The 88,807-nt window shown below is 54.4% G+C and carries 63 protein-coding genes, 2 tRNA genes, 1 other RNA gene and 1 pseudogene; 39 read left to right on the forward strand and 28 right to left on the reverse strand.

Translation table 11 applies throughout. The features are described from left to right. Positions 1–75 precede the first annotated feature (75 nt). Together NHH03_RS16720 and NHH03_RS16725 are read right to left on the reverse strand one after the other, a co-directional pair. Positions 76–1,335, reverse strand: a complete 1,260-nt coding sequence (locus NHH03_RS16720) for a Gfo/Idh/MocA family protein (RefSeq protein WP_253158133.1) — start codon at positions 1,333–1,335, stop codon at positions 76–78. Between the two features lie 6 nt (positions 1,336–1,341). After that, a complete protein-coding gene (locus NHH03_RS16725) occupies positions 1,342–1,893 on the reverse strand; it encodes an RNA polymerase sigma factor (protein ID WP_253158134.1) in 552 nt (183 codons plus the stop codon). 290 nt (positions 1,894–2,183) lie between these two features. Here NHH03_RS16725 and NHH03_RS16730 point away from each other — a divergent pair, with 290 nt between their 5' ends. Then, entirely contained in the window at positions 2,184–4,445 is a 2,262-nt protein-coding gene (locus tag NHH03_RS16730; RefSeq protein ID WP_253158135.1) for a sensor domain-containing diguanylate cyclase/phosphohydrolase, read from the forward strand. Between the two features lie 1,228 nt (positions 4,446–5,673). On the opposite strand, the gene NHH03_RS16735 is transcribed toward NHH03_RS16730, so the two are convergent. The 3 genes from NHH03_RS16735 to NHH03_RS28505 all read right to left on the reverse strand — a co-directional run bounded on the left by NHH03_RS16735 (position 5,674) and on the right by NHH03_RS28505 (position 8,797). Continuing rightward, positions 5,674–6,276: a hypothetical protein gene (locus NHH03_RS16735; protein ID WP_253158136.1), complete on the reverse strand. Its 603-nt coding sequence runs from the start codon at positions 6,274–6,276 to the stop codon at positions 5,674–5,676. A gap of 1 nt (position 6,277) precedes the next feature. Next, positions 6,278–6,970 (reverse strand): hypothetical protein, encoded by a 693-nt coding sequence (locus tag NHH03_RS16740; protein WP_253158137.1) that lies wholly within the window; start codon positions 6,968–6,970, stop codon positions 6,278–6,280. Positions 6,971–7,795: 825 nt separating this feature from the next. Further along, positions 7,796–8,797, reverse strand: coding sequence for a phage major capsid protein (locus NHH03_RS28505; protein ID WP_449339351.1), 1,002 nt, complete (start codon positions 8,795–8,797; stop codon positions 7,796–7,798). On the opposite strand from NHH03_RS28505, the gene NHH03_RS16750 reads away from it, so the two are divergent. Continuing rightward, positions 8,726–8,923: a hypothetical protein gene (locus NHH03_RS16750; protein ID WP_253158139.1), complete on the forward strand. Its 198-nt coding sequence runs from the start codon at positions 8,726–8,728 to the stop codon at positions 8,921–8,923. The two genes, NHH03_RS28505 and NHH03_RS16750, sit on opposite strands and share 72 nt — an antisense overlap. 24 nt (positions 8,924–8,947) lie before the next feature. Here the strand turns inward: NHH03_RS16750 and NHH03_RS16755 are convergent, their stop codons facing one another. The 8 genes from NHH03_RS16755 to NHH03_RS16790 form a co-directional block, all read right to left on the reverse strand. Beyond that, positions 8,948–9,583 (reverse strand): hypothetical protein, encoded by a 636-nt coding sequence (locus NHH03_RS16755; protein ID WP_253158140.1) that lies wholly within the window; start codon positions 9,581–9,583, stop codon positions 8,948–8,950. Next, positions 9,580–9,792 (reverse strand): hypothetical protein, encoded by a 213-nt coding sequence (locus NHH03_RS16760; protein WP_253158141.1) that lies wholly within the window; start codon positions 9,790–9,792, stop codon positions 9,580–9,582. The genes NHH03_RS16755 and NHH03_RS16760 overlap by 4 nt, the downstream gene beginning before the upstream one ends. A gap of 596 nt (positions 9,793–10,388) precedes the next feature. After that, positions 10,389–10,679, reverse strand: a complete 291-nt coding sequence (locus NHH03_RS16765; protein ID WP_253158142.1) for a hypothetical protein — start codon at positions 10,677–10,679, stop codon at positions 10,389–10,391. A 223-nt stretch (positions 10,680–10,902) separates the two neighbouring features. Then, positions 10,903–12,456 carry an AAA family ATPase gene (locus tag NHH03_RS16770; protein ID WP_253158143.1) on the reverse strand — a complete coding sequence of 518 codons (1,554 nt, stop codon included), beginning with the start codon at positions 12,454–12,456 and terminating at the stop codon, positions 10,903–10,905. Beyond that, positions 12,453–13,601 carry a hypothetical protein gene (locus tag NHH03_RS16775; RefSeq protein WP_253158144.1) on the reverse strand — a complete coding sequence of 383 codons (1,149 nt, stop codon included), beginning with the start codon at positions 13,599–13,601 and terminating at the stop codon, positions 12,453–12,455. The genes NHH03_RS16770 and NHH03_RS16775 overlap by 4 nt, the downstream gene beginning before the upstream one ends. Before the next feature lie 71 nt (positions 13,602–13,672). Further along, complete coding sequence (locus NHH03_RS16780; RefSeq protein WP_253158145.1) at positions 13,673–13,933, reverse strand: helix-turn-helix domain-containing protein; 261 nt, start codon at positions 13,931–13,933, stop codon at positions 13,673–13,675. A 97-nt stretch (positions 13,934–14,030) separates the two neighbouring features. Continuing rightward, positions 14,031–14,552 (reverse strand): hypothetical protein, encoded by a 522-nt coding sequence (locus tag NHH03_RS16785; protein ID WP_253158146.1) that lies wholly within the window; start codon positions 14,550–14,552, stop codon positions 14,031–14,033. Further along, positions 14,549–15,679: a tyrosine-type recombinase/integrase gene (locus NHH03_RS16790; protein ID WP_253158147.1), complete on the reverse strand. Its 1,131-nt coding sequence runs from the start codon at positions 15,677–15,679 to the stop codon at positions 14,549–14,551. The genes NHH03_RS16785 and NHH03_RS16790 overlap by 4 nt, the downstream gene beginning before the upstream one ends. A 168-nt stretch (positions 15,680–15,847) precedes the next feature. Here NHH03_RS16790 and NHH03_RS16795 point away from each other — a divergent pair. After that, a tRNA-Ser gene (locus NHH03_RS16795) sits at positions 15,848–15,934 on the forward strand. Between the two features lie 77 nt (positions 15,935–16,011). Here the strand turns inward: NHH03_RS16795 and NHH03_RS16800 are convergent. After that, positions 16,012–16,806, reverse strand: a complete 795-nt coding sequence (locus tag NHH03_RS16800) for an SMC-Scp complex subunit ScpB (protein ID WP_253158148.1) — start codon at positions 16,804–16,806, stop codon at positions 16,012–16,014. A 143-nt stretch (positions 16,807–16,949) separates the two neighbouring features. On the opposite strand from NHH03_RS16800, the gene NHH03_RS16805 reads away from it, so the two are divergent. The 3 genes from NHH03_RS16805 to NHH03_RS16815 all read left to right on the forward strand — a co-directional run bounded on the left by NHH03_RS16805 (position 16,950) and on the right by NHH03_RS16815 (position 23,084). After that, positions 16,950–18,251, forward strand: a complete 1,302-nt coding sequence (locus NHH03_RS16805) for an MFS transporter (RefSeq protein WP_261364316.1) — start codon at positions 16,950–16,952, stop codon at positions 18,249–18,251. Between the two features lie 102 nt (positions 18,252–18,353). Continuing rightward, positions 18,354–21,599, forward strand: coding sequence for a carbamoyl-phosphate synthase large subunit (gene carB, locus NHH03_RS16810; protein WP_253158150.1), 3,246 nt, complete (start codon positions 18,354–18,356; stop codon positions 21,597–21,599). Between the two features lie 9 nt (positions 21,600–21,608). Beyond that, on the forward strand, positions 21,609–23,084 hold the full coding sequence (locus tag NHH03_RS16815) for a sigma-54-dependent transcriptional regulator (protein ID WP_253158151.1): 1,476 nt from the start codon (positions 21,609–21,611) through the stop codon (positions 23,082–23,084). Between the two features lie 619 nt (positions 23,085–23,703). On the opposite strand, the gene fusA is transcribed toward NHH03_RS16815, so the two are convergent. The 3 genes from fusA to rpsL all read right to left on the reverse strand — a co-directional run bounded on the left by fusA (position 23,704) and on the right by rpsL (position 26,878). After that, entirely contained in the window at positions 23,704–25,797 is a 2,094-nt protein-coding gene (gene fusA, locus NHH03_RS16820; protein WP_253158152.1) for an elongation factor G, read from the reverse strand. 169 nt (positions 25,798–25,966) lie between these two features. Then, positions 25,967–26,443, reverse strand: a complete 477-nt coding sequence (gene rpsG / locus NHH03_RS16825; RefSeq protein ID WP_253158153.1) for a 30S ribosomal protein S7 — start codon at positions 26,441–26,443, stop codon at positions 25,967–25,969. A gap of 69 nt (positions 26,444–26,512) precedes the next feature. Next, on the reverse strand, positions 26,513–26,878 hold the full coding sequence (gene rpsL, locus NHH03_RS16830; protein WP_253158154.1) for a 30S ribosomal protein S12: 366 nt from the start codon (positions 26,876–26,878) through the stop codon (positions 26,513–26,515). A 107-nt stretch (positions 26,879–26,985) separates the two neighbouring features. Between rpsL and tsaD the strand changes: the two genes are divergently transcribed. After that, positions 26,986–28,008, forward strand: a complete 1,023-nt coding sequence (gene tsaD, locus NHH03_RS16835; RefSeq protein WP_253158193.1) for a tRNA (adenosine(37)-N6)-threonylcarbamoyltransferase complex transferase subunit TsaD — start codon at positions 26,986–26,988, stop codon at positions 28,006–28,008. A 122-nt stretch (positions 28,009–28,130) separates the two neighbouring features. Here the strand turns inward: tsaD and NHH03_RS16840 are convergent, their stop codons facing one another. Next, entirely contained in the window at positions 28,131–28,715 is a 585-nt protein-coding gene (locus NHH03_RS16840) for a class I SAM-dependent methyltransferase (protein WP_253158155.1), read from the reverse strand. A gap of 242 nt (positions 28,716–28,957) precedes the next feature. Between NHH03_RS16840 and NHH03_RS16845 the strand changes: the two genes are divergently transcribed. Together NHH03_RS16845 and NHH03_RS16850 are read left to right on the forward strand one after the other, a co-directional pair. Further along, positions 28,958–30,463 carry an anthranilate synthase component I family protein gene (locus NHH03_RS16845; protein ID WP_253158156.1) on the forward strand — a complete coding sequence of 502 codons (1,506 nt, stop codon included), beginning with the start codon at positions 28,958–28,960 and terminating at the stop codon, positions 30,461–30,463. Between the two features lie 617 nt (positions 30,464–31,080). After that, a tRNA-Lys gene (locus NHH03_RS16850) sits at positions 31,081–31,153 on the forward strand. Positions 31,154–31,260: 107 nt separating this feature from the next. On the opposite strand, the gene NHH03_RS16855 is transcribed toward NHH03_RS16850, so the two are convergent. Together NHH03_RS16855 and NHH03_RS16860 are read right to left on the reverse strand one after the other, a co-directional pair. Then, positions 31,261–32,526 (reverse strand): polysaccharide biosynthesis/export family protein, encoded by a 1,266-nt coding sequence (locus NHH03_RS16855; RefSeq protein WP_253158194.1) that lies wholly within the window; start codon positions 32,524–32,526, stop codon positions 31,261–31,263. Positions 32,527–32,737: 211 nt separating this feature from the next. Next, positions 32,738–33,580, reverse strand: a complete 843-nt coding sequence (locus tag NHH03_RS16860) for a hypothetical protein (RefSeq protein WP_253158157.1) — start codon at positions 33,578–33,580, stop codon at positions 32,738–32,740. 607 nt (positions 33,581–34,187) lie between these two features. On the opposite strand from NHH03_RS16860, the gene NHH03_RS16865 reads away from it, so the two are divergent. The 20 genes and pseudogenes from NHH03_RS16865 (at position 34,188) to NHH03_RS16960 (ending at position 63,082) form a co-directional block, all read left to right on the forward strand. After that, positions 34,188–35,765 carry a glycosyltransferase family 4 protein gene (locus tag NHH03_RS16865; RefSeq protein ID WP_253158158.1) on the forward strand — a complete coding sequence of 526 codons (1,578 nt, stop codon included), beginning with the start codon at positions 34,188–34,190 and terminating at the stop codon, positions 35,763–35,765. 1,344 nt (positions 35,766–37,109) lie between these two features. Then, positions 37,110–37,763, forward strand: a complete 654-nt coding sequence (gene nusG / locus NHH03_RS16870; RefSeq protein WP_253158159.1) for a transcription termination/antitermination protein NusG — start codon at positions 37,110–37,112, stop codon at positions 37,761–37,763. Between the two features lie 731 nt (positions 37,764–38,494). After that, complete coding sequence (locus tag NHH03_RS16875) at positions 38,495–39,904, forward strand: UDP-glucose 6-dehydrogenase (protein ID WP_253158160.1); 1,410 nt, start codon at positions 38,495–38,497, stop codon at positions 39,902–39,904. A 239-nt stretch (positions 39,905–40,143) separates the two neighbouring features. Next, on the forward strand, positions 40,144–41,112 hold the full coding sequence (locus tag NHH03_RS16880; protein ID WP_390895582.1) for a GDP-L-fucose synthase family protein: 969 nt from the start codon (positions 40,144–40,146) through the stop codon (positions 41,110–41,112). A gap of 203 nt (positions 41,113–41,315) precedes the next feature. After that, positions 41,316–42,338 carry a GDP-mannose 4,6-dehydratase gene (gene gmd / locus NHH03_RS16885; protein ID WP_253158161.1) on the forward strand — a complete coding sequence of 341 codons (1,023 nt, stop codon included), beginning with the start codon at positions 41,316–41,318 and terminating at the stop codon, positions 42,336–42,338. 636 nt (positions 42,339–42,974) lie between these two features. Further along, positions 42,975–45,575, forward strand: a complete 2,601-nt coding sequence (locus tag NHH03_RS16890) for an O-antigen ligase family protein (RefSeq protein ID WP_253158162.1) — start codon at positions 42,975–42,977, stop codon at positions 45,573–45,575. Positions 45,576–45,746: 171 nt separating this feature from the next. Further along, the gene (locus tag NHH03_RS16895) at positions 45,747–46,448 is read left to right on the forward strand and encodes a TylF/MycF family methyltransferase (RefSeq protein WP_253158163.1); all 702 of its coding nucleotides are present in this window, start codon (positions 45,747–45,749) and stop codon (positions 46,446–46,448) included. Positions 46,449–46,591: 143 nt separating this feature from the next. Then, positions 46,592–47,083 carry a class I SAM-dependent methyltransferase gene (locus tag NHH03_RS16900; RefSeq protein ID WP_253158164.1) on the forward strand — a complete coding sequence of 164 codons (492 nt, stop codon included), beginning with the start codon at positions 46,592–46,594 and terminating at the stop codon, positions 47,081–47,083. A gap of 44 nt (positions 47,084–47,127) precedes the next feature. Next, complete coding sequence (locus NHH03_RS16905) at positions 47,128–48,309, forward strand: hypothetical protein (RefSeq protein WP_253158165.1); 1,182 nt, start codon at positions 47,128–47,130, stop codon at positions 48,307–48,309. A gap of 6 nt (positions 48,310–48,315) precedes the next feature. After that, a complete protein-coding gene (locus tag NHH03_RS16910; protein ID WP_253158166.1) occupies positions 48,316–49,863 on the forward strand; it encodes a lipopolysaccharide biosynthesis protein in 1,548 nt (515 codons plus the stop codon). Between the two features lie 49 nt (positions 49,864–49,912). Beyond that, positions 49,913–50,905 (forward strand): glycosyltransferase family 2 protein, encoded by a 993-nt coding sequence (locus NHH03_RS16915; RefSeq protein WP_253158167.1) that lies wholly within the window; start codon positions 49,913–49,915, stop codon positions 50,903–50,905. Next, positions 50,906–51,949 carry a glycosyltransferase gene (locus NHH03_RS16920; RefSeq protein WP_253158168.1) on the forward strand — a complete coding sequence of 348 codons (1,044 nt, stop codon included), beginning with the start codon at positions 50,906–50,908 and terminating at the stop codon, positions 51,947–51,949. Positions 51,950–52,117: 168 nt separating this feature from the next. Next, positions 52,118–52,873 carry an FkbM family methyltransferase gene (locus NHH03_RS16925; protein WP_253158169.1) on the forward strand — a complete coding sequence of 252 codons (756 nt, stop codon included), beginning with the start codon at positions 52,118–52,120 and terminating at the stop codon, positions 52,871–52,873. A 53-nt stretch (positions 52,874–52,926) separates the two neighbouring features. Then, positions 52,927–54,255 carry an O-antigen ligase family protein gene (locus tag NHH03_RS16930; protein ID WP_253158170.1) on the forward strand — a complete coding sequence of 443 codons (1,329 nt, stop codon included), beginning with the start codon at positions 52,927–52,929 and terminating at the stop codon, positions 54,253–54,255. Between the two features lie 82 nt (positions 54,256–54,337). Then, on the forward strand, positions 54,338–55,516 hold the full coding sequence (locus NHH03_RS16935; RefSeq protein WP_253158171.1) for a glycosyltransferase: 1,179 nt from the start codon (positions 54,338–54,340) through the stop codon (positions 55,514–55,516). Next, positions 55,503–56,690 (forward strand): glycosyltransferase family 4 protein, encoded by a 1,188-nt coding sequence (locus tag NHH03_RS16940; RefSeq protein ID WP_253158172.1) that lies wholly within the window; start codon positions 55,503–55,505, stop codon positions 56,688–56,690. Before NHH03_RS16935 ends, NHH03_RS16940 begins: the two co-directional genes overlap by 14 nt. Positions 56,691–56,986: 296 nt before the next feature. After that, positions 56,987–57,151 (forward strand): annotated as a pseudogene (locus NHH03_RS28410) (DapH/DapD/GlmU-related protein); the annotation flags it as partial. 263 nt (positions 57,152–57,414) lie between these two features. After that, positions 57,415–59,550, forward strand: a complete 2,136-nt coding sequence (locus NHH03_RS16950) for a bi-domain-containing oxidoreductase (RefSeq protein WP_253158173.1) — start codon at positions 57,415–57,417, stop codon at positions 59,548–59,550. Between the two features lie 271 nt (positions 59,551–59,821). Continuing rightward, positions 59,822–61,141, forward strand: coding sequence for a glycosyltransferase family 4 protein (locus NHH03_RS16955; RefSeq protein ID WP_253158174.1), 1,320 nt, complete (start codon positions 59,822–59,824; stop codon positions 61,139–61,141). A 42-nt stretch (positions 61,142–61,183) separates the two neighbouring features. Next, entirely contained in the window at positions 61,184–63,082 is a 1,899-nt protein-coding gene (locus NHH03_RS16960) for a heparinase II/III family protein (RefSeq protein ID WP_253158175.1), read from the forward strand. A 230-nt stretch (positions 63,083–63,312) separates the two neighbouring features. On the opposite strand, the gene mog is transcribed toward NHH03_RS16960, so the two are convergent. Both mog and NHH03_RS16970 read right to left on the reverse strand, forming a co-directional pair. Further along, positions 63,313–63,876, reverse strand: a complete 564-nt coding sequence (gene mog / locus NHH03_RS16965; protein WP_253158176.1) for a molybdopterin adenylyltransferase — start codon at positions 63,874–63,876, stop codon at positions 63,313–63,315. Next, positions 63,873–65,015 (reverse strand): M24 family metallopeptidase, encoded by a 1,143-nt coding sequence (locus NHH03_RS16970; protein ID WP_253158177.1) that lies wholly within the window; start codon positions 65,013–65,015, stop codon positions 63,873–63,875. Before NHH03_RS16970 ends, mog begins: the two co-directional genes overlap by 4 nt. 475 nt (positions 65,016–65,490) lie before the next feature. On the opposite strand from NHH03_RS16970, the gene NHH03_RS16975 reads away from it, so the two are divergent. The 3 genes from NHH03_RS16975 to NHH03_RS16985 all read left to right on the forward strand — a co-directional run bounded on the left by NHH03_RS16975 (position 65,491) and on the right by NHH03_RS16985 (position 69,561). Continuing rightward, positions 65,491–66,645 carry an SGNH/GDSL hydrolase family protein gene (locus NHH03_RS16975; RefSeq protein ID WP_253158178.1) on the forward strand — a complete coding sequence of 385 codons (1,155 nt, stop codon included), beginning with the start codon at positions 65,491–65,493 and terminating at the stop codon, positions 66,643–66,645. A 135-nt stretch (positions 66,646–66,780) separates the two neighbouring features. Next, a complete protein-coding gene (locus NHH03_RS16980; RefSeq protein WP_253158179.1) occupies positions 66,781–68,016 on the forward strand; it encodes an outer membrane protein assembly factor BamB family protein in 1,236 nt (411 codons plus the stop codon). Between the two features lie 81 nt (positions 68,017–68,097). Then, positions 68,098–69,561, forward strand: a complete 1,464-nt coding sequence (locus NHH03_RS16985) for a BNR-4 repeat-containing protein (protein ID WP_253158180.1) — start codon at positions 68,098–68,100, stop codon at positions 69,559–69,561. Between the two features lie 174 nt (positions 69,562–69,735). On the opposite strand, the gene NHH03_RS16990 is transcribed toward NHH03_RS16985, so the two are convergent. After that, a complete protein-coding gene (locus tag NHH03_RS16990) occupies positions 69,736–70,737 on the reverse strand; it encodes a Gfo/Idh/MocA family protein (protein ID WP_261364318.1) in 1,002 nt (333 codons plus the stop codon). A 165-nt stretch (positions 70,738–70,902) separates the two neighbouring features. Between NHH03_RS16990 and NHH03_RS16995 the strand changes: the two genes are divergently transcribed. The 3 genes from NHH03_RS16995 (at position 70,903) to ssrA (ending at position 73,582) form a co-directional block, all read left to right on the forward strand. After that, positions 70,903–72,195, forward strand: coding sequence for an outer membrane protein assembly factor BamB family protein (locus NHH03_RS16995; protein ID WP_253158182.1), 1,293 nt, complete (start codon positions 70,903–70,905; stop codon positions 72,193–72,195). Positions 72,196–72,425: 230 nt separating this feature from the next. Further along, positions 72,426–73,031 (forward strand): metallophosphoesterase family protein, encoded by a 606-nt coding sequence (locus NHH03_RS17000; RefSeq protein ID WP_253158183.1) that lies wholly within the window; start codon positions 72,426–72,428, stop codon positions 73,029–73,031. 177 nt (positions 73,032–73,208) lie between these two features. Continuing rightward, positions 73,209–73,582: a transfer-messenger RNA gene (gene ssrA, locus NHH03_RS17005) on the forward strand. 46 nt (positions 73,583–73,628) lie between these two features. Here the strand turns inward: ssrA and NHH03_RS17010 are convergent. The 5 genes from NHH03_RS17010 to NHH03_RS17030 all read right to left on the reverse strand — a co-directional run bounded on the left by NHH03_RS17010 (position 73,629) and on the right by NHH03_RS17030 (position 80,007). After that, positions 73,629–74,864, reverse strand: coding sequence for an NAD(P)/FAD-dependent oxidoreductase (locus NHH03_RS17010; protein ID WP_253158184.1), 1,236 nt, complete (start codon positions 74,862–74,864; stop codon positions 73,629–73,631). Positions 74,865–74,910: 46 nt separating this feature from the next. Beyond that, the gene (locus NHH03_RS17015) at positions 74,911–75,417 is read right to left on the reverse strand and encodes a MarR family winged helix-turn-helix transcriptional regulator (protein ID WP_253158185.1); all 507 of its coding nucleotides are present in this window, start codon (positions 75,415–75,417) and stop codon (positions 74,911–74,913) included. 62 nt (positions 75,418–75,479) lie between these two features. After that, positions 75,480–78,383, reverse strand: coding sequence for an FG-GAP-like repeat-containing protein (locus NHH03_RS17020; RefSeq protein WP_253158186.1), 2,904 nt, complete (start codon positions 78,381–78,383; stop codon positions 75,480–75,482). 126 nt (positions 78,384–78,509) lie between these two features. Further along, positions 78,510–78,698 (reverse strand): hypothetical protein, encoded by a 189-nt coding sequence (locus tag NHH03_RS17025; RefSeq protein ID WP_253158187.1) that lies wholly within the window; start codon positions 78,696–78,698, stop codon positions 78,510–78,512. A gap of 97 nt (positions 78,699–78,795) precedes the next feature. Next, entirely contained in the window at positions 78,796–80,007 is a 1,212-nt protein-coding gene (locus NHH03_RS17030) for a DUF1559 domain-containing protein (protein ID WP_253158188.1), read from the reverse strand. A gap of 648 nt (positions 80,008–80,655) precedes the next feature. On the opposite strand from NHH03_RS17030, the gene NHH03_RS17035 reads away from it, so the two are divergent. The 4 genes from NHH03_RS17035 to NHH03_RS17050 all read left to right on the forward strand — a co-directional run bounded on the left by NHH03_RS17035 (position 80,656) and on the right by NHH03_RS17050 (position 88,121). Further along, entirely contained in the window at positions 80,656–81,867 is a 1,212-nt protein-coding gene (locus NHH03_RS17035; protein WP_253158189.1) for an efflux RND transporter periplasmic adaptor subunit, read from the forward strand. Positions 81,868–81,928: 61 nt separating this feature from the next. Then, positions 81,929–85,366 (forward strand): efflux RND transporter permease subunit, encoded by a 3,438-nt coding sequence (locus tag NHH03_RS17040; protein WP_253158190.1) that lies wholly within the window; start codon positions 81,929–81,931, stop codon positions 85,364–85,366. Positions 85,367–85,744: 378 nt separating this feature from the next. Beyond that, a complete protein-coding gene (locus NHH03_RS17045) occupies positions 85,745–87,598 on the forward strand; it encodes a TolC family protein (RefSeq protein ID WP_253158191.1) in 1,854 nt (617 codons plus the stop codon). 202 nt (positions 87,599–87,800) lie between these two features. Further along, positions 87,801–88,121 carry a hypothetical protein gene (locus NHH03_RS17050; RefSeq protein ID WP_253158192.1) on the forward strand — a complete coding sequence of 107 codons (321 nt, stop codon included), beginning with the start codon at positions 87,801–87,803 and terminating at the stop codon, positions 88,119–88,121. The last annotated feature ends 686 nt before the right edge of the window (positions 88,122–88,807 follow it).

Consider the following 88,807-nt stretch of genomic DNA (forward strand, 5'->3'; position numbering starts at 1 on the left):
GGGGTCACTGTCGAACCTGCCGGAGCCAGGTTCGGCAGGAACCCCGGGTGAACTTTGGTTCCAACGGTTGCTCGATCAGACAGCGTCGTTGGTTTGGGAGGCCTCGCTCAACATCCGTTCCCAGCGGACGCGTTTTCCGGTTCGGGTCGCTTGATGGCCTAGCATGGCAAACAGCGTGCTTTCCGCGGCCGATTCGACTTGGCAATCAATGTCGCCGTGTCGGATACCGTCGATCAACGCTTGCTGCTGGGTCTTGGTGGCCGTTTGCAATGACCCGGCATGACCGGATTGCCAAATAAGTGATCCGTCATGTGAGAAGAGTTTGCCGGCCGATAGATCGGCCCGTCCGAGAGTGCCATGCAGATGCTCACTGGTGTTGTTCCAGGCTTTGGCGACGCGGCGGCACTGCGAAAGCAACACCACACCGTTGGCAAACTGGTACTCGATACTGTGATGGTCAAACACTTGGCCGGTTCGTGTCACGGCGGCTGAGGTTGATGCCGGGTCAATTTGTCCCCAGCCACCTTGACCTTGAGCGACACTAGGCGATTGCCCGAGCGCCCAGCGGATCACATCCAGTCCGGCGACGTGTTGTTCAATCAGAAAATCGCCGCCGGTCCATTGATAATGGTTCCAGTTGCGGATCTGGAAATCTTGGTCGGATTCCCGAGTGCCTTGTATGAGATTGCGGATCGGTCCGGCGTTGCAAAACGCACGGGCAAAAATCGGCGTTCCGATCGCACCCTCGTGAATTCGCCCGATGGTGTCTCGGTAGCGTGGATCGTAGCGACGTTGGAATCCAACTTGCACCGACAGACCGGCCGTTCGAGCCAGTTTCGCGGTCTGCAAACAATCCAATACGCCGGGCACATCGGCCGCGATCGGTTTTTCTAGAAAAATGTGTTTGCCGGCTTTGACAGCTTGGCGAAATTGCTGCGGCCGATAGACCGGCGGGGTAGCCAAATAGACCAGATCTGCGTCGCCCTGCAGGAGCGATTCAAACGCGCCGTCGCCGCTTAGACGCTGGCAGTTGGCGTCGATCGCGTTAGCGAAGCGGCCCTTTAGACTGCGATACATCGCTTGTGTTTGGGCGCCTTGCCGATCGGCCAAACCGACCAACCGAACGGATTCTGGCCCCAATCCCAGTACGGTATCGGCCAGCGTTCGCGCCCGCGTGCCGCAACCCGCAAACGCGATTCGCAGCGGTGTCGTGCCGGTTCCACCATGAACCGCTTTGCCAACGGCCATCGCGCCACCGATCGCCCCGCCGGCAATCATCAATCCACTGTCTTTCATAAACAGTCGACGGGCGACCGAAGTCGATTCCTGGTTCATGGGCGATCAAGCACCTTCACGCATTTTTTGGCGGGCGCGAGTCAGCAGCGGACCGATGGAGTTTTCGGCCAACCCGACTTCCTGGCTGATTTCATGATAGCTTTTGCCCTCCAGGTGGTACATCCGCACCACATTGGCTTCCTGGGGTTCGAGCCGCGTCATCAGCCGTTCGACTTCTTCACGATTTTCAATTCGGTCGGTGGCCGCTGCTTTGACGATCGGCTCGTTGCCGGCAACCGACAGCTTGCTTTGAACGGCCGATTGTGCCAGCCGACGGGCGATCACGCGCCGCGCAATCACGGTCAAATAGGTCGCGAGGGAACTATCGCGACGAAATCGTCGCAAAACGCTGCGGTCGGATGCCAACAGTGTCAAAAAGACCTCGGCGACCAAATCGTCTCGGGTCGCCTGATCCAACTTGATGCCGCGGGATTCCGAGGTGTGGTTTGCCACATGAATGACCAGCCCCAAAAAGCGATCGGCAAAATCTTGCCACGCCCGCGGAGCGCCTTCGATGCAGCGCTGCAGCAATATTCGATCGATATCAGAAAGGCTCACGATGCCGGTACCAAAGGAGAAGCGTCACAAAAGCCGGTGCTTGCTGCGTTCTTTCCGGCGACGTCCTTCGCCCAGCAGACCCCTTTATGGTAGGTAGCGCTGACAAGTCCCGCAACCATTTAGGGCGAATCTGGCCCTCCCTGGGTGTCGGACAACGGGGAATTGTATCGGATTATAACGATCAGGTTGGCCTGACGACCCGGGCATTTTTGCGTCGATGGGCCGCGTAGTGAGCTATGGTTCACCTACGCTAGGCACCGTCTGTCATTTCACGTCTGCTGTTGACCTCCATGAGCCACCTGTATCCCCCGCCCGAGTCCGGGCAAGTCAACCAATCATTCATCACTTTCCCAGCGGTGAACGACGGGGATGAATCGGTATCGTCTCAGGCGGCGGTGATTGAAAACGTCAATGGTTTGCTGGCGAAATTGCAAACGGCCAGCGAAGCGGTGGAGGAAAAACCACTGGACCAGGCCGAACAGAACATTGAAAATCAGCTGGCCGTCGTCCGCCTGGGGATCGCCACATCACTGTTCTACGCCCTGCGAACCAAGCATCCTTCGACGGCAGCTCATGGGTTGCGCGTGGCGCTGTTCTGCAGCGGTTGGGCCGAGCGAATGGGATTGGACTACGATCTGCGTGACCGCATCGAAGTCGCTGCGTTGCTGCATGACGTTGGCAAAATCGGAATCCCAGACCGCATCCTGCGGAAACCTGGCAAACTGACCGTCGATGAACAGTTGGCGATGGACAGTTGCCCGGACAACGGGTGCGAAATCCTGCGCGGCTGCACCAATGATCCAGCGCTGCTGGAAATCGTGCGTTTCGGCGGTGTTTGGTACGACAGTCGTCGCGGAGCGGAATCGCCACGCGGTGACCAAATTCCTTTGGGCGCGCGGATGTTAGCAATCGCTGACGCCTTTGACGCCATGACCACCGAACATGTTTACCGCCCGGCGCTCAGCCGCGACCGTGCGATCGCGGAGTTGATCCGCGCCAGTGGCACCCAGTTTGATCCCAATTTGGTCGGTGATTTTTGCCGAATGCTCGAGGCCCATCCGGAGATTTTGCAGGGCAGTATTGTGCACCGCTGGTTGCAACAATTGCGGCCAGAGGATTCGGAGGCGTTTTGGACGGGCAAAAAAGTTGGTGGAACCGGCAAGCACACACGTCGCAAAGAAGTGGTTCGCCGGGAAACACTGTTCAATCAACACTTGCTGCAGACTCTCAAGGATGGCGTGACGTTTACCGACGCCGAAGGAACGATCGATCAGTGGAATGTCGCGATGGAGCGGCTGACGCAACTGCCGGCCGAAGCGATGATCGGAAAACAATGGTCGGTTGCGGCGCTGCGGATGCGTGATGCCGATCACCACGCCAAACAAGAAACCGTCTGTCCCCTGCAGGAGTGCCTGCGTAGTGGCGAAGTCGTGCGGCGGGCGATGGTGATCGACGCGGCCGGTTCGGACCCGATTCCCGTTCACGTCGAAGTCGCGCCGGTGCCGGGCAATCACCACGGCTCGCACGGCACGGTGATCGTCGTCCACGACCTGTCGGATCTGGAGCATCTCGAGCGTCGGCTGCATACGCTGCACAAACAAACCACGATCGATGCATTAACCCGTGTGGCAAATCGCGCCCATTTTGATGAAACGCTGAATGAGTTGGTCACGGCGACGACAGATGGCGGCCCGACGTTTTCATTGGTGATCTGCGACTTGGATCACTTCAAACGGATCAACGATACGTTTGGCCATCCGGCCGGTGACGAGGCACTCAAAGTGTTTGCCGGGCTGTTGCGTTCTCATAGCCGCGAAGGTGATTTGGTGGCCCGCTATGGGGGCGAAGAGTTCTTGTTGCTCGCTGCGTCTTGTGACAACGCCACCGGCGCCCGCCGCGCTGAAATCATCCGTCAAGCACTGGAATCCACGCCGATCGAATGTTTGGGCAATGAGTGTATCACCGCCAGTTTCGGAGTCACGGAATTTCAATCCGGCGACAGCCCGCAAACCATTGTGGCGCGCGCCGATCGGGCCCTATTAAAAGCCAAAGACAACGGCCGCAACCGCGTCGTGCAATTGGGCTTGGGCAAAATGTCCGAGATCGTCGATGTCGTGCCCCGCACAGGCTGGTTTGATTGGTTGACCCGCCACGACGACAGCGTCTTGACCGTCGTCGATATCCTGACACCCGTTCCGATTGATTTAGCGATCGAAAAACTGCGAGGCTTCATCGCCGATCACGAAGCCGAGATCGTCAATGTGGCAGAAAACCAACTGACGCTCAAAGTCGCCTCCGGGTGTTCCCAGGGTGGGCGTCGACGGGTCGACCACAAAATTTCCTTTCATGCCACGATGACGCTCAGCCACGCCCAGGCTGACGAAATGCCGACGGAAAAATCGATCGCCGGTGGCAGCACCAAAGTCCATTTGGAACTCAAGCCGATTCGTAACCGTGATCGCCGTCGCCGCGAGATCAAACGTTCCGTCGCCCAATTGGTGTCCAGTTTTCGATGCTACCTAATGGGCGACATCATCAACCAAGATCGTTGAAACGGTGCCGCCCGGGCCACCGTCCCCAGTTTGACGGCCGCCGTCAAATGTAGCGCTGCGATCGGGATTTCGGTACTCGTGACCGGTTCGCGCAACGGAGTGGTCTTTCGGCTGACTGCAGCTCGCTGTAGACTTGCCAGAACGGCGCCGGTGGCTTGCGAAGAGAGCCGGCCAATGAATCGTTTTCCAGCAATGGAAAACTGCAACCGGATGGGTGGCCGAGTGGTCGAAGGCTCTAGTCTTGAAAAACGATCTTCGCCCCTTCGCTCGTCCCTGGGATACCGAGTTTTCTATAAAGAAAACCGTTCTTCGGTCAAATCGAAAAGCCCTTTAGCCACCTTTAATCACTGCGGAAAAGGGTATACCCTTTCGCGAAAACTAGTACCTTCGTTGAACTGGTTTGCCGTGGTGTGCCTGAGCATTTTAGTCCTCAGGCTTCTTCTCAGCCGCACGGACAGAAGGAATCAAGATGTGCGGCATGCTTCTCGACTCGCACAGTCTATTAAAAGACTTGTCTACATGAGCCAAGGTGAACGATTTTGTCTGCTCAAGTGCAATTACAACATCGCCAATTCTCTCGCATTCCTTACACGTGATGTGAGAGGACGACTCAGAATAACTTCGCAAGTGCGTTAGACATGGGACTTGCTTGTCCGTCAATTCATTCAGCAGTTTTCGCGATTCTGATCGCGGATCTTGAAGCCCAAGGAAATCATTGATCCGGCAGTCCAGAACTGGTGTACTGAAATCACGATGAAATTCCGAAAGTTCGTCGAGCAGTCGTTCAAACGAACTAACTGCGAGTTCTTTCTCGCCACGTCGGCAATGGGATCGATTCTGAATCTTTGAAGGAAATAGAGCGTTTAGTCGTCGAGCCCAGTGGTAAGCACTTCTCGCCAGTTCCTCAGCGGATGCCGTCGTATTGTCAAATGATCCGCACTCGTTAAGTCTTTCCGCGATACATGCGAGATATGACTTGATCGCGCGGCTACTAAAATCTTGCTCTAGATATACGATTGCGTCAGCAGTGCTTTTGAATCTTGCCACTGTCAGTGAAAATTCAATCATTGAGCAAATCCATCTGCGGACATACTCCATTCGAATGTAGGTTGATCGAAAGGCTTTAGCGTCAGAAACGCAATCTTTGAACGCTTGCGACTGAGATTTTGTACTCGGGCCGACAACTGCACGTACTGCCGATGTCTCTACAAGTACCTTCTTTGTCTTCCTACTCATTCGGAAAAGCAAATCCTGCGATTTCGAATCCTAGGTTTTCCAATTTTGCTGCACACAGATCAATTTCGTTAAACTCAACATCCAGCGAATGTCCAAGCTTTTCGACAACTGAAGCAATGTGCCGGCAAACTTCAACTGACTGGTACTTTTCCCACTGGCCGTTTAGTAGCGTATCTCGCACCTGTCGCAAGATTTCTCGTGTATTCGCTTCGCTTTCAATCCGTTGGATGCTTGCGACGAGATTTTTGATCTCTGACAGAATTGGCTGGGTCGCAACAACTAGTGGGATTGACTGAAGGTTATGCTGAAGATTTCCTATTGATTCGGCCAGTTCCCTACACCTGCTCCTGCGCCTCGATGCAACATACGCGGGCGATTGGCTGCCCCTGACTGCAGCCATGTTAGTGACGGCGCGAAACGTTACCCGCGTGGGAACGATGTTGGGAGGAACGACGAACTCATCATCCAAGTACGCGTCATCCAGACTGGGGCCGACTTCGCTAACCAAAAGTCGTCTAAGGTCTACGACGCCAGAATTGACCGCACCGGCACTACCGCTGCGTATTTTGTCGATGCTAATCCCTGAGTCTGCCATCTCAAATTAGGTTGGTGAGCTTCTTCACAGACTGCTCAACTAGCCTCTCTCCTTTCGTTTCGAATTCATTCATCAAGCGTTTTACGCCGTGCTTGCTTACTTTCTTTTTCACCAAATCGTAACGTAACCAGAGACGGTCACCATCAATCTCGTCTAACAATGATCCTAAACCTGGTCCCCATGCTGGTTCCGTTAATCGGGTCACATTGGCCGCCGACTGGAACTGCTTAGTCGCCATTTCGCGATTCATCGGTCCAATGTCGACTCGAGTGAAAGTAGACTCGCGGTCTTCCACTAACGCTAGCGACCAGTCGTTTGAGTCTTCCATGATCGCCAGTGAAGGCTTCAACAAAGATTCTCGACCAAGGTCCGCCATTTCCTTGTACGTCATTCCAATATCAACCAGAGAATCCCTCAAAAAACTGCAGGAAGTTGCCTCTGATACACCGTATGCGTCCAGGACATCAGTCATCATTTCGCCGATTTGTTTCGTCCACACATGCCACTCGTCCAGCGTTCTGGTCGTAAAAGTGGCGGAGGTGTGGTCGATTGCGAACTGAGTCTTGTTGTCTCCGCTGAGGAAGTCAAAGCGCTGGACGTTTGATGACCACTGCGAAAATCGCTCTACGCGGACCATTTTCTTTGCCAAACTAGGTAATACAGCTGCAAAATCCGGCTGAGGAGCAAAACGCACGGACAGTATCGAAATTGATTGGCGTCCAATTATTTGCTGCGACATAGTCGATTTGGTGGAAGCGGCCAAGTTCTGCACGGGGGGGCAAGGAAAACAATTTGCAAATTCATTCGAATTATACTTCCGCTCAGCTGGAATGGTCTGCTTGAACGCTCAATTATCGCAGCATTCCCGCGAACTTTGAAAGTCTGGTCTGGCTAGGCTGCCTGTGCCGCCACGACTGCCCATCTTGGGGGGAACTTGCAGTAGACATAGGCAAGCCGCAAGAATGCCACCTGAACAAGGTGATCCAACCCATTCCGTTGCGAAAGCCAGACTGTTGGGATTCTTCCAATTCATCTGGCTGGCGTGCTCGACCGCGGGGATCCTTGCGCCAATCTGCAAAAATGGAACTGAATTTCTGTCTCTCCATTTTTCCACTCGGCAAATAACGGGGCGCAACTAACTAACTGTCTCTCTGAGGATCGGCCCGCGAAGTTCGCGAGGACTGTCAGCAGGGCCAGGAAGGACCCGCAGCAGGGGCAGCAGACAGGCAGCAGCAGGCAGGCAGCAGACAGAGCATCAGACAGGGCAGCAGACAGGCAGCAGGGCAGCAGAGCAGTCAGGCAGGCAGCAGGGCAGGAAGTGTCTTAATCACCGCGATTTGCAAGACCAATCAGAAGTCAGCGATGAGTATTTGGAAGACACCGAAAAGACTGCCGGCGTACCGCTGGCCCGGGGAGAGAACTGAAACCCGAGCCAGCGGCAGCGACAGCGTTAGGTGCCCCCCCAAGCCGACCGGGGGATTATCAAAACCCGATCGGCAAAGGCACCCAACGTGATTGATCAGTCAGCCGCGCTGCCGTCCGCTCGAACGCCGCCGCGGGGTTCTTGCTTGTTCACACCCACGTCGCTGTAGCCACGCATTTGGACGCCGAGCGTGTCGAAGTCGGCTTCAGCGGTTTCAACTGTTGGCTCGATTTTGCCGTCGAGCGCGGCGATCTCAATCACTGGCATGTCGCGAGGATCGGCCAGCAAATACCAAGCCGACTCGCTGTTTCCTGTGTAGTTGGCGTTGCTCATGTACGGCGAGCTTTCCGTCCGGAACCGGCCTTGCCACGGGTTTACCTCAGGCTCGTCCGTACTGCCCTTGATCTTGTCGCTCGTCATCAACTGACGTGCAGTCGTTTTCAAGGCAGTCGGGACAAGCAGAATCGCCGGCTCAATGCCAAGCGGGTTGCCGTCTGGGTCGGTCTGATTCATGAAGACCGTTTCGGCTTCTTCCAGGCCGACAAGACCGAGCTCGCCTGTGTCGGTGCTGACGTTGAAATTGCCGGCAGCGAAGAACGCCGCATTGTCCAAAAACGCAGTCCAGAAAATATCGTTCAGCTTCAACCCAGCACCACGGCCAAGCTTGCGGGGGACGTCGGTCAACGCGCCGAGGTCATCATTGATGATATCGGTGCGAGTGATGCCGAGCATTCGACCGTAGGTATCGACTTTGTTGGTGTACGTTTCTTCGCTGAGCGTTCCGTGCTTGATCTGACCGTCTGGCCCGACTTGTTCGAATCTCAAATCGCCAGTCAGAGAAACCGTTGTCACTTGCTTGAAGTCTTTGACGCTGCGGATTGCTGCGATCCGCAAGCACGTTGTGTCAACTGCATCGAAGCCACGCTTCAGAAACTTGTTTGCTGTGTTCGCAAGCACAGTGGGAATCGAGATCGTACTGGCGACCGCTGAGATCGTAACTCCTCCGAACGCGGCGCGGAGCGATTCTTGGTTAATCTTTTCGCCGGGATTCCCGCGATAGCCGTTCTCGGCGGCTGCGATCCCAAACAGTTGATTCAACCCGATTCCGCCGGGGAAGTGATCATGCGCCGCCTGAAGCTCGTGATCAGTGAAGTGTTGTTCCTCGCCGCCCAGTCGTCCGCCCGTGCAACATGCGGCCTCAAGGATGCGATTTGTCAGTTTTGATTGATACATGGTTTGCCTCTGGTTTTACTCAGCCAACTTGGCCTGGATTGAATTGGATGCTGCGACAGCTGCCTGATGTGCCTCCATCGCTACGGTCTGTTCGGCTTTCCACCGGGCTAGGTAGCGAGAGAGCCGTCGCTCTTCGGACTTGTCGCCGGCTCGCTGGGCCTCTCTGATCGACTCGGCATACCCGTTGGCCCGGGAGGTTGCTTCAGTCAATCGCTGATTCGCAAACTTGACCGACCGATCGATGACCCAACGATCGATGAGCAAGGCCGGCGATGCCAACTGAATCAACTTGTTCTGCAAAGCTTGCGATCCAGCACAACTCTTTTCGAGTTTGCCAATCTGCTTTTGCAGTTCTTTCCGCTCGGCATTCAACTCGCTGACACGTGTTTCCAGCTTGACGTTCTGTTGTGCAAGCTGGCGATGGATGATCGACCGCTCACCGGGGTCCTTCGCTTTGTGCAATGCGGTCTGCAGCGGTTCGCACTCGGCGACGTGGACGTTTGCCGCGTCGTCGGCTGCAGCATCGATATCATTGATCGACGCGCGCAACTCACGGATGGCATCGCGTTTTTGAGATATCGCTGCCAATTCTTCTTGCACGGACTCACGGCGTGATAACCGTTCGGCTTCACCTAAATCGAAAGTGTTCATTTGTTGTTTCTCCGGTACCAGTGGGTGCCGTTGTGATCGGTCCGCCAGAACGTATAGTCGCCAGGCCCGAAGTCGGCACGGATCAGCTGACTGCCAGCGATGAACTCGGGTTGGTTGCCATCGGCGTTGACACCGGCATCGGTGTCATTCGGCCCGGCTGGCGGGATGCCCTGGATCAAGACCCGGTTTTTTCTGAGTGGGTTGTTCATGCGATCAATGTACACGTCAGAAATTCGGTTCTTCCAGGATCTGGAAACTCACTCAACCGCTTCCGCTGGTGGCTCAAGGATCGCCAAGAATGGCCGATTGCAATCGCGACAAATTGAACGACGCGTGATTGAGCCATCGCCTCCCGCCTCACTACGGACAGTCGTGGGCGTCTCCATGCTGCCGCAGTGAGGGCAGGCTACGCGATGAACGAAGACTGATGGCGCTGATGACCACTTGATTCGTTTCGCGCGGCAATCGCGATCTGTCGATTGGTTGTCGCTCATCTTTTGCTCTCTATCGCCGGGGTTGATGCTTTGCTGTTTGCCCGGTGCTCTCTCGCCGCTGTGCCGTGGTATCGCTTTTGTCGGTGCCGTCTGGCCGTCTGGCTGTCGATGTGCCTGTCGTCGTGCCGTCGTGGTGCCGGCTGGTCGTCTGTGCCGTCGTCGTGCCGTGGCTGTCGCTGGTCGTCGCTGGTCGTCGTGGTGCCGTCTGGCTGGTGTGCTGTCGTCGTTGTGGTGCTGTCGTCGGCGTCGTGGTGGTGATCGCCTGGCCGTTGATGGTGCCGGCGATGTGTAGCGGGGTGTTTCCGAGGCAATCAATCCTGGTTGCGTGCTTGCCCCGTTGTTGACTCGCTGGAGTGTCCAGCAGGCGCCCGGTAGTACACGTCGATCGACTTACCTGGATTGTCGTGATGGAGGAGATCATCCATCTGACCTCGTAAGCCGGTGATCTTTTGAATCGTGTTTCGCACCGGTCGCGATCTTGCTTTTGAATAGCCCGCCGTCACGTCGTCGGTGATTTGCCAGAGCAACTTTTCAATCCGCTGTAGTTCGCCGGCGATCTCGCGATGCCGTTCGATGGTCAGTCCGGTTTTTTGTTTTGCCATTTTTGAAATCTGTTTTTTGAAAAGTGAAAAAGTGTTTTTTGTGATCAGCCGGCCGCTAGCTAGAAACTCCGTCGTTACTCGGACAAAAGCAGAGCAGGCCACACCACGCGGATTTCCTCTCGCACACACTCACCACTCGGACAACCCCTATAGGGTTGTTGTCCGAGTGAGTGAAATAACTCGGACAAGTAGTGATTTGTCCGAGTGAGTCCGAGTGTCCGGCTCAGTCGCTTTTGAGTTGCAAATCATCATTTTCTTTTTCCTCCCGATTCGCTTTTTCTTGTTCGTCGATCGTCATTCGATAGCCTTCGTATTCCTGTCCGTTGGCCTTCTTCACAGAACACGGCTCAAGAATTTCTTCGCGGATCAGATAGGCGAGGGCCGCTTTGCCAACTTGGCCGTGACTCAGCCCCGCGGCGTCGAAGGCCGAAGATTTCGTGAGACCATTTCGCCCGACCCCGATAAACGCGTCACGCAATTTCTGGGCGTTCTTTTCGTTGGCTCGCTGTTTCTTTGCCTCTTTTGCGATTTCCTTCCGTTCGGCGGCATCCTCTCGCGATTCGTTTGCGTCGCTGACTTCCACATCCCACCGTCGGCCGCCTTCGTCGTCTGGGTGCCCCTCCGCCACGTCTAGGCCCCAGCAACCGTTGTGCCCGGCGGAACCGCCGGCGCTCATCCAGAGGCGGTGATTGCCGGTGCCCTCCTCGTACCGTTCTCGGCGAGACAGCAAGAGCCACTGGCGTGCAAACTCAGCGAATCCGGCCCAAGCGATGTCGCCCAGTTCCAGTGGTTGAAACTCGATGTTGTTGGTGTTGTTCTTTTTGGCGTGATGCACCAACACGGGCGTGCATTTCTGCTGCAGCGCCAGTTCGGAGAAAATCCGTAGCTGGTCGCCCATCGAAAAGAGATTGCCGGCGTCCGATCCGTCGATCATCAAGTAAGCCGGATCCGCGATAACCACGTCGAATTTGCCTGCTTTGATTACCGCCGCAAGTTCGGAGACGTGGCTTGCGTTGGCCAGCTGCGGAACGCGATCCGTCACCGTGAAGTAACCATCTAGTGCCGCGAGATCGATCGAATGCGATCGACAAATCCTGAAGCAAGTTTCCTGCACGGTCGCCAGCCCCGATTCAGCGGTGAGCACCAGGACGCGTTTTTTTGCTGGGACACCGAACCGGCCGAGAAACTCGGTGCCCGACGCCAGTGACAACGCCACCTCGATCGCGATGGACGTTTTCAAGGACTTGAATTGGCCGGCGATAATGAGCGGTTGATGTTCAGCGAGCACGCCCGGAATCAAGTAATTCAACTTGAAATCGCCGCTCGCCAGTTCTTTTGCACCAACAAGTGAAAAATACAGGTCCTCATTTTTTGCTCGATCTAGTTGCTGTGCTCTTTTTTCTAGGAACTGTTTTCCGATTCTTTCGAGCGCATGTGCCACTGAGCCAACGTCTTCACGCGTCAGCGCGGCAACCGCCTCCGCGAACTGGTTTTTATCACCGCTGTTGGTGATGATCACGCCGTCCGAATAAATCTCAGCCCCGCAACTGTATGCGGTGAGTATGTGACAACCATCAGGCGCGACTGTGCCGACCTCTATCGTCGTGCCGGCGAGGGTTGATGCGCTGCGAGAGTCGTCTCGCAGCGTCACACCTGCCTCTGCTGCCTCCGCCTCGACCTCCGCTAGTTCGGCTGTGAGCTTTTTCTGGTCCTCGATCACCATGTCGTATTTGCGGAGAATCTCCTCAGCCTTTTCATCGATTGCTACCGTGCTCATGCGATGGCCCCTTGCTGCGTAGTAAACGAGAAATGTGTGTTGTCGTAAATTTGCCTATCGATCTGGCCGTGGCACCACCTCGCGGCTGCCCGCCAATCACCGTCATGACGGAGCGTCACGAACATTTGGTCGATGGAGTGAAACCTGCCGACCGATCCATCTTTTTTTGCCGAATCGAAATGCGGGTCAGCCCCGCTGAAGACATTGATGCCCGGCCGGCTTAGCTGGGAGGCGATCTTCAAACTCTTGCCGCCGCTCTGGCTGCCGGGCCGCAACCATTCACCGGCGCCAAGATGCGTGTAGCCGTGCTGATTTAGCAGGTCTTCGACAGTCAGCCCGAACCTGTCGATGTACTCGCTGACCGGCTGGGTCTGCGGCTCGCATGTTCTGCGCGTTTCGTTGACGGTCCGATCGACTCGCCGGATTGCCGGTTTTTTTGTCTCAGTTTTGATTGCCGGCAGGGTCAGTTCCCGCAGCGAATACAGGCGATCGGGATGGTATTCGTGACACGTCACTGAGTTGCCGTTGCTTCGCGGCTGTCCGACGATTCGCAACAGGCGATCGATGTTCGCCGTGGCATCCAACTTGCCATCGGCTAGCGTGTTTAAATGTCTTTGCCAACGCCCGGTCAGTTGCGAAATGTACTGCCGCTCTCTATCAGATTTGATTCTGTACGGAATCTTCAGAATCCAATAGCTATGAAACCCGCCTCGGTCGCCGTCGCTATTGACTATAAGACTCGGCGGCACTGGCATAAGATTCAGGATCTCGAGCATTTTCTCCCGGCTGTGATAGTCGTCATTCTTGCCGGCGTCGCAGTCCAAATGAAATGAGACGACGGTCTTCACTTCGTTTTTGGTTCCAACAATCCAGCGACCTTTGCCGTCTCGCTCAGATCTGGCCTGGATGGCGTCCCAGTCCATTAGGTTGATCTTCGCGTAGATGTCTAGCCGGCCGGCTAGCTGCGATGCGGCCCGGGCTAAGTTGCCACTGCCTGTGTCGCAGTGCCCGACCCATTGCCTCTTCGATTTGCCGGCGAAGACGATCTCGCCGTCATCCGGCCTGCATCGGCTGTACAGTGCGTCCAGCCATGCCGCTGTTTCGCCCGCACGAACCGTAGACGTGTCGTGAGTGGGTGCTACCATGAGGTCGTCCCTCCGTGTAACTGTGGACATTTGGCCCGCCGGGTAGTAGCAGCTCGGCGGGCTGTTTTTGTTTAGCCGAAGATGGAGTCACGTTTCGCCGTCTGGCGTTTGCGTTTGGCTCGTGGCTCGCTCACCGATGGGTGGCGCCGGCGTAATAGAAAACGTGCTAGATCGTCCTCAGCGATACGCCAGCGGGGCCGCTCGCCGTCTGGATCGGTCGCCAGATTGGATGCGACGATCTCGCCGCTACGGATCCAGGCCAACACTTTGTCGGACTTGCACCCGAGTAGCTTTGCGGCCTGTGGCGGCGTGTAGAATTGCTCTGAAATCACCAGTAGTCTCCGTATGAGTAAGGTCAGACGGTTTTCTACTGGCGATGCGGGGTATTAAAACTGTCAGTCCTGAAACTGATAGTTTTGATAGTTTTTCTTAGGCCTTTTTCGGTCGGCCTGGCGACTTGGGTTCAGGCATCGGAAGTTTATGAAACTCCGCAAAACGTTTGGCTCTGTCCAGCAATCCATTTGGCGAACGAGGGACTTTGCGATCGGAAGATTTTTCTAGCTTTGCGGCCAAAACTGACAGTTTTTCGGCGTTCATCTTCGGCCGCGATTCGAAAATCTCGCGGTCATTGGCTAAATCTTTAGGCCACGGGTAGACCTTGGTTGCGTCTGTGGTGCCGCTTGCGTCGGTTTTGTTTGATACTTCCAGTTCGATAAGCAACGCATCTGTCAGATGATCTAGCTGGCACTGATCGAGTTGCTGAACCTCCGCCCATGTCATGTTGAATTGTTGGATCAACGTTTTCAGCAGAAGCTCGTGCCGACCATTGCCTAGTTTTTCAAGTCTCTTGAGTTGATAAGCCCGGTCGGCATCCTCAAGACTACGCCGCTGGCGATACCAGTTTTGAAGCTCTTCCAGGGATTCCAGATTTCCTTGCTTGTCGCCGTTCATGATTGCACCTCACCGGCGTACAACCATTCCCAAACCGTCTCGACAGTGCGCTGCAGCCGCGAGTCACTGACCCGTTGCCTGTATCGTGCCGACATGTCGGATTCGCTGTCGCTGTGCCCCATGATGGCTCGCACGGCCACCAGATCGCCGCATTCCTCAGCCTGGGTCTGAAACGTCCTGCGTAAACAATAGAAGCCCCTGCCTTTTTCGGGGAATCCAGCGGCTTTCAGGACTGGCTTGAACGCTCCGGTCACTCGGTTGCCGCCTGTGCGATTCTCGGTGCAAAAGTCCCTGCCGCGGTGACCAACGAACAATCGGTCGGTTCCGCCTGGGTGGCTCTCGATCACTGCTTGGATTGCTGCGACCGTCTCCGGCCACAATGGGATCCGCCGCTCAATTCCTGTTTTGGCTCTCGGGTAGTTCAGCCACCCTGTTTTCAGATCGACCAGGCCGACTTCCAGTTCCGCCACGTCACGGTTGCCGAATCCAGCTTGGACGCCCAATAGAATCATCGCTTTCCAATTCGGGCCCGATGCGGCGATCAGTTGGTGAACTTCGTTGGCATCGAAGTCTTGCTTCCCACGCTTGGCTCGCTGCTTGCGAATGACCTTCGCAGATGGCTTTACGAAGCTCGGGCCAAACCGAACCGGCGATTTGATAAGGCCGGCATCGAATGAGTACCGGAACAGCGATTTGATTTGCCCGATGTGCTTGCCGAGCGCGACCGGTCCATACCGCTTGGCGAGGTCGGAACGCAGCTTGGCAAAGTCTGCCGGCTCCAATTCGGAAACACTGGTTTCCTTGCCCAGCGACTTGAAGATCAAATCACAGGCTTTGAAGTATTCGTCGTAGGTGTCCTGAACAATCTCGCCGGCGTGGAGACGTGACCGCTTGGCCTGCATCCATTCCTCGGCGGCGTCCTTCACGGTGACGCCACTTGTGTTTCTCGGTCGCCGGCCGGCTTTGATCTCTAGCCACTGATCGAGCGAGCGCGTGCCCTGGGGATCTTCCTCCACTCTTTCGAAGTAGTGGCGTTTGCCTTTGTGGACTTTGCACCAAAGTCCGCTGGCTTTGTGAACGCTTAACCTCACTTCACGTTTGGCTCGCGCTAATGTAGACTTCGCCATCGCATCACCTGTGCTGTAACTGGTTGGGTGGTGTGCGGTTCTGGTCGGTACGAACGGCCAGAACCTCCTTTTTGACCCTAAAAGGGTATGGAAAAGGGTATAGCGGTTTCGGGCGTTCGTCAATGCCCCGGAGGAAAGCCTAAGTTTCCTATAAAGAAAACCGCAATCGGATGGGTGGCCGAGTGGTCGAAGGCTCTAGTCTTGAAAACTAGCGTAGGGGTGACTCTACCGTGGGTTCGAATCCCACCCCATCCGCTTCTCGTCGCGACCATGCAAGGCGCCGTCCGGCATCAACCGAGAACGCTGCCAGACGCCAGCTCGCGCCGGATGTCTCAGCCGCCCAGGAAACTCTCGTCAACCATTGGCAAATCTTGCAGGGAATCCAGACCAAACAAGGCCAGGAATCTTTCGGTGGGGTAATAGTGCGGTACTTTTCGTCCGCCGTCGTCTGGGGTTTGGCGTCTTATTTCTAGCAAGCGTCGACGGACCAATTGATTCAGTAGGGAGCCGCTTTCCTTGCCGCGTTGGTCCTGCACGATTTGTGCGGTGACACCGGGTTGATAGGCCACCAGCGACAGGACTTCGACGGCAGCTTGGCTAAGTCTTGCCTCGCGGACTTTGCCCAAGAACGACTGGCGAACATTTTCGACACTCGGTGCGATTGTCAGCCGATACCCCGATTCATCTTCAACAATACGAAAGGCTTGTTCGGAAGCCTTGTAGGATGCGTTGAGCGCGTCGATCATTTCAACCACTTCATCGGCTGTGACTTCACGCATCAGCGACGCCAAACGCGCCGCGGTAAACGAGAGGCTTTCTGGATGGCCGACAAACAGTGCGGCCTCAATGATCCCCTCGGGATGCACCAATTCGTCGACCGAATCGTCGAGCGGATCGAACGCGGCGGGAGATTCTTGTTCAGAATCCTCCAGCGGTTCGCTGGGTTCGGGTGCAGCGTAGGTTTCCGGGTCGTGCGCCGCAGCGGCGCGGGCATAGGCAGCACCGAGATCGTCTAAGGAAAGTTCTCCAAAACCAGACTCGTCGTCGGTATTCGATACAGAGTCACTATCTGCTGCAAATTCACTCTCGCCGCCGGTCTCCGGTTCATCGCTTATTGGTTCATCCATTCCAATGGGTATCCACTGATTCCAAAGTTAACAGCGATTGCGAATTGCCAATCGGACTGATCAACTCAGCCGCTGCTGGAATCGCTATCATAGCGACCACTGATCCCGCCCGATTCACCCCTCCATGATTGCAGTCGTTGCCGATGTCCAAGACAGTTCGCCTGAACATAATGATGTTTCTCCAGTTCTTTGTCTGGGGAGTCTTTTTTGTCCCGATGGGGAAGTACCTGGGAGTGATTTTCGGCGACTATGAAGCGGCGGGAACCTTAAACAAGATCATCGGCGGAATCTACTCCACACAGACCTGGGCAGCGCTGGCGGCCCCGTTGGTGGTGGGCTACGTCGCCGATCGGTTGTTTAACAAGGAAGTCGTCAATGGTGTGTTGCACCTGATCGGAGGGGCGTTGCTGTGGTGGTGCAGCACGATCACCGAATCGCCGGACCAGTTTTACTGGGTCATGCTGACGTTCTTTTTGTGTTACATGCCCACGCTGGCGTTGGTCAATGCGATCACGTTTCAGAACGTGGAGTCGGTTGAGGAGGATTTTCCCAAGATTCGGCTGTGGGGCACGATCGGCTGGATCGTTTCCGGATTGGTGGTTTCCGAATCCTTTTTTGGTTTGTTTCCATTGCCAATCTTGCCTGGCGTCGAAGGCGCAGGCAGCACCAATTTGCCGCTGAAGATCGGGGCTGTCGTCAGCATCTTTTATGGTCTGTTCAGCTTTCTGTTGCCCGCATCACCACCGCAGGGTCGTGGACAGTCGACCAGTTTGGCCAAGGTATTGGGGCTCGACGCGGTGGCATTGTTCAAGAATCCGAACTACCTGATCTTTGCCGTCTGCTCGTTCCTGATTTGCATTCCGTTGGCGTTTTACTACGCACGTACCAATGAGTTTGTCAGCCAGATGGCGTTCGGTGACCGGGCCAGTGCGGTGATGGCGCTGGGCCAAGTCAGCGAGATCTTCTTCATGGCGTTGGTGCCGTTTTTTCTGAGACGGCTAGGCGTCAAACTGATGCTGTTTGTCGGCATGCTGGCCTGGGCGCTGCGATACACATTATTCGGGCTGATGCCGTCTAGCCCGGCGATGTTGGTGTTGGGGATTGCGTTGCACGGAATCTGCTACGACTTTTTCTTTGTCACCGGGCAACTGTACACCGACCGGGTGGCTCCCAAGGACATGCGAACCAGCGCTCAAGCCTTTATCGGTTTGTTGACCTACGGCGGCGGGATGTTGGTCGGGAACTTCGTGTATGGCTACTGGGGCGACGCGATCGAGCTCGATCCGTTGACCCGAGAGGGCTGGCAGGAGGGGGCGGCACAGTTCTGGCTGATGCCGGCCGGAATTTCTGTTGCGATCGCGGTGTTATTTTTTGCGACGTTCTGGGACCGCTCTAGTGCGGCTGTGGGCGAGAATCTGCAGGAAACCGAGCCCGCGAACACCTGAGTTTTATGAATTTCTGAGGTTGCCCGTCCTACGCAAGTTGGTGGTTGATCTGATATCTTTCGCGAAATTTGGCAATGATCTCGATCTCTACCGGAAAACGACGTGCCCAGACGCGACGATATCAAAAAAATTCTACTGATCGGCAGTGGCCCCATTGTGATCGGCCAGGCCTGCGAATTCGACTATTCCGGCACCCAGGCCTGTAAAGCCCTTCGCGAAGAGGGCTATGAGGTGGTGCTGGTCAATAGCAACCCAGCAACGATCATGACCGATCCCGCTACGGCGGACGCGACCTACATCGAGCCGTTGACTTGGCAGATGGTCGAAAAGGTGATCGAAAAAGAAAAACCGGACGCGTTGCTGCCGACTTTGGGCGGTCAAACCGGGCTGAACGTCGCCATGGATCTGGAGGCCAATGGGGTCTTAGAGAAACATGGCGTGGAAATGATTGCCGCTAACGCGAAAGTCATCGCCAAAGCCGAGGAGCGTGATCAGTTCAAGGTCGCGATGGAAAAGATCGGTTTGGACGTGTGCCGTGGTCATGTCGTTCATAACTTGGCCGAAGCCCGTCGCGCGATGGAAGACGTCGGATTGCCGGCCGTCGTCCGTCCCAGTTTTACGATGGGCGGCAGCGGCAGCGCGATCGCATTCAACAAAAATGATTTTGACATCCTCGTCAAAAGCGGGCTCGACCAATCTCCCGTGACCCAAGTATTGATCGAAGAATCGATCATCGGTTGGAAAGAGTACGAAATGGAAGTGATGCGTGATGCCGACGACAACGTCGTCATCATCTGTAGCATCGAAAACTTTGATGCGATGGGCGTGCACACCGGTGACTCGATCACCGTCGCACCGGCACAAACGCTGACCGACAAAGAATACCAGCGGATGCGTGATGCATCACTGGCGGTCATCCGCGAGATCGGTGTCGAAACCGGTGGCAGCAACATCCAATTTGCGATCGAACCGGGCACCGGCCGAATGATCGTGATCGAAATGAACCCGCGGGTCAGCCGCTCGAGTGCGCTGGCTAGTAAAGCCACCGGATTCCCGATCGCCAAGATTGCCGCGAAGTTGGCGGTTGGCTATCGGCTGTGGGAACTCCCCAACGATATCACCCAGAAAACCAAAGCCTGTTTTGAGCCGACGATTGATTATGTCGTCACCAAAATTCCGCGTTTTGCATTCGAAAAATTCCCGGAAGCCGACGCGACGCTGACGACGCAGATGAAAAGCGTCGGCGAAACGATGGCCATCGGTCGCTCGTTCCGCGAATCGCTGCAGAAAGCCATTCGTGGCTTGGAAGTGGGCGCATTCGGATTCGGCAGCGATAGCCGCGACCTGTGGGGCACCGACGAACAACCCGATGATGATACGATTCGAGCGAAATTGAGCACTCCGAATTCGGAGCGTCTGTTTTATATTCGCTATGCGATGAAATCGGGAATGTCGGTCGACCAGATCTTTGCCATCACCCACATCGATCGCTGGTTCCTCGACCACTTGCTGCAAATCGTCGAGCAAGAAAACGAACTGCGACAGATCGAATCGCTTGAGCAACTCGACCACGATCAGTTTTGGAAAGCCAAGCGAAACGGATTCTCCGACCGACAGATCGCCCACATTCTCTCGTCGACCGAACAAGTCGTGCGACAACGTCGTTTGGAATTGGGCATCCGCCCCGTGTTCAAAAGTGTCGACACCTGCGCTGCTGAATTCGAAGCCTACACGCCGTACTACTACAGCACCTACGAAACCGAAGACGAGCTGCCGGCCAAGAGTGACAAAAAGCGGATCGTGATTTTGGGTGGTGGTCCGAACCGGATCGGCCAAGGAATCGAGTTTGATTATTGCTGCTGTCATGCCAGTTTCGCACTTCGTGAAATGGGCTATGAATCGATCATGGTCAACAGCAACCCGGAAACAGTCAGCACCGACTATGACACATCGGACATGCTGTTTTTCGAACCATTGACGATCGAAGACGTGTTGAACATCTGCGACGCCACGAATCCAGACGGCGTGATTGTTCAGTTCGGCGGCCAAACCCCGTTGAATTTGGCCCGCGGTTTGAAAGAAGCGGGTGTGCCGATTATTGGTACCAGCGTCGAAACGATCGAAGCCGCCGAGGACCGCGAGCGGTTCCAAGCGTTGATCAACGAGTTGCAGTTGCGTCAGCCACCGAGTGGGATCGCACGCAACATGGAAGAGGCTCGGAAAGAGGTTCGCCGCATTGGCTATCCCGCTCTGGTGCGACCGAGTTTCGTGCTGGGTGGACGCGCCATGGAAATTTGTTACGACAAGGCGCAATTCGAGCGATATGTCGCCGAAGCCTTTATCGTGGCCGATGGCCAACCGGTGTTGATCGACCATTTCTTGGAAGATGCCACCGAAGTCGATGTCGATGCAGTGTGCGACGGCGAGGATGCGGTGATCATGGGGATCATGGAACACATCGAAGAAGCCGGTGTGCACAGCGGCGATTCCGCATGTGCGATTCCGCCGTTTTCGATCACACAACCGGTGCTGGCCGAACTGCGAGAAGCCACGATCAAGCTGGCGAAATCGCTCAACGTCATCGGTCTGATGAACATCCAATTTGCGATCAAACTGGAAGACGGCAAACCCACCGTCTACATTCTGGAAGTCAATCCGCGTGCCAGCCGAACCGTTCCGTTTGTTGCCAAAGCGACGGGCGTGCCGGTGGCAAACATCGCGACGAAAGTCATGGCCGGAATGAAATTGGCGGAGTTGGGGATCACGGAAGAACCGATTCCCAAACACGTTTCGATCAAAGAGAGCGTGTTCCCGTTCCGCAAGTTTGCCGGTGTCGACATCGTGCTCGGCCCGGAAATGCGAAGCACCGGCGAAGTGATGGGGATCAGCGACAAATTTTCGATCGCGTTCGCAAAAAGCCAGTTGGCAGCGGGGGTCACATTGCCGACCGAAGGCAAGATTTTCGTCAGCTTGAGCTCGCGGCATAAAGAATCTGCTGCAAGTTTGGGACGCGACCTGCGTGCACTGGGTTTTGAGATTCTCGCCACCAGCGGAACAGCCACGCGGTTGGAATCCGAGGGAGTTCCGGTCACTCGGATCAAGAAACTGGCCGAAGGTCAACCAAACTTGATCGACTATCTGAAGAACGAAGACGTGGCGTTGATTTTGAACACGCCCAACGGCAAAGGCGCACGCACCGACGAAGGAAAAATTCGTGCGGCTGCCGTCCAGCAAGGTGTACCCTGTATCACAACGGTCGCAGCCGCCGAAGCGGCGATCCGAGCCATGCAGGCACTTCGCGACGACGTGATGTCGGTTCAATCCCTGCAAGAACGTTACGCGGAATAGACGATCCCCATGTCAGACTCTCCAGCGCCCAAGAACGCATCGCACAAACCCGATTATGACCCTGCGTCGTTTCGGTTGTTGGTGGTCGATAACGAAGCCGCCCATGCGCGGGCGATGACCGAAAGTCTGGAAAAAGTTGGTTACAAATGCACCGTCGCAACCAGTGGTCCTGAAGCCGCGACGCTAGTCCAGCGGGACACCTTTGACGTGATCATCACGGATATGGTGATGAATGATGTCGACGGAATGAAGTTGTTGAAACTGGCGACCGAGACGTTGCCGGATTCCGAAGTCGTGATGGTGACCGGTCACGCGACCGTGCCGATCGCGGTGGAAGCGATGCAGAAAGGCGCTTTCAATTTTTTGGAAAAGCCGATCACACCCAGTCGGTTGCGTGCGATCGTCGAAAAAGCCGTTGGTGCGGTTAGCCTGCGACGTCAAAACACCGAACTGATGTCTCGCTTGGACGAACGGTTTGGGTTCGAAGCGATCGTCTACACCAGCAAGAAGATGCAGGAAGTGATCGATCGCTTGCGTCGGATTGCTGCTACCGACGCAACCGTCTTGATCACCGGTGAAAACGGGACGGGAAAAGAGATCGTGGCCCAGGCCGTGCATCAGAACAGCCCCCGCCGCAATAAACCCATTGTTGCGATCAACACGGGAGCAATCGCCGAGAATCTGGTTGAAAGCGAACTGTTCGGTCACGTCAAAGGTGCCTTCACTGGCGCTGACTCGGACCGCGTCGGAGCATTCGAATACGCCAACGGCGGTACGTTGTTTTTGGATGAAGTCGGCGACATGCCGATGAGCACTCAAATCAAGCTGTTGCGGGTACTGGAAGAGAGCAAGATCACGCGGGTCGGCGACAATAAAGCGATCAAAGTGAACGTTCGCTTGATTTCGGCAACCAACCGGCCACTGGAAACCATGATCGAGGCGGGGACATTTCGCAGCGACCTGTATTTTCGATTGAAAGTGGTCACCGTCGAATTGCCACCCCTGCGGGATCGCCGCGAAGATGTGATTCCGCTAATGGATCACTTTCGCAAAATGTTTTTGCGTCGCCATGATAAATCTGTGGCGCACTTCTCACCGAGTGTGACCAAACGATTTTTTGCCTATGACTGGCCCGGCAACGTGCGTGAACTGCGAAACTTTGTTGAGATGATGGTGGTGCTGGACACCGATGGTAAACTTGACGTCGACGATTTGCCGCCAGAATTGGTGGACGAGACGACTGACGACATCAAAGTCGATGAAATGCCGACGACACTCATCAGCGACGGTGCTGAATCGGATTTGATTGGCAAACCGTTGAGTGTGATCGAGCGCTGGGCGATCGAAAATACGTTGCAATTGACCAACGACAATCGCGAAGAAGCTGCCAAATTGCTCGATATTGGAGCGCGGACGCTGTACCGCCGCCTGGACCAGTACAAAAAAGATGACGGTGGCAGCGGCAGCTCTGCCGACGACGAGTAGGCCAGCTGCATCAACAACCTAAAGGAATGAATTCCAACCCGTTGGAGTTCACGCTTTAGCGTGTCACGCCCCCGTGCTTCCCGCCAGGTTTCACCTGGCCTACTGGTTCGATTGTGGTGGAGTAAGCGCACCTCTGGGGCCACAACGTAAAGGTTTAACTCCAACGGGTTGGAGCGTGTCGGGGCACAAGTTGGTGTGGAGGATTTATCCGACGGGTTTTCATTCGCAGAGAAATCCCCAGTTCAGTCGGATAAATCCTCCACACCAGCGCCACTCGGCCCTCTGATTCACCGTTGGAGTTCACGCTTTGGCGTGCCAGGCCGACGTATCAGGCTTTCCGCCAGGTTTCACCTGGCCTACTGGTTCGATTGTGGTGGAATAAGCGCACCTCTGGGGCCACAACGTAAAGGTTTAACTCCAACGGGTTGGAGCGTGTCGGGGCACAAGTTGGTGTGGAGGATTTATCCGACGGGTTTTCATTCGCAGAGAAATCCCCCAGTTCAGTCGGATAAATCCTCCACACCAGCGCCACTCGGCCCTCTGATTCACCGTGGAGTTCACGCTTTAGCGTGTCAGGCCGACGCATCAGCTTCCCGCCAGGTTTCACCTGGCCTACTGGTTAGTAGTGAAACGCGTCGGCATCTTCTTTGGGGGCCGGTTGGTAGCCTAGGGGTTCCATGCTGCTTCCGGCACGGCCTTGGCTGAGGCTGCGGACGGCACTGGAATAGCCGAACAGTTCTTTCAGTGGTGCGTGAGCGGTGATGACCGTCATTGCACCGCGCGTTTCCGTGGCGGCGATCAAGGCGCGACGCTGTTGCAGGTCGCCGACCAATTCGCCCATGTAGTCATCGGGTGTGGTCAGTTCGACCTTCATGATCGGTTCCAATAGTACCGGTCCCGCTTTTTCGAGTGCTTTGTCAAATGCGTCACCCGCGGCGATACGGAAGGCAATTTCATCACTGCCCTCTTCATGGACTTCAACATCAAACGCTTCCAGTTTGATTCCCGAGAGTGGGAACCCCGCTAGCACGCCGCCGCCTTCGGCTCGGTCGCGCAATTCTTGGATGGCAGCGTGGCGAATATCGCCGGGCAGTGGGGTATCGGCAGGCAAGCGATCAAAGACGAGGGGGGCCGCCGAGGTGTCCTCGAGTGGGCTAACACGAACGCTCAGCCGCGCGAACATTTGTGTCGCTCCGATCTGGCGATTGCAGACGCCGACGACTTCTGCCGATCCACCGATCGTTTCGCGATAGTTGACGCGCGGCTTGTAGAATTTGACGTTCAAACCAAAATCGCGGGTCAGCCGGTGTTGGATCACTTCCAGATGCAATTCACCCATGCCGCTGATCAGAGTTTGCCCCAATTCCTCGTTGTCTACCGCACGGAAAGTCGGATCCTGGCGGCGGAGCATGTCCAAAGTGTCTTCTAACTTTTTGCGATCACCGGTGTTCTCCGGTTCGATAGCCATCGAAAGCACGGTGTCGGCGAATGTGATGCTGGGCAATTCGATTTGCTCTTTGGAATCGCACAACGTGTCACCGGTGATCGCAAACCGAGGTCCGATCACACAACAAATGTCACCTGCGGCCAGCGTTTCTGTTTGCCCGTCACGCTCTTTCTTGGAGGCATGGATCTGCCACAACTGAGCGATGTTTTCTTTCTTGTCTCGGTTGGGACAGTAGACCCGCGAGTTTTGGCTGAGTTTACCGCTGTAGATCCGAATCCAGTAATTGTCGCCGGTCTTTGCGGGCAGGATTTTAAACACCAACGCGCTAAACGGCTCGTTTGTATCGGGGCCACGGCTGAGTTGTTGGTCTGTTTTTCGGGGGTTGAATCCCTCAACGGGTGGTCGGTCGAGTGGACTGGGCAGGTAGTCACCGACGGCGGTCATCAACGGTTGCACGCCGATTCCGTGCAGCGCCGATCCGCATAGAACGGGTTGGATTGTCTGTTCGATACAGCCCTTGCGAAGTGCACTGCGGATCAATTCGACAGGGATTTCCTGGTCTTCCATCACCAAGGCCATCGCATCGTCATCAAGTTCGCAAACGGCTTCCAACAGCTGTTCGCGCCACAGCAGTGCGTCGTCCAATAGTTCCGCCGGCACATCGGTCTCGTTGATCTCTTTGCCTTCGGTTTCTGGATTGAACTGCAAAAATTTCATTTCAACCAAATCAATCACGCCGCGAAACGGATCGCTGACATGGGTCGGACCTTGACCGACCGGCAATTCCACGGCGACGGGGCGTCCGCCCAGGCGCGGGCCGATGTCGTTGAACACCGATTCAAAATCAGCGCCTTCGCGATCCATCTTGTTGATGAACACGATTCGGGGAACGTTGTATCGATCGGCTTGCCGCCAGACCGTTTCGCTTTGCGCTTCGACACCCTCGCGTGCGGAAAAAACGGTGACCGCACCGTCCAGCACTCGCAGGCAGCGTTCGACTTCGGCGGTGAAATCAACGTGCCCAGGGGTGTCGAGCAAGTTGATGTTGTACTTGCCCCAATTGAATTTCACACAGGCACTAAAAATCGTGATCCCGCGTTCTTGTTCCTCTGGGTCATCGTCGGTGTCGGTGGTTCCGTGGTCGACACGCCCGACACGGTGTTTTGCACCGCTTAGGAACAGCATTCGCTCGGTGACCGTCGTCTTTCCGGCGTCGATGTGAGCAATGATTCCGATGTTGCGCAGGAGAGAGATGTCAGCGGACATGATGGATCGAATGGGAGAGAAAATCGATGTCTCCGGCGCAGCTGCCGGAGCAAATTGTTTTTAGCGATTGCAATAAAAAAACGCGAGCACGGCTTGGGGGAGCCGTCTCGCGGTTTCGTAGTTTTTTAGTCGTGCCAAACGCACCGAGGTGGAAAATCGGGCGACCCGATCACCATGCAAAGTGTGCGAATGCTTTGTTGGCGTCTGCCATGCGGTGCGTGTTTTCACGCTTGGTGTAGGCGACACCTTCTTTCTTGAATCCGGCCATGATTTCATCGGCCAATTTCAAGTGCATCGGGCGGCCTTTTTTGTCACGAACCGCTTCCAGCAACCAGCGAATCGCCAAGCTTTGTTGACGAGCGCGATTGACTTGCATCGGAACTTGGTAGCTGGCACCACCGACTCGCTTGCTGCGAACTTCGATGTACGGTTTGATGTTCTCGATCGCTTGCTCAAAAACTTCGATCGGCTCTTGGCCGTCGGATTCGCCGCGGCGTTCGATTTCACCAAGCGCGTCGTAGAACACCTTTTGGGCGACGGTTTTCTTGCCGTCTAGCATAAGGCAATTGATGAACTTGCTGGCAAGCATGGAATCGTGGCGAGGGTCGCCCTTCATCTGCTTTTTACTGGATGTAATCCGTCCCATTTCAGACTTTCTAAATTCTCGAGTGTTTAAGTTGCGGTGGACAATGAAGTCGACGCGATTGGCGCGTCGTTACTTCTTGGCCCCATAACGGCTGCGGGATCGTTTACGGCCTTCGACGCCCAGTGCGTCACGGCTGCCGCGAACGACTTGATAACGAACACCTGGCAAGTCACGGATACGACCACCGCGAACGAGCACGATCGAGTGCTCCTGCAGGTTGTGGCCTTCACCAGGAATGTAAACCGTTACTTCCTTGCCATTGCTCAACTTCACCCGCGAGATTTTTCTCAAAGCCGAGTTGGGCTTTTTGGGCGTCATGGTTCGAACTTGAAGACAGACACCTTGCTTCTGGGGACATTTCTCCAGAACAGGGGATTTACTCTGACGTCGTTTTAATTTACGTCGCTTGCGGACGAGCTGATTAATGGTTGGCATTGAGTCTTGTTTTCGGGCTAATTTCCGTAGTTTGCCTTTTGGGAAGCGTGCAAGTATCGGGCCATCCCCATTGGTGTCAAGGGCTGATCCGTATTAAGCTTGCAATGATGACGATCTTAACTATTGAATCGACTTGTGATGAGACCGCTGCGGCGGTGATTTCCGATACCGGCAGCGTGTTGGGGGAGTGCGTGGCGACGCAGGAATCCCTGCACGAAAAATTTGGCGGTGTCGTTCCGGAAGTGGCTGCGCGTGCCCATGTGGAGCGGATTTTGCCGGTGATTGACACGGCATTACGCCAAGCCGACGTGACCGGCGAGCAGTTGGATGCGATCGCGGTGGCCGATCGTCCTGGATTGGCAGGCTCGCTCTTGGTGGGGGTCGTGGCCGCCAAAACCTTGGCGGTGGCTTGGAAAAAGCCGCTGGTTTCCGTCAACCATTTGCACGCTCATCTGTATGCCTGTCAATTATCGGTCGACTATTCGGTCTATCCCTGCGTCGGATTGGTCGTCAGTGGCGGGCACACCAGCCTGTATCACTGCACGTCGCCGCTGGATTTGCAGTATTTGGGCGGCACGATCGACGACGCAGCCGGTGAAGCGTTCGACAAAGTTGGTGCGATGCTCAGCTTGGGATTTCCCGGTGGCCCGGCGGTTTCCCGTCTGGCCGTCTCCGGCGATCCGACCGCCTTCGATTATCCCCGATCGATGTTGCACGATCGTAGCTATCGGTTCAGTTTCAGTGGGCTGAAAACCGCGGTTCGCTACAGCATCGCCGAGCCTGGGGTGAAGGATTTTTCACAGCTCCAGATCGACGACCAAACCAAAGCCGATGTTTGTGCATCGTTCCAAGCTGCGGTGGTCGACGTGCTAGTGGCCAAATCGGCGCGTGCGGTCGACGAATACCACGCCCAACATTTGATTGTCGGTGGTGGTGTGGCGGCCAATCCGGTGCTCCGTGACGCGCTGCAGGTTGCCGCCGACAAGCAGGGATTTGGTCTGGTGATCGCACCCATGAAATGGTGCACCGACAACGCGGTGATGGGAGCGATCGCGTTGGAGAAAATCAAGCGAGGTCAGTTCGCCGAGCTGGATTTGGACATCACCGCCGGCCTGCAACGTGGTTTCTGATGGAATTTGCCGTCGCTGGCCTTTGAGGGCGTCGATCAGATGATTGAGGTAGTGGATCATTGTTATTGATCCTGCTCGTACGACAGGATCTTTAACAAGATCCACTCCCGCACTGAAATGCGTCAGGATGATTTGACGCAGCGATACACAAATGCCGGTGGCACGTTGCTCCAGACAGTGTGGCTGCGCCCGACGGTGTGAAAGCTAGATTTCAATCGGCGTGAAAATCGACGTCCGGCCGGAAGCACCACGCCCTGCCAATAGGCAAACGTGGCAAATTGTGCCTGGTCGCTCATCCTGTCGATCATCGTCTCCATGATTTCCGCTTGCAGCGATTCGGGAAACGAAGCCCAAGGCAGCCCGCAGATCACGGCGTCAATCGACTGGATGCCCTGCTGGTCGCACAACGCATTCAGATTTGTTGCGCTGTCTTCGTAGATGGTGGCCGACGGGCAGCGCCGGCGAGCCAATTCGGCCATCTGCGGGCTGCGTTCGATTGCAAAAAATGTTGCCTCGGGGTGCAGACGCTCCACGATGGCTTCGGTAAACACCCCGGTTCCTGGTCCGAATTCCACGACATTGCGAACGCGGTCCCAGTCGAACCAATCGACCATGGCATTGACCAAGCCCACACTGCTGGGCGCGACCGCGCCGACTTTGGTGGGGTGTTTGATGAACTCCTTCAGAAAGGTCAGTGACTCTCGCAATCGATTTAGCTCGCTGGTTGGGGACTGTGTGGGGGCACTGGATCATCATTGATTCACGGCGCCAGGTAAAGCATGCGGCGGTCGCTGGTTTTGCGGTTGAGTCACCTTGGTCTGGCGGTCAAGCTAGTGCTGCGTCAAAGTCCTTCGTACACAGGTCAGCCGTAAAGGTTGGCTTTGACGCACCACTCACCCTGACCTGGCAATGGTGCCGGCGCCCTCCTCCCGATTGAACGTTTGCCCTGGTGAATTCGCAAACTCTGAATGCGTTGCCGATTGTGGTTTCACTGGAATTGCCCAGTGATCCGGACGGAGTCAGCGGCGCGCCCGCAGTCTTTCGAGCATTGAGATCGATGCCGGGGCGAATTTGGTTTGATTCGGCAACGGCGGCGCTGGACGACGGTTTGAATCAAGATTTTGATCCGGTCGTTCGCCGACTGTCGCGTTATTCATTTTTGTCCGCCGATCCGGTGTTGCGGTGCGATGTGTTTGCGAATCAAGCGGACCCGTGGGGCGAACTCGCCCGGTGGGCCAAACGCTTGCCTGCGACGTTTGATCCCGCATTACCTCCGTTTCAGGGCGGTTTGGCTGGGGTGGTCGGGTACGAAGCGGCACGCTGGTTGGAACCTCATGAGTTGGCGCGTTGTGCCGATCACCAGAACGATGACCTGCCCACGCCCGCCGTTTCGCTGGGGGTTTATGATTTTGTCATCGCGATCGATCATTTTACAGACCAAGCCTGGTTGATTTGCCAAGGATTCAGCGGCGATGAAATCACCGGTCGCCAGCCATGTTCACCGCTGCAGCGGGGCGAAAGGGCCGCGCTCAGAGCTGAACAGGTGCGGCGACTGCTGGCGGCTGAGATTCACGAACCTGAAACTGCTGAAAGTGATTTGCAGTCCAGTCGGGGCAAACGTATGGCGGTCCAAACCAGTTCGCTTTGCAGCAATTTTTCCAGCCAAGATTATCGCAATGCGGTTGCCGACATTGTGCGGCGAATTCGCTGTGGCGATTCGTTCCAAGTCAACTTGGCACAGCGATTAACAACCGCTGCGACCATCGAATCAGACGCGTTGTACTTGCGGCTTCGTCGTGCCAACCCGGCGCCCTACGCAGGCTATTACGACGGCGGGGCATTCCAGGTCCTGAGTTCCTCGCCGGAGGGATTCCTGCGGCTACGCCAGCGACATGTCGAAACCCGACCGATCAAAGGCACCGTGCCACGAACCGGAGATGCCGTCGCAGATGGTCGGCTAGCCGACCATCTGTTGGGCAGCGACAAAGATCGCGCCGAAAACATCATGATTGTTGATCTGATGCGCAATGATCTGTCACGCGTGTGCCAAGACGAATCGGTGGTCGTCAGCCAATTGTGTGAAATCGAACGCTACCAATTTGTCCAGCACTTGGTATCCGTGGTCGAAGGCGATTTACGGGCGGATTGTGATGCCGTGGATCTGCTGCGGGCCTGCTTTCCCGGCGGCAGTGTGACCGGGGCACCCAAAATCGAAGCGATGAAGACGATCGCCGAACTCGAACCGAATCCGCGCGGGCCGTATTGTGGATCGATGGGTTACATCGGCTGTGGCGGGTTCGCCGACTTCAACATTCTGATTCGCACGATCACCGCCACCGCTGGTCGTTGGCAAATTCCGGTGGGAGGCGGCATCACCGCGCGTAGCAATCCCGTCGACGAAGAAGCCGAAACCTGGGCCAAAGCCCAAGGCATGCTACACGCCCTGCCGCAGTAGGCCAGGTGCAACCTGGCGCGAATCACGCCGCACCTTGATCAACGCTTTGAAGTTGCGTTTCTTAGCTGGCGAGATTTCCCCGCAGCTGACTCGGTCAGGATTCAGACCGACTGAACCCTTGGCGGGCCCAGCTACGACACTGCATTAGCGTGCGCGGGAAAATCACAACCCGGCGAGTGAGTTTTGACGTTGCGCTTTGATGGTAACCCTAAGAGTGAGCGAGGGATTTAGGGTGTTAACGAGATCCCTCGCTCACGCGTTTTGAAGCCAGCGCTTTCGTGATTCACTTTCCCGCCGCGCGGGCGAGTCGGACGTCTAAGCAGCCGGAGAGGGTTCTCGGCGCGCCCCTCTCCGGCCCCCGAGAGGCCGACTCTCGCAAGGGAGAGTGAAGAGATCGAAGCGTCAATTTGCCGAGTCATTTGAGTTGAAAAGGCTGATTAGCGCTGGCTTCAAAACTCGCGCGTCGGGTTAGGAAAAACCGATCTCCCACGCAAATGCGTAGGTTCAAAGGTTGCAGCTGGTCTACTTGCGTTGGGTCTGGCTTGTGCGAACCAAAGCTTCGCGATATCTTTCTGCTTACCGGTGGCAAGTGATGAGAATCAAGGCACACGGTATTCGCGCCAATAGCTCAGTTGGTAGAGCATCTGACTCTTAATCAGACGGTCGTAGGTTCGAGCCCTACTTGGCGTACTCCATAAAAAAACGCCGCGGAAGCAAACTTCCGCGGCGTTTTTTCTTTGTTGATACTCTGTCAGCTCGGTCCGGCCTGTCAGAGGCCGGTTGCCGTTTGCTTGCGGCTAGTTGTTTAGCAGCTCGCGGATGCCGTAGGTGAAGAAGGTTCCCAGACCGAAGTTCAGCAGTTCCTCTTCACACTTGTATTGCAAGATCAGTGTGTCGCCGGCTTGCACCAGAGGCCTTGATCGCGGGTCGTTGATCGCTTTGGTCAAGTCGATTTCGATTGCAATTTGGCCGCCACAGTCTGTTTTTCGCAGGATAAACAACTTGCCTGGAGGGATCGTGGCGACATTTCCACCAAGTCCGCCCATCGATCCTCCACCGACTCGACCGTAGACACCGGTTCCGGCCAAGGCCATCGCACCGAGCACGTCCAGGTCATAGTCACGTGGCAGCGGGAATTCTCCACCGGGCAGCAGTCCACCGGTATAGAAGACCTCGGTTTCTCGCGATTCGATATACACGATGTCGCCTTCCTTCAACGTGACGTCTTCCGATGTCAGGTTGGGAGATTCACCTGGCGGCAGACGCAGTGGGATGCGAAGCACGGTCGGATCTTCGGGTAGTTGCGGCAGGCAGGCACAGGGGTCCAGCATCGCAGCACGTCGCTGAGCACGGAACCGAGCCAGGAAGTCCTCGCGGGCTTTCTGATTTGCCTTGCTCGCTCGCAGCACTTTAACTTGGTTCTTGGCGTTCAAGCCGGGCAGACCACCGGTTTCGACCAGAGCATGCAGGATGTCGTTCTGGTATGCCTTGAGTTTGACTAGGCCGCCGCTGCCGCTGCGATCGCTACCGCCCCGGATAAATTGCGAACCGAGGTTTTGGGTGGTCAAGCCGCCGGTCCCGCCACCATCCTCGCGGATCACGATCACGTCGATCGTACGTTCCTTGATGATGGTGACAATCGGTCGGGCTTTTTCCGGACGCAGGATGTCGTTGTCGATGTATGTGTCGCGGATTGCATCGCGCACCTGGTCCAACGTTAGCCCATCCACGTTCAATGGCTCGACCAATGGCAGTGCCAATGATCCGTCTTCTTGAACGGCGATCGGGTATCCGATCGACGGCGGCAACACGCTTTCCGCGTCGGGGAAGTTCACCGGTGGCGGTTCAGGAGGTTGGTTCGGCGGGTTGAATGGCAACACGCCTTCGATGTAAACACCCAAAATGTCATCGGGGCCGATCAAGTATTCGCGTGGGGGTTCCAGCGAAAGTTGTGAAATGTCGACTGGTACCAAGTCATTTTTCGGCTTCGCGAAAAAGTCTTGCGGCAACCGGGCTGCCGGTACGCCTTCGATCGGTTGTGTCAGCGCGGAACAACCGGTCATTGATCCGGCAATCGCGATCCCCGCGATCGTTTTGCAGCCCCATCGCAAAATTCCCGAGCGAAGGGATTCCAAAGGGCTGCTCGAAGCTTGGACACGATGGTCGCGGCTCGAGTTTGAAATACTGTTATTCATCCCTGAACTCGTCACTAAAGGTTTTTTTTGCGTGGGGAAAAGCGTCCACTGGCATTGGCCGAGCCATGCTGGTCGGATGCTATTCAAACTTGAAAGGAATGGCATCATCGTCGCCTTGGTCTTCACCAAGATCGTTTAGTGAGTACGACTGGGCCGTGTGTTGCGGCACCAACGTGTCTGCACTCGACAGGCTTTTTGTCACACCACCATTTTCAGGCAATGTGAGTTGCACCGAGTTGTTGCTCGACGGCAGCGATTCATAGCCACCCTCGGGTGACGTATCGAACTCGGATGTCGGAACAAACAACGACGCTTCATCTGCCACGCCGGGGCTGTTGAGCAGTTCCTCGGTGCCGGTGGGCATCGCGGGCTCAAGCAATTCGCTGGACGGTGTGTATTCCATTTCCATGATTTCCGGCGAATCGAAATTCGGTACGATTCGTTCGGATCCAGGGACGATGGTTTCGGTTCCGATTGGCGTGCCGTCGGGCCCGTAAATCACTTCGCCACCCATCGGCATTGGCATCATCGCCGGTGCCTCGGCAGTGGCCGGGTTGTATTGATGCCGTCCCATTGGACGGATCATTCCCCAGTTGCCAACGCCGTCCTGTTCCGCTGCTTTGGCACCCAACGGGTACCCAGCAAACCAGGCATTCACAGCGGCTTGGCCATCGGGTGATTGATAGCGCCAACCCCAGTATTCGCTGGGAGCGGTTAGCGGGACGCAACCGTTGGAACCATTTGCAACGTCGGCATAGCCTTGCATGAAGCCTGCCTTGAACTCAGCCAAATGGGCTTGGTTGCAATGACAGTCTTTCTCGCGGTACCAGGCTTTCGCGGCGAGCACTTTGTTGCGGTGGGCGATCATGAAATCGTCCAAGCAGTGCGCGTCTTTGATCTGCCGGGTGGCGTTGGACAGCATCGAACATCCTGTCGAGCCGGCCAGCATCGCTGCCGCCGCACTCAACATGACAAACGATTGCAAACGACGACGCCGAGCTTTTGATCGCTGCGAACGTCGGCGCCGGTCGTTAGCCGGTTGCGACGGAGATTGATTGGTCAGTCCCGACGGAGTCGGGTTTTGTTCGTGTGCGCGGGCCGCACTTATGGAACGAATCGCCATTTGGCCCCCCTTGGCTGCTGGCGGAATTCGAAATCTGGACAGGCTCGTGGGACGTTCTGCATTTGCGGGCCGAACGTCCTAGGTGTCTTTATCGCCGTAACGGTCGTTGGGATTTAACCAAAACTGACGAAAAGACCAGCTGTGCGGGTTCTATGGCGTTTAGGGGACACGACTGAAACCGCCGAAAATAGCTCGGAAGAGGGGTTTTTAGGGCCGCGGACCCCTCTAACCGTCGCAAAGAATACCTAAAATCTCAAATCAACCCATTCTGCCGTTGCATCTGGCTTTTAGACTGAGAGCGTGTATTTTCGTCAGGTAGAGTTAGTCGGCTCGTGGTTTCCCCCAAAAGAACGAGTCGCGAAGTCACCCTGACGTTCCGATCAACTAGCCGCGTGATAGACCACCAATGATTTGGTTGACACTCGTTTCTCTCCTGTGTTCAGTAGCCGCTGCGTTGGTGTTTGTACCGTTGGTCCGTTTTGCGGCTCGCCGAGTCGGGATGGTGGATCGCCCTGACGCCGACCGGAAACTGCACGAATCGCCGATCGCCTTGGGGGGGGGGGGCGCTGTGCTGGCGTCGCTGTTGCTCGGTTTCGCCTGTACAATTTTGTACGATCGCTACTACGGCAACTTTGATTTGGGCTTTATGAGCCTTCGCTGGTACGGATTGGTTGCCGCGGCGTTTGCGATGTTGGTTGTTGGACTGGTTGATGACGCTTGGGTGATGCGCGGCCGGCAGAAGCTGTTGCTACAAATCCTGATCATCTCCGCATTGGTCGGCAGCGGTACCCTGGTCGAAAAAGTCGGCCTGCTGGGTTTTGAAGTGCAATTGGGTTCGCTGGCATTTCCTGTCACCGTGTTGTGGTTACTAATCGCCGTCAATGCATTGAATTTGATCGATGGTGCCGACGGAGTTGCGACAACCACCGGTTGCTTCATCAGTTTGGGGCTAGCGGTATTGAGTTGGGAGTACGGCACGCCGATGGGATGCGTTTTTGCATTCTGTTTGGCCGGCAGCTTGATCGGCTTCCTCTGTTTCAATAAGCCTCCCGCCAGCATTTTCCTCGGCGATGCGGGCAGCATGGTGATCGGACTGTTGATCGGCGTGTTATCGGTCTGGGGCAGTGTGAAGGGGTCAACGTTGTTGGCGTCGGCACCGATCGCGATCCTGGCGATTCCATTGTTCGATTCCGCCGCGGCGATTGCCCGACGTTGGCTGACCGGGCGCAGTATTTATGCGACCGATCGTGCCCACTTGCACCATTTGTTGCAAAAGAAATATGGGCATGTCGGCATGTTGTTCATCGTCGCCCTGCTGTGCACGTTGACCACAGTGTTGGCCGTGGCATCGGCACACTTTGATATGCCTTGGTTGGCACTTTTGGGCATTGTGCTCGCCGGCGCGTTTTTGGTCGTGACGCGATCGTTTGGGCATGCGGAGTGTCAGTTGGTGATGATGAAAGCCAGCCACATGACTCGCTCGTTTTTCATCACGCCCCAGCAATCGCTGATTGAAAAGAACCACCGATGCGTTCCACTGCAGGGCAGTGGCCAGTGGGGAAGGGTCTGGCAACCGTTGGTCGATTTTGCCCAAGTTCATGACTTTGCCAAAGTCAGTATCGACTTGAATCTCTCCTGGCTGGGCGAAGGCTATCATGCGAGTTGGTCTGCCGTGCGGATGCCGGATCGCGACAATCAGCTACAGATTCGTTGGCCCTTGGTGGTCGCTGTTGGTCCGGCCGCCAAGCCCATTAACATTGGAACGTTGCACGTGGTTGCCGAAGCCGATGGGGTTGGGATCCATGAGCGAATTTCAGAGCTCAGTCTTCGTCTGGCCGACTTGGAGCCGCAAATTCAGCAGGTGATCGCAGAACTTCAGCGGCAGCACGCGGTTGAGCCCGCGAGTGAAGCCCCCACGACACGTCGTGTCACCGACAGCGACACCGTCGTCGATCCGCCCCTGCTCGTCTCCAGCCATCATTAATAGACCAGCCCCAACCCGTTGGAGTTCACGCTTCAGCGTGTCAGGCCCCCCACGCATCAGGCTATCCGCCAGGTTTCACCTGGCCTACTGGTTGGAAGGTGGTGGAATAAGCCCACCTCTTGGGCCCACAACCTAAAGGTTGAACTCCAACGGGTTGGAACGTGTCGGTTGCAAGTTGGTGTGGAGGATTTATCCGACCGGTTTTCATTCGCAGAGGAATCCCGGGTCAGTCGGATAAATCCTCCACACCAGCGCCACTCGGCCCTCTGATGCACCGTTGGAGTTCACGCTTCAGCGTGCCAGGCCCACAACCTAAAGGTTGAACTCCAACGGGTTGGAACGTGTCGGTTGCAAGTTGGTGTGGAGGATTTATCCGACCGGTTTTCATTCGCAGAGAAATCCCCGGTCAGTCGGATGAATCCTCCACGCCAGCGCCACTCGGCCCTCTGATTCACCGTTGGAGTTCACGCTTCAGCGTGTCAGGCCCCCACGCATCAGGCTTACCGCCAGGTTTCACCTGGCCTACTGGTTGGAATGTGGTGGAATAAGCCCACCTCTTGGGCCCACAACCTAAAGGTTGAACTCCAACGGGTTGGAACGTGTCGGTTGCAAGTTGGTGTGGAGGATTTATCCGACCGGTTTTCATTCCGGGAAAAGTCCCCGATCGGGTCGGATAAATCCTCCACACCAGCCCTCTGATTCACCGTTGGAGTTCACGCTTCAGCGTGCCAGGCCCCCCACGCATCAGGCTTACCGCCAGGTTTCACCCGGCCTACTGGTTCCGCTGTAGCTGGCTTCTGCGAGTCCGGATCCGGACACGCTGGCTCACAGAGCCCACCTACAGGCGTCTTTCGGTTCACTTTGACGCTGCACGTTTCTCCCCCACTGCGTTTTACGACCTGCTTGGTGGGGTCTCGTCCCCTCTTTGGACCGCGTTTGCCCTCTTTCTTTGCGACTTGTTTCGGTATGATCGAATGTGACGGTGGTGGCAGCCGAACAAACTTTTCGATCTTCTTTTCAGGATTCTCGGCTGTTGCCAGTGGCACCCGACCGGGCCGCTACAGCAGGAACAAGCGGTGCACGCCGGGCACCGCTCGTCAATTTGCGTGACTTCAAAAGTTGCCGGAGTCAATTTCAGATGACTTTGGCGCCGACACAGTCAATAGCCGATAGGTAAGCAGAACCGGTTACGGCGACTTGTTTCAATACAACGTCGTCCAACAAGGTGCAGACTTGCGGCAACGAATGTTCATCAGTGTGTGACAGGCCAGTTTAAAAACGGAACTGTCACCCAGGTGGACGAAGTCCGCGCGGAGATCGACACGATTCGCTTCGCGAGTAAAAATGACTGTTGTTGCCCGTCTCAGTCCACCTGATTTTTCCACTGTTGCGGCGGTGATTCAATTGCCAATTCTAGCCAAAGAACCTGATCGCTTTCCCCAGAACCTGCTGGAATCGGATTTCGCGCATGATTCCAGCTGGTGGCTTTTGTACACAAAGTCCCGGCAGGAAAAGCAATTGATGCGGCAGTTGTTCCAGCTGCAGGTGCCACACTATGGCCCGCAAATTGAACAACGGCGTCGATCACCAAACGGTCGTGTCCGCACAACTTACGTGCCGCTGTTCAACAACTATGTGTTCCTGTACGGCGGCGAAGAAGCACGGTATCAAGCGATATGCACCGGTTGTGTCCAACTGGCCACGGAGATCACCGACGTTGAACCGTTGATTGCGGATCTAAGTCAAATTAGCAGTCTGGTGCAGCTGGGCGTGCCATTGTCCGTGGAAGGGCGGTTGGTTCCCGGGCAAAAAGTGCGAGTCAAGAACGGCGCGTTCGCTGGATACGAAGGTGTCGTACTGCGACGCGATCAAGAAACTCGTTTATTGGTTTCCGTTCGTTTCATGGATCAAGGCGTTAGTGTCAAGCTCGATGATTGCCAACTCGAAAAAATCGGCGACGCGCCCCAGGCCGTCGACCAAATCGAAAGCGACACGTGAGTTTTGGAATTGCAGTTCCCTCACCAACCGTCTGGCATTGTTTCCCGTAGCTGGACCCGCCAGGGTTCAGACCGGCTGAACCCTGGCGGGCCCAGCTACGAAGACATCCCTTGTGCCGGCCATTTTTTCTCGGATTTCGAACAGTCCTCACGCTGGACATTTTTCTGTCCCCATTTTTCTGTCCCCTCGCTGCAACCGTGAGTGAAAGCTGTCTGAACCCTGGCGGGCCCAGCTACGAAGACATCCCTTGTGCGGCCATTTTTTCTCGGATTTCCAGCAGCCCCCACGCTGCACATTTTTCTGTCCCCATTTTTCTGTCCCCTCGCTGCAACCGTGAGTGAAAGCTGTCTGAACCCTGGCGGGCCCAGCTACGAAGACATCCCTTGTGCGGCCATTTTTCCTCGAATTTCCAGCAGCCCCCGCGCTGGACATTTTTCTGCCCCCCATTTTTCTGTCCCCTCGCTGCAATCGTGAGTGAAAGCTGTCTGAACCCTGGCGGGCCCAGCTACGAAGACATCCCTTGTGCGGCCATTTTCCCTCGAATTTCCAGCAGCCCCCACGCTGCACATTTTTCTGCCCCCATTTTTCTGTCACCTCGCTGCAATCGTGAGAGAGCTTCCATTGGTTGCAGCTTGTCCACTCCGACTTTCCTCGCCAGTCTCTCGACTCTAGACTCTTCGCTGTCGGCTTTTTGCCTCTCTCCCCGTTGACCTGACTCACACAATTCACTCATGGCTGAAACGCAGACAACCGTCTCCAAGATTTGCTGCATCGGTGCCGGCTACGTCGGTGGTCCGACGATGGCGATGATCGCTCACAAATGCCCGCATATCGACGTTAAAGTGGTCGATATCAACGCGGACCGGATCGCGCAGTGGAATTCTGATCAGCTGCCGATCTATGAACCCGGACTGGACGAAATCGTGAGTTCGGCGCGCGGTCGCAACCTGACGTTCACCACGGAAATCGATCAAGCGATTCGTGACGCCGACATGGTCTTCATCTCGGTCAACACGCCGACGAAGACCTTTGGAGTCGGTGCCGGTCGAGCGGCGAACTTGGAATTTGTCGAGAAATGTGCTCGTCGGATTGCCGATGTCTCCACCGGACACAAGATCGTGGTGGAAAAATCGACGTTGCCGGTTCGTACCGCCGAAGCCGTCAAGCGAATCTTGTCCAACTCCGAACACAATGCAACCTTCGATGTGCTCAGCAATCCCGAGTTCCTGGCAGAAGGAACGGCAGTCGAAGATTTGTTGGATCCGGATCGTGTGTTGATCGGTGGCGAATGTCCGAATGCCATTGCGGCGTTGGTCGAGATCTATGCCAACTGGGTTTCGCCCGAGCGTTTGCTGACCACCAATTTATGGAGCAGTGAGCTGTCGAAACTGACGGCCAATGCCTTCCTGGCGCAACGTGTCTCGTCGATCAACGCTATCAGTGCGCTCTGCGAAGCGACGGAGGCGGATGTGGATGAAGTCGCCGCAGCGATTGGTACTGATTCTCGAATCGGCCCCAAATTCCTAAAGGCGTCGGTGGGTTTTGGTGGCAGTTGTTTTCAAAAAGACATTTTAAATTTGGTCTACCTGTGCCAATACTTCGGGTTGCCGGAAGTCGGTGAGTACTGGGAACAAGTCGTGCGGATGAACGACTACCAGAAACAACGGTTTGTCACGCGGATGGTCCGCACGATGTTCAACACCGTGTCGGATAAGAAGATCGGCATCTGGGGGTTCGCATTTAAAAAGGACACCAACGATACTCGCGAGTCCGCCGCGATCTATGTCTGTCGGGACCTGTTGCTCGAAAAAGCCCGGTTGTGCATTTACGACCCTCAAGTCAGCAAACAACAAGTGCTCAACGATTTGGCCGCCGTGTTCACAAAGGGCGACAGCTTAATCAGTGACGCCAAGAAACGTTTGATTGAACAACACGTCACATTCGCATCGAGTGCCAAAGAGGCGTCGCAGGATGCGCATGCGATTGCGATTTTGACCGAATGGGACGAGTTTGCCGACGCTGATTTTGCTGCCGTTTATGACTCCATGCAAAAGCCAGCCTTCGTTTTCGACGGACGCAACACGCTCAAGCATTTGGCCCTGGCCGACCAAGGTTTCGAATACCACGGCATCGGATTTTAGAAAGTAGGCCAGGTGTAACCTGGCGCCAATGCATTTGAAGTTGCGCTCTAACGGGATCCCTCGCTCACGCGTCGGGTTACACCTGGCCTACTCAGGAACTGGCCGGTCGCAAGTTGGTGTGGAGGATTTATCCGACCGGTTTTGTTCCCCCAGAATCCTCCACGCAAGTCGGATAAATCCTCCACACCAGCCCCCTTTGACAAACCGATCGCCAGGTTTCACTTGGCCTACCTGAATTGATGATGAAAGAACAGTTGCCTGCAGGACGGATCTATGTTGCCGGCCATCGTGGAATGGTGGGAGCCGCCGTGGTTCGCCATCTGCGCAGCCTGGGGCTGGCCGATGAAAATTTGATCACGAGACGTCGCGACGAGTTGGATTTGATTTGCCAAGCCGACGTGCAACAATTTTTTGAAACTCAGCGACCAGACGTCGTCGTGTTTGCGGCTGCCAAGGTGGGCGGGATTCATGCCAATGATACTTATCCCGCCGAGTTCATTTACGACAATTTGATGATGGCTGCAAACGCCATCCACTCGGCCTATCGCACCGGTACCAAACGGTTTCTGTTCCTGGGCAGCACCTGTATCTACCCGCGGATGGCTCCGCAACCGATGCCGGAAGATTGTTTGTTGACCGGGCCGTTAGAAAAGACCAACGAGGCATACGCGTTGGCAAAGATCAGCGGATTGAAACTTTGCCAGCACTACCGTTCCCAATACGGCGTTCAATTTCATTCGGCGATGCCAACCAATTTGTATGGGCCTGGTGACAACTATCACCCCCAAAACTCGCATGTGATGCCGGCAATGATCCGTCGCTTTCACGAAGCGACGCAAAGCGGCGCCGACGAAGTGGTCATTTGGGGAACCGGTACACCGCGTCGCGAGTTTTTGCATGTGGATGATTTGGCCCGTGGGTTGATTCATTTGATCGGATTGCCCGATCCCCCGAATTTGGTCAACGTGGGGACTGGCAGCGACATCTCGATCCGCGAACTTGCCGAAATGATCGCGGAGATCACCGGGTTTGGTGGTTCGATCGTTCAAGACACCTCGAAACCAGATGGCACGCCTGTCAAACGAACCAACATCGATCTGATCCGATCAACCGGCTGGCAACCAACGATCGAACTGAAAACCGGCATCCAGAATACCTACAAGGATTTCCTGCAAGCCACCGACTCCGGCCTGCTCCGCGCCCAGTAGCCCAGGTGCAACCTGGCGCCGTCGCCGAGTAGGCCAGGTGCAACCTGGCGCCGTCGCCCAGTAGGCCAGGTGCAACCTGGCGCTGCAATGCGGTGTGGATCTCTAACAAAATCCACTCCTTCAATCATCAATCACAACTCATGCCAGGTTTCACCTGGCCTACCAAACCATTTTCTCAAAACCCTACCTAGAAAAATCGACCAATGAGCACATCAACGGGGAACAACAAAAAAGCGCTGATTACCGGGATCACTGGTCAAGACGGCTCGTATCTTGCGGAATTGTTGTTGGATGAAGGCTATGAAGTGCACGGGATTGTTCGTCGCAGTAGCACATTCAACACCGACCGGATCGAACACATCTATATCGATCCGCACAGTGAGGACGCACGGTTGTTCCTGCATTACGGTGACCTGACGGATGGTCAAAACCTGACCAACTTGGTGCTGAACATCGAGCCCGACGAGATCTATAACTTGGGTGCCCAGTCACATGTTCGTGTTTCATTTGACGCGCCGGTCTACACGGTGCAAACGACCGCGGTGGGTGCGTTGAACGTTTTGGAAGCCGCCCGGCAATTGAATCTCAAGAAACCGACACGCGTGTACCAAGCATCCAGCAGTGAAATGTTTGGTGACGTGATCGAAACGCCGCAAACTGAAAAGACGCCGTTCCAACCGCAAAGCCCCTATGCCTGTGCCAAGGTTTACGCGTTCCATCAAACCGTCAACTACCGCAACGCCTACGACTTGTTCGCCTGCAACGGGATCCTGTTCAATCACGAATCGCCACGTCGAGGCGAGACTTTTGTGACGCGCAAGATCACGCGTGCTGCCACACGTATTAAACTTGGTCTGCAAGACAAATTGTACTTGGGCAATTTGGATGCCAAGCGTGACTGGGGGTACGCCAAAGACTATGTGCGGGGGATGTGGTTAATGCTGCAGCACGACACACCCGACGACTACGTGTTGGCGACCGGCGAGACCTACACGATTCGCCAGTTCCTCGATTACACCTTCGAGCACTTGGGATTGGATTGGAAAGACTACGTGGAAACCGATCCACGTTACTTCCGCCCGACCGAAGTCGACTTGTTGTTAGGCGACGCCAGCAAAGCCAAAGAAGTGCTCGGCTGGGAAGCCGAAACCAGTTGCAAGCAGCTCGCCGAACTCATGGTCGATCACGACATGGAACTGGCGAAATCCGAAGCCGCCCGCCAGTAGGCCAGGTGCAACCTGGCGCAACTACTTGAACGCCGCCATCATCGCGAGCTAATCCGTCGTTCGCGGGTGCGTCCAGAAGTTTTGTTTTCATGGCAACCCGATGCGTCAGTTTTGACGTTGCGTTTTTTTAGTAACCCGAAGCGTGAGCGAGGGATTTAGGGTGTTAGCGGGATCCCTCGCTGACGCTTTTTGAAGTTGCGTTTATGACAGCCCGGGAGGGCGATACACGAATTGCCGGCGGCATGAGCCGTCGGGAATACAAGGGATTGAAACTGACGCTTCCGGTTGCCAAAAATCAATGCCCCACGCAAAAGCGCAACTTCAAAATTCAGGCATCGCCCTAGGAAAAGCGGATGCCTGACGCACAAGCCTCACGAAATTTTAAGGCTCATGCCTCTGGTTACCACCGTTTGCACGCGTCCTACCGGCACGCAGCGCGAGCGAGTGAATCGCAACTCCGTGAGAACAAACCTACTTGCGTGCCTATCTCGCCGGTATTCAGCCGGATTCCATGCAATCTAACACTCCGCGGCTAACGCCGATCTGTTGTCCAGGTCCAGCCTGGCATTCACACCATTGAGAACACCCAGTCGATATCGAAACCCGCCCCACTCACGACGGTGGGCTGCGTCGGCAATGCTCATGCTGCTTGGGATCCTTGCCGTTGTGTTGGGAGGACTCGCAATCGCCACCAGCTTCGATTTCGGCGGCCAACTCGCGTGGACCCAGTACTGTTTGGCATTAGGAATTGTTGGTGTCTCAGCAGCGACATGGTTGGTGTTGGTTGCAGGGCGTTTTCGAGTCTCGCAACGTGGCGAACACCACGACACTGCTGCATCGTCGGTGAAATTTCCTCGCTACACGTTGCTGTGGCTGATGTCGCTGTGGTGTGGATACATTTATTTCCAATCCATCGATCTGCCCAGTGATTGGGTTAGATGGCTAAGCCCTGGTTCCGCAGCAGCCTATACAGAGTGGCTAGAACCCATTCGGCAGTTGGCTGGTACGCCACAGTCCGACAGCCATCCGATTTCGATCGATGTCGCCCGCACCCGACACGGACTCGCATTCTTAATCTGTCTGTTGCCGGTAATTTGGGTCGGAGCAGAAATTTCGCGTGGAGCCCGCGTTGTCCGCGCGCTATTGGCGACGATCTCCATCGGAGCTGGAATCCATGCAGCTTACGGGATGCTTTGTTTGCTACAGCCGGAACTCAGTTATACCAATACCGATGATGTGCAGCGCGGATTTGGCGGATTCATCAATCCCAACAACGCCGCGTTGTTCATGAACCTCGGGATCGCTGCTAGTTTGGGGCTACTTACCTGGCAGGTGGTTTCCATCGGCGGTCGTGAAACCGCCTTTTCAAAGATTGTACCATCAGATGTACTCGACGCTCTGTGTGAAACACGCAGTTGGCCAATCCTCTCCGCACTTTTCCTAAACCTAGCTGGCGTTGCCTGCTGTGGATCGCGTGGCGGTCTGTGTGCAATGGTGATAGGCTTGCTAGCAGTCGTTGCAACACGCTTTAAGTGGCGCAAGCAACGCACGTTTTTTATAATTGCGATCGTGCCACCGATAATCTGGCTGACGTTATTTTTGGCACAGTGGAGAGAAAATAGTGGAGCGGAAAGCATTGTTGAGGTTGACCCTCGCATATCAGTGCGAGATGTCAGTGGTGACACACGCATTGGCCATTGGCAAGATGGGTGGGAAGCGTCTCGCAACTACTTCCCCGCTGGGAGTGGAGCAGGGACCTATAGGCATGCTTATCTTCCTTACCAAGATCATGGGGGACGAAACTGGTTTCACCATGCCGACAATCTCTGGTTAGAAATTCTTGTTGAGCAAGGAATTCTTGGGAGCATTCTTGCCATCGCAGTGGCGTCGCTCACCATGATTTCAACCATTCGTCTACAGCGTTCTGCAGATTGTCTAGACAATGCAATTTCTATAACAACAACCTATTTGATTATTGTGATAGGACTCAGTCAGTTGGTTGACTTTGGTCTGCTCTTGCCGGGGACTGCGGTGCTGGTCGTTTTGTTGATCAGCATTGCCACTGTTCGTTCGAAGAGCAACTTTCCCGACAGTAGGTTTTGTTTCAAAAAATCAGCATTTGCATATATTTTTCAACAGTCTAAATTGCCGGTTCGTACCGTTCTTGGCGCCGTCGTTATCTTACTGGCGGTATCGCAGCTTCCTTATCTTTTAGAATCTGCAAAGTCTGAAGCTGTCGCTCGTCGTTGCAGCCTCGAATACGGTAAATACAAAAACGACTTGGCGTCGCTTGACCGTATCGTGGCGAAAATACTCCGGCAGTCAGAGTCGCTGCCCACCGGAGAGTTGCTCGTGCAACAATTCAAGTATCAATTTCAATCGGCGCGATTAAATGAAATCTCTGAGTTGAAACCTAAGAGCAAAGATGAACTACAAATATTGTTAGCTCAGACACGGCTTGGTAACCGTGCGTCTAACCAGTTATCTGATTCGTCACGAAAAAATTATCAGTCAGCCTTTGTCACTGCAATCAGAAATACATTCTTTTCGCCATTTTCTCTTCAAGGTCGCAGTGAATTAATTGCTTTGCAGTTTCAGCATCAAGATAAGAGTTCTCTTGTTCAATTGATAGCTCAATTGGGAAAGCTTCAATGTCGAAATCCTGAGCAGTTAGTCCGTCTCGCGGAGATCGCAGAAAAAGAAGATGAGTTAGTTTTAGCATCAGAGCTTTTAAGGCGGCTGAATGAGCTGAATCCGAATTACACCGGGTATAGTGTTGAGTTTGCGTCTCGGAATTATTCAGCTGACTTGACCTTCTTGGTCCCTTTGAACCGTCGCAACCAGGTGCGAGCCGCTAAGCACATCCTTGACCACCAAGATCAGCGGGCTGTTCTGGCCGGTCGGGCTGATGCGTTTTTGGAACAGTCCATACGGCACTTTCACTGCAATGAATGCAGCACGAATTTAGAGAATTCCGATTGTGAATTTCTCACTGCAAAAGTCCTGTTCGATCTCGGCAAGGACTCAGACGCACTCAAGCATCTAAAGCAATCTATAGAATTAACTCCTGCGGATGCGGCAAAACGGGTGATTTACGTGACTAAGCTTGTAGAAGCAGGGGATTTGGAGGCAGCTATTTTAGAAGCACAGAAAGCAAAGAATGAGCTTCCTGCCGATCCCCGTTTCGAACAGCTCCTTGCTAGGATTGCAAGAATAGAGCAGCAGGGCAATCAGTAGGTCTTTCAAGACAAAAACAAACCAATGTTGGATTGTTGATTGGGTTAAAGTCATTGTCTTGCATGTTATGAGCCAGTTAGTGAAAGAACAATCGCGACGGCGAAGAAAAGTAAAATCGCAAGATTTGCTGTTGAGATTTTGGCATTCCGAAAAGAGATCTAGAGCCTAGATATGAAAAAAACAATAAGAAACTTTTTGCGACGCGCAATCGGAAGTAGGTCTCTTCCGTTCCCAAACGATCGATTGCGAGTCGTTGCCGAAGCAATTGAATACGTCTCGACAATGTCGAGATTTGATTCTCCTGACGCTCAAGACTCCCTTCGAGGCGATTACCTTGAATTCGGAGTCTGGCGAGGAGACACGTTTGCATTCGCTTGTGGTCAAGGCGAGAAATGGATGCCATCTATGCGGTTCTTTGCCTTTGATAGTTTCGAAGGACTGCCTGAACCAAAAGGAAGTGATGCAAACTCAGAGTTCCAGCAAGGGCAATTCTGCTGTTCTCTTGAAAAATTCATGGAGAATCTCAAGCGGAAAAACATCTCGCGGGAAAAATTTGAAACGATTGAAGGTTGGTTTGATAAATCATTGACTCCAGAGACCGTGGCTTTGCACAAAATCCATATCGCTTCGGTCAGTTATATCGACTGCGATCTATACGAGTCCTGCGTTCCGGTTCTAGAGTTTCTCTCACCACTGATTCGCCAGGGATCAATATTGATGTTTGACGATTGGTTCTGCTTTCGAAGCTCCCCAAAACTTGGCGTGCAGCGAGCAACTTCAGAGTGGTTGTCACGAAACACAAAATTTGAACTCATTCCATGGAAGACCTTTGGTCCCTATGGAAAAGCGTTCTTCGTAAATTTCGATATCTAGGATAACGCATTATGGCCGAAAGAATTTCCCCCGAGTCTCCCGCGTTCAAGAATCGTTGGTTTCGGCTCCGTCGAGGTTTTATTCCCTGGATCTCATTTAAGGGTAATGCATACCGGAAAGCATTTTACTTTCGGTATCAATGGGTGAGTCAGTTTTCTAGCGGGAAAAGAGTTCTTGATGTCCCATGCGGAATGGGATGGGGGACATCATTGATTAAAAACACAGAAAAACTGATTGGAATTGATATTGCAGAGGATGCAATTAGCGAGGCAAACGCTCGGTATGGAAATGTGGCGTCGTTTGAGGTGGGGTCAATGGATGATCTGGGGTTTGGTGACGAAACTTTTGACGTTGTTGCTTGTTTGGAAGGAATCGAGCATGTCGACATTTCGATTGGAAAAAAGTTTTTGCAAGAGAGTTTTCGAGTTCTCGCAAAAAACGGTTTGCTTCTGATTTCGTCGCCTCACACTGAGTCAGGAGAACACAGTGGGAATCCTTTTCACGTTCATGAATATTCGAAGGACGAACTAGCAGACATGTTGGAGAAGCATTTTTCTATCGACAGCGTGTCGCATCGAAAAGTGGATAATCTCGTGGTCGACTATTTCGTTTGTCGGAAAGCAGCGACGAGTTGAAGTTTGGCATTCGTAAGTTAAAGAAAGTGCATAGCAAAAGTCTTATGAATAACGATGTTAGAAAGAGTATCGCTGAGTCATGGAAGAGAGTTTGTGCTTGGCATCGAGCAACCCTCCAAGATTGCTTAATTGGTCTGCATATCAGCGGCGAACCAAACCTGATGGCAACGTGCTTTGAGATACTTGGAAGCGAATGCTGTGGAGAGCTTGACTCGCTTAATCAAGACCAAAAAGATAGGCTCGCGGTATGTATTCAGGAAACACAAGATTCTGAGACTGGCTTCTTTTCGCCAGGAGAATTAGATCGCGGTCAGTTGTCGAGTCATAGCGCATCGTACATTCGGATGCAGGCTACCTATTTTAGCATTCATGCATTGAATGCCCTGGGAGAAAAGCCCCTCTTCCCGGTTCGCATTGCCGAAAAGCTTTCAAATGCGGATTTTGCGGAAGGTTGGATTGATGCTGGAAATTGGAGGAACCCCTGGCTGCAAAGTAACAATGTAATGTTTGCGTTAACTTTTTTGCAGGCAAGCGATGGATTCACAAAAGGAGCTGGTTTTGGCCAAGGGCGAGCTTTTGACGCTATTCTTGACTATCTTGACGATCGTCAAGATTCCATTAGCGGTATGTGGCAGCCAGACGACGGGCGTGATGATCGCAACGCGGCATTCGCTGCCTATCATTTTTTTCCGTACTTCTATTTTCGTGGTCGAGAGCCGAAATTCCAAGCGGAAGCGATCGATACGCTTATTTCTTTGATGCAGCCGGATGGTTTTTTTGGTTACGGAGTTGGTAAAAGCGGCGCCTGTGAAGACCTTGATGTCATTCACTCACTTGTTCTGCTTTCTACGACTTGCCAGCATCGTAAGGATGATATTCAGGAACTAATGCATACAACACTTCAGTCGCATTTTGGCATTCAAAATAGTGATGGCGGATTTCCTAACTATCTTAAATATCGAGTTTCGCTGAGAGAGTTTGCGAAGAATCCAGGTATGATCAAAGCCTATTGTACAGGGCGCGCGCAGCGATGGCGATACAGTGGATGGACTAAGTTGGACTGTTTGAAGGGCTGTTCGGATACGTGGGGCGGATGGTTTCGGCCGCTGAGTATGAAATTGATTTCTGGTTATCTTTTCGAGCAGGAGTTGTGTCAATCAGGTCAATATAGGGCTTTGCCGGGTTTGGGTTGGCATTTTAGCACCCCCGAGCAAGGTGGCTCTTAGGCGTCGATGCGACAAGCAAACCTTTTAATTTTAAATACGATCGTTTCGTATTTGAGTCTTGCAATCAAGATTATTGCGGGGCTTCTTACCATTCGGTTTCTTCTTGCGGAGATGGGTGCAGAGAACTACGGTATTTACTCAACTCTCGCCGCTAGCAGCGCATTGCTTTCAGTGGTGCAGTCAGGTGTCGCAGATGGCGCACGTAGGCATATGTCGATCGAGGTGGGGACCGGGGATACAGTCGCTCTAGCAGGGGTGTTTAATAGCACGCTCGTGCTCTTGGCCTGTTCCGCTATCGGAATTTTGGTGCTAGGCTTTTCCGCGACCGATTTCGTTTTAAGTGTGATCGAGGTGTCGCCAGATCGACTGCCGGCATGTCGCTTCGCGTATTACTGTTCTGTACTTAGTCTCGCGAGCATTTCGGCAGCAATTCCCTGGCAAGCGTTTCTTTCATCGCGACAGCAGATTTCGTTTCTTTCCGCGATTTCTACTGCTCAAGCACTTTTAACGCTTTTGGGAGTTGGACTACTGCCTATTGTTCCCGGGGATCCAATTGCTGTGTATTCAGCTTTGGTGTTGGCAGTTTATGCACTGACTTCGACTGCTGTGTGCGTCTATTGCATGTACGGGAACCCACCGTCCAGGCCTAGTTGGTCGGCAGTGGACGGCCGCAAGATGCTGTCTATTGTTAAGTTTGGTGGGTGGATTGTGTTTGAATCCGTTGCTATCGCTCTTCGCGAGAAGGGATCATTAGTACTGCTGACGTCAAGTTTTGGTCCTGTCACCACAGCAGCCTACGATATTGCCCTTCGCCTGGGAAACCAATTTACTAGCCTGGCGATGACAGTCGCAAACGCGGTTGCTCCTGCTTTGACTAACGCTGAAGGGCGGGGCGATACCCGTTTTGCGATCAGGCTAGGTGATGTGCTTTCGCGTTACTCTGCTCATATAACGTGTGCATTCTTGGTCCCATTTTTGCTTGAAACTTCAGTAATACTTGAGTGGGTCATTGGAGCGAGCACTTCGGAGATGGTAGTCTTTTCGCGAATCGTTATGGTTAGCCGATTTGTCGGGGTGCTGAGTTGGGGAGATGGAATCGTTGCAAAGTCGAGGAATCGAATTGCGTTGCTGAGTCTGGGGTTAACGCTGCCGTTTTTTCTTGCGTTTGGTTTTTGTGTTTTTGCGTATCGCTTAGGCAATAGTCAGAAGATTCTTTTGCCTGTGGCAATGCTTTTTGTCACGGCATTGGGTAGTTTTTGGTTCAGGCCCTGGCATGTTCGAAGGCAAAGTGGACTAGCCTGGAGGACATTTTTTGACGACGTAATCTTAAACGTGCTTAAATCAAATTTGCCAGCAATTCTGGTTGCTGTTGCATTGCATTTTTGTTTTCCAACGGGCGTTTTCAGGCTGATAGTTGTTGTATTTGGATATAGTTTTACTGCAGCTGTGTTTGTCTGGAAGTTTGGTATTTCTGGAATGGAGCGGGATCGTTTTTCTGATTTGATCCGTATCGGGATGCGTCGGATGAGCTTTCTTTTTGACAAGGTTTGTTAAAGGATGCGTGTCTTGTTTTTGCTAAGTGTTTGTTGGCGAGTTGAAGACAATGCCTGAGCAACTGTCTATCTCAGCAGTCATTCCTGCCTATAATGCCGAGGCTTTTGTTGCGGAGGCAATCGAGTCCGCGCTGAATCAAAGTCGCCCCCCAAAGGAGATTCTTGTCGTTGACGATTGCTCAACCGATCAAACGGTTCAAATTGCTTCGGCATTTCCGGTAAAGGTAATTTGTCTTTCCGAAAATTCAGGGCACGCAGTCGCACGTAATCTCGCAATTGAAAATGTTTCGAATCCACTGATTGCTTGGCTCGATGCTGACGATGTGTGGAATCGAGATCATCTCGAAGAGGTCGCTGGATTGCTCGACGCCGATGAGCGAGTTGGCGTTGCTTGCTCGCCCGTGGAGATGTTCGGTGAGCGATCGGGAATTCGCGACTGCATTTACACCGATCGGAAGTCAGTCAATGCCTTTGACGCTTGTTTTAGCGGAACGTGTATTCCTGCGATGTCTGCGGTAACGCGGACAGCGGATGTCAGGATGGTTGGTGGCTTTGATGCGTCGTACCGAACCGCACCAGATTTCGATTTCTGGCTGCGGCTATCAACTCGGACGCAATTTGCGTCGACGCCGAGGGTCACTGCCAGGTATCGATGGCATGGTGGGCAGATCAGTTCCGCATCAGCGCACAGCTTGATCTCTGCTCGGCAATACCGGGCAATCTACCGAGCACGAAGTGAGTTTTTGAATCACGCAGATGCATGCAAGCTTGGGGTGGATGTCGTGGCATACTGGCGCAAGGCAAACGCATTGCTCATTCGTGATGCAAAGATTGCGGCGCTTGCAGGGAATCGCGATTTGATTCATGAACTTCAGGAAATCGGTCAGGAGTTTCTGCCGCTCGATCAGAAGACGAAGTGGTTCCTAAAGCTGTTGAAATGGTCTCCGAGATCTGCAAATCGGCTGGCTGCTGAGTTTAGAAATCTGCTCAGGCCAAATCGGAAGACATGCAGGAATTTAGAAAGCAAACTGGGAGCGTCATAGTTGTCTACTTCTTTGGAAACGGATTCGGCGCTTCAGCTAGGCGTGTCGGTGGTTATTTGCTGCTTCAACAGCCGGCACCTACTTTCTGAAACACTTTCGCATCTTGCGTCGCAAGAAACGCGTCAGGAGCTGTTGTGGGAGGTAATTGTGGTGGATAATGCTTCCACTGATGGTACTGCTGATGCGGCCGTGGAGATTTGGGCTGATCTAGGTGCATCGGTGGAATTGCGGGTTGTGCGTGAGGCCGTGCCTGGTCTCAGTTACGCTCGCAGGCGTGGCGTTTTGGAAGCCAAGTGCGAGATTTTGATTTTCTGTGATGATGATAACTGGCTTTCCCCTGGCTACGTTCAACGTGCGGTCGAGAATATGGCCGACACCCAAATCAGCACGTGTGGCGGTATGGGAATCGCCGTGAGCGATGGTGTGCTTCCTGACTGGTTTGCCAAAAACCAAAGATCGTTTGCCGTCGGCCCCCAGAGAGCAGCATCGGGGAAAGCAGAGTCCTATCTTTATGGTGCTGGCCTTACAGTCAGGACAGAGTTTCTTAGGAAAGCTTTTGAGTTGAACTTTACTCCTCTTTTGTCAGATCGAAAGGGGAAGTTGTTGTCATCTGGAGGCGACGGCGAACTTGCAGAATGGATTGCAATGTTTGATGATGGGGCATGGTTTTATGATGATCAACTGCAATTTAAGCATTTCATCGCCAAGAACCGGCTCACTTGGCCGTATTTGGTCAAGCTAAACTGCGGATTCGGGAGGATGGCTCCGTTTCTTTCGCTGTATAAAAACACTCGACGGAATGGATACCAATCGCCGTCGTTTTGCTGGATGCGCTATCTGCTAAAGTTTTTTGTCGTGTTGCTGCTGAAGAGTTGGCAGCCTACGTTGCGGGAGACGAGCATGAGGTTGCGCCGCAACGTCGCCTCTGTCATGTGGTTAGCAGCCAATCGCAAGCAGTTCTTATTTGGTGCATCTGAAATCGTCTCCATGCGGCGAAAAGCGCAATGGTGCCTGGGTAATTGCTCGTGTGATTCCGAACGATAACTTTCATCTTGACGAAGATCTCTGCTACCGCAGATGGGAGTCATTTCGTCGTTCAGCGACGCGGTGTTATCAACCTGCAACGGCTCTCAAATTTAGTTCACTTAAAATTTGGCTAAAATAAGTACGACGACATTTTTGTTGAACATAACTTCCAACAGTACCTTCGCTATGCTTCATCTAATTCACAGGGCGTTACTTGCGACACCACTTACCAGGCGTCTGCATCGCAAGTCTCTTGTTTATATCAAACAATCGCTTGGCTACTCCGATCCTTATGATGACATTGAGGCTGTCGTTCAGTCAACGAAGCCATCCGCAATACTGGACATCGGAAGTCACATCGGAAAAACTATTCATCGAATGTCTGAGTTTAGAGGCCATACCCCTATTCACGGTTTTGAGCCGACGCCCGACTCGTTTAAAAAACTAAAAAAGCGGTTTCAGAAAGATCGGCTTGTTTCAGTGCATCAACTGGCATTGAGCGATCGCACCGGGACTTGCATCATTCAATGCAACAAAAACGAACAAACAAATTCTCTGCTCCAAAACGGATGCGGCAACAATGAAATTCTTGCTGAAGCGACGCGAAATGTTGGCACTGTTGAAGTTCCTACGATGACTTTGGACCAGTGGTTTTTTGAGAGCGGTATCCATGGAGGAATCGTAATCAAGTGTGACGTGCAAGGAGCAGAGGGGCTCATGCTGGCGGGTGCAGAGAAAGTATTTTCTTCAAACGTATATGCGTTCTATAGCGAAGCGCAAATTGCGCCGATGTATGAAGAACAAATAGCATTCCATGAACTTAACAGACGATTGACTACGGACTTTGATTTTTCGCTAGCAAATATTTATCCATGCTTTCGGGACCAAAGCGGGAGAGCGTTGCAAACTGATGCGCTCTGGATTCGAAATGACAAGTTCTAGCCATTGCGTCCAAAAGATGCAGTTCACCTGCCTGTAACTCGAAGAAAGCTAAAATGGTTTGGATGATCCTTTTCGGATTGGTCATTGCAGGAACCGCTTTGGTCAGCCTTCGGCGTCCTGGCGTTGCTATCGGATTGATGATGGTTATGTTCGGTTTGGAGCAGTTTCTTCAAGCGAAGTCTGCGACATTTGTTGAACGTGGAAATCTAGTAAATGTTGGCGTCGCGTTTGTGGCGCTAGTTGCCACTTGTCGAATGTTGCTTTCGAATCTTGGATTGTTGAAGTGGACTCATCTGCAAACGCTTGTGATTCTGCTTTTTGGGTATGCCTTCCTGAGCAGTTTATGGACCGTTGCTCCAAGAGAGTTCGAGGAGTACTTTCAGTCGCAGTGGCCCTATTTTGCTCTCTATTTTGGCCTCGGACCAATCCTGTGTTCCGAAAGTCAATCAATTCAAGATGCAGTGAAAAGCACTTTGGTTCTTGGGATTCCGATCATGATCGCGCTCGCTTTTTTTTGTGAGTGGACTGGCCGGGGAATTAAGTTAAGTACTCCAGTAATGGATGGAGGTAAGTTGCGGCATTACACGCCTCCTTTAGCTGCCGCGAGTTGTGCAGCAGTTATTGCGATTTTGACGCTCTCAACACTTTCTAAGCAATGGGGACGGCGTTTGGTTGGTTTGGCCGTCCTGCTGCTTTGTACTTACATCATTATTCGCACGCAATCTCGAGGCCAGTTGGTCGCGTTTTGTTTCGTTTCGGCCTTGGTCTATCCAGCGACGCACAGGTCCGTCAGCAATCGAGCCTTTCTTGAGCTCATTGTGATTATTGTGATTCTGGTAGCAGCGGTTTTCGCAGCGTTCGTGTATGCTGGCGAGACTGCTGGTAGTCGATGGCAGCAGAATTCGATGGACCATGCGATGGAAGGTCGGGCTCTGATGGTCCAGCGCTTGTTTTTAACATGGACGAAGGCGGATCCTTTGAATTGGATTTTTGGGCTGGGAGCATCTAGTTCTTTCCGAATCTCATCGTTTTATGTGCACAATGTACCCGTCGAGATTTTGTGCGAATTGGGACTTGTGGGGGCTGTGCTATTCGGAATGTTCTGTTGGAGGTCATTTTCCAATGCAGTATTCTTCGTCGCGCAGATACCTTCAAATTGGGAGTATCGGTCGTGCGTCATCGGCTTTATCGGGACGTTAGTCTTCTTGCTTATTTTAACACTCAAGGAAGGCACTCTTTATGCAGTCCCGCACATGTTTTTCGTCGGTATTCTAATTGATCAGATTGCACAGAAAAATTTTAGCTTTTCTGATCCGGATTTTCGGCATGTTTTTCTCGAGGAATCCAATGAACTCTTGGTTTTTGGTTCTTCCGATACCTAAAACAATGGACTATGTGCTGGCCTGAAGTTTCAGCTTGTGGTGACAGAGGATGCAATAGGCTAAGGGGAATTGTGTATACAGAATGAAAATTTTAGTTTTTGAGAGTGCGACTCGATTGACAGGGCACAGGATTCCGTACGCCAGTTTGGTCGCTCGAGCGTTTGAGACCGATGAGGTCATCGTAGCTCTTCCACAAGTTTTATCAAACGAGCCTTCGCTTGCAGAGTATTTCTGTTCTGGGCAGCTGAAATTTTACGAAACAAATATACGCAGGTCATTTTTTGCTCAGGCTTGGGAATCGTCTCGCTGTCTTTTTCAGTTAATTCAAGAGTTGTGTCCCGATCGAGTGCTTGTCCCAACCGCGGACGGAATGGCGGTCATGGGTTGGGCTGCAAAACGTTATTTTAGGTGTGGGCGCGATTGCCCTTCATTGGATATCGCTTTGATGGTTGGGCGGCGTCCTGAGGTTGGGATGGGATTAAGAGAAAAGGTTCTGAATCGGTTGAAGTGGTGGTCTATTTTGTGTGGCCCTTGGCAGAGGCTTATGCTTATGGATCCCCGTTCATTTTGTGAATTGGGATTGAACCAGCGTGTAATATTGTCTCCCGATCCGGTTCCCGCTCTTCAGGCATACGATAAGACTGAAGCTCGTCGGCAGCTTGGGATCGAGTGTGACGGTCGGTTGGTCGTTTCTGCGGGGAACCAAAATGCCCGAAAAGGGGTTGGAGAATTAATCAACGCGTTTTGCGATGCAGAGATTGGTGACCAAGACAGGCTGCTTTTGATCGGGAGCTTTTCGAAGGAAATCCGCCTGCTAATAGCAGGTATGCGCGACAGTTTTCGGGGAAGACAGCTAATATGCCGCGACCAATTTGTTTCAGACGTTGAATTCTCTCAAGCAATTGTCGCGGCTGATCTTGTTGCAGCGCCCTACCGGGACACTGAACGCCCATCGGGAGTGATCTCCCGATGTATCGCTTGGGGAGTTCCGTTCTGGGGTTCAGAGTCAGGTTGGCCAGGTTGGGCCATGCGTCAATTCGACGCTGGTTATCCGGTTCGTCGGTCTACTCCGGAATCAATCGCTTGTTCACTCGCCGCCGCGCTGGATCAGTGTAAGCAGTTTACGCAATGCGATCGAGCAAGATTATTTGCAGAGTTTAACTCCGCAGAAAACTATCAATCTGTGTGGAGAGAAAGCCTTCCACTAGACTCTTCGTTGAGAACTCTTTCAGCCGAAACTTTCCTAGATGCCAAAAGCTAGAACCCCCACTCGAGTCGCGGTTACTTATCGTGTATGTCAACATTGGCGTGCTCACATTTTTGCTAAGCTCAATGCCCGTGATGATTTGAGTGTTTCAGTTTTACACGGTCAGAGTATACCTGGAACTAAATGTATTAATGGAGATAACTTAAAGGGGTTTAGTCATCGAGAGCACTTTTCAATTCGCGTTCCGTTTACCAAAACCTGGGCCGTTCAGCCAACAATCTTTAGTAGTTTGCGAGAGTTGGACCCGGACGTGATTCTTGCGGAGGGCGGTAGTAATCTGCTTACGAACTTTTTTGTGCTGTTGTATGCAAAGTTGTATTCTAAGCCAGTTGTTTGGTGGACGTTAGGAGAGCTTCGCGGCGCTTCTTATCGCGGGCTTGTTCGTGGCACATACCGAAAGCTGGTTGTTTTTCAGGAACGACTTTGCGATGTGTATCTCGGATACAGCACTATCGCGATGGAGTACTTTCGAAAGATGGGTTTCGCCGACGAAGATTGCTTTCTTGCCGTTAATTGCGTTGATACGAATCGGGTGATCCAACAAATTGCGATACGGCATTCTCAGGCAGAGCAACTCGCTGAAGAGATTGGTGTGAAGGGCCTGAAGGTCATTCTGTTTGTAGGGGCATTCACTCAGGCAAAGCGAATTGATCGGTTGATTCGTGTGTTCGCCTCGATTCAATCGGAGGTCCCGGATGCAGTTTTAGTTTTGGTCGGCGACGGTTCTTCGAAAGAGTCGATCGAGAAGCAGATTTCTAAACTGCACCTCGAGGAGAAGGTGATTTTGACAGGTAGCGTGGTCGAAAATGTGTCGGATTACTACGAGTTGGGGGATGTCTTTGTGTTGCCAGGCCTCGGTGGGCTCGCAATCAGTGAAGCGATGGCACATCGAATGCCCGTGATTTGTACTTTTGCAGACGGCTGCGAGGTGGACTATGTCGTCGATGATCAAACCGGGTACCGGTTGTTTTCGGATGACGACAGTGAAGTCGAGGAGTTTTTGAGAGAAAAGCTTTTGTTGGTGCTGTCCGACGATGGGTTGCGTGAGAGGCTTTCAAAGACAGCGCTCAGTCGAATCGAAACGGTGCACAATGTAGACACCTACATCCAGGGAATTGTTGACGCGATTCACTACGCGGAAAATAAGTCGATAGAGGCTGAGTCGTGATAGACGGAATCCGTGCCCTGCGTCGTTTTGTAATTATGAAATGGCGGCGCCATGTTCAGCGTCTTCGCTACGTGCATTCAACTGCGTTTATTGCGCCTCGGTGCAAAGTACGCCGGGATTTAGTGATGCACGCTCACAGCTTTGTGAATTCAGGGTGTTATTTAAACACGCCTGTCGAAATTGGACGCTACGGCTTGTTGGGGCCTAAAGTGGCAATCGTGGGGAGAGATCATTTGTTCAATTTACCCGGCACACCCATCATCTTTGGGGGACGCCCGCATGAACTACTCACGCGAATTGGCGCGGATGCATGGATTGGATACGGCGCGATCATCATGGAAGGAGTCGAGGTCGGGGACGGTGCGATAGTAGCTGCCGGAGCAGTTGTCACCAAGGATGTTCCACCCTATACGGTTTGGGGGGGCGTGCCAGCAAGGATGATCCGTAGGCGGTTCGACGATTTAGAGTCGAAAGAACACCAGGCTATGTTGGATGGTCCTGTCGTTGATGGCGAAAAATGTCGTTCTAAAATTTGAAGTCGCCAAGCGGTGCGCTTGCGAGATGCTGAGTGATTTTCTTGAAGACGTGTCGGGTAAATCGTGGTGACTGGGCGAGAGATTTGCTAGTCCCCGAAATGGCTCCTTTCCGGTACGGTTTGAGATGATCGGTGAGTCACATGTTGAATTCTGGGTTTTGAAATTGATAAAATAAGAACGTTAATTTAGTGAAACAGATTTTACAAAATTTGGGTAGCGGCGAAACGTTGCTTGCTGACGTGCCCTGTCCGCGGCGCCCGTCCGGCGCTGTGCTGATTCAGAGTTCTCGGTCGCTGGTGTCGCTTGGCACCGAGAAGATGCTGATTGATTTTGGCAAGGGAAGCTACCTCGCCAAAGCTCGTTCGCAGCCGGACAAGGTCAAGCAGGTTTTGCAGAAGGTCAAGACCGACGGGTTGTGGACGACGGTCGATGCGGTTCGTGCAAAATTGGATGCGCCGATCCCGCTGGGATATTGCAATGTCGGCAAAGTCGTCGAAGCAGGACGTGATTCCTGCTTTGCGGTTGGGGATCGTGTCATCAGTAACGGACCCCACGCCGAAATGGTTAGCGTGCCAGAGAATTTGGTTGCTAAAATTCCGGCGGGTGTTTCGGACGAAGCCGCTGCCTATACGGTTGTCTCGGCTATCGGACTGCAGGGAATTCGATTGCTGCAGCCGACCCTTGGGGAACGCATTGTGGTGAGCGGCCTGGGGCTGATCGGTCTGTTGACGGTCCAAATGTTGCGCGCCCACGGGTGCGAGGTGATGGGGATTGATTTTGATGCCAAGAAATTGGCGCTCGCCAAATCGTTTGGTGCAACAACGGTCGACTTGTCGGCTGGCGAAGATCCGGTCCGGGCCGCGGATCATTGGAGTGGTGGACAGGGCGTCGATGGCGTCATCGTCACGGCATCAACCAAGAGTGACGAATTGATTCACCAGGCGGCAACGATGTGTCGCAAGCGTGGGCGAATTGTATTGGTCGGTGTCATCGGGCTGAATCTACGACGTGCTGATTTCTACGAGAAAGAGCTGTCGTTTCAGGTGTCTTGTTCCTATGGTCCCGGGCGCTATGACCCGAATTACGAAAAACTCGGTTTGGATTATCCGATCGGATTCGTTCGCTGGACGGAAAAGCGAAATTTCGAAGCGGTTTTGCAGCTGATCGCTGATGGGAAGATTCTCACCGATGCCCTGACCACACACCGGTTTGCGTTTGACAACGCGTTGGACGGTTATCAGGCACTGCAAGAACACGGTGCCATGGGGATTGTTTTGGAGTATCCCGATACAGAGCGTGTTGAAACTCGGTCGCGGACGCTGCAGGTGCATCCGACCTCGCAGGAGATTGGCACGCAAGCGGATTGCCCGTCGGTTGCATTCATCGGTGCCGGAGGATTCACGACGCGGATGCTGTTGCCATTGTTGCCCATCAAAGGCTTGGTTCGACATTCGATCGTCAGTGGCACCGGAGTCTCCGCAGCGCACGCTGCCAAGAAGTTTGGGTTCGCCGCGTGTGGTACGGACTCTGACGCTGCATTTGCTGACCCTGATGTGGATGCCGTGTTTATTACGACGCCACACAACACCCATGCGGCGATGGTTCAACAGGCACTGTGTGCCGGCAAGCATGTCTTCGTCGAGAAGCCGCTGGCAATGGACCGGCAGCAGTTAGACGGAGTTAGCAAGGTTCTGGATGAACAGTCAGGCCAGCGGTTGATGATTGGTTTCAACCGTCGCTTTTCGCCTCACACGGTGGCTTTGAAGAAATGGGTGTCTGCCGGCGACGCTTCGATGGCGATTGTAATGACGGTGAATGCCGGAGAGATTCCGGCGGATCACTGGACGCAGGATCTGGGGGTGGGCGGGGGACGAATCATTGGTGAGGCCTGTCACTTCATCGATTTAGCACGCTTTATCGCCGGCAGTTCGATCGAGTCGATTGTGGCGACCGCGATGCGAGGCGGCGATGGTCGGTTGGGAGACTGTGTGGCAATCCAGATATCGTTTGCCAATGGTTCGATTGCGACGATTCACTATTTGGCCAATGGGAACAAAGCGTTTCCCAAAGAGCGCGTGGAAGTGTTCTCTGGCGGCAAAGTGTTCGTGATCGACAACTTTCGCCGCACCTATGTGATCGGCGACAAGCGGTCGCTGAAAACCCGCAGTCAGGACAAGGGGCATGCGGCAGAGATCGAAGTCTTTCTGCAGACCGCCTGTCGCGAGGGCGGTTGGCCGATTCCGCGAGAGGAGCTATTCGAGGTTTCTTTGGCCACGATTGAAGCTCACGAAATGGTCAGAGAGCAACTTGCTGGTTTTGAATGAATCTGCAGTTTGATCGCTGGAAAATCCGCGTTACGACTCATCGGGATGTTTGCAACGATTTCGGGTTTTCCGAATCATTGTCCATCTAATCCCTATCATCGCCAGAGTCTTCCGCAACTGAATTGTTGTAGGAAGCAATCACTCGATGAAAATCATCCCTGCCAATCTGAATGGACGACGGGAATGATCCACGGTGTCCGTTGGTCTGGTATTGCTGACGGGGACTGCAAGCCTCGGCCATGGTTCTGCTCCTCTAATTGACTGTTGCGCTGTGAAGATTGTTTTTTTTTCGCACTACTACTCGCCGGAGGGGAATGCGCCGGCATCGCGGACGTCGGAACATTGCTCGCGATGGGTGAAACAGCCTGGGGTTGAGCAGGTGACGGTGATCACTTGCGCGCCGAATGTGCCTGAGGGCAAAGTTTATTCGGGCTATCGCAACCGGTTGTGGCCACAGCGTGAGACGATTGACGGGGTGGATGTCATTCGTGTTTGGACGTACTTGCGGCCGAATCCCAGTCGTGGCGGTTTGATCATCAATTACGTGTCGTATTTGATGTCAGCCCTATTTGCGTTCGTTTTTCTGGTGCGGCGGCCCAATGTCATTGTCGCAACCACGCCGCAGTTCTTTTGTGGCATCGCCGGTGTGCTGGCCAGTTGGCTGAAGTGGCGACCACTGGTCTTGGAGGTCCGTGACATTTGGCCCGAGTCAATTGTTACGGTCGGCGCGATTCGGCGGGGGCTATTGATTCGTGTGCTGGAACGGATGGAGCGTTGGATGTATCGCAGCGCCAGCCAGATCGTCGCCGTGGGGCCTGGGTACCGGGACAACATCTTGTCGAAAGTCGATGTCGCCGATCGGATCTCGATCGTGACCAACGGCGTGGATCCGATGAAGTTTGTCCCAGATGAGGATGAGCATTCCTTTGCCGCTGAATATCAGCTGGGCGATCGATTCGTATGTTCTTACATCGGTACGGTCGGTCGGGCCCATGGATTGGACGTCGTCGTGCGAGCAGCGGAGCGACTGCGTCAGCAGCGTCGCAAGGACATCGTGTTGATGATCGTCGGTGGCGGTGCCCAGCTGGATCAGATGCGGCAGAGCGTTGCTGATCAGGGGCTAGGCGACTGGATCGTATTGACCGGGCGGTTGCCAAAAACACAAATGCCCCATGCTCTGGCGGCCTCCGACGTCTGCTTGGTGCATCTAAGCAAAGTGGATTTGTTCGAACACGTGATCCCGTCCAAGATTTTTGAAACCATGGCGATGCAGCGACCGATCATCATGGGCGTCCGTGGTCGTGCACGTGACATCGTATTGTCGGCCAACAGCGGCGTCGCCATGGAGCCGGAAAATGACCAGCAGTTGGTCGAGATTCTGCAGTCGATGGCGGGTGACCGCGAAACGGTGCAGCAAATGGGCCACAACGGTCGACAGTTTGTGATTGACCATTTCAACCGCGACGTCCTGGCGGTTGACATGTTGGAGATCGTTCGTCGTACCGCTGCCAAGGAAACGTTTTGTTATCCCGATCGGAATTGGGATGTTATGGGGGCGTGCGAGAATGCGGTCGAAGCGGGGCGGCGGTGAGTTCAATGCCGCCAGGTTGCACCTGGCCTACTGGGGAGTGTGATGGGGGATTCTAATCGGCTACGTCTTTCGCGCTCGGTTGCGCTGATTCGTTATCACCGGCCGGGGCAGTTTGTTTGGCGGAGCTACCGAGTTTTTCAACGTCAGCTGCGTCGACGGATGCCCGAGCGGTTGGTGTTTGTACCGCGACGAACGATCGCCAGTTGGAAACTCGGTGCCGACGTGGTGTGCCGGCAGATTGCCGAGCGACGACGATTTCTTTGGCCAGAGCGTTCCAGTGACGCAGCGAAGATTGCTGAGGGACGCTTCACTTTCTTGAACCAGACGCTCGATCTGAATGTGGATTCCGGCGACGGTGGTCAACGTCTCGATTGGAATCCCGATGCGCCTCGGTTGTGGCGGTTTCACTTGCATTGCCAGGAAGACCTGCTGGAACTGGCGGAGACCAAAGGGGCCGACGCGGCCTATCAATTGATCGCGTCTTGGTTGGCGGAACCTAGGAATCAGTTCCCGACGCGTGATGCCGACGCTTGGCATCCATTCTGTCTCTCCCGGCGACTGCCTGTTTGGCTATCGTTGGCCAGCGTTGCGGAACCACCGCTCGAAATTGCCGGCGTATTTTGGGCCAGTGTTGCTGATCAGGTGAGTTGGCTGCGCAGAAATTGTGAATGGGATCTGGGCGGCAATCATTTGCTGGAGAATCTGACGGCGCTGTATTTGGCCGATAGTTTTTTAGAATTCCATGCCTACACCGGTCCCCGCGGTTCAATCGATCTGTCGCAGACGGGAATGCCCAAATCAAATTCCATTGAACGGACCGAACGGCTATTGCTGGAACAATTGGACGAGCAAATTCTGGAGACAGGCGAGCATTTTGAACGGACGCCGACCTACCATGCTTTGATGCTGGTGTGTGTGTTGCAGTGTATCGAAGCCGCGGATTTGAATGGCAGCGGCCAGCGTGATCGATTGATCCGGGCGGCGAGCCGGATGAATTTGTTTGCCAAGTATCTGCGGCAGGCCAATGGCAGGTTTCCCTTGTTGTCGGATTCGGTTCAGGACGAGACACCGGACCTGGACAAATTACTCGCTTGGGCTGATACCGCATGGGATCCGAGCATCACCAATACTCCGACACTGGACTATTGGACCTGCTTGTCTGGCGACGGGGATCGGTTGTTGTTCGACACCGGCCCATTGGCTTGTGATCACCTGCCGGCTCATGGGCATGCCGATCTATTGCAAATCACGGCGACGATCGGCGGACGAGAAGCGATCGTTGACACCGGGAATTTTGAATACTCGCCGACTCCGATGCGTCAACGCTGTCGATCCACCGCTGCCCACAACGTGTTGCAGTTAGGGGACCAGGAGCAGTGTGATCTCTGGTCGAGTTTTCGCATGGGGCGGCGCGGCCATCCGGTATGGCGGCAAACCGGGCATGCCGAAGACTATTCCTGGTGCGCAGCGGCGCACAATGCGTATGGATGTTTGGTGGGCCGAGTCGTGATTTCGCATCGTCGGTGTTGGAATGTGATTGACTGGTTCCGCAAGGCGCCCGAGCCGGTGATCCCGACGTCACGATTGCATTGGCACCCGGATTGGAAGTTGGAGATGACGGAAGTTGACAATGTGGTTTTGGTCACACATTCAGAGCAGCCAAAAATGCCAGCGTTGGTGCAGTGCATTGGAATGGGCAATCAAGCGATCCTCGACTCGAGTGTTTTCTGCCCCAACTTCGGCGAGCGTTTTGCGAATCAAGTGTTGGTGAATCGTTCCGGGCCGGCGACCGACGGTTGGCTTGGCTTTCGCGTGTCTCGCCACCCGATCGAGACACCCGTCCCGTTGACGTTTGACCTGTTTCCCAAGCATCTGGAATTCGTCTTGGACAAGCGAGACCGAATCAAGTTGTCATTGAAAGACGGATTCGTGATGCAGTGATGAAGCGGTGTGTTGGTAGCTGATCCCGCCAGGGTTCAGACCAAGCGCAACTCGACCGTTTTAACTGGACTCCGGTTAGCTCGTCTCGCCGTGCCGACCGACTGAACCCTGGCGGGATCAGCTACGAAGTCACCCTTGCTGCGATCGGGGTTGAAAGCTTTCTGAACCCTGGCGGGATCAGCTACGAAGACACCTCGTGTGTCGGCGATCTCGTGGGTAGTGGAGGCCGGTCACTGGGGTGGACGGAAGGCTTGGATGCGGGCAGGGTTGGTTTCTAGGCGTGGACCGTTCATTAGGTCGATGCAGTAGGGGACCGCTGGAAAGACGGCGTCCAGGCATTCGGCAATGGCTTTGGGTTTGCCCGGCAGGTTGATGATCAGGCTGTCGCCCAATAAGCCGGCGGTCTGTCGTGAAAGAATCGCCGTGGCGACTTTCTCTAGCGAGACTTTACGCATTAGTTCACCGAAGCCGGGCATCATGCGGTCACAAACGGCCTCGGTTGCCTCTGGCGTGACGTCGCGTTTTGACGGACCGGTTCCGCCGGTCGTGACCACTAAACAGCATTGCTGTTGTTGGCACAGTTCGCGCAGCGTCCGCTCGATGGTTTCTCGGTCGTCCGGGATGATGCGGGCAATGGGCTGCCAATTCGACGTCAGCACTTCATCGAGATAGGAGTGGATCGCGGGGCCGCCACGGTCTTCGTATTCGCCGCGACTGGCGCGGTCGGAGACCGTGACGATACCGATTCTCGCAATCGAATCGCTCGATTGATCGTGGGTGGGGGGGTGATTCACTTCCAGTCCAATCCGTCATGTAGCTGATTCAGACACTGTGCGTCACCCTCGCGCACGACCAGCATGTCTTCGACACGCACGCCGCCGTCGTTTCGCCCGTACAGTCCCGGTTCGATTGTGAAGACTTCTCGCTCGAGTAATGGCCCGCCGCCAAAGTCCAACAGGATTGGCTCGTGGACTTCGAGTCCGATGCCGTGGCCGGTGCCATGCTGCAGACTCGGTTGGTCAGTGATCTTGCCACGTGAGAGTTCGTAGCCGCCATCCATCAATGCGGCATCGGAGGCACGGTGGACTTGATCGGCAGTGTTCCCGACTCTCAGTTGGTTCGCTGCTGCGTGTTTGGCACGGATCACCGCGCGGTGCATGTTTTGCACCGTTTCGCTAGGTTGGCCGTTGACAACCGTCCGTGTGCAATCGCCCCAGTAGCGTGTTTGGTTGTTCATTGGGAACAAGTCGACGATCACAGGAACGTTGACGCGCAAGGGGCCATCGCCGGCATGGTGGCAATCAGCTACTTCGGGCGCCGTGGCAACAATGGCGCCGTGCGACATCGAGTAATCACGCTTCAAGAATTCTGCCGCAGCGATTGCTCGCGTTCTTTGGCTGGTCAAAACTTGGCCATCGTGCATCAACAGGCCGTCGGCGTTTACCGGGCAGTGGGCGATCAGTTCGCAGATCAATCGCATGACGGTTTCGGTCACCGACTGTGATTGAATCAACGCCTCGATCTCTTGTTCTGATTTTTGCCGTCGATCGACGACCCCCAGATCGGGATCGTAGGTGAGCTCCACGCCGGATTGTTGTAGGTGCCAGGCAAAAATGTACGGCAGGCTGCGATCGACCGTTGCGGCGACGATACCTTCACGCCGGCAAAATTCAGCGACGGCTTGAGCGGTGGCGGTTTCGCGATCCGGGTCCAATGATTCGGGCGGCGTATAATCGGCCGGACAAACGACTTGGTCGGCATCACTGTTGGCGCGAACCCGGTCCATTTCCAAGTCGCGAACCAGAGCAACGCTGCGCTGGTTGGTCTGGACCCAAGCGGAGGGGTCCCCCAGCGCGACACGAACACGTCGATACAGGGAGGGGTTTTTATCCGCGATTCCCGCGAAGATGACGGTGGAAGGTCGATTCGGCATCTTGGTACTGGGTGAGAGGGCGTCGGTTCAGAAGGATGGGTTATAGTCGATTTGCCCCATCTTTCGAATCCGGCCTGTGGTCAGAGTAGGCCAGGTGAAACCTGGCGAAGGAATTTTGAGATTGCGTTTTTCAATTTGGCATTGGTTTTGGTAACGCGAGGACGCGAGAGTTGTGAAGCCGGCGTTTGGGGGAGAGGGGAGCCAGATTTTGAATTGTGTAGACACCCATGCCCAAGGGAGAGCGAAGAAATCGAAGTCGCAATTTGCTCGACTCTTTCAATTAACAATGAAGATTGGCGCAATTTCAAAACGCACGCGTCAGACTTACCGCCAGGTTTCACCTGGCCTACTGGCCACACCAGCGTCAGCGGGTGTTGTGGAAAATAATACCGGTCGGACAAATCCTCCACACCAGCGCTGTTGGAGCGGTGAGTTCGGTGGCGTCGGTTGCTATGCTTGGCGGATCGGTTTGGCGATGCCTCTGTGGCATCAATCTGAATCACTCTCCAACTTTAGTGACCTGATGAATTTAGTTTGCAATCGAAGAACGTTTGCAGCGGCGTCCGCATGGGGGCTGGCCGCATTCTCAACCGCGCGTCTGTCGGCATCGGATTCTGATTCGATCGGTTGGCACGATGTTCAGGAGTGGGGTGTGGAGGGCCGCGGGTTCGCGGATACGGATCTGTATTTCGATCGTTTGCCAGCGCGGGCTAACGGGGTGGTGCGAAACGCAGTTTGGGGATTGAGTCGTCACTCGGCTGGGATGATGGTTCGCTTCCGCACCGACGCGACAGAGATTCACGCGGACTACGAACTCGGGTCAGCAAGTCTGGCAATGCCCCACATGCCTGCGACCGGGGTTAGCGGGTTGGACTTGTACGGCCAGGATACAGACGGCCGTTGGAAGTGGGTTGCCGTTTGCAAGCCGAATGCGCAGAAAATGAAGTTGAAATTGATCGACGGACTGCGTGAGGGACTTCGAAACTATGCCATCTATTTGCCGCTTTATAACTCCACGCGAACCTTGAAGATCGGTGTGCCGTCGGGCAACCGGTTTGAAGCAATCGAGCCACGAACGGAAAAGCCGATTGTGTTCTATGGCACATCGATCACGCACGGTGCCAGTGCCTCGCGACCGGGAATGCCTCACCCGGCGATCCTGGGACGACGATTGGACCATCCGGTGATCAATCTTGGTTTTTCCGGCAATGGAAAACTGGAGCCAGAAGTGGGGCGATTCTTGGTCGAATTGGATCCCAGCGTGTACGTGTTGGATTGTCTGCCGAATATGGTCGCCGCCGAGGTTGCCGAGCGGACGGAGCCGATGGTCCGGCAATTGCGCAGTGCGCATCCCGACGTGCCGATCGTGTTGGCCGAAGACCGCAATTATGCCAATTCGTGGGTGCGACCGGCCCAGCAAGAACGCAATCGGTCCAGCCAACTAGAATTTCAAAACGCCTACGCCCGATTGTTGGACGCAGGCGTCGCGGGGTTATTCTATCTGCCGGGCGAACGATTGCTCGACGCAAACGGTGATGACACCACCGATGGATCGCATCCGTCAGATCTAGGATTTTACAATCAAGCAAACGCGTTTGAGCCGGTGCTTCGACGCGCATTGAACTTGTAACGGTTCGACACGGATCCATCACGCGACAGATTCTGTAGAATACGACAAACGCCACTTTCTCTGATCAACCACACAGCGATGTATAAAATCTCTCTTTTGCTCGTCTTGTCCCTCAGTGTTCTTCCAACGCGGTGGATGGGGCAGGCATCCGCGGCGGATGCGGATTCAACGACGCCGACCTTCGAGTCGACCGATTGGCCCTGTTGGCGAGGACCGGATCACAATGGGATCGCCAGTTCGGACCAAGACCCGCCGACTGAGTGGAGCGAGACTGAAAACGTGGTTTGGCGGACGGCAATTCCAGGGCGCGGGCATGGATCAGCGATGGTCTTTGGTGACGCCGTTTACGTGCCGACCGCCGACGCCGAGCGAACTGTTCAGTCGGTGATTTGTTTGGATCGGGAGACTGGAAAGCAGCGTTGGGAAGCCATTGTCCATCAGGGCAAAGCGGAAAATAAGAGCACGCGTCAAGCCAACGAACGAGCCTCCTTTGCCTCGTCGACGATTGCGACCGATGGGCAGCGGTTGTTTGTAAATTTCCTGTATGGTGACGCGGTGTTCACGTCTGCTTTGGATCTGCAGGGGAATGTTTTGTGGCAACAACGATTGTGTGACTACATACTGCACCAAGGTTATGGATCGTCGCCGACGGTCTATCGTCAATTGGTGATCGCAGCAGCTGATAACAAAGGCGGTGGTGCAATCGTTGCCATGAACCGCGATTCGGGGGAAGTGGTTTGGCGGCGCGATCGCCCAGCCAAACCCAACTATGCTTCTCCAGTCGTATTTACGATTGATGGCCAGGATCAATTGATCGTCACGGGATGTGATTTGGTCACCAGTTTGGATCCGGCGACCGGTCAAACACGCTGGGAAATCGAAGGTGCGACGACGGAGTGTGTGACCACGTCGGTGACAGATGGCACACACGTCTTCAGCAGCGGTGGCTACCCCGACAACCACATCAGCGCCGTTGTGGCTGATGGATCAGGAAAGGTCGCCTGGCGAACCAAGACCCGTGACTACGTTCCGTCGATGCTGCAACGCGACGGAGTCTTGTATGCAACACTCGATGCCGGAATCGCAACTTGCATCGAGTGTGAAACGGGCGAAACCCTCTGGAAAGCTCGATTGGGAGGAACCTTCAGTGCTTCTCCGGTGATGGTGGGAGATTTGATTTATGCGACCAATGAACAGGGCGAGACGTTTGTGTTCAAAGCGAATCGCGAGAGCTTTGAGCAAGTCGCGCACAGCAAATTGGGTGAAAGCGTATTTGCCACGCCCACGATCTGCGGCGGACGGATCTACACGCGCGTCGCGCATTATGAAAACGATAAACGTCAAGAATATCTGTACTGTATCGGCCAGTAGGTGTGTGGGATCGTAACAAGATCCACTGCGGCGGTGTGGCTTTGCTGCCCACTGAATTGCGTCGGCTATATTGGAGATCGAATGATGCTGATGGTTTGGTTGGTATTGGTGTTGGCGTCGGTTGGGACTGCGTTTGGACAGGACGCTGACCTGAGTGGTCAGCGGGTTCCGGGGTACAAAGGCATCTGGTTCACTTTGGGGCAGTTTTATGGCAAGGGATCAGTGCAGCAAGCCTATCTTCCAGCCTCGCGTGAACCCGTCTTCCCCTATGGCGACAAGTATTCGGGTGGGCTGGGGACTTACACCGCAAAGCACACGCCGCTGGCGATCTACAGTGAGCAAGCCGACAAGACGTTCTTTGTTTATGGCGGCACAACGAACGCCAAAGAACGGCATCTGTTGTGCATGATCTCTTATTACGACCACCGTACCCACCAGGTTCCGCAGCCGGTGGTGGTGCATGACAAACAGACGGTCAACGACCCGCACGATAACCCCAGTCTGGCGATCGACAAGGATGGTTTTTTATGGGTCTTTGTCAGCGGACGCGCTCGGGCCAGACCCGGGTTTAAATACAGAAGCACCCAGCCGTGGAGTATCGATTCGTTTGAGTTGATCACAACCGAAGAGATGACGTATCCGCAGCCGCATTACAACCGTGATCGTGGGTTCCTGCACTTGTTCACAAAGTACACCGGGGTGCGGGAGTTGTATTGGGAACAAAGCAAGGATGGGATCGAATGGTCCAAAGATCAAAAGCTGGCGGGAATTCGAGAGGCCGGCGACAATCGAGGCGGGCACTATCAAACCAGTGCTTCGCATGGAGATGTAGTCGGCACGTTCTTCAATCGCCATCCTAACGGCAACGTCGATCAGCGGACCGATTTGTACTATTTGCAAACGTCTGACCAAGGGCGGACATGGACCACCGTCGATGGCCAACCACTGACGATTCCGCTGACAGAAGTCGAATCGCCGGCACGGGTGATTGACTATGCCTCCAAGCGGCGGAACGTGTATTTAAAAGACATGGGATTTGATAACGATGGAAACCCCGTGTTGCTGTACGTTACCAGCGCGGGGCACGAACCGGGGCCACCCAATGATCCACGTGAATTTTGTTTGACGCGATGGGACGGTCTCGCTTGGCAAACCTCCACGCTATGCGCCACTGACCACAACTATGACATGGGCAGTTTGTATTTGCAGCCAGCCCATTGGCGCGTTCTGGTCCCTTCGGCAGCCGGCCCCCAGCCCTATCATGGTGGCGGTGAAATGGTGCTTTGGCACAGTGAGGATCAGGGGGCGACTTGGTCAGTGGAGCGGCCCGTCACACAATCCAGCCCCCGCAATCACAATTATGCGCGCCGTCCACTTCGCGCCAAAGACCCGTTCTATGCGTTTTGGGCCGACGGGGATCCGACGGAATTGAGTGAGAGTCGGCTGTATTTTTCCGATTCCGACGGCAAACGGGTTTGGCAATTGCCTGGCACGATGCAGCAACCGTTTGCCGAGCCGACGTTGGTCGTTCCGCGAGAACGTTGAATCGCAGCCATGCGCGAGTGGCGCGGTGTGGCGGATTTATCCGACTGGAGTGGCGTTGCTGCGGGAACGAAAACCGGTCGGATAAATCCTGGAGTGAAGGGATCTTGAGCGAGATCGACTACTCCGCACTTCGTCTGGCACGCTGCAGCGTGAACTCCAACGGTGTGGATTTCTTTATTCGCTTTGCCATTGGCAAATTTGGATGGCGTCTGCGGCTAGTTTGCCATCTAGCAGTGGAGAGACCGTTCCGCTGCGCAGCGACTCCGCGGCGGCGTCGATCTCTTTGACAAAGCTGGAAATGGGATCGCCATCGCCCAGTTCGGGACGCTCGACGGTGCCGTCTTGGTGCAGGATGACCAACGGAATCGTGGCAGTCGTCTCGTCGCTGTAGGCTGCGAATTCAAACTGGATGGTTGCCTTTTCAAACGAGACCTCGTAGCCATGGGTGAATCCGCGTGCCGGTGAATCGATCACGCCTCCACCAGCTGAAACGGGGCGACCGTCCGAATACCGAAATAGCGTTTCGTAAAACTTTGGCACGCCACTGTGGCGAATGCAGCTCGATTGGACTGAGTCAGGCATACCGAACAGAATTCGGATCAGATGCGCGTCGTGGACATGCAAATCAATCAGCGGACCTCCAACACTCGTCGGGTCATAAAAATCGGGGATCCAATCGGGCGGTGAAATGGTTCGTTTGAATCGGCCGGCGATCGGCCGGCCATAGCGACCATCATTTGCGGCCTGTACCAGCAGCTCGAATTCCGGCATGAAGGGCAGTACGTGGGCCACCATCACATCGCCTGGTTGTCCCATTGCGGCAAGCCGATTTGCATCATCAGCCGTCAACGCCAGCGGTTTTTCGCACAACACCTTCTTACCGGCGGCGAGGGACTTTTCGATCGCCTCGGCATGCAAACTTGGTGGCAGACAAATGTCGATCAATTCGATCGAATCGTCTTCTAGCATTGCGTCAAGCGAGTCAAACACCGAGAGTTGGGAGACGTCGATCTGTTCACCTGGAGGTCCAAAGTTGCCTTGAATTCCAGTCCAATCGCCACCGCGTTTGCCTGCGTCGCGGCTGCAAAACGCGACCAATTCAGCTTGATTACTTCGCTGGTAGGCCAGATAGTGAATCCAACCCATAAATCCGACCCCAACAATTCCCGCTCGCATACGCTGTATCGTCCTTCGTCCGTTACCCTAATTGAATTGAACCCAGCGACGGATTGTAAACGTTTCTTCACCGCCAGACTGCGCGGAGCATGAAATTCGGTGTCGGCGTTGCGCCGGTCGAGAGAGGCGTCTTGGCTGGGAATGATCTTTTTTCCATCAGTTGTCATGAACAAACCAACCACTTTGCGTCCATCGTCAACCGTTGTTGCATTCCTGGCAACCTGTGTGTTGATCCCCAGTTTGTTGTCCGCAGCAGATCCTGCGTTAGGACCGTGGCCACAGTGGCGCGGCCCGGATGCCAACAACCATGCCGGAGACGATGCATCGTTACCGACGCAATGGGACATGGCGACGGGCGAGAACATTGCTTGGAAGACCAAGCTGCCTGGACGGGGCCATTCGACTCCGATCTTTACGCCGCTGGGGATTTTCTTGACGACAGCCGACGCCAGTGCGGGGACACAGTCGGTGTTGAGACTGAAATTGGATTCCGGTCAGCTGACTGACCAGTGGGTGCTGCATCGCGGTACGTTGCCGGCTCAGATTCATCCCAATAATTCATACGCATCTCCGTCGATGGCATTTGATGGCGACCTGCTATTCGCCTGTTTTCACACCGATGACTCGATTGTGTTGACCGCTCTGTCACCTGACGGGCACAAGAAATGGCAAACCAAGGTGTCGCAGTTTTTGCCCTCGGCGTTTCAGTTCGGGTACGGTGCCAGCCCGATTGTGGAGCAGGATTTGGTGATTGTTGCTGCGGAGTATGACGGGCCGGACAGCGGGATTTATGCATTCGAACGAGCGACAGGCAAGCGGGTTTGGAAGATCAAACGCCCGGAAAACCTGAACTTTGCATCACCAATTGTTGCCACGATCGCTGGTTCGCGACAATTGCTGATCGCCGGAGCAGACCAATTCTGTAGTTATGATCCAGTCACCGGCCACAAGCTGTGGAGTGTCGACACGACGACCGAAGCGATCTGTGGAACCGCCGTTTGGGACGATCGGTACGCGATTGTCAGTGGCGGCAATCCAGTCGCTGGCACCTGGTGTGTGAGTGCCAGTGGTCAGGCCACGGTGCAATGGAGTAACCGTGTGATGTGCTATGAACAATCGCTGTTGGCGATCAAGCACTTTGTGTTTGCGGTGGCTGACAACGGAGTCGCCTATTGTTGGCGTTCGCAAGACGGAAAAGAGACGTGGAAGCAGCGATTGTTCGGGGGCGGGATCAGTGCGTCGCCGCTGTTGGCCGGTGGGCACGTGGTCGTCGCCAGCGAACGCGGGGAAGTCTTCATCTTGCTTGCTTCACCAGATCGCTACCAGGCAGTGGCGCAAATTCAAACCGGCCAATCAATCTTTGCGACACCCGTCGCGATCGGAAACCGGCTGTACATTCGAACGGCGATGGACGAGTCCGGCAAGCGACAGGAGTATTTGGTCGCGATCGGAAAATGATGATTCAGCGGAACATCAACTGGCGCTGTCCCCGAGGGAAGCGGATCTCGCCAGGGTTCAGACCACGTTTTTTTTGTAGCTGATCCCGCCAGGGTTCAGTCGGTCTGAACCCTGGCGGGATCAGCTACGACCTTGGATTTTCCCACGCTTCAAAACGCTACAATTTGTCAGTTCTGCCGCAGTCCTCGGATGCGGATTGCATTGATCAACCTCTTGCTCGTATTGGTCTGATGAAACTGCTTTGTTTTAGCGATTTGCACTGCGACAGCCGTGCTGCAACAAACCTACTTGGCTTGGCAAAAGATGTCGATTTGGTGATCGGCGCCGGTGACTTTGCCAATCGCCATCAAGGATTGTCTGACACGTTGGATATCTTGAGCGGCATCGACAAGCCGACGATTCTGGTTCCTGGAAACGGTGAAACTGTTGAGGAACTGCGTGAGGCGACAAGAGATTGGAAGTCGGCCTCGGTCTTGCATGGCGAGGGATGTGAGCGACTGGGAGTCTCTTTCTGGGGCGTCGGAGGTGGAATCCCGGTCACTCCGTTTGGCGCTTGGTCGTACGATTTTGATGAACAGCAAGCCGAACAACTGTTGGCCGGTTGCCCCAAGGACGCGGTTCTGGTCGTACATTCTCCGCCGCTGGATACGGTCGACCGCGATTCCAGCCGGCGCGTGCGAGGCAGTCAATCCATTCGCGACTGCGTGATCGCCAAGCACCCGAAACTGGTCGTCTGTGGACACATTCATGACGATTGGGAGAAACAGGTCCAACTGGGAACCACACTGGTTCTGAATGCCGGGCCCCGCGGTGTGGTCACGGAAATCGCCGGCTGATGCGGGGCGGCGATTTTTGGAGACAAAATGACCAAGCCATTTTCTATCGGATTTTCTATCAATCCTGCGCAACGCGAGCTGCCAACAGGATGCGCGAGTGATTGGTCACTTGCCGCCGGCGGCCCAGCGGCTAAGATGGTAAGTGAACCTTTGGGGATGGGCGTTGTCCATTCCTATGGGGGCGACCTGGATTCGACCGGATGATTGGAAGCGAATGGTTGCGTGTCGTGGTTGATCAGTTGGCCACGTAAAAAGCTGATCACAATTTTTAATTGCAGATGAAAATCTAGCACTGGCTGCCTAATTACAGGCTGCCCGGACTAATGGGGGCTGCCAGAGTCGCCTGAAAGTCCGTCACAATTCTGGATCGCCCGCCGTCATGCTCGAGACGCGGTGGGTCAAATAAGATTCGGGCTAGCGAGCGGCGGAGCCTGTCGGGCAGCGCCGCAGTAAGCGAAACGAGCCTTTGGTTCATAACCGCCCGACTACACACGTAGACGCTGTCGTGGACGCATCGCGGGACGAGGGTTCGATTCCCTCCGCCTCCATCAATAAGCCTCTTGCCGAGTTGCGGTGAGAGGCTTTTTTTATTGCTGACTATTCGGAGGTTGCTTTGGTGACTTTCATCGAGTCGATGTCGTCGAATACTGGATCGAGTTCCTGTTTAAAGAGGTCGCCGATCAGCAGGTCGGTAATGCTTCCGCGATGCTGGGGGAAGCGGCGGATGAATTCGCCGAAGTTGAATCCGTCGTAGTATTCGCAAACCAATCGACGCATGCGGTTCATTCCCTCCACATATCCCGCTTCCCACTTTCCGAGTTGCGCCCGTGAGGTATCACCGCTTTGCAAGCCTTCGACAATCGCGTCGGCTGCAAGTTCTCCCGACTTCAAGGCCAACAGCACTCCGGATGAGTAGAGCGGATCGAGAAAGCCGAACGCATCACCAACCAACACCCAGCCGTCGCCGGCGGCTTGGCTGGCGCGGTAGGTGTAATCTTTTGTCGCTTTCACCGGGCGAATCTGTTTGCCCTGCATGACCCGCTCTTTCACGGCGGGGCAGTTCTCCAATTCCTCGGCAAAGGTGAGTTCGTGGTTTGTTCGCCCCTTGAACAGATAATCAAAATTGGCAACCACACCGATGCTCATCACGTCGTCCTGCATCGGGATGTACCAGAACCAGCCCTTCTTGTCTCGTAAACTCAGGACAACCGTGGCCCCTTCGTCTTTCCCTTGGTCTCGATACGCCCCTTCGAAGTACGTCCACAGCGCACCCTTGTTCAAATCAGGGTCGGGAACACGCAGTTTGAACTTGTTGATGAGCAGGGAACTTTGTCCGCTGGCGTCCACGATCACATCGGCTCGAATCGTTTTTTGAGTTCCCGATTGGTCCACTACCTGCACGCCGACCGCGCGGTCTTCGTCGAACAGTACGTCAAGAACACGCATGCCTTCGTGAACGGCGACGCCCTGTTCTTCGGCGTTCTTCAGCATCATGACGTCGAACTCACTCCGGCGGATCTGCCAGGTTTGTGAGCATTCATGCGGCTTGTTGTCGTGGAAATAGAACGGAGCGGAATGCTTGCCCGAGGGACTGACAAACTGAACACTGTACTTCTTGATGAATTGACTGGCCTTCATCTTCTCGAGCATGCCCAGTCGCTTCAGTACCCAGTAGGTTTCGGGGATTAGGGACTCGCCGATGTGGTAACGAGGAAATCGTTCGCGTTCGAAAAGTTCGACCTGATAGCCTTGTTGGGCGATCAGCGTGGAAGCGGTCGCCCCAGCAGGACCGCCACCGATGACAACCACATGGGGAGACGAACGATTTGTCATTTTCGAGTTCCGATTGATGTTGAACGTCTTTGGAAGCGGGCGTGGCTCATTGATCGACGAACGACAGGTTGTCGGCGTCTTCGTGTGGCTGGCGAGCTTGCCTGAGCAAGTCGGCCAGCTGGCACAGCGCTTTCTTGCTCATGTGCCCAAACTGTTTTTGATGGCTTTGTTGGACGGCATCGTGAATCTGATTGAGCAGGCTGCGTCCTTCGTCCGTGATACGGACTTCAACGACTCGGCGATTCTCCGCGCGTCGCTCCCGTACTAGCAGCCCTCGTTTCTCCAAACGATCCAGCAACCGCGTCATATCTGGGGCACGAGAGATCAAACGTCCTCCCAGAACCAGCGTTGGCATCGCATTTGGGTAAACCGATTTCAGTAAACGCAACGCGTTGTACTGCTGGGCCGACAGGCTGACTGCCGCGAACACCTCATCCTCGAGCGACTTGACGCGGTCATAGGTCCGCCACAAGTTCAAGAAGACCTCCTGTTCCAGCGAATCGAAGGATTGTTTCGCTGCTGGCGGCGCAGAATTCGTCGATGGTTTAGCCATAGCAACGAAAATACTTGTTGAAACAACTGTCGTCAAGACGGATGTTCGCGATACTTGGCGGGCTACTCGGTCGCAAACGCTTGCCCACTGCCCTCTACCAAAAGGTAGGTGTTGCCGGCGCGGAGGGATCCAAAGGTTTCAGTGGCTCCGTGTGGCCAGGCCACGGTCACCTCCTCCGCTAACTCGCTTGATCCGATACCTGCTTTGAGAATTCGTTCATTGCTACACATATAGCCATCGCCGGACATCAACCAGATCACGCGCTGGCGGCCATCCGCGACGAAGGTGAGCGTTGCTCCAATCGCGTCTCGCGACCCATTGGTGCCGATTAACTTGACACCGATGCGGCGGTTTGCGGTTTGCGTTCGATTTGCAAGTAAAACGGGGGCAGCGTTCTGATGGGTGACGACCAGATCGTCTGCCAAGTCGCGATCAACGTCGATTTTCCAAAGGGCGCGGCCAATGTGGTTCGTCGCCAAGTACGTGTTTTCATGGGGCATGTCGACGGGGGTGAACGTCGCTTGTTGCGAACGCCGCATCAATTGAAATGGTTGTGCGAGTGGCGGATGGTCAGGCCCAAAATCGGCGATGTGTCCATTGGTGATCGCTAGTTCGTCAATCCCGTCCGCGTCCATGTCGATGGCTTGTGTACCGAAACCGACCGTCATCAGAGTGGAGTCAATCAAGCCTTGGACAGCCGTGTTGTCGACCCACAGCCCTGGCATGGTTTGTTCGTAGTAGATGTTGTATTCACGCGCGAACCCCGTGACGTACAAATCCAGGTCCAGGTCACCGTCGAAGTCACCATAGGCGATTCCCATCGATGCTTGAGCGAGCGATTGTCCGTCGACAGCGATGCCAAGCGGCACGGCTAATTCAGAGAGACCTGGGCCGGTGATTTCCAACAGGTGGTTGGCGGACATGTCATTGGCGACAAACGCGGCCTGGTTATGGCCGGGTAAATTTCCCGCAAGGATTCCGAGTCCGCGGCCGGCCGAGAGCTGCGTGATCTCATCAGCGAACGGCTCATTGAATTGTCCTTTGCCATTACCCAAGAGCAGTTGATCGCTATCAGCAGGAAACTTGGCAGGGTGGCAAGGCGCAGGCCCGTCTGCGGCTCGACACGGTTCGTCGACGGGCGAATCGAGATCACAATAATTGACGGCGATCAAATCGGTAATGCCGTCGCGGTCCATGTCGGCAAATGCTCCGCAGGTCGTCCATTGATTTGCCATCGTTCCGAGCGATCGGGTGTCATCGCAGAATGTGCCGTCACCGTTGTTTCGAAACAGTCGATTGTCTCCGATATTTGCAAAGAAGATGTCGGGAAAACCGTCTTCGTTGTAGTCGCCGATTGCGATCCCTTGGCCGAACCCCGTGGCACCGCATTCGGCGTGGTGGGTGATGTCGCTGAACGTGCCATTGAGATTTCGAAGTAGCGTGTTTGTCGCGGAGCTTGTTTCGCCGCTCTGGCTAGCGACCGATGGGAGGATCAGGTCCGACCAGCCGTCCATATCAAAGTCGAGTGTCCCGCCACCGCTGCCCATCGAATGAATCAAGGCCGATGCGATGTCGGGGTAGTGAACAGCAGGGACAGTAAGATTTCGCGTCTGAGTTTCATCGGCCCAGCGCAATTCACTCGCATTTCCGGCGAACGAGCGTTGATTGCTCGATCGGTCCCTTGGCTCCGAAGGATTGGTGTCAGTGATGGCTTGCTGCGAGTAACTGTCCAGCGGGCTCAAATCAGGCAGCGAGCTCCATTTTCGAGTGCGTTTTAGATTGGCGGTGATTGTTTGCCTGAGTTCGGCGAGGGCCGGATCCTTGTCCTCTGGAAGAGTGGTCGCGATGGCGGACCAAGCTTCGGCTTCCCAGTATCGTCCCATTTGATTCAGCGTGCGGGCGATATCGCACGCGGCATGCTGACTTTGTTCTACGCTGCCACCGAAACGCTGCAGGTGCATCCGAAGATCTAATAGTAGATGAGCTCTGCGATCACAGGAGTCGATGATTCGCTCTGCGTCCTGATTTGTCAGCGCGAATTCCCCGTCAGCGGCAGAACGCAGTTGGCGGATCGATTGGCTGATTTGTGTCCAAGGAATCACTCGGTTCGGATTGATTTGAGAGGCTGCCAGATAACACGAGAGCGCTGTAGCGAAGTCAGCGGATCGGAAGTGACGGTCTGCCAGAGAGATCCAGAAATCGGCTTGCTCACGACAGTGTGGCGCGGCCGAGTTCAACCACGCTGTGTACTCTGGGGGTGTTGCCTGTTGAACACTGGGCATCCGACCGAGTAACGCGTGTGCCGGCGCGAAATTGGGATGGTGCCGGATGATTTCACGTAAGATGGATTCGGCGTCCGCGAAGCGGCGGTCATCGCGCAGTGATTGAGCAACGCCGAGTCGAAGTCGGTAATCATCCGGGTTTCGTTTGATCAACCTTTCGATCGTTTCCGCGGGAAAGAGTCGTTGGGAAGTGTCGGTCGATGCGAGCAGCACAGCCAGATCAAACGCGCGATTGCGGATCAGGGCTTCATAGTGTTCGGGCATCAGGTCTGTTCGACCGGCCTCGCCGAGCAGCCCGAATAGGATCCGGCGCAGTTTGTCGTTTTCGCGTTCTGCGTCCACTGCCGCGGACAGCAAATCGATTGCGGGATAGACGTCACCTAAGTCCAGCAGGGCTCGCGTCGCCAACTCCACGCGTGAAGTGGGATGGAATTTTGCAGCTACTGCGGCTTTGGCCAGCAGTCTCGCTGCTTCATGGCGGTCGCCAGCTGCCGCCTTCGCGCGAGCCGCCGCGGTCAGCTGCTCGGGATTGTTCCGCTGTATTGGCAGTCCATCTCGAGTGAGTGTTTCCGTGTCGTCGGCTGGGGATTGCCGGGCGGCTACATCAACCGAGCTGGGGTCGCCCGAACATCCGGTGACAATTGTGATCAGCAGTATCAGAGAGAGAGAAAGCCGACGTTGCAAATCGAGATTTCCGTATTTCAAAACAGAGTGGTCGTAAAAAAAACCGCCCAACCAAGCCAGTTTAATTCTGATTTGGGGGCGGCCTGTGTCACGCATTGGCGTACGCGTGGAAAATCGACAATGAATCTATTTGCCGAGCTCCATGTCCTTCATGGCGTCCATTTCGATTTGCTTCTCCTTCTCTTTGTAAGCATCGATGGCCGACTGGTCTAAGCCTTCGGTAACAGATGCAGGTTTTGAATCAGAGCATCCGCCGATTGAGACAGCCAGGGTCAATGCGATTACGTGCCATGGGGAAAGGTTGCGTTTCTTCATTCTATTGAATTGTCCAAGGTAAGTCATTTTGTCTATGAATAGAAAACTGGAAGGGACACGGTGACGTCATCTGCCCTTCCAGCATTGGAGTATCGGTTTACTGATTGAGTTGTTCCTCAATCGTTTCTGATCCAGCCCGAGTTCCCAAGGCTCCCCAAAGTCCGTAGGGGCTTGGGCTGCCGGGGGCAGCTGCACCGGTTCCGTTGATCCAGACGTTCCCTTGGTTGCGACTTCCGGCCTCGATGGAGTCGGTGATGAAAATCACCGCACCGTCGCCCATCAGGACATGAGCACCGCCTTGGTGTCGGCTGGACATGGGAGCCGTCGCAGTGAGGTCGTCGCCATTGTTTCGCGAGCAGAAAATGTCGTTGGGGGGCAAGATCGTAAAGCAGCTGTTGAAGATTTGCTTGAAGTCCGCCCACCGAAAGCCACGTGCACGAGTGTCTCGCGAGGCGTTGTTGAGCCAAAACCGAGGCCGCTCGGGATTGACAAAGCTATCGCAAACGCCCGGGTTGTCACGCAGTGCATCCATCGCACCGTTATTGTTGCCGAGCGTTGAGCCATCTTCGGGCAAGACCATGCGGGCGTCTTTGTCGCCTAGGTACGTGGCAATCTCACCCATCGCGACCGTGTTGGAGAGACCATCCAAGCAATCGCGGAAACGGCCGCGGTCGTCACGCGGTTTAAAGAATCCGCGATGGCCCGCCTGAGCTCGCTCAAATCGGACCGTCGCAACAGGCTCCACCAAGTCTCCGTCCCACGGGCCCACCATGGTTTGCCAAGTGCTGTCACCCAGGCATGCCGCGTAGTTGGAACGCCCTAGAGCCGGAAGTCCGATTCCCGGATCACTTGGGCATCGATAGCCAGGAATCTCCATTGTCCAGGGAATGTAATCGATGGTGTCCGGCGTCGGCCCCATCGCTTGAAAGTCGATCACTCCGTCGCCATCGATATCCATCGGGTTGCTGATGGATTCCCAAATCCCTTGCTGTTCGATGAATGGCAAGATGCCGACAAGCGTGCTTAACCGACGGTTGTTCGCGAGCGTGTTTGCTGCCCACCAAGCATTGCCGGCGCTGGGATTCGAGGTGGTCCCGATTCCATTTGCCGGTAGCCGTTTGTAAGCTGAGTGGTAATTGTGGATCGCTAACCCGAGCTGTTTGAAGTTGTTGCTGCAACTCATCCGCCGAGCTGCTTCGCGTGCAGCTTGCACCGCGGGCAAAAGCAAGCCAACCAAAATGCCAATGATGGCGATCACCACCAGCAGCTCCACGAGTGTGAAACCAAGACGAGTTTTGTCATTCGACATGAATTACTCCTGAGAAAAGCTTTAGCGGAATGAGACACCGCTAAAAGAATTGAATGGTTTCAATTCTCACGTAAATGTGGCGGGTGTTGATGTATTTTTGCGACAGGGGTGTAGTAATTTGCGACGCGGCATTTAGAAGCGTTTGTCGCATGGGTTTGAGGGCCCTTTTGCCGCAAATTCAGAGCAGGCGTGGCTTTGGTTCACCCAGTACTTTTGGCCTGGCAGTGAACCGTCACCGATCAATTCGCCTTCCCCCAATATGGCGGGGCGCCTGCCTGTAGTATCCCGGTATTTCTTACCGAAGCCCGATTCCGTGCAAACGTTTGCACGCCTTGTGACAAAGTTTGCAGACGCTGGCATGGGGCCGGAAATCGCTCGCTATCATTTGAAAATGTAAATCAGGCGGAAAGCTCGCAAATTGCGGTCTTAAATGCGATTTGACCGAGCGGTGGCGAGCGAGTGTCTGGTGATTGGAACAGGTGTTGCGTACTCGACAATCACCGCCGGTCCAGGCCCGTCGATGTCCAGCAGACACTGTTGGGACAAACGGGCGCCGTCGTGTGACGGTTCGCCCGCCGAGCCCCCCCTCCAGACACATTTTGCACTCCCGCCTCCGACTCTGAGGCACTCTTTGGGAACTCACATCCAATGCGAATCAAAGTACTTCTAGCCGCGGTCGTCGCGGTCGCTTCCCTTTCTCTGCCAGCCTACGAAAAGATCTCTGAAACTCTTGGCAAAAAGTCCGAGCAGTCGCACTCGGCCGACACGCACGCCGAGGGAGGTCACCAGCCGCAGGGGCACGCTGGCGGTGAACATGCCGGTGGGGAACACGCCGGGGGGCAACACCACGCGCAACACAAGATTTTGGTGACCAGTCCCGTCGCCAAAGATGTCACCCTAACCCAACAGTACGTCTGCCAAATCCATTCCTGCCGGCACATTGAAATCCGTGCGTTGGAGCGAGGGTATTTGCAAACCGTTGGTGTCCGCGAAGGTCAGACGGTGTCAGAGGGCGACGTGATGTTCAACCTGCTGCCGACACTGTACCAAGCCAAGCGGGATGCGGATTCAGCCGAAGCACAACTCGCGCAAGTTGAATACGACAACACCGAGAAATTGGTGCAGCAGAACATTGTCTCGTCGCAGGAACTGAAATTGGCCAAGGCCAAATTGGCCAAGGCTGAGGCGCAGGTGCAGTTGGCGCAAGCGGAAGTCAACTTCGCCGATATCAGAGCGCCGTTTGACGGCATCGTCGACCGATTGCACGAACAGCAGGGTAGTCTGATCGAAGAGGGCGCAATGCTGACGACGCTGTCAGACAACAGCACCATGTGGGTGTATTTCAATGTGCCCGAGGCTCGTTATCTGGAGTACATCGAAGCGACCAAGGGAGGGCAAAACCAAGACAACTTGGACATTGAGCTCGTGTTGGCGAACCACAAGAAATTTTCTCAAGCGGGAAAGATCGGTGCGATCGAAGCGGACTTCAATAACGAAACCGGCAACATTGCTTTCCGAGCGGACTTTCCCAACCCCGATGCTCTGCTACGCCACGGCCAGACGGGCACGATCCTGATCAACCGCGTGTCAGAAAACGCGATTGTGATTCCGCAGCGAGCGACGTATGAGATTCTGGCGAAAAAGTACGCTTATGTAGTCGATGAAGACGGCATTGTGCATCAGCGTGAGATCGTCATCCAAAACGAGCAGCCCGACATCTATGTGATCGAAAGCGGGCTGGGTGTGAATGACAAGATCGTGCTTGAAGGTATCCGGCAAGTTCGTGACGGTGACAAAGTGGATTACGAGTTTCGCGATCCCGAGGAAGTCCTGTCCAACCTGAAATACCACGCCGAATAGTTTTCTTCCCCAACCAGCACAGAACGATTTCTCTTACCAGATCGGTCGGTCATCCTACATCATGTTTGCAAAGTTCCTGCACCGGCCGGCATTGGCCATCGTCATCTCGCTGCTGATCCTGTTCATGGGCGGTTTGGCCATCAACGTCCTGCCGATTTCGCAGTTCCCCTCGGTCGCGCCACCAAGTGTGCGAGTCTCGGTTTCCTATCCAGGGGCCAGCGCCAAAATCTTGATCGATTCGACGATGGTCATTTTGGAACAGGCGATCAATGGCGTTCCGAACATGCGTTACATGATGGGTGACGCTACGAGTGCTGGTGAGGGAACGATTCAGATCGTTTTTGAACCGGGAACGGATCCGAATGTGGCGGTGATGAACGTCAATAACCGGGTTCAAATGGTCAAGAACAACCTGCCTCCGATCGTGGAGCGGGAAGGGATCATCGTCATGCAGAACATGACGAGTATGTTGATGTATGTGAATGTGTTCAGTAACGAACCAAACGTCGACCAGAACTTTCTCTACAACTACGCGACCGTTAATGTTCTGAACGAGATTAAACGGATTCCCGGCGTCGGCCGGGCAACGATTCTCGGTAACCGTTCTTACGCGATGCGGGTCGAGTTGGATCTTGACCGGATGCGAGCCTATGAAGTCGATGCCGAAGACGTGATGAAGGCGCTCGATGAACAGAGCATGATCGGATCACCGGGACGACTCGGCCAAGCAACTGGGCAAACCTCGCAAACGCTTGAGTACGTTTTGACGTGGGTGGGACGTTACAAGACTCCGGAGGAGTACAAAAAGATCATTCTGCGGGCTAATCCCGAAGGTGAGATTCTGCGGTTGGGCGACGTGGCGAACGTCACGTTGGGATCTTCGTTTTACGATCTCTATTCGGATATTGATCGTCTGCCCTCGGCGGCGATCGTGCTGAAGCAAACGCCCGGGTCCAACGCCGCGGAGGTGATCAAGAGAGTTAAAGAGAAAGTCGAGCAGATTAAGAAAGAATCGTTTCCGCCCGGGATGGACTATGCGGTCACCTATGACGTCTCAAACTTTCTAGACGCCTCGATTGAAAAAGTTCTCCACACGCTGTTCGAAGCGTTCATTTTGGTTTCGCTGGTCGTCTATCTGTTCCTCGGTGACTTTCGCAGCACCTTGATCCCAACGCTGGCGGTTCCGGTATCGCTCATCGGGACCTTCTTTTTCATGCTGATGTTTGGGATGTCGATCAACCTGATCACGTTGTTTGCATTGGTGCTGGCGATCGGGGTGGTGGTCGACGATGCGATCGTGGTGGTCGAAGCGGTGCACGAAAAGATGCACACCAAACACCTCGGTCCCTACAAGGCGACTCAGGAGGTGGTTCAGGAGATCAGCGGTGCGATCATCGCGATCACGCTGGTGATGACTGCGGTCTTTATTCCTGTGACTTTTATGACCGGGCCGGTCGGCGTTTTTTACCGCCAGTTTGCCCTGACCATGGCCATGTCGATCGTGATTTCTGGCGTGGTGGCTCTTTCGCTCACGCCGGTGCTGTGTGCGATGATTTTGAAGCCACTCTCGAGCGAAAAAGAGCAACGCGGATTGGTCGGCATGGTGAATCGCGGGCTTGTCAAAATCGCAGGCCAATCCGCCTTCATCTTACGCGGTTTGCTTTGTGTCCTGCTCGGCTTGGCGGTCGCGGCGGGCGCCTATTACTTGCTGCACAACGAGTTCGTCCACGAGTTGGTCAACGAGCAGTTTCCTCTCACCGAGACTCGGTTGTGGGGCATCGTCGGGGTTGTCGCGTTGCTCGCGATTCTGTCGTTCCGGGCGATGTTTTCAGGGAGTGATGGAAGCGAGAAGAAACGTGGGCCGATCGGAATGTTCTTGCGAGTATTCGACAAGGGGGTTGAAAAGGTGACCGGCGGATACGCCGCAATCCTCAGTCGCATCATCTCCCGTCGTGTGCTGACGATGGTTGTGATCGCGGCATTCGGATATGGGATTTTGGTTGTCAACAAAGTGCTGCCGACCGGCTTTATTCCGCTGGAAGACCAAGGAATGATTTATGGCATCGTTCAGACGCCTCCCGGATCCACGCTGGAGTACACCAACGACAAATGCCATGAGTTGCAAGCGATTTGCAAACAGATGGACGAGATCACTTCGGTCTCTTCCATTGCCGGATACGAAGTGCTGACTGAAGGTCGGGGGTCCAATGCGGGAACCTGTATCATCAACTTGAAACCTTGGGCAGACCGCGAGTTGACGTCGAAGGAGATTATTGAAGCATTGGAGGAGAAAGGGACTGAGATCTCCAATGTGAAACTCGAGTTCTTTGAACCACCAGCGGTTCCCGGGTTCGGTGCTGCCGGCGGATTCTCGGTCAACCTGCTCGATAAAACAAACAGTGGGGATTACAAAGCGCTCGGTGAAGAGACGGATAAGTTCATGGAGGCGTTGGGGAAACGCAAAGAACTCAAGGGGCTGTTCACGTTCTTCGCGTCCAACTATCCGCAATACGAAATCATCATCGACAATGACGTTGCGATGCAAAAGGGAGTGTCGATCCGTGACGCCATGGACAATCTCTCCATCGTGGTTGGTAGTACCTGGGAGCAGGGCTTTGTCCGATTCGGCCAGTTCTACAAAGTCTATGTCCAAGCGGCGCCAGAATTTCGGCGGTACCCGGAAGACTTGGACAACATGTTCGTGAAAAACGACAGCGGTGAGATGGTTCCGTACTCTGCGTTTATGAAGATTGAAAAGAAGCAGGGGCTGAACGAGATCAGTCGGTACAACTTGTATCCCACCGCACCGATTCAAGGGGCACCGGCAAAGGGGTATAGCAGCGGTGAAGCCATCGCGGCGATTAAAGAAGTTGCTGCAGAGACATTGCCCAATGGTTTTGACATTGACTGGCGGGGACTTGCCTATGACGAAGCAAAGGCTGGGAACACGGCGGTCTATATCTTTTTAATCGTGGTCGTTTTTGTTTACATGGTCTTGGTGGGGCAATACGAAAGTTTTGTCCTGCCGCTGGCTGTGATCACGTCGCTACCGGTCGGGATCTTTGGGTCGTTCTTTTTCCTCAAATCCATGGGGTTGGCCAACGATGTTTACTGCCAGATCGGGTTGGTGATGCTGGTCGGATTGTTGGGTAAAAATGCGATTTTGATCATCGAATTCGCGGTCCAACGGCGTCAAGAAGGATTGAGTATTGCACAGGCGGGGATCGAAGGGGGCAGGTTGCGGTTCCGACCGATTTTGATGACCTCCTTTGCCTTTATCGCAGGTCTGATTCCACTGGTTCGCGCCACGGGACCGGGGGCCATTGGAAACAGAACCATCGGAACCACGGCAGTTGGCGGGATGTTGTTGGGAACGTTGGTAGGAGTCCTGGTGATACCCGGTCTGTACTACATTTTTGCCAAGTTTGCTGACGGTCGCAGCCTGATTCGGGATGAGCATGATCAACCGTTGAGCGAAATTTTTGAGCGTGACCATTGATCAGAGCGTCGAATGGCGCGTTGATCATCGAATTGGTCCCGGCGGCGGGCCGGGGAGTGTCGTAGGTGGTCTAGGGCATGATTTGGACGGTTGATCCCCGGCGACCGTTGTCCCCGGATTACCGGCATAACCTACCGATTCGGAACAGCCGATCTGCAAATGTCCGCACACTCGGCACGAGCCCACCAACTCTTGGATTGCCGATAACCGTGCAGACGATAACTGAAAAACTGGATTGAAAGCCTGGTTTAACAGACAGCGAATTGGTCGGTTCGTTGCAGATTGTCCCAATCGCCGCAGTACCGATTTTCACTTACCGTTCGGCAGGATGCCGGAAACGCTAGTTCATCAAGGATGAGTATGAACAACCAACTCTCAATGGCTTTGCATGTAAAGTCGAAAAAGCGTGCCTACTTGGCAGCGATGATTTGCGGCTCTCTGTTGATGATGCCGGGTTGTGGAATACCAGGTCTTCGCTGTGCGCAGCGAGGTGCGGAGATGCCAGGAAGCTACAACTGGAACAATGGTTCCGAGTACTTCAATGCCAGTGGTGTTGATGAGTCGGTTGATGCAGCCAACGAAAGTCATTCAACGGCAACCGTAGATTTGAAAGCTGCTGACCAAGATGTCGTTGCAACCCATTTGAACGATGAAGATGGTGACGATGCTGCTTTAGCACCGGTTGTTGGCGATGATGGCGTCGACGCGACAGACGCCAAGGACGAGAGTCGTTTTGCGAGTTTCATCAAAGCCGCCAGCTTCGCCCAACCGAGTCAGGTTGACAATCTAAATCAGGACATCGCGAATCCAAGTGTCGAGGAGCCTGGCGAGCTGATTGAAGTTTCACCAGAGGATGCGGAGCCCGCGACTTTGACGGATGATTCTGTTGATCTCGATTTCGGACTCACGAGCATGGAGTTTGGGATCACTCCGTTGGAAAATTCGGCTCAGCTATCGCAGGCTGCGTTTTTTGATGACCCTTACCTGCTCGGCTTGATCACGCAAGCTCTGGTCGGCAATCAAGAACTCAAGATCTTGGCAGAGGAAATTCAGATCGCCCGCAACGAGACCTACGCGCGGAGTGGTGAATACCGTCCGTTCGTCACACTTGGGGCGGGTGCCGGGCTGGAAAAACCTGGGCGTCACACGCGTGCAGGTGCGGTTGAAGACCAACTTGAAGTCGCTCCGGGCAAGGCCTTTCCCGATCCGCTTCCCGATTTCCTGGTTGCCAGCAATGTCTCTTGGGAACTCGACATTTGGAAGAGGTTGCGCAATGCGCAAAGTGCCGCTGCGATGCGTTACTTGGGCACGCAAGAGGGGCGGACCTATATCGTGACGCGTCTGGTCGCCGAAGTTGCCGAGAGTTACTACGAGTTATTGGCACTCGACAATAGGATGTTGACACTGGATAAAACCATCGAGATCCAACAGCAAAGTTTGAAGATTGCCAACGCAAAGAAGGAAGCCGGCCGTGGCACCGAACTGGCTGTGCAGCGATTCCAGGCTGAGGTTCGCAAGAACCAGAGTGAAAAGTCCATTATCGGGCAAGAGATTGTGGAAGTCGAAAACAGGATCAATTTCCTTGTGGGGCGATTTCCACAACCGGTGGAGCGGATTTCTGTGGAGTACGTCGACCTGAACCTAAACGCATTGAGTGCGGGTGTTCCGTCGCAGTTGCTTCAGAACCGAGCCGACATTCGTCAGGCAGAGCGAAACATCGCGGCGGCTGGGCTTGACGTGCAAGTGGCTCGGGCGCGTTTCTATCCTTCGCTGACACTCAGCGGTGGTCTTGGCTGGAGTGCTTTCAGTACCGGATATTTGTTTCGAACTCCGGAGTCTCTGATTTACAGTCTGGCGGGTGAGTTGGTTGGGCCATTGATTAACAAGAGAGCAATCAAGGCGGACTACAGTAGTGCGAACGCAGCTCAGTTGCAGAGCATCTACGAATACCAGAAGACCGTGCTCACGGCGCACATTGAAGTGGTCAATCACATCACCAAAATTGAGAATTACCGCCGTAGCATTGAAATCAAGAAGGAGCAGTTGGAATCGCTTGAAGCCTCGGTCGACAGCGCTTCAAAGTTGTTCCAGAACGCACGTGCCGAATACGTCGAAGTGCTGCTGGCCCAGCGTGAACTGATGGAAGCCAAGATGTTGCTCATCGATATCAAGCGGGAGCAACTTTCCGCGATCGTCAACGCCTACCAATCCCTCGGCGGTGGCGGTTTCTAACTGGTGCCAGGCACGAATGGCACAGTCATTGGCGAGTATTTTTCGGTGGACGCGGAACGAGTCTATCTGCAAGTCGGTCTTTTTGCTTAAAATTCCCGACGCAGGATGATTCATCTTGTGGTGAAACCCTCCTAGGTCTCACACTTTTGGAGCCCTCCCCGGTCACTGCCTGCACAACAGTGAGACCAGGGAGGGTTTTCTTATGGCATCTTGTTCCAGTTCGCCATCACAAGGCAACTTCACTTTTGCCGATGCCATGGCAGGATTTCTGCACTGCGCAGGCTTGCCGTTTGTTGACATCCTCAGCGAACATCGCATCGGCAGTGCATTTGAGCGACGTGGCGGTCTGTTCGGACGCACCTACACCACCTCGATCGTCCTGTGGGCGTTCCTCTCTCAAGTTCTTCGTGATGGTAAGGAAGCCTCTTGTCAAAGTGCCGTCGCGCGGATCAGTGAGGTGGCCTGGGTTTTGGGGGCCACCTCACACCGTGCGTTGGGGCCTGGCTTGCTCGATTCCGCTTGATCGCCACACCCCACACCGCTGGCGATGGTCTTGGATATGCGCCAAGGTCCCTTGCGGCTGCGTGTGTGGCGAATCGCTTGACGACGTGGAATGCCCAGCCGAATCAAATTTCGCGCGACGCCACTTGTTGGTGTGGAGGATTTATCCGACCGAATCAAAAGGAGAACGCGTCATGCTTGGTCGGATAAATCCTCCACACCAACCAAGCATACGAAACGAGGGCTGGTCTTCGATTCAGACCGGCGGTCCGTCATGGATTGCTTTACTTAAATCAATATTGATTCTCCGTGCCTTGGTGCCTCCGTGAGACGGAATGGTTTGCAGTCTCTCACAGAGGCACGAAGGCACGAAGGCACGGAGACGAGACGGCAATCGGTCGACGGTGCGGTAGTGCAGTAGCCTGCACGTTGCGTTGCCTAGAAACTCTGGCATCATCGGATCAGTTGGCGGGATTTATCTCGGCGTGAGGATCAGCGATGTCCGTCGTGGTATGCGGAGTTTCAGTTGCAGGAGTTCCGACAGCATTGGGACCAGGCAATGGGTGCGGGATAGTCCGATTGGCAGCTGGAAACGCAGGTCGAAGGTTCAAAGGAATCAGCGCCCGCCGCAGCATTTACCCCGCTGCATTTGTCTCTTGCAGGAACGACAGCACAACGATCCTTTGCGATAGAATCATTCTGACGCGG

Origin of the sequence: Stieleria tagensis, assembly GCF_024129865.1 — a bacterium.
In the GTDB taxonomy this organism is placed as follows: domain Bacteria; phylum Planctomycetota; class Planctomycetia; order Pirellulales; family Pirellulaceae; genus Stieleria; species Stieleria tagensis.

What these genes read in the sequence shown, in the direction of transcription:
- NHH03_RS16985 (WP_253158180.1), top strand. Translation starts at nt 68,098, where the DNA reads ATGATGCTGATGGTTTGGTTGGTATTGGTGTTGGCGTCGGTTGGGACT.
- NHH03_RS16905 (WP_253158165.1), top strand. Translation starts at nt 47,128, where the DNA reads ATGAATAACGATGTTAGAAAGAGTATCGCTGAGTCATGGAAGAGAGTT.
- NHH03_RS16935 (WP_253158171.1), top strand. Translation starts at nt 54,338, where the DNA reads ATGAAAATTTTAGTTTTTGAGAGTGCGACTCGATTGACAGGGCACAGG.
- NHH03_RS16890 (WP_253158162.1), top strand. Translation starts at nt 42,975, where the DNA reads ATGCTCATGCTGCTTGGGATCCTTGCCGTTGTGTTGGGAGGACTCGCA.
- NHH03_RS16805 (WP_261364316.1), top strand. Translation starts at nt 16,950, where the DNA reads ATGTCCAAGACAGTTCGCCTGAACATAATGATGTTTCTCCAGTTCTTT.
- NHH03_RS17015 (WP_253158185.1), bottom strand. Translation starts at nt 75,417, where the DNA reads ATGGCTAAACCATCGACGAATTCTGCGCCGCCAGCAGCGAAACAATCC.
- NHH03_RS16865 (WP_253158158.1), top strand. Translation starts at nt 34,188, where the DNA reads ATGATTTGGTTGACACTCGTTTCTCTCCTGTGTTCAGTAGCCGCTGCG.
- NHH03_RS17035 (WP_253158189.1), top strand. Translation starts at nt 80,656, where the DNA reads ATGCGAATCAAAGTACTTCTAGCCGCGGTCGTCGCGGTCGCTTCCCTT.
- fusA (WP_253158152.1), bottom strand. Translation starts at nt 25,797, where the DNA reads ATGTCCGCTGACATCTCTCTCCTGCGCAACATCGGAATCATTGCTCAC.
- NHH03_RS16990 (WP_261364318.1), bottom strand. Translation starts at nt 70,737, where the DNA reads ATGCGAGCGGGAATTGTTGGGGTCGGATTTATGGGTTGGATTCACTAT.
- NHH03_RS16980 (WP_253158179.1), top strand. Translation starts at nt 66,781, where the DNA reads ATGGGGCAGGCATCCGCGGCGGATGCGGATTCAACGACGCCGACCTTC.
- NHH03_RS16765 (WP_253158142.1), bottom strand. Translation starts at nt 10,679, where the DNA reads ATGGCAAAACAAAAAACCGGACTGACCATCGAACGGCATCGCGAGATC.
- NHH03_RS16930 (WP_253158170.1), top strand. Translation starts at nt 52,927, where the DNA reads ATGGTTTGGATGATCCTTTTCGGATTGGTCATTGCAGGAACCGCTTTG.
- NHH03_RS16785 (WP_253158146.1), bottom strand. Translation starts at nt 14,552, where the DNA reads ATGAACGGCGACAAGCAAGGAAATCTGGAATCCCTGGAAGAGCTTCAA.
- NHH03_RS17040 (WP_253158190.1), top strand. Translation starts at nt 81,929, where the DNA reads ATGTTTGCAAAGTTCCTGCACCGGCCGGCATTGGCCATCGTCATCTCG.
- NHH03_RS17000 (WP_253158183.1), top strand. Translation starts at nt 72,426, where the DNA reads ATGAAACTGCTTTGTTTTAGCGATTTGCACTGCGACAGCCGTGCTGCA.
- NHH03_RS17010 (WP_253158184.1), bottom strand. Translation starts at nt 74,864, where the DNA reads ATGACAAATCGTTCGTCTCCCCATGTGGTTGTCATCGGTGGCGGTCCT.
- NHH03_RS16995 (WP_253158182.1), top strand. Translation starts at nt 70,903, where the DNA reads ATGAACAAACCAACCACTTTGCGTCCATCGTCAACCGTTGTTGCATTC.
- NHH03_RS17045 (WP_253158191.1), top strand. Translation starts at nt 85,745, where the DNA reads ATGGCTTTGCATGTAAAGTCGAAAAAGCGTGCCTACTTGGCAGCGATG.
- NHH03_RS16970 (WP_253158177.1), bottom strand. Translation starts at nt 65,015, where the DNA reads ATGCCGAATCGACCTTCCACCGTCATCTTCGCGGGAATCGCGGATAAA.
- NHH03_RS16730 (WP_253158135.1), top strand. Translation starts at nt 2,184, where the DNA reads ATGAGCCACCTGTATCCCCCGCCCGAGTCCGGGCAAGTCAACCAATCA.
- NHH03_RS16940 (WP_253158172.1), top strand. Translation starts at nt 55,503, where the DNA reads ATGCCAAAAGCTAGAACCCCCACTCGAGTCGCGGTTACTTATCGTGTA.
- rpsL (WP_253158154.1), bottom strand. Translation starts at nt 26,878, where the DNA reads ATGCCAACCATTAATCAGCTCGTCCGCAAGCGACGTAAATTAAAACGA.
- NHH03_RS16775 (WP_253158144.1), bottom strand. Translation starts at nt 13,601, where the DNA reads ATGGTAGCACCCACTCACGACACGTCTACGGTTCGTGCGGGCGAAACA.
- NHH03_RS16910 (WP_253158166.1), top strand. Translation starts at nt 48,316, where the DNA reads ATGCGACAAGCAAACCTTTTAATTTTAAATACGATCGTTTCGTATTTG.
- NHH03_RS16790 (WP_253158147.1), bottom strand. Translation starts at nt 15,679, where the DNA reads ATGGCGAAGTCTACATTAGCGCGAGCCAAACGTGAAGTGAGGTTAAGC.
- NHH03_RS16735 (WP_253158136.1), bottom strand. Translation starts at nt 6,276, where the DNA reads ATGGCAGACTCAGGGATTAGCATCGACAAAATACGCAGCGGTAGTGCC.
- nusG (WP_253158159.1), top strand. Translation starts at nt 37,110, where the DNA reads ATGACTGTTGTTGCCCGTCTCAGTCCACCTGATTTTTCCACTGTTGCG.
- NHH03_RS16875 (WP_253158160.1), top strand. Translation starts at nt 38,495, where the DNA reads ATGGCTGAAACGCAGACAACCGTCTCCAAGATTTGCTGCATCGGTGCC.
- tsaD (WP_253158193.1), top strand. Translation starts at nt 26,986, where the DNA reads ATGACGATCTTAACTATTGAATCGACTTGTGATGAGACCGCTGCGGCG.
- NHH03_RS16800 (WP_253158148.1), bottom strand. Translation starts at nt 16,806, where the DNA reads ATGGATGAACCAATAAGCGATGAACCGGAGACCGGCGGCGAGAGTGAA.
- NHH03_RS17025 (WP_253158187.1), bottom strand. Translation starts at nt 78,698, where the DNA reads ATGAAGAAACGCAACCTTTCCCCATGGCACGTAATCGCATTGACCCTG.
- NHH03_RS17030 (WP_253158188.1), bottom strand. Translation starts at nt 80,007, where the DNA reads ATGTCGAATGACAAAACTCGTCTTGGTTTCACACTCGTGGAGCTGCTG.
- NHH03_RS16815 (WP_253158151.1), top strand. Translation starts at nt 21,609, where the DNA reads ATGTCAGACTCTCCAGCGCCCAAGAACGCATCGCACAAACCCGATTAT.
- NHH03_RS16915 (WP_253158167.1), top strand. Translation starts at nt 49,913, where the DNA reads ATGCCTGAGCAACTGTCTATCTCAGCAGTCATTCCTGCCTATAATGCC.
- NHH03_RS16960 (WP_253158175.1), top strand. Translation starts at nt 61,184, where the DNA reads ATGGGGGATTCTAATCGGCTACGTCTTTCGCGCTCGGTTGCGCTGATT.
- NHH03_RS16880 (WP_390895582.1), top strand. Translation starts at nt 40,144, where the DNA reads ATGATGAAAGAACAGTTGCCTGCAGGACGGATCTATGTTGCCGGCCAT.
- NHH03_RS16720 (WP_253158133.1), bottom strand. Translation starts at nt 1,335, where the DNA reads ATGAACCAGGAATCGACTTCGGTCGCCCGTCGACTGTTTATGAAAGAC.
- rpsG (WP_253158153.1), bottom strand. Translation starts at nt 26,443, where the DNA reads ATGGGACGGATTACATCCAGTAAAAAGCAGATGAAGGGCGACCCTCGC.
- NHH03_RS16770 (WP_253158143.1), bottom strand. Translation starts at nt 12,456, where the DNA reads ATGAGCACGGTAGCAATCGATGAAAAGGCTGAGGAGATTCTCCGCAAA.
- NHH03_RS16975 (WP_253158178.1), top strand. Translation starts at nt 65,491, where the DNA reads ATGCCTCTGTGGCATCAATCTGAATCACTCTCCAACTTTAGTGACCTG.
- NHH03_RS16760 (WP_253158141.1), bottom strand. Translation starts at nt 9,792, where the DNA reads ATGAACAACCCACTCAGAAAAAACCGGGTCTTGATCCAGGGCATCCCG.
- gmd (WP_253158161.1), top strand. Translation starts at nt 41,316, where the DNA reads ATGAGCACATCAACGGGGAACAACAAAAAAGCGCTGATTACCGGGATC.
- NHH03_RS16855 (WP_253158194.1), bottom strand. Translation starts at nt 32,526, where the DNA reads ATGACCGGTTGTTCCGCGCTGACACAACCGATCGAAGGCGTACCGGCA.
- NHH03_RS16895 (WP_253158163.1), top strand. Translation starts at nt 45,747, where the DNA reads ATGAAAAAAACAATAAGAAACTTTTTGCGACGCGCAATCGGAAGTAGG.
- NHH03_RS17050 (WP_253158192.1), top strand. Translation starts at nt 87,801, where the DNA reads ATGGCATCTTGTTCCAGTTCGCCATCACAAGGCAACTTCACTTTTGCC.
- NHH03_RS16860 (WP_253158157.1), bottom strand. Translation starts at nt 33,580, where the DNA reads ATGCTGTCCAACGCCACCCGGCAGATCAAAGACGCGCACTGCTTGGAC.
- NHH03_RS16755 (WP_253158140.1), bottom strand. Translation starts at nt 9,583, where the DNA reads ATGAACACTTTCGATTTAGGTGAAGCCGAACGGTTATCACGCCGTGAG.
- NHH03_RS16925 (WP_253158169.1), top strand. Translation starts at nt 52,118, where the DNA reads ATGCTTCATCTAATTCACAGGGCGTTACTTGCGACACCACTTACCAGG.